Source organism: Streptomyces malaysiensis subsp. malaysiensis (assembly GCF_040653035.1).
GTDB lineage: Bacteria > Actinomycetota > Actinomycetes > Streptomycetales > Streptomycetaceae > Streptomyces > Streptomyces malaysiensis.
The window spans coordinates 228,997-311,529 of the sequence record NZ_JBEZNG010000011.1 but is presented as its reverse complement, the minus strand read 5'-3'; the positions used below and the strand labels follow the sequence as shown (position 1 = coordinate 311,529).

General features: G+C 72.7%; 69 protein-coding genes, 2 pseudogenes and 1 riboswitch (1 of these 72 only partly in view). Of the genes and pseudogenes, 37 read left to right on the top strand and 34 right to left on the bottom strand.

Annotation, left to right across the window (positions count from 1 at the left end; genetic code table 11):
• Positions 1-91 precede the first annotated feature (91 nt).
• Positions 92-1,345: an MFS transporter gene (locus tag AB0E24_RS23625; protein ID WP_359379643.1), complete on the bottom strand. Its 1,254-nt coding sequence runs from the start codon at positions 1,343-1,345 to the stop codon at positions 92-94.
• Between the two features lie 419 nt (positions 1,346-1,764).
• Between AB0E24_RS23625 and AB0E24_RS46015 the strand changes: the two are divergent.
• Positions 1,765-1,986, top strand: a pseudogene (locus AB0E24_RS46015) (hypothetical protein); the annotation flags it as partial.
• Here AB0E24_RS46015 and AB0E24_RS23620 read toward each other — a convergent pair.
• Together AB0E24_RS23620 and AB0E24_RS23615 are read right to left on the bottom strand one after the other, a co-directional pair.
• On the bottom strand, positions 1,967-2,614 hold the full coding sequence (locus tag AB0E24_RS23620) for a response regulator (RefSeq protein WP_069860384.1): 648 nt from the start codon (positions 2,612-2,614) through the stop codon (positions 1,967-1,969). The pseudogene AB0E24_RS46015 and the gene AB0E24_RS23620 sit on opposite strands and share 20 nt — an antisense overlap.
• Entirely contained in the window at positions 2,605-3,825 is a 1,221-nt protein-coding gene (locus AB0E24_RS23615) for a sensor histidine kinase (protein ID WP_079259917.1), read from the bottom strand. Before AB0E24_RS23615 ends, AB0E24_RS23620 begins: the two co-directional genes overlap by 10 nt.
• A gap of 110 nt (positions 3,826-3,935) precedes the next feature.
• Between AB0E24_RS23615 and AB0E24_RS23610 the strand changes: the two genes are divergently transcribed.
• Positions 3,936-5,543 (top strand): serine hydrolase domain-containing protein, encoded by a 1,608-nt coding sequence (locus tag AB0E24_RS23610; RefSeq protein WP_359379639.1) that lies wholly within the window; start codon positions 3,936-3,938, stop codon positions 5,541-5,543.
• A gap of 38 nt (positions 5,544-5,581) precedes the next feature.
• Here AB0E24_RS23610 and AB0E24_RS23605 read toward each other — a convergent pair whose 3' ends face one another.
• A complete protein-coding gene (locus AB0E24_RS23605) occupies positions 5,582-5,740 on the bottom strand; it encodes a hypothetical protein (protein ID WP_020866399.1) in 159 nt (52 codons plus the stop codon).
• A gap of 41 nt (positions 5,741-5,781) precedes the next feature.
• The gene (locus AB0E24_RS23600) at positions 5,782-6,027 is read right to left on the bottom strand and encodes a hypothetical protein (RefSeq protein ID WP_069860386.1); all 246 of its coding nucleotides are present in this window, start codon (positions 6,025-6,027) and stop codon (positions 5,782-5,784) included.
• Between the two features lie 158 nt (positions 6,028-6,185).
• Here AB0E24_RS23600 and AB0E24_RS23595 point away from each other — a divergent pair, with 158 nt between their 5' ends.
• From AB0E24_RS23595 to AB0E24_RS23585, 3 genes and pseudogenes are all read left to right on the top strand, one after another.
• Positions 6,186-7,355, top strand: coding sequence for a helix-turn-helix domain-containing protein (locus tag AB0E24_RS23595; RefSeq protein ID WP_283882575.1), 1,170 nt, complete (start codon positions 6,186-6,188; stop codon positions 7,353-7,355).
• Complete coding sequence (locus AB0E24_RS23590) at positions 7,279-7,893, top strand: TRADD-N-associated membrane domain-containing protein (protein WP_335755880.1); 615 nt, start codon at positions 7,279-7,281, stop codon at positions 7,891-7,893. Before AB0E24_RS23595 ends, AB0E24_RS23590 begins: the two co-directional genes overlap by 77 nt.
• Positions 7,894-8,343: 450 nt before the next feature.
• Positions 8,344-8,525 (top strand): annotated as a pseudogene (locus AB0E24_RS23585) (glycosyltransferase); the annotation flags it as partial.
• 130 nt (positions 8,526-8,655) lie between these two features.
• On the opposite strand, the gene AB0E24_RS23580 reads toward AB0E24_RS23585, so the two are convergent.
• The 4 genes from AB0E24_RS23580 to AB0E24_RS23565 form a co-directional block, all read right to left on the bottom strand.
• Positions 8,656-8,925 carry a dihydrofolate reductase family protein gene (locus AB0E24_RS23580; RefSeq protein ID WP_383162304.1) on the bottom strand — a complete coding sequence of 90 codons (270 nt, stop codon included), beginning with the start codon at positions 8,923-8,925 and terminating at the stop codon, positions 8,656-8,658.
• A gap of 51 nt (positions 8,926-8,976) precedes the next feature.
• On the bottom strand, positions 8,977-9,927 hold the full coding sequence (locus tag AB0E24_RS23575; RefSeq protein WP_359379633.1) for an HpcH/HpaI aldolase/citrate lyase family protein: 951 nt from the start codon (positions 9,925-9,927) through the stop codon (positions 8,977-8,979).
• A 40-nt stretch (positions 9,928-9,967) separates the two neighbouring features.
• Positions 9,968-11,182 carry a CaiB/BaiF CoA transferase family protein gene (locus tag AB0E24_RS23570; RefSeq protein WP_093702905.1) on the bottom strand — a complete coding sequence of 405 codons (1,215 nt, stop codon included), beginning with the start codon at positions 11,180-11,182 and terminating at the stop codon, positions 9,968-9,970.
• Positions 11,183-11,297: 115 nt separating this feature from the next.
• Positions 11,298-12,239: a LysR family transcriptional regulator gene (locus tag AB0E24_RS23565; RefSeq protein WP_283882565.1), complete on the bottom strand. Its 942-nt coding sequence runs from the start codon at positions 12,237-12,239 to the stop codon at positions 11,298-11,300.
• Between the two features lie 144 nt (positions 12,240-12,383).
• Between AB0E24_RS23565 and AB0E24_RS23560 the strand changes: the two genes are divergently transcribed.
• Both AB0E24_RS23560 and AB0E24_RS23555 read left to right on the top strand, forming a co-directional pair.
• Positions 12,384-13,691: a CitMHS family transporter gene (locus AB0E24_RS23560; RefSeq protein WP_069860391.1), complete on the top strand. Its 1,308-nt coding sequence runs from the start codon at positions 12,384-12,386 to the stop codon at positions 13,689-13,691.
• A gap of 17 nt (positions 13,692-13,708) precedes the next feature.
• Entirely contained in the window at positions 13,709-15,808 is a 2,100-nt protein-coding gene (locus AB0E24_RS23555) for a 3-hydroxybutyrate oligomer hydrolase family protein (RefSeq protein ID WP_359379629.1), read from the top strand.
• A gap of 44 nt (positions 15,809-15,852) precedes the next feature.
• On the opposite strand, the gene AB0E24_RS23550 is transcribed toward AB0E24_RS23555, so the two are convergent.
• From AB0E24_RS23550 to AB0E24_RS23535, 4 genes are all read right to left on the bottom strand, one after another.
• A complete protein-coding gene (locus AB0E24_RS23550; RefSeq protein ID WP_359379627.1) occupies positions 15,853-16,917 on the bottom strand; it encodes a zinc-binding dehydrogenase in 1,065 nt (354 codons plus the stop codon).
• Between the two features lie 85 nt (positions 16,918-17,002).
• A complete protein-coding gene (locus AB0E24_RS23545; RefSeq protein ID WP_359379624.1) occupies positions 17,003-19,408 on the bottom strand; it encodes a GH92 family glycosyl hydrolase in 2,406 nt (801 codons plus the stop codon).
• Between the two features lie 166 nt (positions 19,409-19,574).
• Complete coding sequence (locus AB0E24_RS23540) at positions 19,575-20,366, bottom strand: SDR family NAD(P)-dependent oxidoreductase (RefSeq protein ID WP_099015811.1); 792 nt, start codon at positions 20,364-20,366, stop codon at positions 19,575-19,577.
• A gap of 207 nt (positions 20,367-20,573) precedes the next feature.
• Positions 20,574-21,176 carry a TetR/AcrR family transcriptional regulator gene (locus AB0E24_RS23535; RefSeq protein WP_100805402.1) on the bottom strand — a complete coding sequence of 201 codons (603 nt, stop codon included), beginning with the start codon at positions 21,174-21,176 and terminating at the stop codon, positions 20,574-20,576.
• Between the two features lie 94 nt (positions 21,177-21,270).
• Here AB0E24_RS23535 and AB0E24_RS23530 point away from each other — a divergent pair, with 94 nt between their 5' ends.
• A complete protein-coding gene (locus tag AB0E24_RS23530; protein WP_359379621.1) occupies positions 21,271-22,053 on the top strand; it encodes an MBL fold metallo-hydrolase in 783 nt (260 codons plus the stop codon).
• A 172-nt stretch (positions 22,054-22,225) separates the two neighbouring features.
• On the opposite strand, the gene AB0E24_RS23525 is transcribed toward AB0E24_RS23530, so the two are convergent.
• The 3 genes from AB0E24_RS23525 to AB0E24_RS23515 form a co-directional block, all read right to left on the bottom strand.
• A complete protein-coding gene (locus AB0E24_RS23525) occupies positions 22,226-23,395 on the bottom strand; it encodes an amidohydrolase family protein (RefSeq protein WP_174883028.1) in 1,170 nt (389 codons plus the stop codon).
• Between the two features lie 3 nt (positions 23,396-23,398).
• Positions 23,399-24,757, bottom strand: coding sequence for a type I glutamate--ammonia ligase (locus AB0E24_RS23520; RefSeq protein WP_232637745.1), 1,359 nt, complete (start codon positions 24,755-24,757; stop codon positions 23,399-23,401).
• A 270-nt stretch (positions 24,758-25,027) separates the two neighbouring features.
• The gene (locus AB0E24_RS23515; RefSeq protein ID WP_359379618.1) at positions 25,028-26,044 is read right to left on the bottom strand and encodes an ABC transporter substrate-binding protein; all 1,017 of its coding nucleotides are present in this window, start codon (positions 26,042-26,044) and stop codon (positions 25,028-25,030) included.
• A gap of 172 nt (positions 26,045-26,216) precedes the next feature.
• Between AB0E24_RS23515 and AB0E24_RS23510 the strand changes: the two genes are divergently transcribed.
• Complete coding sequence (locus AB0E24_RS23510; RefSeq protein WP_283882555.1) at positions 26,217-27,362, top strand: glycoside hydrolase family 88/105 protein; 1,146 nt, start codon at positions 26,217-26,219, stop codon at positions 27,360-27,362.
• A 62-nt stretch (positions 27,363-27,424) separates the two neighbouring features.
• Here AB0E24_RS23510 and AB0E24_RS23505 read toward each other — a convergent pair whose 3' ends face one another.
• Positions 27,425-28,504 carry a PQQ-dependent sugar dehydrogenase gene (locus AB0E24_RS23505; RefSeq protein WP_359379614.1) on the bottom strand — a complete coding sequence of 360 codons (1,080 nt, stop codon included), beginning with the start codon at positions 28,502-28,504 and terminating at the stop codon, positions 27,425-27,427.
• Between the two features lie 399 nt (positions 28,505-28,903).
• Between AB0E24_RS23505 and pqqA the strand changes: the two genes are divergently transcribed.
• The 6 genes from pqqA (at position 28,904) to AB0E24_RS23475 (ending at position 33,614) form a co-directional block, all read left to right on the top strand.
• Positions 28,904-29,047, top strand: a complete 144-nt coding sequence (gene pqqA / locus AB0E24_RS23500; RefSeq protein WP_069860403.1) for a pyrroloquinoline quinone precursor peptide PqqA — start codon at positions 28,904-28,906, stop codon at positions 29,045-29,047.
• A 10-nt stretch (positions 29,048-29,057) separates the two neighbouring features.
• Positions 29,058-29,957 carry a pyrroloquinoline quinone biosynthesis protein PqqB gene (gene pqqB, locus AB0E24_RS23495; RefSeq protein WP_147967173.1) on the top strand — a complete coding sequence of 300 codons (900 nt, stop codon included), beginning with the start codon at positions 29,058-29,060 and terminating at the stop codon, positions 29,955-29,957.
• Entirely contained in the window at positions 29,954-30,661 is a 708-nt protein-coding gene (gene pqqC, locus AB0E24_RS23490; protein WP_102936580.1) for a pyrroloquinoline-quinone synthase PqqC, read from the top strand. Before pqqB ends, pqqC begins: the two co-directional genes overlap by 4 nt.
• Positions 30,658-30,942 (top strand): pyrroloquinoline quinone biosynthesis peptide chaperone PqqD, encoded by a 285-nt coding sequence (gene pqqD, locus AB0E24_RS23485; protein WP_102936579.1) that lies wholly within the window; start codon positions 30,658-30,660, stop codon positions 30,940-30,942. Before pqqC ends, pqqD begins: the two co-directional genes overlap by 4 nt.
• A complete protein-coding gene (gene pqqE / locus AB0E24_RS23480) occupies positions 30,939-32,045 on the top strand; it encodes a pyrroloquinoline quinone biosynthesis protein PqqE (protein ID WP_102936578.1) in 1,107 nt (368 codons plus the stop codon). The genes pqqD and pqqE overlap by 4 nt, the downstream gene beginning before the upstream one ends.
• Positions 32,046-32,135: 90 nt before the next feature.
• Positions 32,136-33,614: an SDR family NAD(P)-dependent oxidoreductase gene (locus tag AB0E24_RS23475; RefSeq protein WP_069860408.1), complete on the top strand. Its 1,479-nt coding sequence runs from the start codon at positions 32,136-32,138 to the stop codon at positions 33,612-33,614.
• A gap of 231 nt (positions 33,615-33,845) precedes the next feature.
• On the opposite strand, the gene AB0E24_RS23470 is transcribed toward AB0E24_RS23475, so the two are convergent.
• Positions 33,846-35,111 (bottom strand): glycosyltransferase family 4 protein, encoded by a 1,266-nt coding sequence (locus AB0E24_RS23470; RefSeq protein WP_102936577.1) that lies wholly within the window; start codon positions 35,109-35,111, stop codon positions 33,846-33,848.
• A gap of 175 nt (positions 35,112-35,286) precedes the next feature.
• Between AB0E24_RS23470 and AB0E24_RS23465 the strand changes: the two genes are divergently transcribed.
• Together AB0E24_RS23465 and AB0E24_RS23460 are read left to right on the top strand one after the other, a co-directional pair.
• Positions 35,287-35,991 carry a response regulator transcription factor gene (locus AB0E24_RS23465; RefSeq protein WP_079259933.1) on the top strand — a complete coding sequence of 235 codons (705 nt, stop codon included), beginning with the start codon at positions 35,287-35,289 and terminating at the stop codon, positions 35,989-35,991.
• Complete coding sequence (locus AB0E24_RS23460) at positions 35,991-37,415, top strand: sensor histidine kinase (protein WP_347233867.1); 1,425 nt, start codon at positions 35,991-35,993, stop codon at positions 37,413-37,415. The genes AB0E24_RS23465 and AB0E24_RS23460 overlap by 1 nt, the downstream gene beginning before the upstream one ends.
• Before the next feature lie 24 nt (positions 37,416-37,439).
• Here AB0E24_RS23460 and AB0E24_RS23455 read toward each other — a convergent pair whose 3' ends face one another.
• From AB0E24_RS23455 to AB0E24_RS23445, 3 genes are read right to left on the bottom strand one after another with little or no spacing between them, the layout of a single operon-like run.
• Positions 37,440-38,258, bottom strand: coding sequence for an SAM-dependent methyltransferase (locus AB0E24_RS23455; RefSeq protein WP_069860412.1), 819 nt, complete (start codon positions 38,256-38,258; stop codon positions 37,440-37,442).
• Positions 38,255-38,524, bottom strand: a complete 270-nt coding sequence (locus AB0E24_RS23450; RefSeq protein ID WP_202544203.1) for a DUF397 domain-containing protein — start codon at positions 38,522-38,524, stop codon at positions 38,255-38,257. The genes AB0E24_RS23455 and AB0E24_RS23450 overlap by 4 nt, the downstream gene beginning before the upstream one ends.
• Positions 38,525-38,553: 29 nt before the next feature.
• Entirely contained in the window at positions 38,554-39,411 is an 858-nt protein-coding gene (locus AB0E24_RS23445) for a Sco1979 family transcriptional regulator (RefSeq protein ID WP_069860414.1), read from the bottom strand.
• A 225-nt stretch (positions 39,412-39,636) separates the two neighbouring features.
• Between AB0E24_RS23445 and AB0E24_RS23440 the strand changes: the two genes are divergently transcribed.
• Positions 39,637-40,104: an ATP-binding protein gene (locus tag AB0E24_RS23440; protein ID WP_069860415.1), complete on the top strand. Its 468-nt coding sequence runs from the start codon at positions 39,637-39,639 to the stop codon at positions 40,102-40,104.
• 24 nt (positions 40,105-40,128) lie between these two features.
• Here AB0E24_RS23440 and AB0E24_RS23435 read toward each other — a convergent pair whose 3' ends face one another.
• Both AB0E24_RS23435 and AB0E24_RS23430 read right to left on the bottom strand, forming a co-directional pair.
• A complete protein-coding gene (locus tag AB0E24_RS23435) occupies positions 40,129-41,421 on the bottom strand; it encodes an MFS transporter (RefSeq protein WP_232637752.1) in 1,293 nt (430 codons plus the stop codon).
• A 202-nt stretch (positions 41,422-41,623) separates the two neighbouring features.
• Complete coding sequence (locus tag AB0E24_RS23430; protein ID WP_079259937.1) at positions 41,624-41,959, bottom strand: winged helix-turn-helix transcriptional regulator; 336 nt, start codon at positions 41,957-41,959, stop codon at positions 41,624-41,626.
• Positions 41,960-42,093: 134 nt separating this feature from the next.
• Between AB0E24_RS23430 and AB0E24_RS23425 the strand changes: the two genes are divergently transcribed.
• The gene (locus AB0E24_RS23425) at positions 42,094-42,981 is read left to right on the top strand and encodes an NAD(P)-dependent oxidoreductase (RefSeq protein ID WP_102937819.1); all 888 of its coding nucleotides are present in this window, start codon (positions 42,094-42,096) and stop codon (positions 42,979-42,981) included.
• Here the strand turns inward: AB0E24_RS23425 and AB0E24_RS23420 are convergent.
• From AB0E24_RS23420 to AB0E24_RS23410, 3 genes are all read right to left on the bottom strand, one after another.
• Positions 42,978-44,096 (bottom strand): DMT family transporter, encoded by a 1,119-nt coding sequence (locus tag AB0E24_RS23420; RefSeq protein WP_359379606.1) that lies wholly within the window; start codon positions 44,094-44,096, stop codon positions 42,978-42,980. The genes AB0E24_RS23425 and AB0E24_RS23420 overlap by 4 nt on opposite strands.
• A 97-nt stretch (positions 44,097-44,193) precedes the next feature.
• A complete protein-coding gene (locus tag AB0E24_RS23415) occupies positions 44,194-45,753 on the bottom strand; it encodes a bifunctional phosphatase PAP2/diacylglycerol kinase family protein (protein ID WP_359148913.1) in 1,560 nt (519 codons plus the stop codon).
• A gap of 64 nt (positions 45,754-45,817) precedes the next feature.
• Positions 45,818-48,151, bottom strand: a complete 2,334-nt coding sequence (locus tag AB0E24_RS23410; RefSeq protein ID WP_359379603.1) for a glycosyl hydrolase family 95 catalytic domain-containing protein — start codon at positions 48,149-48,151, stop codon at positions 45,818-45,820.
• A gap of 563 nt (positions 48,152-48,714) precedes the next feature.
• Between AB0E24_RS23410 and AB0E24_RS23405 the strand changes: the two genes are divergently transcribed.
• From AB0E24_RS23405 to cobM, 12 genes are all read left to right on the top strand, one after another.
• Complete coding sequence (locus AB0E24_RS23405; protein WP_167459967.1) at positions 48,715-48,885, top strand: hypothetical protein; 171 nt, start codon at positions 48,715-48,717, stop codon at positions 48,883-48,885.
• A 302-nt stretch (positions 48,886-49,187) separates the two neighbouring features.
• Positions 49,188-49,715: a helix-turn-helix domain-containing protein gene (locus AB0E24_RS23400; RefSeq protein ID WP_079259941.1), complete on the top strand. Its 528-nt coding sequence runs from the start codon at positions 49,188-49,190 to the stop codon at positions 49,713-49,715.
• Positions 49,702-50,466, top strand: a complete 765-nt coding sequence (locus tag AB0E24_RS23395; protein WP_359379599.1) for an ImmA/IrrE family metallo-endopeptidase — start codon at positions 49,702-49,704, stop codon at positions 50,464-50,466. The genes AB0E24_RS23400 and AB0E24_RS23395 overlap by 14 nt, the downstream gene beginning before the upstream one ends.
• Positions 50,405-51,643: an MAB_1171c family putative transporter gene (locus AB0E24_RS23390; RefSeq protein WP_079152750.1), complete on the top strand. Its 1,239-nt coding sequence runs from the start codon at positions 50,405-50,407 to the stop codon at positions 51,641-51,643. The genes AB0E24_RS23395 and AB0E24_RS23390 overlap by 62 nt, the downstream gene beginning before the upstream one ends.
• Positions 51,644-51,835: 192 nt before the next feature.
• The gene (locus tag AB0E24_RS23385) at positions 51,836-53,065 is read left to right on the top strand and encodes a cytochrome P450 family protein (protein WP_359379595.1); all 1,230 of its coding nucleotides are present in this window, start codon (positions 51,836-51,838) and stop codon (positions 53,063-53,065) included.
• 438 nt (positions 53,066-53,503) lie between these two features.
• Complete coding sequence (gene mutA, locus AB0E24_RS23380; protein ID WP_359379592.1) at positions 53,504-55,387, top strand: methylmalonyl-CoA mutase small subunit; 1,884 nt, start codon at positions 53,504-53,506, stop codon at positions 55,385-55,387.
• A complete protein-coding gene (gene scpA / locus AB0E24_RS23375; RefSeq protein ID WP_069860425.1) occupies positions 55,387-57,615 on the top strand; it encodes a methylmalonyl-CoA mutase in 2,229 nt (742 codons plus the stop codon). The genes mutA and scpA overlap by 1 nt, the downstream gene beginning before the upstream one ends.
• A 3-nt stretch (positions 57,616-57,618) precedes the next feature.
• Positions 57,619-58,617 (top strand): methylmalonyl Co-A mutase-associated GTPase MeaB, encoded by a 999-nt coding sequence (meaB, locus tag AB0E24_RS23370; RefSeq protein ID WP_069860426.1) that lies wholly within the window; start codon positions 57,619-57,621, stop codon positions 58,615-58,617.
• Entirely contained in the window at positions 58,610-59,353 is a 744-nt protein-coding gene (locus tag AB0E24_RS23365) for a (2Fe-2S)-binding protein (RefSeq protein ID WP_359379588.1), read from the top strand. Before meaB ends, AB0E24_RS23365 begins: the two co-directional genes overlap by 8 nt.
• A gap of 74 nt (positions 59,354-59,427) precedes the next feature.
• Positions 59,428-60,267 (top strand): acyltransferase, encoded by an 840-nt coding sequence (locus tag AB0E24_RS23360; RefSeq protein WP_206333923.1) that lies wholly within the window; start codon positions 59,428-59,430, stop codon positions 60,265-60,267.
• A 40-nt stretch (positions 60,268-60,307) separates the two neighbouring features.
• Positions 60,308-61,630, top strand: a complete 1,323-nt coding sequence (gene cbiE, locus AB0E24_RS23355; protein WP_359379584.1) for a precorrin-6y C5,15-methyltransferase (decarboxylating) subunit CbiE — start codon at positions 60,308-60,310, stop codon at positions 61,628-61,630.
• Positions 61,627-62,397: a precorrin-4 C(11)-methyltransferase gene (gene cobM, locus AB0E24_RS23350; protein WP_359379582.1), complete on the top strand. Its 771-nt coding sequence runs from the start codon at positions 61,627-61,629 to the stop codon at positions 62,395-62,397. The genes cbiE and cobM overlap by 4 nt, the downstream gene beginning before the upstream one ends.
• Positions 62,398-62,751: 354 nt before the next feature.
• Here the strand turns inward: cobM and AB0E24_RS23345 are convergent, their stop codons facing one another.
• Positions 62,752-63,900 (bottom strand): cobalt-precorrin-5B (C(1))-methyltransferase, encoded by a 1,149-nt coding sequence (locus AB0E24_RS23345; protein ID WP_359379579.1) that lies wholly within the window; start codon positions 63,898-63,900, stop codon positions 62,752-62,754.
• 59 nt (positions 63,901-63,959) lie between these two features.
• Here AB0E24_RS23345 and AB0E24_RS23340 point away from each other — a divergent pair, with 59 nt between their 5' ends.
• Positions 63,960-64,718, top strand: a complete 759-nt coding sequence (locus tag AB0E24_RS23340; RefSeq protein WP_359379576.1) for a cobalt-precorrin-6A reductase — start codon at positions 63,960-63,962, stop codon at positions 64,716-64,718.
• Between the two features lie 60 nt (positions 64,719-64,778).
• On the opposite strand, the gene AB0E24_RS23335 is transcribed toward AB0E24_RS23340, so the two are convergent.
• The 3 genes from AB0E24_RS23335 to AB0E24_RS23325 are packed head-to-tail and all read right to left on the bottom strand — an operon-like array spanning position 64,779 to position 68,712.
• Entirely contained in the window at positions 64,779-66,278 is a 1,500-nt protein-coding gene (locus AB0E24_RS23335; RefSeq protein ID WP_359379573.1) for a precorrin-2 C(20)-methyltransferase, read from the bottom strand.
• Positions 66,275-66,952: a precorrin-8X methylmutase gene (locus AB0E24_RS23330; RefSeq protein ID WP_359379571.1), complete on the bottom strand. Its 678-nt coding sequence runs from the start codon at positions 66,950-66,952 to the stop codon at positions 66,275-66,277. Before AB0E24_RS23330 ends, AB0E24_RS23335 begins: the two co-directional genes overlap by 4 nt.
• Positions 66,949-68,712 carry a ferredoxin-like domain-containing protein gene (locus tag AB0E24_RS23325; RefSeq protein WP_359379651.1) on the bottom strand — a complete coding sequence of 588 codons (1,764 nt, stop codon included), beginning with the start codon at positions 68,710-68,712 and terminating at the stop codon, positions 66,949-66,951. Before AB0E24_RS23325 ends, AB0E24_RS23330 begins: the two co-directional genes overlap by 4 nt.
• Positions 68,713-68,854: 142 nt before the next feature.
• Positions 68,855-68,942: riboswitch (cobalamin riboswitch) on the top strand.
• A 53-nt stretch (positions 68,943-68,995) separates the two neighbouring features.
• Here AB0E24_RS23325 and cobN point away from each other — a divergent pair.
• The gene (gene cobN, locus AB0E24_RS23320) at positions 68,996-72,637 is read left to right on the top strand and encodes a cobaltochelatase subunit CobN (protein ID WP_359379568.1); all 3,642 of its coding nucleotides are present in this window, start codon (positions 68,996-68,998) and stop codon (positions 72,635-72,637) included.
• A gap of 188 nt (positions 72,638-72,825) precedes the next feature.
• Here the strand turns inward: cobN and AB0E24_RS23315 are convergent, their stop codons facing one another.
• The gene (locus tag AB0E24_RS23315) at positions 72,826-73,083 is read right to left on the bottom strand and encodes a hypothetical protein (protein WP_069860792.1); all 258 of its coding nucleotides are present in this window, start codon (positions 73,081-73,083) and stop codon (positions 72,826-72,828) included.
• A gap of 304 nt (positions 73,084-73,387) precedes the next feature.
• Between AB0E24_RS23315 and AB0E24_RS23310 the strand changes: the two genes are divergently transcribed.
• Positions 73,388-74,386 (top strand): cation diffusion facilitator family transporter, encoded by a 999-nt coding sequence (locus AB0E24_RS23310; RefSeq protein ID WP_359379565.1) that lies wholly within the window; start codon positions 73,388-73,390, stop codon positions 74,384-74,386.
• A 91-nt stretch (positions 74,387-74,477) separates the two neighbouring features.
• Here the strand turns inward: AB0E24_RS23310 and AB0E24_RS23305 are convergent, their stop codons facing one another.
• Both AB0E24_RS23305 and AB0E24_RS23300 read right to left on the bottom strand, forming a co-directional pair.
• A complete protein-coding gene (locus tag AB0E24_RS23305) occupies positions 74,478-74,606 on the bottom strand; it encodes a hypothetical protein (RefSeq protein ID WP_269462893.1) in 129 nt (42 codons plus the stop codon).
• 166 nt (positions 74,607-74,772) lie between these two features.
• On the bottom strand, positions 74,773-79,614 hold the full coding sequence (locus AB0E24_RS23300) for an HAD-IC family P-type ATPase (RefSeq protein ID WP_359379562.1): 4,842 nt from the start codon (positions 79,612-79,614) through the stop codon (positions 74,773-74,775).
• A gap of 105 nt (positions 79,615-79,719) precedes the next feature.
• Between AB0E24_RS23300 and AB0E24_RS23295 the strand changes: the two genes are divergently transcribed.
• Positions 79,720-80,040 carry a hypothetical protein gene (locus tag AB0E24_RS23295; protein ID WP_079259954.1) on the top strand — a complete coding sequence of 107 codons (321 nt, stop codon included), beginning with the start codon at positions 79,720-79,722 and terminating at the stop codon, positions 80,038-80,040.
• A gap of 18 nt (positions 80,041-80,058) precedes the next feature.
• Here the strand turns inward: AB0E24_RS23295 and AB0E24_RS23290 are convergent, their stop codons facing one another.
• Positions 80,059-81,504 carry a lipase maturation factor family protein gene (locus AB0E24_RS23290; RefSeq protein ID WP_359379648.1) on the bottom strand — a complete coding sequence of 482 codons (1,446 nt, stop codon included), beginning with the start codon at positions 81,502-81,504 and terminating at the stop codon, positions 80,059-80,061.
• 295 nt (positions 81,505-81,799) lie between these two features.
• Between AB0E24_RS23290 and AB0E24_RS23285 the strand changes: the two genes are divergently transcribed.
• Together AB0E24_RS23285 and AB0E24_RS23280 are read left to right on the top strand one after the other, a co-directional pair.
• Positions 81,800-82,048 (top strand): beta-ketoacyl-[acyl-carrier-protein] synthase family protein, encoded by a 249-nt coding sequence (locus AB0E24_RS23285; RefSeq protein WP_359379559.1) that lies wholly within the window; start codon positions 81,800-81,802, stop codon positions 82,046-82,048.
• A 35-nt stretch (positions 82,049-82,083) separates the two neighbouring features.
• Positions 82,084-82,533 carry the beginning of a 3-hydroxyacyl-CoA dehydrogenase family protein gene (locus AB0E24_RS23280; RefSeq protein ID WP_359379557.1) on the top strand. 1,269 nt of this gene lie beyond the right edge of the window, so 450 of the gene's 1,719 nt are visible here — the first part of the coding sequence; it begins with the start codon at positions 82,084-82,086; its stop codon lies beyond the right edge, outside the window.

Genomic DNA, 82,533 nt, shown 5'->3' with positions numbered 1-82,533 from the left:
TCCGCCTTGCGATCGACCGCACCAGACTCCCCCAGCTACCGCTGGGAGGTGCCCCCTGCTCGCGGCCGGGCGCCCCCTTTGACGACAGACCCTAGGGGCGGATGCGCGAGCGGCGGGTTCCGCTGCGGGCAGGAGGGTGGCTGTCCGCTGAGGGGGCGGCGGTCGGCCGTGCACCGTTGAGGAGGACCGCGAGGAACGCGGCCGCCATCAACGCCGACATGGTGGCGAAGCCGGCGGAGAAGGTGGCCACCTGGGCCGCCAGGCCGAGCGTCAGGGAGCCGAGACCGGTGCCGGCGTCGTAGCCGATGTTCCAGGCGACCGACGTCGTGTGCCGGTTTTCCGCGCCCGCACGGTCGAACGCCTGCACCAGCGTGAGGCTCTGGAGCCCTCCGTACGCGGCTCCCAGCAGAAGCAGTCCGGCCGACAGGGCCAGGACGGTGTGGCTGTCCGAGCCGACGGCCAGGGCGATCAGCGCGAGGCCCGCGCTCGCGGTCGCGACGAGGACGGCGGTGATCGGCCGCAGAGCGATCCGGTCGGCCAGCGCCCCGCAGCCCCAGCGGGCCGCCGCGGCGGTGGTGGTGAGGGCGAGCAGGCAGGTGGCGGCGAGCGCCGGGGTGGCGGTGAACTGCGGGGCGAAGGTGAGCACCGCTCCGCCTGAGGCCGTGACCAGGAGCAGCACGGTGAGCGGCAGCAGGATGCGCCGGAGCACCGTGGCCGTGGAATCGGGGCTCCGGACGTGGCCGTCCTGGGGTGAGGGGCTGTGGGTGCGGGCTTCGACGGCGTGGCCGAGGGGTCGTGTCCAGGGCAGTGCGAGGACGGGAAGAACACCGCAGGCGATGATCGCGGGCAGGGCGAACGTGCCCACCAGCCAGGGGGCCGCCGGAGTGAGGATGACCTGGGGCAGGGCGACGGCGAGGCCGTAGAGCCCGATGGCTGCTCCCTGGCGTCCGCGTGGGGCCAGGGCGGCCGCGGCTGTCGAGCCGCAGACGGTGATGATGCCGAAGCCTGCTCCGCGCAGGGCGGTCGTCAGCAGAACGGGCAGCAGATGGTCGCTGAGGGCTTGCAGGGGGGCGGGCAGGCCCAGGAGGAGCGCGCCGAGGGCGAGGGTGCGGGTCCATCCGATCGTGCGCAGCGTCGCCTTGACGCACAGCTGGGCCAGGACGGTGGCGGCCATCAGGACGGCGGTGACGAGTCCGGCGCCGAACTCGTCGGCTCCTCCGTTGACCGCCCATGCCGGGGAGACCGGGAGCAGGAGGGCGAATCCCGAGAAGCAGAACAGCACCACCACCAGCAGGTGCGATATGCCCGGGGACCGTAGGACGGATTCTTTCGCGCGATCAGACATGGACCTCGTTGTCCTTGATCTTCGAGGCGGGTAGGGCGAACAGGAGGTGTGCGGTCAGGCGATCAGCTGGATCAGCGGCCGCCGGAGCCATCGTCGGCATCAGCCTCATCGTGCCCCTCCTCATAGCCACCGCCTTCACCCTCATCTGCATCTTGTTCTCCCCCGCAGAACGACGCCAGCCCGCCGGGAGTGACCCCTCTCGCATCGCCGGGACGCCGAGAACCACGACGCGTGCCCAACAGGGTCCCGACCGGTTGCCCCAAGCCGGCCCGTTCCACATCGTCGCCCGGGGCGAAGCCCCCGCCGCGCCGAGCCGCCGCCGGAACGATCCGTCAGCTCCCCGTCATGGGCGGGCGGTGCGCTCGGTGGTGACCGGCGAGCGTCCGCCGTCTGCGGCGGCCGCGTTCCGGCTCGCGCCCGAGCTGGGCATCGGCGCGGCACACGACGGTCCGGCCCCTACCCTCGACTCCCCGTCTGCCCGCGCTGAAAACGGCCCTGACCCCCGAGACCCGGGCGCGGGCGAGGGCCGTGGCGGCACGATGCGCACCGACGGGACGACGGTGGCCGCGAAGCTGCTCCTCGACCCCGGGGCATCGGACGGTCAGGCGCACGGACAGACGGTCACGCGCGCAGATAGGTGAGCACCGCGAGGACGCGCCGGTGTCCGTGGCCGTCCAGGCGGAGGTCGAGCTTCTGGAGGATGGAGCTGACGTGCTTGTTGACCGCGGCCTCGGTGACATAGAGGTCACGGGCGATCTCGGCATTGGAGCGCCCCTCGGCCATGAGGGAGAGGACTTCACGCTCCCGGGGCGTGAGCCGCCGCAGGGGGTCCTGCCGCCGCCGCAGGAGCTGGCGCACCACCTCGGGGTCCATGACCGTCGCCCCGGCGGCCACTTGCTCGACCGTGCTCGCGAAGTGGGCGACGGCGCTGACCCGGTCCTTGAGCAGATAGCCGATGCCGCTCTCGCTGCCCAAGTCGAGCAGGTGGGTGGCGTAGGACTGCTCGATGTACTGGCTGAGCACCAGAATGGGCAGACCGGCGCGGTGGCCGCGCAGCGCGACCGCGGCGCGGAGGCCGTCGTCGGCGTTGCCCGGGGGCATCCGTACATCGGTGATGACGATGTCGGGGTCGTGCTCATGGGCCGCGGCGATCAGCGCGTCGGCGTCGCCGACGGCCGCCGACACTTGGTGGCCGAAGCGGGTCAGCACGCTGACCAGGCCGTCCCGCAACAGCGGTGAGTCTTCGGCGAGCACGATGTTCAGCGGCATGGGAGCTCCACGCGCAGCAGTGTAGGGCCGCCCACCGGGCTGGATATCCGCAGTCTGCCGTCCGCCGCGGCGACGCGGTCGGCCAGGCCGACGAGACCGGTGCCCGCGGCCGGGTCCGCCCCGCCGACGCCGTCGTCCCGGACCGTCAGCGTCAGGACATCCGCGTCCAGCCGGGCGTGGACCTCGGCCCGGGTGGCCCGGCTGTGCTTGGTGGCGTTGGCCAGGGCCTCGGCGACGACGAAGTACCCCGTGCTCTCCACGGCGGCGGGCAAGCGGTACGGAAGCCGGATGTCGACGGTGACCGGCAGGGCGGAGCGGGTGGTGAGGTTGTCCACGGCCGCGGCGAGGCCATGGTCGGTGAGGGCCTTGGGGTGCACACCCCGGCTGAGTTCACGCAACTCGTTCACGGCGAGGGTGACTTCGCCCTGGGCCAGCGCGAGTTGCCGGGCCGCCGGCGAGCCCGGCTCCGCGTCGAGACCGGCCAGGCCGAGCATGACGTTGATGGAGACCAGCCGCTGCTGGGCGCCGTCGTGCAGGTCCCGCTCGATCCGTCGGCGCTCCGCGTCGAAGGCGTCCACCAGACGCGCCCGGGAGGCCCGGACCTCGGTGAGCTCCCGGCCCAGTTCGCCGTCGCGCGGTGCCAGGATCAGACGGGTCAGCGCGGCACGGGCGCCGGCCCAGGCGGTGATGGTGTACGGCGCCGCGGGCAGCAGGCACGCGCCGATGACCAGCCACGGCCAGGCGCCGGGGTCATCCATCGGCGACGTCATGAGCAGGACGGGCAGGGCGAGGGCGAAGGCCAGGACGAGCAGGTCCATCCACCACAGGGCGGTCATCGACACCGCGGTGAAGCTCAGCTCCCGCCAGGTCGCGGGCTCCCGCAGCCGGGTCTCCAGCCACCCGCGCAGCCCGGGGCGCTCGGGGGCCCGGTGCGGATCCGGCGCCGGGTCCGGGTCCACCAGCCGCAGCCGTCGGCGTTCGATCCGAGTGACGACGATGCCGGACAGCGCCACGGCGAGGAGGAGGACGGCGCCCACCCCCACGATCAGCGACACCAGCCCGACCAGGGCCATGGTCAGCAGCGTGACCATGGCGATCGCGCCGAAGACGACCCCGGACAGCAGATAGGCCAACGCCCGCCAGGGCCAGGCCGAGGCCAGGAACCCCAACGGACGCTGAGCGAGAGCCTGCCAGGCTGTTCGAGAAGGCATCCGCAGAAGATATGCGAGCCGTCCGTCCCCGGTCGGTAGCGCGCGCACTACCTCTGGTCTCGTACGCACACCAATGCGGTGCGCGCCCCGCCCCCGGTGGGATGGGCGCCATGCCGACCCATGGATACAGACGTCTCTTCCACTTGGCGATCGCCCTGCTCATCGCCTCGACGGCGGTGGGCCGCCCGGCGACCGCGCACGCCACCACCCCAACCCACGCCACGCTGAACGCCGCCTCGATCGACGCCTACGTCAACGCCTATATGGAGCGGACCGATCTGCCGGGCGCCGTGGTGGCGGTCACCCGGGACGACCGGGTCGTCCACACGGCCGGATACGGGCACACCGCGGCCGGGAAGGCCATGACCGCGCGGACACCGGTGCCGGTGGCCTCGCTCTCCAAGTCCATGACCGCGCTGGCCGTCATGCGGCTGGTCGAGGCGGGCCGGGTCGACCTGGACACACCGGCCCATCGCTATCTGCCCGAGTTCACGATGGCCGACCGGCGGGCCGAGAAGATCACCGTACGGCAGCTGCTGAACCAGACATCGGGCATGGCCGACTCCGCCTACCCCGACCTCACCCGGCCCCAGCCACACACGCTCACCGAGGCGGTCGCGGGCATGCGCGGCGCCCGGCTCGCCGCGCGGCCGGGCACCGAGTGGAACTACCACAACCCCAACTACTTCGTCGCCGCCCGGCTGGTCGAGGTCGTCAGCGGGCGGCCCTTCGCTGACTACCTGGCCACCCAGGTCTTCCGGCCGCTGGGCATGACCCACACCGAGTCGGTCAACACCACCGATGACATGCCCGATCGCGCCCGGGGCTACGTCCGTGCCTACGGCATGCTCTTCCCGCGCACCCACCCCCGCTGGTTCGCGGCCGGCGGCCACGGCGTCGTCACCACGGCGGACGACCTCTCCCGGTGGCTGATCGCCCAGAACAACCAGGGCGTGTCCGCGGCGGGGCGGCGCGTCGTCTCGGCCCGGAGCGTCGACGTCATGCACACCCCGCCGCAGGGCCGCGAGTACGCGATGGGCTGGTCCCTGAGCCCGTCCGGGGAGGAGCCCCGGCAGATCCGGCACACCGGGGAACTCCTGACCCACAACGCCATCCAGACGCTGCTGCCCGACAGCCGGACCGGCATCGCGATCGTGGCCAACACCGGCATGATCTCCGGGGACGACGCCGCCGTCATGCTCGACGGGCTGGTCGACCTGGCCCAGGGCAAGTCGCCGGCGGTGCGCACTCCGTTCACGATGAAGGCCGACTACGTCCTCGCGGCGCTGACCCTGTCGGCGATCGTCCTGGGCGTGCTCGGGGCCGTTCGGGCACGCCGCTGGGCACGGCGCACCGCGGACCGGCCGCTGTGGCGAGTGGGCCTGCGCATGCTGCCCTGTGCCGTCCCCATGGTCCTCTTCGCCCAACTCACCGAGCTGGTAGGACTGTTGATGAACCGCGAGGGCACCCTGGCCCAGCTCGGCTACATCTGGCCCGCCCTCGTGATCTGCTCGGCCACGGCCGCCCTGGCCGCCACCGTGGTGATCGCCGCACGGTCGCTCGCCGTGCTCCGGGCTCGGAGGAGCCGTCACGGAGAAGAGGGAGATCGCTGCCACGCCAGCGATGGCGAGGATAAGGAGGACTGCGCCGTCCACCGATCCCTACCTTCCCTGTCATGGGTCGGATCGGGCGCGCAGGCAGCCTCAAGGCGCAACTGAGCCCCACCCCAAATGTGACCGGGGTGAGGCTCAGGCGCTCAGGCGGAGTCCGGTTTTCCCAGGAGGAGTTCGTCACCGGCGGGAAAGCGCGCCGCGCCCCCTTCCTCCCAGATGACCACGACGGCTAACCCGCCCATCGGCCCTTGGGCGGTCGATGCCTCCTTGACCGTGCGCCACTCGCCGTCGTAGCCGATCACGTCACCCGGGCCGATCAGGGCAGCGCACTTGGTGGGCAGGCTTAACCGTTCTTGTCGTCGGTCGGCCTGATGCGGTCCAAAGGGGCTTCCCACTCAAAGCCACCTCCCCTCGGCCGCATGTACGCCGTTTGGCTGAAAAGTTTTCCGGTGCCCTTGACTCGCTCCTCGATCACGCCTTGCAGCTCGCCCGTCTGACCGGTCTCGGCGTCTTCGACGAGTGTGCCTTTTGGATATGGCAGATCGCCGTGGCTGAGCACCGTCGGCGGCTTCTGTTCTGTCTGTGTCATGATCCCTCGTCCCACTTGGGCATATGTAGCTCACACAAGAGAACTGCCGCTTTGCAAAGGGAACTTGCACACCTCTTGCACAAGGCGCAAGCGCGTGAGTGCTGAGAGTGAGACGATGGATCAGAGATAACGCCAGTCGAGTGGGGAAGACGCACACCATGAGCGTGACCAAGATTCCCGGGCCAGGTGCGAATGTGGCCGTTTGCCGCAAGGTGCGCGGCTTCAGTCAGGTTGCCCTTGCCCGACGTGCGGGCGTGTCGGTTTCGCTGCTCAGCAAGATTGAGGTGGGCGACCGCGCGCTGACCCAGGGCATTGCCGCCGCTCTCGCTCAGGCAATGGGGCTGACGCTGGATGAGCTGCTGGGCACGGCCCCTGTCGAGCGCACCGACGAGAAGAGCCTCGCTGCCCTCAATTACGCCATTCGGCGGTTCGACATTCCCGACACGCCGCCGTCACACCCTGAGGACCTTCCTCGAGAACTGGCCGAACTGAACGAGCACCGGTACCGGACCGAGTTGTCGGCGGTGTTGCAGAAGCTCCCGGGCGTGCTGGCCGACGCGACGAACTACGCGCACGCCACCCAGTCGCCCGATGCCTGGACCCGTGTCGCCGACACATACTCGGTGGTCTACTGGCTGGCCGCCCGACACCGCTGGATGCACCTCGCCGAGCTGGCCGTCATGAAACAGCGGCTGGCCGCCGAGCGTGCGCACCCCATCGCGGCCACGGTGGCCGCCCGGGACGAGGCCGGAGCCTTCCTGAACTCCGGAGACTTCGCGGGCGGGTTGGCGATTGTGGACCGTGCCGTTGTTGAGGCCGAGTCGACCTTGCGAGGCCATGACCGCGCCTATGGCCTGGGCATCCTGCACCTGCGCGGGCTGACGCTGGCCGGTCGGATCAAGGACAAGGCAACCGCCCAACGGCACATCGCGGCAGCGTGGCAGGTGGCCGAGGAGTTCCCTGAGGACGTCGAAGACCATGGCATCCACTTCGGGCCCGAGAACACCGCTGTGCATGCCATTTCGACGGCCTCTGACATGGAGGACTACCGCGAGTCTCTCAATACGGCGGATGACCTGATCCGGGGCGGGGTGACGCTTCCGGCCACGCGCGTTGGCCCGCTGCACATGAATATCAGCCGGGCAAAGCTCGCCCTGGGGGACCGTGACGGGGCTCTCGAATCGCTCGAAGCGGCTTGGGATGTCGCCCCGGAGATGGCCCGTGTCCATCCGACCAGCCAAGAGCTGATGCGTGTGCTCACGTCGCTGCACCGACGCAGCAACCCGAGGCTTACGCGGCTGGCCAAGCGCGCTGGCGTGCCCTTCTGAGGTCAGCCGTGGAAGTGTCAATAGCGGGCGTGTTTATCAGGCTTCTCGCGGTCTAAGCCTTCCCGAACGGCGACAGAAGTTCCATTTCGACTTCCTGAACCACACGCTGAAGCAGGCAGAGTGGACGTTCCGCCTGAGCGTGTTGTTCATGACCGGCGGCTCCCTAATCATCCTTGCGGGGGGAGTGCTGGCGCTGGTTCACGCCGGTAACCCTGACCTCAGCTACCTGCCGTTGGTGACGAGCCTGACGGGTGCATTGATCACGATCGGCGGTGGTGCGCTGGCGCTCCACTCGAAGCGGACCATGGCCAATCTGACGAAGGCGGCCGAGGACAACGAGAAGAAGATCGACATCGATCACAAGCTCGAAATCGCGACAACGTTCATCGACCGGGTTGCAGACTCGAAGCAGAGGGACGATCTCAACTCTGCTGCTGCCATGAAAGCACTCAGCATGGACGCGGCCCCGGAAATGATGGTCAACCGGCTGCTTCCGGAGCAGCCTAAGGAGATAGAGCCGGGCGGTTCGACGAACTGAAGGCCCGGGACTGCGCCTTTGGGGGCTCGTGCTGGCGGGTACGGCCGGACGCCCCGGGCGGGTACGAGAGTCCGCCGGAGACCCCACGGGAGACCCGGGCGATGTATGCCCGTGCCCGCTGGCCGGAGCGCCGGATTGCCGGGCGTCATGTTGAGGCCCCGGGGGCTCGCCGGCCTTACTTCCTGTGATCGGCCTCAATACTTCTCGTGGCAGCCGCGGAGAGGGTCGGCGGCCCCTACACACCTTGCGCCATACGCAAATTGTGTAGCGCTCGACCTGCGTGCTCTCCTGGAAGTAGCCAGGTGGCACAGCCCTCGGCCAGGGTCCCACTTCGGCGGTGCGGCCCCAGGTTCCCCGCCGTGTTCGGCACCCGACGCAATGCCGACGACGGGAACCCCTGCACGCACATTCAGCCCTGACGCGTTGCGCCAGATCCGGCGCGAGCGTGGTGTGCACGACGGTCCGGCACCGACCCTCGACTCCCTGTTGGCCGCGCTGAAGACGGCCCTGACCCCGAGACCCGGGCCCGGGCGAGGTCCGTGGCGGGCAGGATGCGCACCGACGGGACGACGGTGGCCGCGAAGCTGCTCCTCGACCCGGGGCATCGGACGGTCAGGCGCGCAGGTAGGTGAGCACCGCGATGGATGCGCCGGTGACCGTGGCCGTCCAGACGGAGGTCGAGCTTCCACGACCGCCCTGGCCTCCCCCGTGATGATCACAGCGCGGTCGCTCGCCGTGCTCCTGACTCGGCGGAGCCGCGTTCTACCCTTCGAGGGGCCGATAGGTGGCGATGATGACGCCGGTGGCCGTCGGGGTCGCGTTGGCGAGACCGAACGCGATGGGACCGAAGCCGTCGGCGAACAGACGGCGCCCGGCGCCCAGGACGAGCGGGTGGACGCAGAGCAGGTATTCGTCAATGAGGCCCAGCGGGGAAAGTGACTGGATCAGCGCGCCGCTGCCCATGATGTGCAGGTCGTCGCCGGGGTCCGCTTGAGCTCGGCGACCGCCGCGGGGATGTCGCCGCTGAGCAATCTCATCGGCTACGGCCGGCCTGAGGGTCTGGGGGTGCAGGGGCGGCGCCCCTCAGTCCCCAGCCTGGCGGGCCAGGGTTTCGCGGGCCGTCGCCGCCATCGCCTCGTCCACCATGCGCCCTTCGAAGCGCACCGCGCCCGCGCCCTCCGCCTGTGCCCGTTCCACCGCCGCGATCAGCCGACGGCAGCGGGCCAGCTCCTCCGCGTCCGGCGAGAACACCTCGTTGACCACCGGCACATGGGACGGGTGGATCACGGCCATCCCCTCGTACCCCAGCGCACGGTTCTGCTCGGCGAAGCGCCGTAGTCCCGCGAGGTCCGCCACATCCGCCCACAGCCCGGCCACCGGATGGGGGCGGTCCGCGGCGCGGGCGTCGAGCAGTACCCGGGCCCGTAGCTCGCGGGTCTCCTCGCCCTCCGGGCTCCAGCGGTAGCCGACCGCCCGTTCCACGTCCCCGCCCGGGGCGGCCACCGCGCCCAGGTGGGCGATCCGGGCGGCGGCCCGGCCGATGGCGTACGCCTCGCGCAGCCCGCGTGCCGTCTCCAGCAGCGGCAGCAGGGCGAAATGCCCCTCGGGCAGGCCGTGTTCGCGCTCGCACCAGGCCAGCAGCCGGTCGGCGGTGGTCACGTCCTCGGGGCCGCTCACCTTGGGCAGCACGATGCCGTAGAGCCCGGGTCGGGCGACCGCCCGCAGCTCGTCGGCGCCCTGCCAGCCCGCCGCGCGGTCCAGCGCGTTGATCCGTACGAGCAGCCGCATCGGGCCGGGGGGCGTCCCGGCGGCCCGGTCGACGGCCGCGGCCACGGCCTCGCACGCCGCCGCCTTGCCGTCCTCCGGGACGGCGTCCTCCAGGTCGAGGATGGCCGCGTCGGCGCCCGCCGCCTCCGCCTTGGGCAGCCAGCCGGTGCGGCTGCCGGGTACGAAGAGCAGGGAGCGCAGGGGGACGCGGTGCGCGGTCACGTCGGTCACTTCGGTCCCGCCGGTCACTTCGGTCGCGCCGGTCACGTCGGCCGCCCCCGTCACACCGTCGGATGACCCGGATGACTCAGATGACACCTTCTGCCTCCAGCTTCGCCAGCCGTCCGCCGTCGATGCCCAGCCACTCCCCGTAGACCAGCGCGTTGTCCGCGCCGAGCGCGGGGCCGGTCCGCCACACCGCGCCGGGGGAGCGGTGGAAGCGCGGGATCACCGACTGCATCCGCACCGGGCCGAGGTCGGGGTCGTCCACCGTGATGATGTCCTCGCGTTCGGCGTAGACCGGGTCGGCGACGATGTCGGCGGCGGTGAACACCCGCGAGGCCACCACCTCGGCCCGCTCGAACGCCGCCAGGCACTCGGCCGCCGGGCGCGCCGCCACCCACTCCCGCAGCGCCGCGTCGAGCCGCTCGCGCCCCGCGTGCTGCTGCTCCACGGTCGTGAACTCCTCGTCGGGCAGGCCCAGCAGCCGCACCACATTGCGCACCGACCGGGTGGTGGCGGAGGTGACGGTGAGCCAGTCGCCGTCGGCGCTGCGGTAGGTGTTGATGACGGCGGCGGGGGCGACGGCCAGCTGGTTGCCCGCCCGCCCGGGGGCCGTACCGAGCTGGTCGTACGCGATGATCTGCCATTCCACCAGGCGGTACAGCGGCTCGAACAGCGCCAGGTCGATCCACTCGCCGTCGAAGGAGTCCGGATCGGTGTCCCGGCGGTGCAGTGCGGCCAGGACCGCGAACGCGCCCATCAGCCCGGTGACCGCGTCCCCGTGCGAGAAGCCGGTGTGCACGGGCGGGCCTTCGGGGAAGCCGGTCAGATGGACCACCCCGCTGCGGGCCTCGCCCATCTTTCCGAAGCCGGGGGCGTCGGCCCGCGAGGAGGTGGCGCCGAAACCGGAGATCTGGAGCAGGATCGCGGTGGGGTTGAGCGCGTGGACGGCCTCCCAGTCCAGGCCCCAGGCGCGCAGCCGGCCCGCCCGGAGTGTCACGATCACCACATCGGCCCAGGCGATCAGCTCCCGGGCGACCTCCCTGCCCTCCTCGTGGTGCAGATCCAGGGTCACCGAGCGCTTGTTGCGGCCCGCCACCTTGAACCACAGCGGTACGCCGTCGCGCCGCGGGCCCATCGCCCGCGCCGCGTCACCGGAACCCGGCGGCTCCACGTGGACGACGTCCGCGCCCTGGTCGGCGAGCATCCCCCCGGCGAGGGGGCCCGCCACCACATGCGCGAACTCCACCACCTTCAACCCCGTGAGCTGTCCCTGCCCTGTGCTGGTCTGGTCCTCCATGCGGCCAGGCTGCGGGGCGGGGAGTATGCGCGTCCAGCAATGAAGGGGGATCAATTCATGCGGATCTCGCAAGGATCGCCGGACCCCGCATGAGCCGGGGCGGTGCACCCGGGTCTCACCGGTCCTCGCCCGCCTCCTCCCACACCACCCCCGCCGGCAACGCGTCCGCCGCGGAGCGGAACTCCTCCAGCTGCTCCAGGAAGCGGCGCGCCCCCGGCGGAAGCGTGCGGCGCGTCGGCAGGACGACGTACAGCCGGCGCTCGACCACCGGCCCCACCAGCGGACGCCGCACCAGCCGGCCCGGCCCCACCAGCGGATGGACCAGGGCGGGCAGCGCGGAGACGCCGAGCCCGGCCGCCACGAGACCGCCCACCGTGGCCACGTTCGACGCCTCGGCCGCCGGGTTCGCCTCCATTCCGGCCTGGGCGAAGGCCGCGTCGGTCATCCGGCGCACGCTGGAGTCGGTGCCCACCGCGAGGAACGGCTCCCGGCCCAGCTCCTCCCAGGTCACCTCCGCCTGCCCGGCCAGCGGATGGTGTTCCGGGAGCACCGCGTCGAAGCGGTCCCGCACCAGCGGCCGCAGCGTGATGCCCGGGGCGCGCCGGGCCACCGTGCTGACCGCGAAGTCGGCGTCCCCGTCGACCACCCGGTCCAGCACCGAGCGCTCCAGCCCGTCCAGCAGCCGTACGGTCATCTCCGGGCGCCGTGCGCGGAAGGCGGAGATCACCGGCGGCAGCAGCACGGCCGCGACCGAGGGCAGGGTCGCCAGGGCCACCGCACCGCGCTCACCGGCGCCGTAGCGCCCCAGCTGGGCCAGGCCCGCGCGGTGTGCGGAGAGGATCTGGTCGGCGATGCGCAGCGCCTCGGCGCCCGCCGGGGTGAGCCGCACATTGCGGGTGTCCCGCTCCAGCAGCCGCATCCCCAGCGTCCGTTCCAGATCGGCGACCGCACGGCTCAGCGACGACTGGGACACATGCAGTTCGGCGGCGGCCGCGGTGAAGCTCACGGCGCGTGCGACCGCGGCGTACGCGGTCAGCTGGCGCAGGGTGACGTCCATGGGCCGTGAGCGTAGGCGCGGCGGCCGGGCAGGGGAACTGTTGCGCGAAACGCATGGATAGATCTGTGTTCGATGCTGGACGCGGATCTTTCCCCGCTCGGAAACTCTTCGGCAGCACCCGACCGGACGAGGAAGCGAGCGGCCATGCTGGCAGCACTGGGGTTCTGCACGATCGGCGGCTTTCTGCTGCTCACCATGACCAAACGGGTCTCGGTGCTGGTGGCCCTCGTCCTCACGCCCGTGGCCACCGCGGTCATCGGCGGATACGGCGACGACTTGGGTCCGATGGCGCTCGACGGGTTGTCCAAGGTCGCCCCGACCGGCATCATGATCGCCTTCGCGGTGCTCTACTTCAGCCTGATGATCGACGCGGGCCTCTTCGAGCCGCTGATCCGCGGCATTCTGCGCGCCACCAGGAACGACCCGGTACGGATCACGGTCGGCACCGCCGTTCTGACCGTATGCGTCGGGCTCGACGGCGACGGCGCCTCCACCTTCCTCATCACCATCTCCGCGCTGCTCCCCGTCTACCAGCGGCTGGGGATGAGCCGGTTGGTGCTCGCCGGGGTGGTCGGCCTGGGCGCGGGCGTGATGAACATGATCCCGTGGGGCGGGCCGACGGCCCGCGCCGCGGCGGCCCTGAAGATCGACACCTCCGACATCATCACACCGCTGCTGCCCGCCCTCGCCGCCGGTATCGCCTGGGTGCTGCTCGCCGCGTATCTCATCGGACGCCGTGAGCGGCGGCGGCTCGGCGCGCTCGAGCCCGCGCCACCGGCCGAGGTGGCGGTCGGGGACGGCCCCGGCACACCCCGGGTCGCCACCCGCGCCGGTGTCGCGCTCACCGTCTTCAATGTGGTGCTCACCGTGGCCCTGCTGGTCTGCCTGGTGCTGGAGGCCATGCCGCTGCCCGTGCTCTTCGTCTTCGCCTTCGTCCTCGCGCTGCTGGTCAACCACCCCCGCTGGGAGGACCAGCAGGAGCTGCTGGAGAGGCACGGCAGGAGCGTGGTGCTCGTCATCACCATGATCTTCGCGGCCGGGGTGTTCACCGGCATCCTCGGCGGCACCGGGATGATCGGGAAGATGGCCGAGGCGCTGGTCGACATCATCCCCGACGGCCTCGGCGGCCATCTTCCGGTACTCGTGGCCGTCACCAGCATGCCGCTGAGCCTCGTCCTCACCCCGGACGCCTACTACTTCGGGGTGCTGCCGGTGCTCGCCGGGACCGCCGACGCCTTCGGCACCGACCACGCCGAGATCGCCCGCGCCGCCGTCCTCGGCCAGATGACCACGGGCTTCCCGCTGAGCCCGCTCACCGCCGCGACCTTCATCCTCCTGAGCATGAGCGGCGTACAGCTCGGGGAGCACCAGCGCTTCATCTTCCGCTGGGCCTTCGGGACGACGCTCGTGATGACCGCCGCCGCCCTCGCGACGGGCGCCCTGCCGCTCTGACCCGGAAGGAACCGCCCATGCCATCCGCCGGCCGCCTGCCCGCCGTGTCCCTGCCCCTGGCCCTCGCCCTCACCGCGGCCCTCGTCTCCCCGCTCGCCCACGCCGTCGACCGCACCCCGTCCGCCCGCTCGGCGCTTCCCTCGTTCATCAGCGAGCTGACCGAGCGGCGGTACGACGGGCGGAGCGACGATCTGCTCACCGCCGGGCTCGGCTTCGCGGGGCTGCGCGGGCCCATGCCACGGGCCGCCGACCCCGACCGGCCCACCGCCGCCGAACTGCGCCGCCAGGCCGTCTGGGCCTCCGCCGGGCTGTCCGCCGGATCCGGTGGCGGCCTCGGGAGGCTCTACGGACCCGATGTGGACCGGGGCCGCCCCGTGCCCGGCGACGGGAAGGTCGCGGGGGTGGAGTACCGGGCCGTGGCGGGCAGCGGCGCCCACAGCGTGAGTTTCGTCGTCCAGGTCCCGGACGGCTTCGACCGCGCCCGGCCGTGTGTCATCGCCGCGCCTGCCACCGGGCTCGGCGGGGTCTACAGCATGGTCGGCACCGCCGGGGCCTGGGGTCTGCACCACCGCTGCGCGGTCGCCTACACCGACAAGGGGATGGGCCCGGCCTTCGACGATCCGCACTCGGGCACCGTCATGGGCTATGACGGAACGACCGGTCCGCGCGCCCGACTCCACGGCCGCACCGCCTTCGACGCCGGGCTGAGCGACGCCGAGCGCGCCCGCTTCGACGCGGAGCACCCGTACCGCGTCGCCTACAAGATGGCCCATTCGGGGATGAACCCGCAGGCCACCTGGGGGCGCGATGTGCTGCGTTCGATACGGCTCGCCCTCGCCGTGCTGAACCGCGACTGGCGCGCCGGAGCCCCCGGCGGCGGCTACACCCCGGCCTCCACCACGGTCCTGGCCACCGGTGTCTCCAACGGCGGGGGCGCGGCCGTCGCCGCGGGCGAGGACGACCGCGGCGGGCTCGTCGACGCGGTCGTGGCCTCCGAACCGCAGCTGAACCTGGCCCCGCTGAACGGCGTCCGGGTCCGCCAGGGCGGCCGGGCCGTGCCCGCCGCGGGGCTGCCGCTGATCCGCTACAACGCGTTGGCCTCGCTGCTCCAGCCGTGCGCCGCGCTCACCGAGCCCACCGCACCCGGCTACGCCACGCTGGACGTGCCCGCCGCCCGCCGCCGCTGCGCCGCCCTCGTCGGGGACGACCCCCGGCTGATCCCGCGCCGGGATGCCGAACGGGCGGGTCCGGACGGGCTGCCGCGCCTCGCCCAGGAGGCCCTGGTGCGCGCCGGATTCCAGCCCCGGTCGGGGTATCTCCAGGTCTCGCACTACGACCCGCAGACGCCCGCCTCCTACGCGATGAGCCTCGCCCGCGCCTCGGTCGCCGACGGGCTGTGCGGGTACGGCTGGGCCCGCACCGACTCCTCCGGTTCCCCCGCGCCGTACCGCACGGCGGAGCTGGCCGGGGCCTTCGGCACCAGCTCCGGCCGGGCGCCCGTCCCCGGCGTGCTGATCGACGAGAACTCACCCGGCGGGCCCGTGGCCGACGCCCGCTCCGTCGGACCCGGCGGTGAGCACGACTACAACCTGCGGGGAGAGCGTTGCGTCTACCGGCTCGCCTTCCCCCTGCCCGGGGCGCCGAGCGCCGAGCGGGACTGGGCCGGGCGGCTCGCCGAGGGCCTGGACGAGACCCGGCGCGACGGCGATCTGCACGGCAAGCCGGCGCTGATCGTGCAGGGCCGCGACGACACCAGGGTGCCGGTCAACCACAGCTCGCGGCCGTATCTGGGGCTCACCTCGCGCGCGGGCCACGGGCCGGGCACCGTCAGCTACGCCGAGATCACCCACGCCCACCACAGCGACTCCCAGGCCGCCGGGTTCGACAACCGGTACGTCCCGCTCGGCTACTACTACCAGCAGGCCCTGGACCTGATGTGGGAGCGACTCCAAGGGCGGGCCGAACTGCCGCCCAGCCAGGTCGTGCGCACGGTCCCGCGCGGCGGTGAGCCGGGGCACGCCCCCGAGCTGACCCCGGCCAATGTGCCCCCCATCGCGTCCGACCCGGCGGCGACGGACCGGATCCGGGTGACCGGCGGGACGGTGCGGGTGCCGTAGGAACCGCGCGGGGACGGTTCGTCAGCTCCCGGTCACCGGCGGGGTCAGCTCCCCGTCACGGGTGGGCGGTGCGGTTCGATGACCGTGACCCCGCCCCTGGCCCCCGACGCCATCGTGGACAGCGCCTCGGGCACCGCGTCGAGCCCGATGACATCGGTGACCAGCAGATCCGGCCGCAGCGAACCGGCCTCGACCATCGCCATCATCGGGGCGTAGTCATGGGCGGCCATGCCGTGGCTGCCCAGCAGGCGCAACTCCAGCGCGATGACCCGGTCCATCGGGATCATCGGCGTCCCGGCGGCCGGCGGCAGCAGCCCGACCTGGACATGGCGGCCGTGGCGGCGCAGGCTCTTGATGGACGCCGCGCAGGTCCGCGGGGAGCCCAGGGCGTCCAGCGAGACATGGGCGCCGCCGCCCGTCGCGTCCGCGACCGCCTCCGCCACCGAGCCCAGGGTGGAGCCCACATCCACGCACACCGCCGCGCCGAACCGGGCCGCGAGCGCCAGCGCCCGCGGTGAGATGTCCACCGCCACCACCCGCGCCCCGGCCGCGGCGGCGATCATCACCGCGGACAGCCCCACTCCGCCGCAGCCGTGCACCGCGACCCACTCGCCCGGGGCGACCTGGCCCTGGGCGACGACCGCGCGGAAGGCGGTGGCGAAGCGGCAGCCCAGACCGGCGGCCGTGGTGAACGACAGCTCGTTGCGTATGCCGACCAGATTCACATCGGCGTTCTCGATCGCCACGTACTCGGCGAACGAGCCCCAGTGGGTGAACCCCGGCTGGGTCTGCCGCTCGCACACCTGCTGGGCGCCTTCCGCGCAGGCGGCACAGCGCCCGCAGGCGCACACGAACGGCACGGTGACCCGCTGCCCCGGGCGCCAGTTGACGACGTCGGGGCCGACCTCCTCGATCACCCCCGCCAGTTCATGGCCGGGGACGTGCGGCAGCCGGATGTCCGGGTCGTGACCCATCCAGCCGTGCCAGTCGCTGCGGCACAGCCCGGTGGCCTCGACGCGGATCACCGCGCCGTGCGCGGCGGGAGCGGGGTCCTCGACACCACGGACCTCGGGCCGCCGTCCGAAGTCGTCGAACACCACAGCACGCATGGACACCCGCTCCCTCGCTCGACCACACCCCCCATGGCCCGTGTGTCCAGGCGGGCCATAGAACCTACACCACAACCGGCCGGTTTCAGCCCCTGTGCGAGGCGCCCACCGACGGCGGTTCCGCGCCCGGTCCGGTGCCCCAGGACGACGGTTCGGTGGACAGCCGGTGGGCCAGCTTTCCGCCGTGGGCCACCTGGTCCCAGTCCAGCCAGGTCCGCGCCACGTTCCGGCCGTCCAGCGAGACGCTCCGCACATACCGCTTGGCGTCGCTCGCACCCGGTGCGGTGACCGTCAGCGTGCCGCCCTGCCGGAGGCCGTACCGCCCGACGCGGACCACGGCCGAGGCGAACTGCGGGCTGGACAGGGCGAGGAAGTCCCCGCCGCTCATCGTCGGGTACAGCCCCAGCGAGGAGAAGACGTACCAGGCCGACATCGTGCCGAGGTCGTCATTGCCGGTCATCCCGTCCGGCCCGGTGGTGAACAGCGTCATCGCCGCCCGCACCACGGTCGCCGCCTTCGCGGGCGCGCCCGCCCACAGATACATGTACGGGGCGTGCAGATCGGGCTCGTTGTTGGGGTTGTAGGTGGGCTTGCCGTAGTAGTCGTACGGGGCGGAGATCCAGTCCTGGCGGGCCGTGCCCGCCGGGTCGGTGAGCAGCTTGCCGTAGGCGAAGAAGTCGTCCAGCCGCTTCTCGGTCGCGCTCCTGCCGCCCATCAGCCCCACCAGACCGGCCGGGTCCTGCGGCACCAGCCACTGGTACTGATAGGCGCCGCCCTCGTGGAACTGCCGGCCCGCCTCCACCGGGTCGTACGGGGTCACCCACGCGCCGTCGGCCGTACGCGGCCGGAACTGCCCGATCGACGGGTCCCACAGCGTCCGGTACGCCTGGCCGCGCTCGGCGAACGTCCGGGCGTCGGCGCGGTGTCCGAGCCCGCGCGCCATCAGGGCGAGCGCGGCGTCCGCCGCAGAGTACTCCAGGGTGGCCGAGGCGGGGTGGACGCAGTCGTTGTCACCGCCCTTGTCGGCGCAGTCGGTGCCGAGTTCCAGCCCCGAGGGTACGTAGCCGAGTTCCCGGTAATAGTCCACTCCGGAGCGGCCGTTGTAGGGCGAGTCGGCGGGTGGGGTGCTGGTCGCGTTCTTCTTCAGCAGCGCGTACGCCTCGTCCTCGTGCCCGGCCAGCAGCCCCTTGGACCACGCCTCGACGAGGAAGGGGGTCACCGGGTCCCCCGTCATGATGTTGGTCTCGCTGTTGGCCAGCGCCCAGCGGGGCAGCCAGCCGCCGTCCCGGCCGATGCCCACGACCGACAGCGCGACATCGCGGGCCACCCCCGGCTCCAGCAGCTCCAGCAGCTGGTTCTGCGGCCGGTAGGTGTCCCACAGCGAGAAGTTCTGGTACGGGGTGTAGCCGGAGGCGGTGTGGACCGCGCCGTCGAAACCGGTGTAGCGGCCGTCCACGTCGCCCGCCACATTGGGGTGCAGCTGGGCGTGGTACAGCGCGGTGTAGAAGGCGCTCCGCCGCTCCTCGGTGCCGCCGCCGACCCGGATCGCGTCGAGCTTCTTCCGCCAGGTGTCGTGCAGCGCGGCGCGGGTGGCGTCGAAGTCGTACGAATCCCCGGTCTCCGCCGCGAGGTTCTTGGCCGCGCCCTCGGGACCGGTGTACGACAGCCCGACCTTGACCACGACGTCCCGGTCCCGCGTGGCGTCGAAGGTGGCCCAGGCGCCGTTGCCGCCCTCTCCGGCCGCCTCGCGGGAGCCGGGGGACGAAGTCGTGCCGCGCCAGGTGCCGTAGGAGGCGAAGGGGCGGTCGAAGGTGGCGGTGAAGTAGACGGTGTGCCGGTCCTTTCCGGCGCAGAAGTTCCCGGCCTCCACCCGGCCCTCGACGGTCCGGTCCCCGACCACGCGGATCTCCGAGCCGAAGACCTTCTGATTGGCCTTGCCGGTGTTGAACAGCACATTGGCCGCGCCGGTGGCCGGGAAGGTGTAGCGCTGCCAGCCGGTGCGCCGGGTCGCGGTCAGCTCGGCGTCGATGCCGTAGGTCTTCAGGCCCACCCGGTAGTAGCCCGGGGTGGCCTCCTCGTCGTCATGGCTGAAGGTGGAGCGGTAGTGCTCCGGGTCGACGTCGCCGACCGCGCCGGTCGTCGGCATGATGGGCAGCTCGCCCGCCACCCCGCAGCCCACTCCGGACAGATGGGTCTGGCTGAAGCCGTGGATGGCGTTCTGGTCGTAGTCGTAGCCGCCCTGGCCGCCGGTGTCCGGGCTGACCTGGACCATGCCGAACGGGGCGCTCGCCCCGGGGAAGGTGTTGCCGAAGTTCTCGGTGCCCACGAACGGATGGACCAGCGAGGTGGCGTCGGCCGGCGGGGGCGCGGCCGGGGGCGCGGCCGCCGCGCCCGGCGGTCCCAGCAGACCGGCGCCCAGCAGCGCGGCCGTCAGCACGCCCGCGACCGTGCCCGCCGTGCGGGCTCGGATTCCACCGATCAGCGACCGCATAGGACGCACCTCCGTATGACAACGTTGTCCGGCCAGGGTCGCGAAAAATTTGGCATGGGGACCGGGCGGTGTCAATGTCCCTGGCGCGGACGGGTGGTCGCCGAGGCCAACCGGACCGCCGTCCGTGCCGGGGACATCGGCACCGCCCGCGCACAGGGCGGTGGATTCAGCGCTTGTCGCGCTGCCCCTCGGCGAGCTGACGGGACGCCTCGCCGGCGCCCGCACCCCGCTGGGCCCGCTCGGCGAGGGCCGGGAACAGCCCGCCGATGGCGGTGCCCAGCCGCAACTCCAGCGGGGCCACGTTGACCTCGGCCCGGTTCCGCTCGATGGCCCGGATGGTCGCGGCGGCCACCCGCCGGCTGGAGATCGTCCGGACCCCGGTGGGGAGGGATGTGCCCGCGTCGGCGAACATCCCGGCGTCGCCCACGAATCCGGGCTGCACCAGCGAGACCCCCACCCCCGTGCCGTACAGGTCCTGCCGCAGCCCGAGGGCGAAACCGCGCAGCCCGAACTTCGCCGCGTTGTAGAGCGCGGCGCCGGGGGAGGCCGTACGGCCCGACAGCGAGCCGATCATCACCAGATGACCGGACCCCGACTCCACCATGTGCGGCGCCATCAGCCGGGACAGCAGCATCGGGGCGCGCAGATTGACATCGAGGGCGCGGTCCAGCTCCTCGGGCCGGTAGTCCAGGACCGGGCCGCTGGAGGGCAGCGCGGCGTTGGCGATGAGGATCCGGGCGTCCGACGCCTCCTCGACGAGGCGCTCCACATCGGACCGTTCGGCCAGATCGGCGACGATCGCTCGGCCGCCGAGCCGGTCCGCCAGCGGGCGCAGCACCTCCTCGCGGCGCCCGGTGAGCAGCAGCTTGGCGCCCTTGGCCGCGAGCGCGCGGGCCAGTGTCCGCCCGATGCCGCCGGTGGCCCCGGTGAGCAGGACGGTCGTGCCGCCGATCCGCATGCGATCTCCTCCGGTTACGGTCGAGTACGTTCCGGGCACGGTACTGCGGACGCGCTCCGCGCCGGGCATGGACCCCGGTCCGCCACCGACGCGCGCGGCGCCTCGGCCCGGACGTCACCCGCGTCCGGTATCGGCCGCCCCGCGTCGGCGGCCGTCTCCGGCGCGCGTGTCGGCGGCCCGTCGGCTGCCGGGCCGGGGTGGGTCGCGTCAGGGCTGGGCCAGGGCCCGTTCGATCGCGCGGCGGGCCCGGCCCGCGGCGGCCCGGTCGTGCTGGAGCTGCATGGCCGCGTTCAGTGCCAGACCGGCGGCGATGATCTCGAACAGCGCCTGGTCGATGTCGAATCCGGCGGGCAGTTCGCCGTTCTCCACCGCGGCGGTCAGGTCCGCCCGCAGCTGTTCCCGCCAGCGCGACCACACCTCGGCCACCGCGTCGCGGACCCGGCCCGGGCGGCCGTCGTATTCGGTGAGTGCCGCGGTCATCAGGCAGCCGCCGGGCAGCAGTGGCGCTTCCAGGTAGCCCACGGAGTTGGCGCACACCGCGCGCAGCCGCCGCAGGCCCGGCGGCTCGGTCAGGGTGGGCTCGACCACCCGGTGCCAGAAGTCCACGAACGCCTTGTCCAGCGTGGAGATCTGGAGCGTCTCCTTGGTGCCGAAGTGCTTGTGCACCCCGGACTTGCTCATCTCCAGTTCCTCGGCGAGCCGGCCGATGGTGATGCCGTCCAGCCCTTCTTCGGAGGCGATCTCGGCGGCGCGGCCGAGGATCCGGCCCCTGGTGGCCTGCGCTTCGGCCGCTGAGCGTCGTGGTGACATACGGCAAGGATAGCGTACGCGCGTTCGCTATTGATTTAGCGAACGCGCGTACGCTAAGTTTCGCGTGGCAATCACCGGAACGAAGGAGTGCGAGATGCGGGTGCGACGACTGGGCTGGGCCGGAGTGGAGATCGAGGCGGGCGGCAGGCGACTGGTGGTCGACTACGTCCGGGATCTCTCACCGCTGTTCACAGGGTGGAAGCCCGGTGAGGGGCTGGCGGAGCCGAGCGGGAAGGCCACCGCCGCACTGGTCACCCACCTGCACCGGGACCACACCGACGCGTCCGCGCTCGCGGACGCGCTGACGCCGGGGGCGCCGGTGCTGCGACCGGCGCCCGGCCACGGCGACGACGTGGACAACGTGACGACGCTGCCGGCCGAGCGCGAACTGGCCCTGCACCGGCTGGCCGCCGAGGTCGTGGATGCCTGGTCCACCCGCGAATTCGGGCCGTTCCGCGTCACCGCGGTGCCCTCCGTCGACGGGCTCGGCGACCCGCAGCTGAACTGGGTGGTGCAGGCCGACGGGCAGCGGGTCTTCCACGGCGGCGACACGATGTTCCACGGCTACTGGTGGCTCATCGCGCGCCGGTTCAGCCCGTTCGACGCGGTGTTCCTGCCCGCCAACGGCGCGGTGGTCGACGCACCGCACCTTCAGCCGCCGAGCCCGCTGCCCGCCGCGTTGGACCCGCGGCAGGCCGCCGCGGCCGCGGAGATCCTCGACGCCCGGTACGCGGTGCCGATCCACTACGAGCCGGAGCAGCCGGACAAGATCGCGGGCTATGTCGAGGTCTCCGACCCGGAGAAGGAGTTCCGCACGCACGCCGGACGGCGCGCACATGTGCTGGCCGTCGGGGAATGGCTGGACCTGGCCACCTGACCGGAAACTCCGCCGTGCCAACGGGCTCGGGCGGCGACAGCCGCCTCATCCGGCATGAACCCCGGCCGCCGCGACGCCCACTCCGCCCCCGTACCCGCGCGGGGCGGCGGCCCGTCGCCGTCCGGACCACGGGCGGGGCGGACCGTTCCGGTGCGGTGGGAACCGCGGGCGGCTACCCCGCGCGGGGGGCCGGGGTGCCCAGGCCGTAGACGCGGCGGGCGTTGTCCGCGCCCAGCAGCGCCGCCACCCGGCGGGCGTCGCGGCGCGACCAGGCGCCCTCCGCCACCCAGTGGGTCAGCAGCCCGGTCAGCGCCTCCCGGAAGAGCCGCGCCCCCACCACATACAGTTCGGGCAGACCGTAGGCGTCGGTCGAGAAGAGCACCTTGCCGAACGGGGCCAGCTCCAGCATCTCCGCGAGCACGGCCCCGGCCCGTGCCCCGGTGTGCGACAGGGCCAACCCCACATCGGCGTACACATGCGGGAAGACGGCGGCCAGATAGGCGGCGCCGCGGTGGTACGGATAGCCGTGCAGCAGGATCAGGGTGCAGCCCGTGGGGCGCACGGCCCGGACGAAGTCGGTGAGGGCGAGCGGATCGCAGCGGTCCAGCCGCAGATCGGGGTCGCCGAAGCCGGTGTGCAGCTGGAGCGGCAGCCCGGTGTACGCCGCCGACCACAGCAGATGGCGCAGCAGTACGGGGTCGGTGACCCGGGCGGCGGCGGTGCCGCCCTGGCCGCGCCGGGCGAGCCAGCGTTCGGCGGCGGTGTGGACGGCGCCGGGGCCCGGCGGATCGGGTTCGAAGTCCAGTCCGTAGCGGTAGGCGGCCACCGATTTGAACCCGGCCGCCGTACGGGCCGCCTCCCGGATCCCGTCCGCCACCCCGGTCAGGAAGTCGTCGGCGGTCAGCGAGGTGTCGGCGATCCGCTCGGCCAACTGCTCCAGCCGGACGATCTCATGGGCGGTGCCGCCCGCCGCGAGGGCCAGCTCCTGGGGGGTGGTCAGATTGCCCGGCAGCCCGGTGTCCACCAGGAACTCGCTGATCCCGGTGGCGCTCAGCAGCCGCCGGGCCACCTCCCGGGCGCCCAGCTCGCGCCGCCGGGCGAGGTAGTGGGCGGGCGGGCAGTGCGGTTCGAGGCCCAGCAGCGGCGGACACCAGCGGCGCACCGCGAACCCCAGCTGGCTGTCGAAGAAGGTGGTGCCGAGCGCGGCGGGCGCGTCGGATTCGGTCAGGAACGCCTCGAACGCCGCCGAGCCCAGCTCGGAGCGGACCACCCCATGGCAGTGGTGGTCCACCAGGGGCGGCAGCGGCGGCTCGGTCGGATCCGTCTGCTCGGCGGCCTCCATCGGTCAGTACCGCCTCCGGGTCGCGATGGCGATCTCACGCGGGGACGACTTCTCGAACAGGGCGGCCTCCGCCCGGCGCACCGCGGCGATGGACTCGAAGAGCGGATCGCCCAGCGCCTCGCGCAGCACCGTCGAGTCCTCGAAGTGCTCGAGCGCCGTCAGCAGCGAGGTGGGCAGCCGCCGCTCGCGCCCCTCGACCGCGGGGTCCCCGGAGACGGGCGGCGGCAGGGAGAGCCCGGCGTCCAGCCCGCCGAGGCCCGCGGCGATGACCGCGCCCGCCACCAGATAGGGGTTGGCCGCCGGGTCGAAGGACTTGATCTCGGCGTTGGCGGCCCCCGCGTCGTCCGGTGCGCCGGTGATGAAGCGCACCGCGGCCTCGCGGTTCTCCAGACCCCAGCACTGGTACGCCCCGGCCCAGCGGGAGGGTTCGAGCCGGAGGTAGCTCGCGGGGGAGGGGGCGCCGATGGCGAGCAGGGCGGGCAGTTCGCGCAGCACCCCGGCGAGGAACGCCTCGGCCGTCGCGGTCATGGCGTGCGGTCCGTCGCCGTCCCGGCACAGATTGCGGTCCCCCTGCCACAGGCTCAGATGGAGATGGGCGCCGTTGCCGACCCCGCCCGGGTCCACCACCGGGCCGAACATCGGGTTGAGCCCGGCGCGCCCGGAGCACGCCCGGATCGTCTCCCGCACCAGCACGGCGAGGTCGGCGGCGGCCACCGGATCGGTGGGCGCCAGGGACACCTCGAACTGGCCGGGGGAGTACTCCGGATGGAGCTGGTGCACCTCGGTGTGCTGTGCGTCCAGCGCGCCGAGCAGATCGGCGAGATAGTCGGCGAGGTCGACCAGGCGCGCCATGCCGTAGGCGGGGCCGGTGGTGGGGTAGCGCGGCGGGTCCTGGTCCGGGTCGCCCGTGGTGACGACCCATTCGGTCTCGAACCCCATGCGCACGGCCAGCCCCCGCTCCCGTGCCCGCTCGGCCATCCGCCGGGCGAACAGCCGCTGGCAGACGGGGTGCGCCCGGCCCTCCTGGTCGTACCGGTCGACCGGGGCCCAGGCCCAGCCGGGCTGTGCGGCCAGTGGGGTGAGCCGCTCCAGGTCGGGGAGGAGCCGCAGATCCCCGTCGGGGCCGCCGACATGGCGGCTGGTGGTCATGGAGTCGTCCACGAGATAGACGTCGAAGACGGGGGACATCCCGACCCCGCGCCGCGCGGCCTGGGGCAGCCGCGCGGTGGGCACGGACTTCACCCGGGTCAGACCCGCGTTGTCCACCCAGGTCAGCGCGATGCCCTGGATTCCGTTCGCGGTGAGCCGCTCGGCCTCCTGCCGCGCCCGTGCGTATGCCTGCTCGCGATCCCCGGTCCCCATGGGTGCCTCCTCAGCCACGGCTTGTACGCCGAGACTATTGCCTGAGGACGGACTTGTGGTGACGCATTGTCCCGATCGCATACGGGGTGTGACGGTGGCTTATGCCGGTCGGAGGTTGACACGGGTGGCCGGGGCGTCGAGAGGTCGGCCCGGCCGTGGAGGGGTTCGGTTTCGGCCACCTGAGGTGCCCGCGGTCAGCGCCCGGGACGCCCGCCGTCGGCGCCGGTGTCGCCCGGTGCCGCCCGGTGTCAGCGTCTGGGGCGCCCGGTGTCAGCGCCCGAGGTGCTCGGTGATGTCGCGCAGTACGACCCGGGCGGCGGTGGGCCCGGCGTTGAGGTACCAGGGGTCGTCGTCGACCTTGACGATATGCCCGCCGCGGACCGCGCCCAGCTTCTTCCAGAGCGGATTGGACAGATAGGTGGCGGCGTCGGTCTTCCCGGGGCGGCCCTGGACGGAGTAGAAGATCCAGTCGCCGTCCATCCGCGGGATCCGCTCACCGCTGAGGTCCTGTGAGATGTCGTCGAAGCGCTGGGACTCGGGGCGGCCGAGCCCCATGTCGTCGGCGATGGTGCCGGTGAAGGACTTCTTCCCGAACATCCGGACCCGGTCGGGGTTGAAGCGCACCATCGACAGCGCCGTGTGTTCGCCGCCCAGCTTCTCGCCCTGGTCGGCGGCGTCCTTCTCGAAGCGGGTGAGCAGGGTGCGGGCCCGCTCGCGCCTGCCCACCGCGTCGGCGACGGTCAGCAGGTCCTTCTTCCAGTTCACCCCGCGGCCCTTGGTGACCACGGTCGGGGCGATGGCCGCCAGGCTGGGGTAGAGGGCGCCCTGGGTGCTGTTGACCAGGATCAGATCGGGCTTGGCGGCGGCCAGCTTCTCCAGGTTGGGGGAGGTGCGGGTGCCGATGTCCGTCATCGAGCCGAGCGCCTCGGCCTGCCCGGGGAAGGCCGTGCGCAGATAGCCGGGGACGAGTCCGGCGTAGTCGGCACGGGTGGTGGCCACCGGTACGACGCCGAGGGTGAGCAGATCGTCGAGCTGTCCGGTGCTGATCGCGGCGATGCGCTTCGGCGCGGCCTTCAGCGGCGTACTGCCCTGCTCATGGGCGACGGTGCGCGGGAAGTCACCGTCCGCCGCGGAGGACCCCGGAGCCTTCGAGACCGCCGAAGACCCCGAAGACCCCGAAGACGCCGAAGACGCCGATGACGACGCGGGATCCGAGGATCCGCAGCCGGTGAGGACGGTCGCGGCGAGGACGGCCGAGAGCAGGGGGAACAGACGAAGGGGGCCCACGAGCAACTCCAATTGGTAAGGTCAGGCTTACCTTACCTTGGCGGGATTCGGCCTTGACGGGCCCGGCTCATCCTCGCCTTTCCTCCGCTTTTGTTCCGGTACGGAGTGTGTGCCGATATTCTTGACGTGTACATGGCGCCCTGGGGGCGTCCTGACACCCAAGGAGGACTGAATGATCAGTCGCAGAACGCTGTTCGCGAGCACACTGGGCCTCACCGGTGGTCTTCTCCTCCCGACGGCGGGCGCCGGCGCGGCGCCCGCCGACTGGTCGCGGGCGGTGGTGGACTCCACCATCGCCCGCCGCCCGGACCCCGCGTCCCTCGGCGGCTGGGGCTACATCCAGGGGCTGTTCCTGCTCGGCACCTACCGCGTCCACCAGCGGGTCGATGAGCCGTCGTACCTGGCGTACATCAAGCGCTGGGTGGACAACTTCGTCGACGCCGACGGCCATATGAGCCGGACCTTCGACAACCTCGACGCGATGCAGGCCGGCAATCTGCTGCTGATCCTCCACCAGGAGACCGGCGACCCCCGCTACCGGACCGCCGCCGGCCAGATCCGGGCCCGGATCACCACCTATCCGCGCACCGCCGACGGCGGGATGTGGCACGCCACCGGCAGGACCAACGAACTGTGGGGCGACGGGGTCTTCATGGCCCAGCCCTTCCTGCTGCGCTACGGCATCGCCTACGGCGACCAGGAGTACGCGTACGAGGAGGTCACCAGGAACCTCTCGGTGTACTTCCGCCACCTCAAGGCGGCCAACGGGCTGATCTACCACGGCTATGACGCCGACGGCGACGCCCCGTGGAAGCCCGACCCCACCACCGGCACCTCCGCCCACTTCTGGGCCCGGGCCATCGGCTGGACCGCGATGACCCATGTCGAGGTGCTGGAACTGCTCCCCGCCGACCATCCGCGCCGCGCCGAACTGATCGACAACGTACGGCACCTGGCGAAGGGCTTCGCGCGCTACCAGGACCCGGCCACCGGCCGCTGGTTCCAGGTGGTCGACAAGGCGAGCGAGCCCGGCAACTGGACCGAGACCTCGGCCTCCAGCATGTACACCCTGATGCTGCACGCGGCCCTGGAGCACGGCTGGATCAGCGGCGGCGGCTACACCGAGGCGGCGCGAAGGGGCTATGAGGGCGTGCTGCGGAAGGTGTCGGTCGGCTCCGACGGGCTGACGAACATCACCGACATCAGCGAGGGCACCAACGTCGGGGATCTGGCCTACTACCTCGGCCGCGCGCGCAATACGAACGACCTCCACGGTCTGGGCGCCTTCCTGCTGATGAACGAGCGGCTCGCGCACTGACACGGGCGTACGGTCGCGGCCCGGCGGACCGCGACCGTACGCATCACCCATCCACGACGGGGCTACTTCAACTCGACCTGGAACACCTTGTCCGCGCCGTCCGGCTCCCCGCCGTTGCTGTCGGCGTTCGTCGTGGACAGCCACAGCGTGTTCTTGCCCGGCACGGTCTCCACGGTGCGCAGCCGCCCGTAGGAGCTGGTGTAGTACGCCTTCGGGGTGCCCGCGTTCGTCCCGTCCACCGGGATCCGCCACAGCCGCTCACCGCGCAGCGCCGCCAGGTACATCGCGCCGTCGGCGTAGGTGACCCCGCTGGGCGAGGCGTCGCCGGTCGGCCACTGGCGCTTGGGGCCGGTCATCCCGGCGGTGGAGCACTCGCCCTCGCAGATCGGCCAGCCGTAGTTCTTGCCCGCCTCGATGAGGTTGAGCTCGTCGTACTTGCTGTCGCCGAACTCGGCCTCCCACAGCCGGCCCTGCGGGTCCCAGGTGATGCCCTGCGGATTGCGGTGGCCGTAGGAGTAGACGAGCGTGCCGAACGGATTGCCCGGGGCGGGCTTGCCGTCCGTGGTCATGCGCAGGATCTTCCCGTTGAGCGAGTTCTTGTCCTGGGAGAGATCGGGTGTCTGCGCCTCGCCGGTGGTGGCGTAGAGATAGCCGTCCGGGCCGAACTTGAGGCGTCCGCCGTTGTGGTACTTGTTCTTCTTGATGCCGGTGACGAGGGTCTGGTAGCCGCCGAGCGAGGAGCCGTCGTAGGTCATCCGGGCGATCCGGTTGCCCTCGGAGGCGGTGTGCATCAGATAGATGGTGTGGTCGCTGTTCCAGTTCGGGGAGACCGCGATGCCCAGCAGCCCGCCCTCACCGTCGGTGGTCACCACATTGGGCACCGTGCCCACCTCTGTCCTGGTGCCCGACTGGGTGAGCTTGTAGACCTTGAACGAGTCCCGCTCGGTGATCAGCGCCGAGCCGTCGGGCAGCCAGCTCAGCCCCCAGGGGACGGTCCAGCCGGACGAGACGGTCTTGATGTCCGAGGGAGCCGAATCGGCCCGGCCGGGAGCGGCGGTTCCCGTTCCGGCCGTCCCGATCAGCAGGCCGGCGGCGAGCGCGGTGGCGGCCGCCGCGGCGGCGGTGTTCCGGTACCTCTTCATCCCGTTCTCCTGTCTGATCCCCGTTCACATGCGGGGAACTGTAAGGAAGGCTTACTAACGCGTCAACAGATTCGACAGCAGGGGGCCGGTGCATCGCGGAAGGTAGGAGGTGTCTCTTGGGGCGTCAAGCATTGGTACGGGCCAAGAAGTCGGCCACGTGGTCGATTTCACGCCCTCAGGGCTGTCGAACCATCAGAGGTCGGATGACCTTTTTGGTGCACGCTTCTTGACCACGTCCCGACGGCTGGTGACCCTGCAACAGACGGAACACCATGCGCATCCCCTCCCTCGGCCTTCACAGCCCGAAGAAGGAGAGCCCTCATGGACCGAGATCGCTGACGGCCCGTCCGTTCCGTCCTGTGGACCAATTTCCCACCAGATGGAAGGCAGGTCGAAACCATGAACGACACCACCCCGCGCACCGCGCCCGAGGCGGCGGACCGCACCCGCACCGACGCCGGGCAGACCGCCTGGCAGACCCCCGACTACGTGGTCGTGGAGACCGCGCTGGAGGTCACCGCCTACTCGCTGAACGCCCGCTGAGCCCCCCGCCATGCGCGTGCGCGTGCTCGGCACCGCGGCGGGTGGCGGCGTACCCCAGTGGAACTGCGCGTGCCCCGGATGCTCCGGGGCACGCGCCCACCCCGGGTGGCGCCGCCGCCACGCCTCGCTCGCCGTCCAGGCCGCCGAAGGCCGCTGGTACCTCGTCAACGCCACCCCCGACCTCGGCGACCAGGTCGAGGACCACCCCGAACTGCACCCCGGGCCCGAACCGCGCCGAACCCCGCTGGCCGGGGTGATCCTCACCGACGCCGAACTCGACCACACCCTCGGCATCGCCCGGCTGCGCGAGGCGGACGGCATCGAGATCGTGGCCACCGCCCCGGTGCGGCACGCCCTGCTGACCGGACTCCACCTGGGCGAGGTCCTCACCCCCTACGCCAGGCTGGACTGGCGCCCCCTCGGCCCCGAGGACCGGCCGCTCGCCGAGGACTCGCCCCTCGTCATCGGCGCCGTCCCCGTCTCCGCCAAACGCCCCCGCTACGCGGCCGGACTCGACGCCCCGGACGACGGCGGCTGGGTGGTCGCGCTGCGGCTGACCGACCGCACCACCGGCCGCTCCCTCCTCTACGCCCCCGCGCTCGCCGCCTGGTCCGACACGTTCCAGCGCGCCGCCGAGAGCGCCGACCACGTCATCGTCGACGGCACCTTCTGGTCCGACGACGAGCCCCTCAGCAGCGGCTTCGGCTCGCGCACCGCCACCGCCATGGGACATCTGCCGATCGACGGACCGGACGGCACGGCGCGGCGGCTCGCCGCGCTCGAAGGACGCACGCTGTACACCCACCTCAACAACACCAACCCCCTCAACGACCCGGCCGCGCCGCACCACACGGAGCTGCGCAAGCTGGGTGTCGAGGTGGCCGCCGACGGGATGGTGATCGACCTGTGAGCACCCCACGCACACGGCTGGAGGAGCGGCTGCGCGCGGTCGCGCAGGAGCGCTACCACGACCGCCACCCCTTCAACGTACGGATGCACGCGGGTGAGCTCACCCCCGCCGAACTGCGCCGCTGGATCCTCAACCGCTTCCACTACCAGCGCCATATCCCCGTCAAGGACGCCCTGATCACCGCCAAATTCGACACCCCACGGCTGCGCCGGATGTGGCTGCGGCGCATCCAGGACCACGACGGCACCACCGAAGGCGAGGGCGGTATCGAGCGGTGGCTGCGGCTCGGCGAGGCCGCCGGTCTGCACCGGGACCGGCTGCTGTCGGCCGAGGAGGTGGTGCCCGGGGTGCGGCTCGCGGTCGACGGCTACGTCAACTTCTGCCGGCTGCGCGGGCCCCTGGAAGCCGTCGCCGCCTCGCTCACCGAACTGTCCGCGCCCGGCATCATGCTCACCCGTATCGACGCCTTCGAGCGGTACTACCCATGGATCGAGCGCGAGGGCCTGACCTACTTCCGCAACCGGGTCGACCAGGGGCGCCGGGACAGCACCGAGGCCCTCGACGCCGTCCTGACCTGGGCACGCACCCCCGAGGACGAGGACCGCGCGGTGGCGGCGCTCGCCTTCAAATGCGATGTGCTGTGGTCGCTGCTGGACGCGGTGGACCACGCCGACACCAAGGACGGCCCCGGGGAGGGGACATGACCGCCGCCGGCACCCCGCCCGCCCCGGCCGGATGGCGGCCCGCGCTGGCCCCCGCGGTGAGCCTGCGCCACGACCGGGTGCGCGACGCCGATCTGCTGGTGCTGCCCGAGCGGGTGGTGGTGCTGCGCGGCAGCGCCGCGCGGATCCTGCGGCTGTGCGACGGCGACCGCGACCTCGACACCATCGTGGCGGAGCTCGAAAGCCGCTTCCCCGGCGCGCCCGTGGCCGACGACGTGCGTGCCTTCCTCGGCCGGATGCGCGGGGAGGGCTGGGTCCGATGACCGCCGCGCCCCGCCCCTGGGCCCTGCTCGCCGAGCTCACCCACGGCTGCCCGCTGCACTGCCCCTACTGCTCCAACCCGCTGGAGCTGGTCCGCCGCTCCCGTGAGCTGTCCACCGCCGAGTGGACGGAGGTGATGCGCCAGGCCGGGGAGTTCGGCGTGGTGCACACCCATCTCTCCGGCGGGGAGCCGCTGTTGCGCGGCGATCTGGCCGAGATCGTCACCGCCGCCGAGTCCGCCGGGATCTACACCCAGCTCGTCACCAGCGGAGTGGGCCTGGACGGCGCCCGGCTGACCGCGCTGACCGCCGCCGGGCTGCGCAGCGTCCAGCTGTCCGTGCAGCACGCCGACCCGGCCGCCGCCGACCGGATCGCCGGACACCGCGCCTTCGCCGCCAAGGAGCGGGCCGCCGCCCTGGTGCGCGCGGCCGGACTGCCGCTCGGCCTCAATGTGGTCCTGCACCGCGACAACCTCGACGCGCTCGACGCCCTCATCCGGCGCGGCGTGGACTGGGGCGCCGACCGGATCGAGCTGGCCAACACCCAGTTCTACGGCTGGGCGCTGCGCAACCGGGACGCCCTGCTGCCCACCCGCGACCAGCTCGCCCGGGCGCGGGAGACGGTCCAGCGCTGGCGGGACCGGCTGGGCGGGGCCACCGACCTGGTGTGGGTCGTGCCCGACTACTTCGACGGGGTCGCCAAGCCCTGTATGGGCGGCTGGGGCGCGGTCTCGCTGACCGTCGCGCCCGACGGCACCGCGCTGCCCTGCCCCGCCGCCGCGAGCCTGCCGGACCTGGACCCGCCCAATGTCCGTGACCACTCCCTGGAGTGGATCTGGGACCACTCGGGCGCCTTCAACCGCTACCGGGGCGAGGGGTGGATGCGGGAGCCGTGCCGCACCTGCTCCCGCCGCGCGGAGGACTTCGGCGGCTGCCGCTGCCAGGCGTACGCCCTGACCGGCGACGCCGCCCGTACCGACCCGGCCTGTGCGCTCTCCCCCGACCACGGGGTGATCCGCGCGCTGACGGACACCGGACACCCGGCCGCGGCGGCCACCCCGGCGCCGACCGGCGGCTATGCGTACCGCAAGCCCGGAGGAGGGTGACGCGGGCCACGGTTTGGCGCATACGCCCCCGCTTCCGTACAGTTTCGCCGTTGTCCAGGGGAACAGACGAACCAGAAAGCGGCAGCGGCGATGACGGTGACTGACGAAGGCCGGGCCGAGCGGGCGACGGCCGAGGGGCCGGGCATCGACCCGGAGCGGCTGGCGACCTGTCTGAGCGTGCTGGCGGAACTCGACCGGCTGCCGGTCGACCACCCCGACGCGATCACCGTCCGCCGGGCCACCTCCGGGATCTACCGCAGTGTGAAGCAGCGCAGGCGCCAGGAGCGGCGGGCCGCGAAGACCGCCAACGACAAGGCCGTCACCGAGGCCACCGCCACCGGCGCCGCGGACCGGATCGACGACGAGACGCTGGGCCTCGCGCTCACCAGCTCCGTCAGCACCGAGATCGCGGGCATCCTGGCGCGCCCCCGCTCCTGCTACGTCTGCAAGACCCGGTATGTCGAGGTCGACGCCTTCTACCACCAGCTGTGCCGCGACTGCGCCGCCGAGAACCGGGCCCGCCGTGACGCCCGCACCGATCTCACCGGGCGCCGCGCCCTGCTCACCGGCGGCCGCGCGAAGATCGGGATGTATATCGCGCTGCGGCTGCTGCGCGACGGCGCGCACACCACCGTCACCACCCGCTTCCCCGGCGACGCCGTCCGCCGCTTCAAGGCCATGCCGGACAGCGCGGAGTGGCTGCACCGGCTCAAGGTCGTCGGTATCGATCTGCGTGACCCCGCCCAGGTCATCGCGCTGACCGACGAGGTGAGCGCCGCGGGCCCGCTGGACATACTGATCAACAACGCCGCCCAGACCGTCCGCCGCACACCCCAGGCGTACGCCGAGCTGATAGCGGGCGAGTCGGCGCCGCCGCCCGCCGGGGAGCTCCCCGAGTCCCTGGTCCTCGGCGCCTTCGGCAGCGGCGCCCAGGCGGCCCTGCCGGGCCCCCGCGCGGCACGGGACGGCGCCCTCACCCCGCAGGACCTCACCGCCCTCGCCCTCACCAGCGGCTCCGCCTCACCGGCCCGGATCGAGGCCGGGACCGCGATCGACGCGGGCGGGCTGGTGCCGGACCTGGACCCGACCAACACCTGGGTGCAGCGGGTTGACGAGGTGGACCCGGTCGAGCTGCTGGAGGTCCAGCTGTGCAATGAGACGGCGCCGTTCATCCTGGTCAGCCGGTTGCGCCCGGCGATGGCGGCCTCGCCCGCCCGGCGCAAGTACGTGGTCAACGTCTCCGCGATGGAGGGCAAGTTCGGCCGGGGCTACAAGGGCGCGGGCCATCCGCACACCAATATGGCCAAGGCCGCGCTGAACATGCTGACCCGCACCAGCGCACGGGAGATGTTCGAGGCCGACTCCATCCTGATGACGAGCGTCGACACCGGATGGATCACCGACGAGCGCCCGCATCCGGAGAAGATACGGCTGGCGGCCGAGGGCTTCCACGCCCCGCTCGACCTGGTGGACGGCGCGGCGCGGGTCTACGACCCGATCGTCCGGGGCGAGGCGGGCGAGGACCTCTTCGGCTGCTTCCTGAAGGACTACGCCCCGACGTCCTGGTAAGCCCGGACGTCCTGGTGCGCGCTGGGACCTCCTGGTAAGCCGGGACATCCGGGTGCGCCCCGACATCCGCGTACGCCGCCCCGGTGTCCGGGTGCGCCCCGACATCCGCGTCCGCCTCGACATGAGCGTCCGCCCCGGTGTCCGGGTACTCCCCGGTGTCCTGGCGGGCGCCCCGCTCGGCCGGGGCGCCGTCCACCCGCGCGGGTGCCGGATACGCGGCCCCGCCCGGGGTTACGCGCTCGCCTTCTCGCCCGCCGCCGGGGTGCGGCGGCGGCCGGGGGCGATGCCGAAGCGGCGGGCCAGGCGCCGCCAGCGGGCGCGGGCGGCGGTCCGGTAGCGCTCCCAGCCGCGGGCGAACCGGCTCGTGCGCAGCTCCTCGAAGAGCTGGTCGTAGCGCCGGGCGATCGGCGCGGGGTCATAGATCCGGGAGCCCTCCAGGGCGGCCGCGCCCATCGCCCGCCGGGCCGGGGCGTCGGCCATCAGCTCCATCAGGGCGCTCGCCAGCGCGTGCTTGTCCCCGGTGGGGACGAGCCGCCCGGTGACCCCGTCCCGGATGATCTCGGCGGGGCCCAGCGGGCAGTCGGTGCTCACCACCGGCACCCCGCAGCGCATGGCCTCCACGATCGTCATCCCGAACGACTCGGCGTCCGAGGCGACCGCGACCAGCGACGCCTTCGCGAACTCCGCCTCGATGGGGGAGTAGGACCCCATCAGCTCCGCGCTCCCGGACAGGCCCAGCCGCTCGATGTGCTCCGCCAGCCGCTCCTTCTCCGCGCCCCCGCCGTAGATCCGCAGCCGCCAGTCCGGGTACTTCTCCGAGACCTCCGCGAAGGCGTCGATCAGCAGGTCGAAGCGTTTGCCGCGGACCAGCCGCCCGGCCGCCGCGATCACCGGCGCGGTGCCCTCGGAGGGGGCGACGGCCGGTTCGGGGACGCTGTTGGGTATCGCGAGGGTCCGCACCCCCGGCATCGGCATCTTCTCGCGGTAGACCGCGGCGTCCGCCTCCGTCGTGGTGACCACGGCGTCCAGCGACCGGTAGAACGGGGCCAGCTCCGCCCGCAGCTTCTTGCTGTGCGCCTCGTACCGCAGATGCTCCTGGGCGATGCGCAGGGCACGGCGGGGGGCGAAGCGGGATATGTAGACGTTCACCCCCGGCCGAGTGCCGACGATCACATCGGCGGGGCAGTCGCGCAGATACTCCGCGGCCCGTGTGTCGATCAGGCGGTTGTACTGGTGGTGCCGCTTCTCGGCGGCCGGGAAGTCCCGGCTGGCCTCGAAGAACAGCGGGTCCTTCGCGTCCGCGCCGTTTGGACGCGTGTCCACCAGGGGGACCAGCCGCACCCGGGGGTCGAGGGCGAAACGCGGCGTCTCGCGGTGCCGCATCATCGAGACGATCTCGACCTCGTGACGGTCGGCGAGCGCCGTCGCGAGGTTCATCGTCGTCCGGATCGTTCCGCCGATCCCGTAGGCGTTGTGCAGCAGGAATGCGATCTTCATGCGGTATTTTCTCCGGCCGGTTGCATTCCCGGGGCGAGTTCCCCCCGGAACATAGCGGACACCTTGCCGAGGTCCGGTAAGCCCGTCGCGTGAAGAAGGTGAGAGCGGGGTAAGAAGCACCGCTCGGGACCCCCGCCCGCGACGGGCACCGCTGTGGCCTTGGCAGACTCGGGGTGTGACCAACACCGTGCTGCTCGCCGAGGACGACCGTGCCATCCGCCAGGCGCTGGAACGCGCCCTGACCCTGGAGGGGTACCGCGTCACCGGCGTGCCCGACGGGATCGAGGCGCTGGCGGCCATCCACCGCGAGCGCCCGGACGTGGTGGTCCTGGATGTGATGATGCCGGGCGTGGACGGGCTCCAGGTGTGCCGGGTGCTGCGCGCCGAAGGGGACCGCACCCCCATCCTCATGCTCACCGCGCGGGTCGAGACCGCCGACCGGATCGAGGGTCTCGACGCCGGCGCGGACGACTATGTGGCCAAGCCCTTCGAGGTCGAGGAGGTCTTCGCCCGGCTGCGCGCGCTGCTGCGCCGGGCCGCCCCCGCCGAACCGGCCGCGCCGGAGGACACCGCCATCGACGGGGTGCTGGAGGTCTCGGACCTGCGCCTGGACTCCTCGGCGCGCCGGGTCTGGCGCGGCGGTACGGAGCTGGAGCTGACCCGTACCGAATTCGACCTGCTGGAGCTGCTGGCGCGCAACGCGGGCATCGTCCTGGACCACGCCACGATCTACGCCCGCATCTGGGGCTACGACTTCGGCCCGGGTTCGAAGAACCTCGCCGTCTACATCGGCTATCTGCGCCGCAAGGTCGATCCGGAGGGGCGCACCCCGCTGATCCATACGGTGCGCGGGGTCGGCTACACCCTGCGGGAGGAGTGATGGTGCGGCTCCCACGGCTCCGCCGCAGGCGGCCCAGTCTGCGGACCACCTTCGCGCTCTCGTTCTCGGCGGCCGCCACCGTGGTCACCCTCCTGGTCGGCGGTCTCAGCTATGACGCGGCGGCCGGGCTGGTGCGGGTGGACCAGCAGTCGGCGTTCGACGACGTCATCCACGATCTGCGCGGCCAGGTCCGCGGCGACAAGGTGGTCCTGCGGCAGTACCCCACCGAGTCCACCGGGCCCGTCCCGTACGACCTGCGGGACGATCTGCGCCGGATCAGCCGGATGGACGTCCAGGTGATCAACGGCCGGGGCACGGTCTACGACGCGGGCAAGCCCCCGCTGCCGGTGACCGACGAGGACCGGACGACCGCCGCCGCCCACACGGCCGGCACCGTCGTACGGCGTGAGATCGACATCGGCGGGGAGCAGTACCGCATGGCCACGGTGGCCGTGGGCGACGGCACCGGCGCGGTCCAGGTGGCCCAGCAGATCAGCGACACCGAGGATCTGCTGCAAGAGCTCCAGCAGCGCACCGCGCTCTTCGTGGTCGCCGTCATCCTCGCGGCCGGGCTGGCCGGCTGGTGGCTGGCCGGGCGGATCACCCGGCGGCTGGTGCGGCTGACCCGGGTCGCCGAGAGCGTGGCCGCGACCGGCCGGATGGAGGTGGCGGTGCCGGTCGCCGGGGACGACGAGGTGGGCCGCCTCGGACGGGCCTTCGACGGCATGCTCGGACAGCTCGCGCGCTCCAAGGACGACCAGCGGCGGCTGGTCCAGGACGCCGGGCATGAGCTGCGCACCCCGCTCACCTCGCTGCGCACCAATATCTCCCTGCTGCGCCGCTTCGAGGATCTGCCGGGGCCCGCGCGGGAGGATCTGCTGGCCGATCTGGCGGGGGAGACCCGGGAGCTGACCGACCTCGTCAATGAACTGGTGGATCTGGCGGCCGGGCAGCGGGACGACGAACCCCGTACGGAGGTCTCGCTGGAGGAGGTGGCCACCACCGCCGTGACCCTCGCCCGGCGCCGGACCGGCCGCGAGATCACCGTACGGGCCAGTGGCGACACCCGTCTGACGGGCCACCCGGCCACCCTTCAGCGCGCGATCTCCAATCTGGTGGAGAACGCCGCCAAGTTCGACCAGGACGGCACCGGGCCCGTCGAGGTGATGATCAGCGGCCGCCGGGTGGAGGTGCTGGACCGGGGTCCGGGCATCGCCGCGGAGGACCGCGAGCGGGTCTTCGACCGCTTCTACCGCGCCCCCGGGGCGCGCAGCCTGCCCGGTTCCGGGCTGGGTCTTGCCATCGTGCGCGAGGTCGCCCTCGCGCACGGCGGCACCGTCTTCGCCCGGCCGCGCCCGGGCGGGGGCGCGATACTGGGCTTCACGGTCGGCGACGGCACCGGGTCGATCGGCACCGGGCCGTGAGGCCCGGTCCCGGGGCCTGGGCCCCTAGGACTTCCGGGCCACTCCCGCCCACATGTTGATGTCCGCGCTGCGGATGGCCTCCGGGCGGTCACCGGGGTCCGGCTTCCACTGGTGGGGCTCCGACACACCCGGGTCGATCAGCTCCAGACCGTCGAAGAACGCCCCGACCTCGCTCCGGGAGCGGGTGGTGAAGGAGATTCCGCTCTCCTTGTAGACCTGGATGACGTTCCGCCAGGTCTCCTCCGAGAAGTCATGGGTGGAGTGGGTCAGCATCAGATAGCTGCCCGGGACCAGAGGCTCCATCAGCTTGCGGACGATCTCGTACGGCTTGTCCTCTTCCGGAATGAAGTGGAAGAGCGCGTTCACCGAGATCGCCACCGGCTGGGTCAGGTCCAGCGTCTCGTGCAGCTCGGGGGCGCTCATGATCCGCTCGGGGTCGCGCACATCCGACTGCACATAGGCCGTACGGCCCTCGGGGGTGCCGATGAGCAGCGCCTGGGCGTAGGCCAGCACGATGGGGTCGTAGTCGGTGTAGACCACCCGGGCCTCCGGGATGACGCCCTGGGCGACCTGGTGGAGGTTGGGCTCGGTGGGTATCCCGGTGCCGATGTCGAGGAACTGCCGGACCCCGGCCTCCCGGGCCAGCCAGCGGGTGGCGCGGTGGATGAAGCCCCGGTTGACGGTCGCGTTGAGCCGGACGGTCGGATAGACCTCCAGCACCCGCCCGGCGGCCTCCGCGTCGACCTCGTAGTGGTCCTTGCCGTTGAGGTAGAAGTCGTACATCCGAGCCGGGTGCGGCTTGGTGGTGTCGATCTGGTCAGGGGCGAGCCCGTAGTCGGTCACGCGGCCCTCCGTTCCGGTGCGGAACCCGCCGAGGTGGTCAGGTTTTCTGGGCGTGTGAGCAGGAAGTCCGCGGCGCCGGCCTTGGCGCCCTGGATGAACCTCTCGATTTCATGGTGGGTGTAGATCAGGGCAGGGCCGTCCGGATCGGTCGACTGACGCAGGGCGACCCGCCCGTCCTTCAGCCGCAGGGCCTCCACACAGGCACCGCCGTTGGGGCCGCTCCAGGGCTTGGCCCAGCCTTCGATCGCCAGCTGTTTGGCCGGCATGCCGTTGTACACATCTACCTGATCCACAGTCAGAGCTCCTTGCGAATCCCACGGAGAAAGCTCTCCGTGCGCCGCGCCGGTGTGGCCTGGGTGCCCATGCGGTCCAGGGCCTCCAGATACGCGACCACATCGGAACGTTGGTCGAGATAGCCGGCGCCGGTCAGGCCCTCGGCATAGACGATGTCCGGCAGTTCCGGGATCTGGAACCGGAAGAGCTGGAAGGGGCCGCCCATGCCCGGGTGCGGGCCGGCGGAGAACGGCACCACCTGAAGGGTGACGTTCGGTCTTTGCGCGGCCTCGATCAGATGGTCCACCTGGGCGCGCATCACCTCGGGGCCGCCGATGGCCAGACGGAGCACCGTCTCGTCCATCACGACCCACAGATGTGGTCCGTTCGGGCGGTGGAGCAGCTCCTGGCGCTCCATCCGCAGGGCCACCCGGCGCTCGAGCTCCCGGTCGGACCCGTGCGGGAAACCGATGGAGAGGAGCGTGCGGGCGTAGTCCTCGGTCTGAAGCAGCCCGGGGACGAAGTGCGGCTCGTAGGCGCGGATACGGCTGGCCGCGCCCTCGAGGCTCACATAGAGACTGAACCAGTCCGGCAGCACATCACGGAACCGGTGCCACCAGCCGGGCCTGTTGGCCTCCTCGGCGAGTGCGAGGAAGGAGTCGATCTCTTCCTGGTCGGCGCCATAGGTTTGCAGCAGCTTCTCGACGTAGGGCAGTTTCAGGCCGACTTCGGCCTTCTCCATCCTGCGCACCGTGGTCTGGTTGACGTGCAGCGCCCTGGCAGCCTGGTCGTAGTTGACGCCGGCTTTCTCGCGAAGGTCCCGCAGCCGCATGCCGAGGACCATCTGCCCGACGGTCGGGGCAGATCGCGCTTCACCCACGTCGTACCTCCTGGGACGGTCTTGTCAGGAATCAGTGTGCCACGTGCGAGGTGAGGGCAACAGAGTGCGCTGGCTATTCTGCATTTTGCAGATCGCGCCTTGCCAACTGATGCTCGCAGCAACGATAGTGACGGGTGTGACCGGTCCAACGTGACTGCTGTGTCGCGCACTTGCGGCATTCACGTACGGCATTCACGCCCCCACAGGTAGACGGACGGAAGGCACATGGCCGTGGCATTGCGTCAGCGCTCGACGATGGCCCACCACCCGAGCCCCGGGAGCGTTGACTCCGCCCTCCGCCAGGAGAGGTTCCAGCTGCCCGCCAGAGGCGCGTCGGTCGCCATCGCCCGGCACCGGGTCCGCTCGCGCGTACCGGAGTGGGGCTTCCACGAGGATCTCTGCGACGCCGCCGAGCTGGTGATGTCCGAGCTGTTCACCAATGCCCTGGTGCACACCGGAAGCGAGCAGATCCTCTGTGTGCTGCGCGCCCATGAGCGGCGCATGCTCTATGTCGAGGTCGCCGACCAGGGCGGCGGACCGGCCGTCCCCACGCCGCGGGAGGCCGGTCTTGAGGATGAGTGCGGACGCGGACTGGCACTGGTCCGCGCCCTGGCCGACGCGTGGGGGGACAGGCCGGGCGTGGACGGCGGACGGGTGGTCTGGGCCCAGATGAGCGTGGCCGTCGGCCGCTGACCCGGATCCGGCCCGCCGCCCCCGTCACACCGCCGTCGTCCGCTGCTTCCCCGGGGCGGCCGGGCCATCGGCGCGGTCCCGGGAGAGGGCGGCGTCGCGGGTCTCCCGCATGGTGAGGTAGACGATGAGCGAGACGGCCGCACACGCCGAGACGTACCAGTAGTACCCGGACTCCACACCGCCCTTCTTGAACCACAGCGCCACATACTCGGCGGTGCCGCCGAACAGCGCGTTCGCCAGCGCGTACGGCAGGGCCACCCCGAGCGCCCGGACATGGGTGGGGAACAGCTCCGCCTTCACCACCGCGTTGATCGACGTGTAGCCGGTGACGATGACCAGCGCCGCGAGCGAGAGCAGCAGCGCCCCGGTGAAGGTGTCGGCGTGTGAGAGCGCGGTCATGATGGGCACGGTGCCGAGCATCGAGCCGAAGCCGAAGGTGATCAGCAGCGGACGGCGGCCGATCCGGTCCGAGAGCGCCCCGGCCAGCGGCTGCAACAGCATGAACAGGAACAGGGCGCAGAAGCTGACCAGCGATGCGTCGGACTTGCTCATTCCGGCCGTGTTCGACAGGTACTTGGTCAGATAGGTGGTGTACGTGTAGTACGCGACCGTGCCGCCCATGGTCAGCGCGATGACGAGCGCCGCCTCCTTGCGGTGGCGCAGCAGCTCGGCGATGGTCCCCCGCTCCTGGTCCTGGCGGGCGTCCTCCTCGGCGTAGATCTCGGTCTCCAGCAGATTGCGCCGCAGCCAGAAGACCACGGCCGCGCCCACGGCGCCGACGATGAACGGAATGCGCCAGCCGTAGGAGTGCAGCGCGTCATCGGACATGGTGTGCTGGAGCACGATCTGGAGACCGAGGCCGATCAGCTGACCCATCGTCATCGACACGTACTGGAAGCTGGAGACGAAGCCCCGGCCGCCGGGCCGGGACGCCTCGGTGAGATAGGTGGCGCTGGCCGCGTACTCACCGCCCACCGACAGGCCCTGGAGCAGCCGCGCCACCAGCAGCACGCCCGCGCCGAAGTAGCCGACCTGGTCATAGGTCGGGGCGATGGCGATGAGCAGCGCGCTGGCCGACATCAGCGACACCGTCAGGGTGAGCGCCGCCTTACGGCCGCGCCGGTCGGCGAACCGGCCCAGCAGCCAGCCGCCGACGGGACGCATGAAGAACCCGACCGCGAAGATCCCGGCGGTGTTGAGGAGCTGTGCGGTGTCGTTGCCCTTGGGGAAGAAGGCTCCGGCGAAGTAGGTGGCGAAACTGGCGTAGACGAACCAGTCGTACCACTCGACGAGATTTCCGATCGAGCCGCCGAACACGGCTCGCCAGGGTGTGCGTGGTTGGCTCCGGGGAGCGCTGTCGGTCACGGGGCCTCCAAGTGAGCGGGGTGATCCCTCACCCCTACCCCGCACAGGGCCAGTTGGAAAAGGGATTCCGCGGCGGGGTCGCGCCCCCGGGTGACCTTCGTCGCGCCCCCGGGCGACCTTCTCGGGCCGAGTGGCCCGGCGTCCGGCGGAGCGTTCAGCCCCGGCCGGTCTCCGCCAGTGTCGCCATCCGGCGCTTGCCCCAGGCGCCCAGCGGGCGCAGCGCCGTATTCAGCTCCTCGCCCAGCCCGGTCAGCGAATACTCCACCTTCGGCGGCACCACGTCGTAGCTCTCCCGGTGGACGATTCCGTCCGCCGCCAACTCCCTCAGCTGCTGTGTCAGCACCTTTTCACTCACACCGGGAACAAGCCGCTTCAATTCCCCGAAACGGCACCGCTGGTGATTGAGCGCCCAAATGATCAGCACTTTCCACTTGCCGTCGATCACATCCACGGCCGCGTCCAAACCGCAGACATACGGCTGCTTTTCCATGGCCCCCACTGACCTCAAGGTAAGTACGCACTTTTTAGTGCGTACTTGTCCACATTACCGCCGAGGAAGGAGTCTGTGACCGGCGCGCCGGACCCCTACGACAAAGCGGTATCGGAACAACTGGAGCAATGAAGATGAGCGAAACCCCCGTGACGGTGCTGGGCCTCGGCGACATGGGCACCGCGCTGGCCCGCGCCCTGGTCGGGGCCGGGCACCGGACGACGGTGTGGAACCGTACGGCCGCCAAGGCCGAGGCGCTCGCGGCCGAGGGCGCGCGGACCGCCGCCACGGCCGGTGCGGCCGTCGCGGCGAGCCCCCTGGTGGTGGTCTGCCTGCTCGACTACGACTCCGTACGGCAGGTGCTGGCGCCCCTCGGGGACGCCCTGTCCGGCAGGGCCGTCGTCAACCTCACCAACGGCACTCCGCGGCAGGCCCGTGAGCTGGCCGCATGGGCGGCCGGACACGGCGCCCAGTATCTCGACGGCGGCATCATGGCCGTCCCGCCGATGATCGGGACGCCCGCCGCCTTCCTCCTCTACAGCGGCTCGCCCGCCGCCTTCACGGCCCACCGGACCGTGCTGGACCTCTTCGGCGAGAGCCACCATCTCGGCGAGGACCCCGGCCGGGCCCCGCTGTACGACCTCGCCCTGCTCAGCGCCATGTACGGGATGTTCTCCGGCGTGCTGCACGGCTATGCCCTCATGCGGTCGGACGGGGTGGCGGCGGCCGACGCCGCCCCGCTGATGGGACGCTGGCTGACCGCCATGTCCGGGGTGGTGGACGGCTACGCACGGCAGATCGACTCCGGTGACCACGCCACCGGGGTGGTCTCCAACCTCGCCATGCAGTCGGCCGCGTTCGTCAACTTCACCGGCTCCGCACGGGACCAGGGCATCAGCCCCGAACTGATCGCCCCGATCGGCGACCTCATGGCCCGGCGGGTCGCCGACGGCCATGGCCATGAGGGCCTCTCGGGGCTGGTGGAGCTGCTCGGCCCAGGGCGGCCGGGCGGCGCCGTCTAGGCGTGGTGCTGTAGGACGGCCTCGCCACGGCCGGGCAGCCGGGGGTCGGGCTTCTCCTCGCCGGTGGGCTGGCGGGGGATCGGACGGGGGAGACGGAGCGGGGGAACGGGCTCGGCGGGGCCGCCCGGCACCGCATGCGGTCCGGATCCGCCGGGCTCCTCCGGAGCCTTCGGCCCGGCACCTCCGCCGGCGGCATCGCGCCCGTCCTGCCCCTCGGGTGCGGGGGCATCGGGCCCCACGGCGGCCGCGACCCGCGCCTGAGGGGCGTCCTCGGTGGCCGCTTCGCCCTCGGCCTCGGCGTTGTGCACCGTCAGCATCACCAGGCCGGTGCTCGCGACGAGCGCCGCCACCAGGGCGAGCAGGGTGCCGGGCGCGCCGTGCCGGAAGTGCTCGCCCAGCGCCGCGATGCCGACGGCGGTGGCGACCACGGGATTGACCACGGTCGCCGTCGCCAGCGGTGAGGCCAGCCCGGCGCCCCGGTACGACGCCTGGGACAGCAGTACCCCACCCGAGGCCAGCAGCCCGATCGTGACCAGACCGGGCAGGGCGTCCTCCCACGCGTCCCAGGTCCACTCCACGGCCACGTTCTTGGTGACCACCGACGAGATGCCGAAGGCCGTCCCCGCTGCCGCCGCCAGCAGCACACCGCGGATCCCGGGCGAGCGCATCAGACGGGCCGCCCCGGCCAGCACGGCGATGACGGAGACCGTGATCACGATCAGCCAGAAGCCGTCCCGTTCGGCCAGCGACTGGGCCCGCGAGGAGCCGGTCAGCGAGAGCAGTCCGGCGAGCCCCACGGTGGCCAGCAGCGCGCCCCGCCAGCCGGCCGCGCCGACCCGGCGGCGGACGAATATCGCCGCCATCGGCAGGGCGAAGACGATCGTGAGAGCCCCTAGGGGTTGCACCACGCTCAGCGGACCATAGGCCAGGGCGATCACATGGAGGACGGCGCCCGCCCCGTTGAGGGACACCGCGGTCCACCAACTCCCGCGCCGCAGCGGAGCGGACGCGAGGCGCGGCGTCGTGGCCGCGACATGCTCCTGGAGTATGGCTCCGGCGGCGTAGCAGACCGCCGAGACCAGGGCCAGCAGCACAGACAGCGCGAGGGATGTCACGTCGCGGCCCCCTGGGCCGATCGGTCGTCGTCCATGCCCTCATCCTTGACGGTGGGAGGACCCCTCGTCGTCGTCCTTGAGCACAGACTTGCGCGTACTACTTGCGTAGTAGGGCCCTCCACCGATGGGGTGCCTTCGCGGCGGCCGTACGGGCCCGCTGGAGCAGCTCGTTCTGCGGCTCGGCGGGGCGGTAGACGGTGAGCGCCCCGGGCCACTTGTCGACCAGCAGCTCCTCCGCCGGGTCGGCGGCCACCTCTCCATCGTAGGCACGGCTGTCCACGTTGTGGAGGCCCGACAGGCGCAGTTGGCGCATCCGCCGAGTGGTGTAGACATGCGACCGCCCGAGCGTGCCGGTGAGCGCCGCGATCAGCAGCCGGGTGCGGGCCAGCCGCTCCTCCCCGTCGATCGCCCGTACGTCGAGCAGTCCGCCGTCGAGCTGCTGACGGTAGGTGGGCGCGAAGCCCTCGGGGGAGTAGATCCCGTTGCCCGCGAACAGCATCCACAGCCGCCGCGACCGCCCGTTGACCTTCACCTCCATGGGGCTCGCGGTGCGCAGCACCCGGGTGAGCGCGACGGCGGCCGCGGGCCACTTGCCGAGCCGGCCCTCCAGGCCCTCCCGGATCCGCACCATTTCCGGGTAGAACCCGAGGCTGAAGGTGTTGACGAAGTGGCTGGTCCCACCGCCTCCCGCGAGGGGGGTGGCCCGGCCGAGGTCCACGGCCACGGCGTCGCCCTCGGTCACGGCGTGCGCGGTGTCCTCGAAGGCCGGTACGCCGAGGTCCAGCGCGAAGTGGTCGAGGGTGCCGCCGGGGAACACGGCGAGCGGCAGCCCGCGTTCGGCCGCGATCGTGGCGGCCGCGTTGACGCTGCCGTCCCCGCCGCAGATGCCCAGCGCCCCGGCTCGGTCCACGGCGCGCTGGGCGGCCTGCCGGAGCAGAGCCATGAGGTCGTCGCCGGGCCCGCACTCCAGGATCTCCGCGCCGGGCAGCAGCACCCGCAGCTGCTCGGCGACCGTGAATCCGCCCGTGGTGCCGGCCACCCCGGCCCGCGGGTTGACCAGGACCACCAGCCCCTCGCCCTTGGGCAGGGCGGGCGCCGAGACCCTCGGCCTGGCCTGCGCCGGGACCTCGGGGCGCGGCGGCCAGTAGCGGCAGGTGAGCGCGGCGGCGCCGGCGCCGAGGGCGATACCGGCCAGCACATCGCTGGGGTAGTGGACGCCCACGTACACCCGGGAGACGGCGACGGCGGCGGCGAGCGGGGCGACCAGCAGGCCGTACCGCGAGGACTCCAGGGCCACCCCGGTGGCGAAGGCGGCGGCGGAGGCCGAGTGCCCGGAGGGGAAGGAGCTGGTCCACGGCTGCCGGCGCAGCCGGCGCATCAGGGGCACCGCCTCCAGGACCGGACGCTTGCGCTCCACGGTCCACTTGACCACGACGTTCGAGACGAGCGACGCGGCGGCGAGCGAGCCCATCCCGCGCAGCGCGGCCCGCCGCGCGGTGCGGCCGCCCACCGTGGCGAGCACTCCGGCCGTGGCGAACCACAGCCGGCCGTGGTCGGCGGCCCGGCTGAGCCGGGGCAGCAGCGGATGGACACCGCGGAGTTGGCTGTCCGCGACCCGCGCGAACAGCCGGCGGTCGAAGTCACTGATACCTCTCATGCGTGATGGGTATCCCGGAACCGCGGTCGGCACGCGTCATCCGATGGCGCCCCGGGCCGGGGGATCAGGACGCGGGGAGCCCCCAGCGCGCCGCCGGCGCATCGGCTTCGACCGGGCGGACCGTCAGATCCGGGCGGTCGCCGTGGGCGGTGATGACGGCCTCCTGGCCCCGGGTGAGCGCGATCCGGATCGTTCCCGCGCCCACGGTCTCGTACGGCAGCCGCCGCCCCCGCGCGTCCCGCACCTCGATGGGCCCGTCGATCGAATGCCGTACGACACACGGCGCGCCCGCCTCGCTGCGCAGCCGCACCCAGCGGGTCCGGCCGTCCTCGCGGGCGGCGCTCAGCAGGAAGGCGCCCTGGGTGCGGAAGTCATGGACCACCAGTTCCCGCCAGGCGGCGGGCAGCGCGGGAAATACGCGAATGACGCCGTTCACCCCGCCCCAGCTCTGGCACACCATGTCGTGCAGCGACTGCGCGGCGGACAGCGGCGTCTCGATGACCGGCCCGGACTCCTTGTACATGGTGTTCGGCTGGATGAAGCGGCGCATCAGCTCACCCAGGTACCCGAGCGCGTCATCACCGCGCCCCATCTGCGCGGACATCGAGGCGGCGCCGGTGAAGGTGTAGCCCTGGAGCGCGCCCTCGAAGCCGACCCAGTGGTCGAGGGAGGTCTCGATCAGCTCGCGCTTCGCGGGGTCCTCCCAGGTGACCTCGTACAGCGGATAGACGGCGAGCATATGGGAGTAGTGGCGGTGGGACTTGGCGAAGGGAACACCCGCGCCGATCATGAAGCCGTTCTCGTCCACGGGGTACGGCGTGAGCCTCGCCAGCACCTCCCGCCAGCGCGGCGCCGAGGGGTCGTCGACGCCGAGGAGCCGGGCCGAGTCCAGGAGGGTGGCACAGCCCCAGCGCAGCAGCATCAGGTCGTAGTTGCAGTCGGGCGCGTTGACGCCGTACTCGGGCGAGAAGGTGGCGGGCAGATGCAGCCTGCCGTCGCTGCCGGGGGCGAGGAAGTGGAGGTAGTAGGCGACGGCCTTGCGCAGCAGGGGGAAGACCACATCGCGCAGCACCGACTCGTCCATGGTGTGGCGGTAGGTCAGCCATACGTTGTGCAGCGCCCAGGTGAGGTTGCCGACCTCGGGGGTGGGCGGGTCCTGGCCGGGGATGCCGACCGCGTAGCCGCCGCCTTCCACACCGCCGCCGTTGACCAGGTGGATGTCGGTGGTGCGGGGGATGCCCGCCGAGTCCTTGCGGTAGGGGGTGTCGAGCTGGCTGGAGAGGTTGTCGCGGAATTCGCCGAGCGCCCGCGTCACCGCGTCGAGTTCCAGGTGGTTGGAGCCGTGGATCAGCCAGTACTCCAGCTGCACATTGAGGTTCCACCAGGTTGCGGGCCACGGGGTGGACTCCAGCCAGGGCCCCGAGGTGGCCATCACGGGGGCGTCGGCGCGCGCGGCCGCGGCCACCTTGTACAGCTGGATCCAGTAGAAGCGCTGTAGCCGGGCGTCTGGGAAGGAGAGGAAGCTCTTCCGGTAGTACGCGTGCCACCACGAGCGGTGGGCGGGCGCGAGGGCGTCGTAGGAGAGCGCGGAGGCGGACCGGATGTCCTTGAGCGCGCGGTCGCGCGCGGTGCGCCGGGGGTGGGAGTGGGCCACGGTGACGTACAGCGTCCGCCGCCCGGCGCGGGTCCGCTCCCGCCAGGCCGTCACATGCTGTCCCCCGGCGAGCAGCGGCTGCACGGCGGCCTGGACGCCGCCGTGGTCCTCGACCACGGCCGGGGGATTGCCGGTGTAGCCGTCGGGGACGGGTTTGAAGGCGACCCGCGGGCTGATGGCCTCGGCGGGGTGGAACACCCAGCGGAACGCGGCCTCACCGGCGCTCGGAGTCACCTCGATCGCCAGCACGGAACGGGAGTTGTGGACGAGGGCGCGCAGGTCGAGGGTGCCCTGATCGGTGGTGATGGTCCCGGTCAGCTCGGCGTCGCGCAGCCGCAGCCGCCAGTCGACGGCGGTGATGGCCCCGACCGGCTCCAGGGTGAAGTACCCGATGGGCAGCCGGGCGAGCCCGAAGAGGGAGCCGAACTCCGGCCGATGGTCCTGGACCTCGCTGTGCTGCACATTGAAGCGCACCGCGTTCGCGCCGCCCGGCTCGGCGTAGATGCCCGAGCCGAGCAGGGCGTTCCCGAGGAAGGGGCCCTCGTACCAGGTCCGCGGCAGCTTCCGCCACACCATGTCGGCGTCGGCGAGGACCGTGGTCCAGGGGTCCTCCGCGGGGCGGGCGGCCGCGGCGGGTGCCCGCGGTCCGGCGGCGTATGCGGTGGCCGGGCCGGCGAGCCCGGCGCCGGTACCGGCGGCCACGGCGGTGCCGACGACGGTCCTTCGGGTGGGTGCGGATGACATGACGCTCCAGGGGGTGTGAACCGGGTGCGGGCGGTCTTCTGCGGGGCAGCGGCGGCGGTCACGTACATGCCTGAGGTTCCTCGATCTGAACCCCTCGGGCATGATGCAGCCCGCGTGAGGTAACGGGAACCCCTTGTGCGCCATAAACATCGGATGGACGGCGGCCGCGCAGGGGAGAAATAGCGCCTTGGAGCTGGAGGGCGCGGTGAGACCTCGGATCTCCCGGCCCTGAAAGTGCCGTCGGCGCCCGCGCCACCGCGGAGGCGATCACCGGGAGTCCGGACCGGATACGGTCCGTGAGCGCGCCCGGCCATCGCGCATGGCGACCCTGCCGCGGTCCGACGGCCATGTCGCCTGGGATGCCGCCATGTCCACCTGATGAGACGAGTTCGGCGGGTCTCGTACGTACCAGCTCACCACGGGAGGTTTCCGGCGGTCACCGGGGGTGGAACGCGGTCCGGTCGGCGGCTCGTTGTCCACTTCATGAGAATCGACGCGCGCCGCGTTCAGGTGCTGGTTAATCTGACGACAGATCCGGTTCAGCCGACACGAGGGAGTGTGCGGTGACCCCCGAACAAACACAGAGCGACGACGCGCCCGCCGATAGCAGCGGGCGGTTCGTGCAGACCGCGGAGGTGGGAAGTCTGGAGGTATGGGCGCGTTCCGCGCCGATCCGACTCGCCGGTTACGAGGACGACCTCGCCGAGCCCCACATCCTCCAGAGCGTGGACTGATGACCCGGCGCATGCGCTGAGACGCCGGCGCATGCGCTGAGACGCGAGGGAGGACACCGGTTCCCCGGCCGCGGCCGCTGGCAACAAGCGGACATCGCGGCCGTCGGCCGGCCGCCTCCCTCGCCCCACGGATCACCCTTTTGGCTCAGCTACCAACTGGTAGTTAAGTCGGTCGGCCCCCCGCGATCAGGAACCGGTCTGGTGCCCCGCGCGACGCTCATGGCAGGATGCATCGCGCGGCGTCGTCCGCCTTAACCAACCGTGAGGGTGCTGAGCCCGGGAGCCGGCCGTGAGGGGGCGCAATGGCAGCGGATGCCGACAGGTCACCGGACGCGGCCGGCAGCCCGCTGGCGGAGCGGCTCAACTACCTGTTCACCACCATGCACCCGCCGGGCGCGCCGTACACCAACGCACACGTGGCCGAGGAGATCAGCGGCCGCGAGGAGTACGGCGGGGTGAGCCTGACCGAGCAGTATCTGTCGATGCTGCGCAACGGCAGGCGCACCAACCCCAGCCCGGATGTGCTGCGGGCGCTCGCCAAGTTCTTCGCCGTGCCCGTCGGCTATCTGCTGGGCGATCTGTCGCCTTCGCAGGCGGAGCGGGTCGAGGAGGAGGTACGGTTCCTCGTCGCGATGCGCGACAAGCGGGTCCGCAGCATCGCGCTGCGCTCCGTGGGCCTCCCGCCGGAAGTCCAGGACAGCCTCACCACGATCATCTCCCAGTTCCGGCAGCAGATGAACCTCCCGCCCGAACCGCCCGGCCCGAACGGCGCCGGAGGGGCGGACGGTTCGGGCGGTCCGGACGGCGGGGCGACGAATGGCCGTGGCTGACCCGCAGCTGTTCTCCTCCTGGCGGCGGACCGGATACGAGGGTGGTACAGGCATGCGAGTGGGCCGGATGCGGCGGCGGTGCAAGCAGCTCATCAAGGAGCTCGGGCTGCCCGCCTCGACCGATCTGCCCGGTCTGTGCGACCTGGTCGCCCGCCGCGTCGGACGCCCCGTCCAGCTGGTGCCGATGAGCCTGGGCGGTGTGGTCTCGGGCATGACCGCCTCCACCGACCAGGACTACTGGATCTTCTACGAGCTCAGGACGTCCCCCTGGCACCAGATCCACATCGTGCTGCATGAAATCGGCCATCTGCTGCTGGGGCACGAGCAGGACCCGGCGGTCACCGAGGACGCGCTGCGGATGTGGACGCCGTCGGTGGATGTGACCACCGCGATGCGCCGGCTGGGGATGACCCCGGACTTCGCCCGCCACCACTGCTACGACAACCTCACCGAGCGCGAGACCGAGGTGCTGGGCACCCTCCTGATGGAGCATGTGGTGCCCACCTCGCCGGACCACGGGCTGCCGCTCCAGGGCCGGGCGGCCGAACTCGCCGCGGCGCTCGGCCCGGCGCTGGGCCATGTGCGTACGGACAGGACCGACGGCGGCGACCGCGCCGGCAGGGCCCGCCGCACGGACGGCACGGATGGCACCAACGGCACCGATGGCACCCATGGCACCAACGGCACCGATGGCACCGACCGCGACCACGGTGGCGTACGCGGTGAACCGGGTGGTGAGACCGGTGTTTGACCTCGTCTATCTGTGCTTCGGCGCCGCCGCCTGGACGATGGCCGGTTACAAGGCCCGGGCCTGGTTCCGCGACCGCGCCAACGCCGATCTCGGCCTGGCGTGTGTGATGACCGCGGCCGTGGCGAATGTGTTCCTGCTCTCCGCGCCCAGCGTCTACCGCTGGTTCGACGGCCTGGTGGGCGTCGCCAATCTCGCGATGGTCTTCCTCTACTCCTCCGTCGTGGTGTTCGCCACCGGCGCCCTGGTGCTGCTGCTGCGCTGGACGGGGTCTGCGGTGCGGCCCGGCCTCGTGGTCGCCGCCGTGGCCGTGGCGTGGACCGTGGCCATCGTCGGCTTCGCGGTGGGCCGCCCCGACGCCGTGGAGCACCCGCGCGACTTCAGCACCGCCTACGCCGACGCCCCCGGAGTGGTTCTCTTCCTGGTGCTGTATCTGGCCATTTTCGGAGCCGGTCTGGCGGGGCTCGGGATGCTGTGCCCGCGCTATGCCGCCACCCTGCACGGCTCTTGGCTGGCCCGGGGGCTGCGGGTGCTGGCGGCCGGATGCTGGCTGGGGCTGGCGTACTGCGCCTGCAAGCTGATCGGTTTTGTCTTCTCCTGGGCGGGCCATGAGCTGTACTGGCTCTCCAATGGGGTGGCCCCGCTGACCGCCTCGGTCGCGGCGCTCCTGGTGCTGGCGGGTTTCGCCATCCCGGCCGTGGGCCCGAGGGCCTCCGCGTGGCGCCGCTTCCGGAGGCTGCGGCCGCTGTGGCGGGAGGTCACCACGCAGGCCCCCGAGGTGTCCATGGGGCACTCCCGCTGGACCGGCTGGTGGCCGTTCGCGGACCTGGAGTGGCGGGCCAACCGTCAGATGGCGGAGATCCGGGATGTCCAGCGTGGCGTACGGCGTCATGTGGAGGCCCGCGCGCTGGAGATCGCCCATGTCAAGGCCGGCGCGGCGCGACTCGACGATTGGCAACTTGCTGCCGTAGTGGAAGCGGCGGCGCTCAGACGCGGTTTGCTGAATCAAGCAGACGGACATGTGCCGGAGTCCGCGGCGGACAGCGTAGTGGTGGCGACGGGAGCCGAACTGGTGGCGGAGCATGAGCATCTCGCCCGTGTCGCCGACGTCTACCACCTGCCGCTGGTGGACGAGGTGCTCGCGGAACTGAGGGAGGAGACCGCCGCCCAGCGGCGGTGAACGGGGGGATCACAGACGAGGTGGCCCTGGACGGGGGTCGGGGCCGCCCGTGGCACAGGCGGCGCCGGGGAGATTCAGCCCCGGCGCCGCCTCCCGGCCACACCATTCGCCCCGGCGTGCGCATCACCTGGACGGGCTGGAACGGCCCACCCGTCCAGGCCCGGAGGACGCCAGCGCCTAGAGTCGGGAGCCATGCAGAACACCGCGAACGCCGCCGGAGCGGACGGCCCGGAACTCGTTGACACCGCCCCGATGATCGAGGACCTCCACCCGGCCCTCGCCAAGCTCCGCGAGGCCGGCCCGGTCCACCGGATCGCCGGTACCGACGGGCGCCCCGCCTGGCTGGTGACCCGTTACGAGGATGTGCGGCGGCTGTTCGCCGATCCGCGCCTTGCCCTCGACAAGCGCCACGCCGCGCCGGGCAACTACAGCGGCTTCTCCCTGCCGCCCGCCCTCGACAGGAATCTGCTCAACATGGACCCGCCGGACCACACCCGGGTACGCCGGCTGGTGGTCAAGGCGTTCACCCCCGGCCGCGTGGAGAAGATGCGCGAACCGGTCCGGCGGATCGCCGACGAACTGCTCGACGCCATCGAGCCCGACGGCCGCGCGGACCTCCTCGCCGCCTACGCCGGGCAGCTGCCCATCATCGTCATCTGCGATCTGCTCGGCGTTCCGCAGCGCGACCGGCGCGACTTCCGGGCCTGGAGCGACGCCCTGATCACCCCCGATCCGGCGCGGCCGCGGGCGGCGAAGGAGGCGGTCGGCAGCATGCTGCGCTTCTACACCGGGCTGATCGCCAAGAAGCGCGCCGAGCCCGGGGACGATCTGCTCTCCGACCTGATCCGGGTCCGTGACGACGAGACCGGGGACGGCGACGGCAGGCTCACCGAGGACGAACTGACCTCGCTCGCCTTCCTCATCCTCCTCGCGGGCTACGAGAACACCGTCCACCTCATCGCCAATTCGGTGCTCACCCTGCTCGACCACCCCAAGACCCTCCAGGAGCTGCGCGAGGATCCGAGCGGACTCGCGGCCGCCTTCGATGAGCTGGCGCGGTACGAGGGCCCGGCGTCGCTGGGGATCCGCCGCTTCCCGCTCGAGGCGATCGAGATCGGCGGTGTGACCATCCCCGCCGGGGAGACCGTGCTGCTCTCGGTGGCCTCCGCACACCGTGACCCGGCCCACTTCGAGGATCCGGACGGGTTCAATCCACATCTTGGCCGGTCCGGTCACCTTGCGCTGGGTCATGGCATCCACTACTGCGTCGGCGCACCCCTGGCCCGAATCGAGACGGAAATCGCTCTGGCCGCGCTACTTCGGCGTTTCCCGGGGCTTCGGCTGGACGTTCCGAGGGAGCGGCTCCGATGGCGGCCGTCGACCCGCGCGCGTGGCCTGATCTCGCTGCCTGTCGCATGGTGAAGTGGGGAGGGGAACACGTTTTTGATGCATAACCCCCCGCCGATGCGGTAAAAAGGTCTTCGAGCCCGCCCGGTGTGCATCCCCCGTCGCACCGGGCGGGCTTCTGTACGCCCGGGGCCGCCGTCCACGCGGCCCCTGTATGCGCGAGGCGGTGTCGGCGACGGGCGAGGGAGGCGGTCGTGGACATCCGGCACACTCCGGCACAGAGAGCGTCGCGGACAACGGGCATGGGGGCGTCGCCGACAACGGGCACGGTGACCGTCGTCGGCAACGGGCATGCGTTCCGCGTCCCGCGCCGGGCCCATCCGCCTCACGCGCCCCAGATGTCGGCATTCGCCACTACGGAATTCCCTAGGAACCATCCCTGAGATCCCTAGAGAGTAAGCTCACAGCCGTACCCTCTGCTCGGGCTTTAGAGGGCCCCATTAGCCTCCTCCTATGACGGTCCTGCCAGACGGGCTTCCCCTAGCCGACGATTTTCCGGAAGTGACGCGAGACCAATGGCGCCACCTCGTCGAAGGCGTGCTGCGTAAAACCGGCACCTCGGACGCCGTGGGCGCCGAGGCCGAAGAGGCCCTCGCGACCGCACTCGAGGACGGAATCACCGTCCGCCCCCTCTACGCCGCCGAAGACGCCCCCGAAGACGCCGGATTCCCCGGTTTCGCGCCCTTCGTACGCGGCGGCCGGGCCGAGGGCTCCGCCCTGTCCGGCTGGGATGTGCGCCAGCGCCACGCCCACCCCGATCCGGTGCGCACCAACCAGGCGATCCTCACCGACCTGGAGAACGGCGCCGGTTCGGTCTGGCTCGCGGCCGGCCGGGCCGGGGTGCCGGTGGACGCGCTGCCCGAGGCGCTCAAGGGGGTCTATCTCGACCTCGCCTCCGTCTGCCTCGACGCGGGCGCCGACTTCGAGGACGCCGCCCGCGCCCTGCTGCGGCTCTATTCCGGCCGCGAGGTGCCGCCGGGCGCCGCGCTCGGCAACCTCGGCGCGGATCCGCTGGGGCTTGCGGCCCGTACCGGACGCGATGACGGCCTGGCCGGACAGCTGGCCGCCGCGGCCGACCTCGCGCGGATCTGCGACCGCGACCACCCGGGGGTGCGGGCCTTCGCCGTGGACGCGCTGCCGTACCACGAGGCGGGCGCCGGGGCGGCCCAGGAGCTCGGCTGCTCCCTCGCCGCCGCGGTGGCGTATCTGCGCACCCTCACCGAGGAGGGGCTGAGCATCGAAGCCGCCTGCGCCCAGCTGGAGTTCCGCTACGCGGCCACCGCCGACCAGTTCCTCACCATCGCCAAGCTGCGGGCCGCCCGGCGCCTGTGGGCGCGTGTGGCGCAGGCGTGCGGCGCGCCCTCACAGGCGCGCGCCCAGCGCCAGCACGCGGTGACCTCGCCGGTGATGATGACCCGGCGCGACCCCTGGGTGAACATGCTGCGCACCACCGTGGCCACTCTCGCCGCGGGCGTCGGCGGCGCGGACGCGGTCACCGTGCTGCCCTTCGACAGCGCCATCGGCCTCTCCGACGACTTCGCCCGGCGCATCGCCCGCAACACCTCCACGATCCTGCTGGAGGAGTCGCAGCTGGCCCGGGTGATCGACCCGGCAGGCGGCTCCTGGTACGTCGAGAAGCTCACCGACGATGTGGCCCGCGCCGCCTGGGCCTGGTTCCAGGAGATCGAGCGCGCCGGGGGAATGGCCGCGGCCCTCGCCTCCGGGCTGGTGCGCGACCGGCTCGCCGAGACCTGGGCGCGCCGCGGGCGCGACCTCGCCCGCCGCAAGGAGCCGATCACCGGCGTCAGCGAGTTCCCGAACCTCGCCGAGCGGCCCGTCGAGCGCGAGCCCGCGCCCGAGCCGCCCGCCGGTGGGCTGCCGAGGGTGCGCCGTGACGAGGCGTACGAGGCGCTGCGCACCCGCGCCGACGCCCATCTGGCGGCCGAGGGCGGCCGGCCCAGGATCTTCCTGGCCGCGCTGGGCCCCGCCGCCGCGCACACCGCCCGTGCCTCCTTCGCCACCAACCTCTTCCAGGCGGGCGGGATCGAGGCGGTTCACGAGCCGGTCACCGTGACCGCGGAGTCGGTCGCCGAGGCGTTCACCGCCAGCGGCGCCCGCATGGCCTGCCTGTGCTCCAGCGACAAGCTGTACGCGGAGGGGGCGGCCGCCGTGGCCGAGCGGCTGAAGGCGGCCGGGGCGACCCGGGTCTACCTGGCCGGACGGCCGGGGGCACAACAGGAAGAGTATGAGCGGGCCGGAGTGGACGGATACGTCTTCGCGGGCTGCGACGCGGTCGAGGTGCTCTCCTCGGCTCTGGACACCATGGGGGTGGCGTGATGACGGGCTCTCCGGTGGAGCCCGGGAAGATCCCGGACTTCTCGGCGGTCGATCTGGACGGACCGGCCGAAGGTCCGGTGCCCAGCTCGGACGACTGGGCCGCCGCCTTGCAGAACAGCGTGGGCAAGGGCGTGGAGGACCTGGTGTGGGACACCCCCGAGGGCATCGGGGTCAAGCCGCTCTACACCGCCGAGGACCTCACGGGCGTCGACTTCCTGGGCACCTACCCCGGCGCCGCGCCGTATCTGCGCGGCCCGTACCCGACGATGTACGTCAACCAGCCCTGGACCATCCGGCAGTACGCGGGGTTCTCCACCGCCGAGGAGTCCAACGCCTTCTACCGCCGCAATCTCGCGGCCGGCCAGAAGGGCCTGTCGGTCGCCTTCGACCTGCCCACCCACCGGGGCTATGACAGCGACCACCCCCGGGTCACCGGTGACGTCGGCATGGCGGGCGTGGCCATCGACTCCATCTACGACATGCGGCAGCTCTTCGACGGCATCCCGCTGGACCGGATGAGCGTGTCGATGACGATGAACGGCGCGGTGCTGCCCGTGCTCGCGCTCTACATCGTGGCCGCCGAGGAGCAGGGCGTACCGCCCGAGAAGCTGGCCGGGACCATTCAGAACGACATCCTCAAGGAGTTCATGGTCCGCAACACCTATATCTATCCGCCGCAGCCGTCGATGCGGATCATCTCCGACATCTTCGCCTTCACCTCGCAGCGGATGCCGCGCTACAACTCCATCTCCATCTCCGGCTACCACATCCAGGAGGCCGGGGCCACGGCCGATCTGGAGCTGGCGTACACCCTCGCCGACGGTGTGGAGTATCTGCGGGCCGGCCGGGACGCCGGGATGGACGTGGACGCCTTCGCGCCCCGGCTGTCGTTCTTCTGGGCGATCGGCATGAACTTCTTCATGGAGATCGCCAAGCTGCGGGCGGCCCGGCTGCTGTGGGCCAAGCTGGTCAAGCAGTTCGACCCGAAGAACCCCAAGTCGCTGTCGCTGCGCACCCATTCGCAGACCTCCGGCTGGTCGCTCACCGCCCAGGACGTCTACAACAACGTGGCGCGCACCTGTGTGGAGGCCATGGCCGCCACCCAGGGCCACACCCAGTCGCTGCACACCAACGCGCTGGACGAGGCGCTCGCGCTGCCCACCGACTTCTCCGCGCGGATCGCCCGCAACACCCAGATCCTGCTCCAGCAGGAGTCGGGCACCACCCGGGTCATCGACCCGTGGGGCGGCAGTGCCTACGTCGAGAAGCTGACGTACGACCTGGCGCGGCGGGCCTGGCAGCACATCGAGGAGGTCGAGGCGGCCGGTGGTATGGCCAAGGCCATCGACGCGGGCATCCCCAAGCTGCGCGTCGAGGAGGCCGCGGCCCGCACCCAGGCACGGATCGACTCGGGGCGCCAGCCGGTGATCGGCGTCAACAAGTACCGGGTCGACAGCGATGAGGCGATCGAGGTCCGCGCGGTCGACAACACGGTGGTGCGCGCCCAGCAGATCGAGAAGCTGCGGCGGCTGCGCGCCGAGCGCGACGAGGCGGCCTGCCAGGACGCGCTGCGCGCCCTGACCGCGGCCGCCGAGTCCGGCCCCGGCGCGGGCCTGGAGGGCAACCTGCTGGCGCTGGCCGTGGACGCCGCCCGCGCCAAGGCCACCGTGGGCGAGATCTCCGACGCGCTGGAGAAGGTCTATGGCCGCCACTCCGGCCAGATCCGTACGATCTCCGGTGTGTACCGAGAAGAGGCCGGACCGTCGTCCGGCGTGGACCGCACCCGCACGCTGGTCGAGGCGTTCGAGCGCGAGGAGGGCCGCCGCCCCCGCATCCTGGTCGCCAAGATGGGCCAGGACGGGCATGACCGCGGCCAGAAGGTGATCGCCACCGCCTTCGCCGACCTGGGCTTCGACGTCGACGTCGGCCCGCTGTTCCAGACCCCGGAGGAGGTCGCGCGGCAGGCGGTGGAGGCCGATGTGCACATCGTCGGCGTGTCGTCGCTCGCGGCCGGCCACCTCACGCTGGTGCCCGCGCTGCGCGAGCAGCTGGCCGAGGCGGGGCGGGAGGACATCACGATCGTGGTCGGCGGGGTCATCCCGCCGCAGGACGTCCAGACCCTGCACGAGGCCGGCGCCGCCGCCGTCTTCCTGCCGGGCACGGTCATCCCGGACGCCGCCCACGATCTGGTGCGGAAGCTGGCCGCCGACCTGGGCCACGAGCTGTAGGCCATGCCGCGGACGATCGACATCGAGGAGTACGCCAAGGGCGTGCTCGACGGGAAGCGCGCGTACATCGCCCGTGCGATCACACTCGTCGAGTCCACCCGGCCCGACCACCACGACCTCGCCCAGCGGCTGCTGGTCGAGCTGCTGCCGCACACCGGAGGGGCGCGGCGGATCGGCATCAGCGGGGTGCCCGGGGTGGGCAAGTCCACCTTCATCGACGCCCTGGGCACCATGCTCACCGGAGTCGGCCACAAGGTCGCGGTGCTCGCCGTCGACCCCTCGTCGACCCGCACCGGCGGCTCCATCCTGGGTGACAAGACCCGGATGGAGCGGCTGGCGGTGGACCCCGACGCCTTCGTACGGCCCTCGCCCAGCGCCGGGACGCTGGGCGGGGTCGCCCGCGCCACCCGCGAGTCCATGGTCGTCATGGAGGCGGCGGGTTATGACGTGGTGCTGGTGGAGACCGTGGGCGTGGGCCAGTCCGAGACCGCGGTGGCCAATATGGTCGACTCCTTCCTGCTGCTCTCCCTGGCCCGTACCGGCGATCAGCTCCAGGGCATCAAGAAGGGCGTGCTGGAGCTGGCCGACGTGGTCACCATCAACAAGGCCGACGGCCCCCACGCACGGGACGCCAAGTCGGCGGCCCGGGAACTGGCGGGCGCGCTCAGGCTGTTGCAGCCCCCGGACGCGCCCTGGAACCCGCCGGTGCTCACATGCAGCGCCCGCGAGTCCACCGGGCTCGATGTGGTGTGGGAGCGGCTGGAGCAGCACCGCCGGGTGCTGGAGGCCACGGGCGCGCTGCACGCCAAGCGGCGCGACCAGCAGGTCGACTGGACCTGGTCGATGGTGCGCGACCAACTGCTCGCGCGGCTGCACGCCCACCCCGAGGTGCGGCGGCTCGGACCCGAGCTGGAGCAGCGGGTCCGCGAGGGCACGCTGACGGCCACGCTGGCGGCGGACCAGCTGCTTGAGGCGTTCCGGGCCCCGGCCGACGGTGGATGAGGCGCCGCTTTCCGAAGCGGCGCGGGCCGGGCCGTTCTTCGCCCTGCGCACCGGCACCGGCGAGCCACGCGAGGAGGGGTACGCGCGGATCGGCGAGGCGTACCGGCTGACGAGCGCGGGCGCCGCCGGGCCGGTGCTGAGCGCGCGTGTCGAGGCGGTCGCCGCGAGCCTGCGCACCGATGAGCCGCGGGTCGCGGCCTCGCTCGTCTTCCAGGGGCTCGCCGCCCGGGTGTGGTCGCTCGCGCTCGGCCCGGCCGCCCTCTCCGGCAGGGTGCCCCACCTCCGGCCCGACCGGCTGTGGTGGAACCCCGCGCGTGTCGCCCCCGACGACCTGTGGTGGCCCGGCGTGCCGCCCATCATGGGCGAACCGGGGGGACTCGCCGGTCAGGTGGGCACCGCGGCCTTCGTCCATCTGATGCCGCTGCACCATGCCGTTCGGCGCGGCTACCGGGTCTCGGGGCGGCTGCTGTGGGGCAACGCCGCCTCGGCGCTGGCCGGTTCGCTGCTGGTGCTGCACGACTGGTGCCGGGAGCGGGGCCTGGCCGAGGCGGCGGACCGGGCCGTAGAGCTGACGCGGGCCCAGCTCGTCCACCCGCCGCTGCGCGACGCCGGCACCCTGACCACCGAGCCGCTCGGCTACCGGCGCCGCACCTGCTGTCTCTACTACCGGGTGCCCGGGGGCGGGCTGTGCGGCGACTGCGTACTGCGCGACGCGCCGGGGCGCGGGGGCGTGTAGGGGGCGCCGGGGCGTGGCGGAGGGTGTCGCGGGGTGTGGCAGACGGCCCTCCGATGGGCCGATACGGTGGGCGAATGCCGAAGAACGAGAACCCGTTCTCATCCTGGCGGGGCTGGTGCGGACGCGTCACCTCCCGTCTGGTCCACCGCGGGTGGCGCGCCGTCCAGCGGGCCGGCGCGGTCACGGCCGAGCGCCCCGGCCCGTACCGGTTCGGCCGTATCGGCGTCGGCACCCGGCTGGCTTTCCCCCAGGGCACCGTCTTCGGCGAACCGTGGATCGAACTCGGTGAGCACTGCGTCATCGGCGAGCAGGTGACCCTCACCGCCGGCATGATGCCCGATGTGGACCTCGGCCCCGAGCCGGTGCTGCGTATCGGCGACGGTGTGGTGCTGGGCCGGGGCAGCCATGTGATCGCCTCCGTAAGCGTGGAGTTCGGCGACGATGTCTTCTGCGGTCCGTATGTCTACGTGACCAGCGACAACCACTCCTACGACGATCCGGAACAGCCCATCGGCCGCCAGTGGCCGCGCTCCGCGCCCGTTCACATCGGCCCCGGCAGCTGGCTGGGCGCGGGCGCGGTGATCCTGCCGGGGGCCCGGCTGGGCCGCAATGTGGTGGTCGCGGCGGGCGCGGTGGTACGGGGCGAGGTGCCCGACCATGCCGTGGTGGCCGGGGCGCCGGCCCGGATCATACGGCGCTGGGCCCCGGACGAGGGCTGGCAGCCGCCACTGCGCACTCCGGCGCCGGTGCCGATACCCGAGGACATGACCGTGGAGGAACTGCTCGCGCTGGCGGAGCTGGAGCGCGGGCGGGAACTGGAGTTGGACCGGGAGCAGGCGGGGGAGCGGGGCCCGGATTGGGGGCCGGACCGGGAGCGGGGACTGGAGCGGGAGCCGGGGGCCGGGGCGTCGTAGCAGGTCAGTAGAGTTTCGTGGACCGTCCCCGACCCACGAGGTGACCACTGTGAGCCCGCCGCCTCCCCCCGTGACCGTCATCGGCATCGGCGCCGACGGCTGGGACGGGCTCGGTCCCGCGGCCCGCGAGGCGCTGCGCACGGCCGAGGTGGTCATCGGCGGACGGCGCCATCTGGGCCTGCTGCCGCCGGAGTGCCACGGCGAACGCGTCCCCTGGCCGTCCCCGCTGCGCCCCGCCGTCCCCGGGCTGTTCGCCACGTACACGGGGCGGCGGATCTCCGTGCTGGCCAGCGGCGATCCGATGTTCTTCGGCATCGGCCGCACACTGGCCGAACTGCTGGGCGCCGAGCGGCTGCGGGTGCTGCCCCATCCGTCGTCCGTCTCGCTGGCCTGTGCGCGGCTCGGCTGGGCGCTGGAGGAGACCGAGGTGGTCAGCCTCGTCGGCCGCCCCCTGGCCACGCTCAACCGCGAGCTGTACGCGGGACGGCGGCTGCTCGTGCTCAGCGCGGGCGCCGACACCCCCGCCGAGGTGGCCGGTTCGCTCGCGGAACGCGGCTTCGGCCCGAGCCGGATGCGGGTGCTGGAGCAGCTGGGGAGCGTGCGGGAACGCTGTGTGGAGGGCACGGCCGAGGACTGGCCCCATCCGCCCGGCGACCCCCTCAACGTCATCGCCGTCGACTGCGCACCGGCGGAGGGCACCCGGCCCCTGTCGCTCGCCCCTGGGCTGCCCGACACGGCGTACGACCACGATGGACAGCTGACCAAGCGCCATGTGCGGGCCGCCACCCTCGCCGCGCTCGCCCCCGCCCCCGGGGAGCTGCTGTGGGACGTCGGCGGCGGCTCGGGCTCCATCGCCGTGGAGTGGATGCGCGCCCACCGGACCTGCCGGGCGGTCTCGGTCGAACGCGATCCGGTGCGCGCCGAACGCATCGGCCGCAACGCCGCCGCGCTCGGTGTACCCGGGCTGACCGTCGTCACCGGCGCCGCACCGGACGCCCTGGCCCAACTGCCCGCCCCCGACGCGGTGTTCATCGGCGGCGGCCTGACCGTGCCCGGGGTGCTGGAGGCGTGCTGGGCGGCCCTGCCACCGGGCGGCAGGATCGTCGCCAACACCGTGACTCTGGAGTCCGAGGCGCTGCTCGCCGACCGCCACCGCCGCCACGGCGGCGACCTCGTCCGGCTCGCCGTCTCCCACGCCACCCCGGTCGGGGCCTTCACCGGCTGGCGGCAGGCGATGCCGGTCACCCAGTGGTCCGCCACCAAACCGCTCGATTCCCCAGGCCCCGGCGCGTACGCCGCCGACCCCGCGGGATCCGTCGAAGCCGCTCAGGCCGCTCAGGCCGTTCAAGGAGAGACACGATGACGGTGTACTTCATCGGCGCGGGCCCCGGTGCCGCCGATCTGATCACGCTGCGCGGCGCCCGGACCCTGGCCCGCTGCCAGGTGTGTCTGTACGCGGGCAGCCTGGTGCCCCGTGAACTGCTCGCCGAATGCCCGCCCGGCGCCCGCCTCGTCGACACCGCCCGGCTCGACCTCGACCGGATCACCGCCGAACTCGTCGCCGCCCATGAGGCGGGCCATGATGTGGCCCGCCTCCACTCGGGCGATCCGTCGGTCTTCAGCGCCGTGGCCGAACAGATGCGCCGCCTCGACGCGGCGGGCGTTCCGTACGAAGTCATCCCGGGCGTACCCGCCTTCGCCGCCGCGGCCGCCGCGCTGAAACGCGAACTGACGGTCCCGACCGTCGGCCAGACGGTGATCCTCACCCGCGTCGCCCAGCAGGCCACCCCCATGCCGGAAGGCGAGGACCTGGCCACCCTGGGACGCAGCGGCGCCCTGCTCGTCCTGCACCTCGCCGCCCGCTACGTGGACCGCGTCGTCGCCGAACTCCTCCCGCACTACGGCGCCGACTGCCCCGCGGCCGTGGTCGCCATGGCCAGCCGCCCCGACGAACTGGTCCTGCGCGGCACCCTGGACGACATCGCGCCCCAGGTGAAGGCGGCGGGCGTGGTACGGACAGCGGTCATCCTGGTGGGCCGCACCCTCGCCGCCGACCAATTCCGCGACAGCCACCTCTACTCCCCGAACCGCGAACGCCCCCACGAGCCCTGCGACACACCTGGCACCTGAGCCGCCGCTCCGGGGGCGGGGCCCCTGGTGCGACCGCCGCTGTCCCGCCTGCACCCCGCCGCCCGGGGGCTGAGTACCAGCGCTTCCGCTCCCCCCGGTTACGCCGCGCCCTCCCCGCGAGACCGGGACCACCACCCGCCGCCCGTGCGCGCCGAGGCGCCCGCCCCGATGGTGCGGCGGGGGGGCGCCGTGTCCGCCGTGGTGAGGACGTGGTGTCGCGCGCGGGGGGCTCGCGTGGTGTGCGGTGAGCCGCGACGGCTCCCGGCGCGTCGCTCCCGGCGCGTCGCGCCCGGCGCCGAAGGCGTTGGCACCCGGGCGCGTGGCCGTGTCGCGCCCTCGTGGCGGCGGAGTCGGTCAGCGGTCCCGTGGGGCGCGTGGTTCCGCGCGGCCGACGATCGTACCGGCGCGGTCGACGCAGATCACGTCCACCGCTACCGGGGCGCCGCGCAGTACCCCGAGGGCCGTGTCGCGGGCCGTGGCCGCGACCAGATCGCCGAGGGGTACGCCATGGGCGGCGCACAACTGCACCGTTTCCAGGCCGGTGTTGGCCGTTGCCACGGCCTGTGCCAGCTTCTCGTCCGCCCCTCCCCGGCGGGCCAGCTCCGCGAGGAACCCCTTGTCCACCTGGGAGCGCGAGGAGTGCAGATCCAGGTGGCCCGCGGCCAGCTTGGAGAGCTTGGCGAAGCCTCCGGCGATCGTCAGCCGGTCCACCGGGTGGCGGCGCAGATACTTCAGCACGGCCCCCGCGAAGTCGCCCATGTCCAGGAGCGCGTCCTCCGGCAGCCCGTGCACGGCCACCGCCACCTTCTCGGATGTCGAGCCGGTACAGCCCGCCACATGGCTTCGCCCCGCCGCGCGCGCGACGTCCACCCCGCGCCGGATGCTGTCGATCCACGCCGAGCAGGAGTAGGGCACGACGATGCCCGTCGTGCCGAGGATGGACAGTCCGCCGAGGATGCCCAGCCGCGGATTCCAGGTGGAGCGGGCGATCTCCTCGCCGTGGTCCACCGAGATCTCGATCTCGACGTCACCGGTTCCGCCGTGCCGGGCCGCGACGGAGGCGATGTGGTCGCGCATCATCTGGCGCGGCACGGGGTTGATGGCCGGTTCGCCCACGTCGAGCGGCAGCCCGGGCCGGGTGACCGTACCGACGCCCGGACCGGCCCGGAAGACCACTCCGCTGCCGGGCGGCAGAACCCGCACCGTGGCCCTGACCAGCGCGCCGTGGGTCACATCGGGGTCGTCCCCCGCGTCCTTGACGACGGCGGCCATGGCCCGGTCCGCCGTCAGTTCCTCGGCGGCGAGCGCGAACGCGGGCCGCTGCCCCTTGGGCAGTTCGATGGTCACCGGATCGGGGAACTCCGCGCCCAGCAGCGCGGTGTACGCGGCCGTCGTCGCGGCGGTGGCACACGCCCCGGTGGTCCAGCCGTGCCGCAGCCCCGACCGCTCCAGCTGCGCGCCCCGCCCCCCGGCCGCCTCGGCCGTCGTCTCCGCCTCAGCCATGGGCGGGCCGCCGCGCATACGATGACGGGCGCACGGACGACGAAAGGCACCCGATCCCGATGAACAGCGCACCGGCGCGCCATGTGCTCATCCTCGGCGGCACCACCGAGGCGCGCCGCCTCGCCGAGGAACTCGCCGGTGCCCCCGCCCTGCGCGTCACCAGCTCCCTCGCGGGCCGGGTCGCCGCACCGCGGCTGCCCGTGGGGCAGGTGCGGATCGGCGGGTTCGGCGGTGCCGAGGGCATGGCCCGCTGGCTCCGCGAGCACCAGGTGGACGCGCTCATCGACGCCACCCATCCTTTCGCCGACACGATCAGTTCCCACGCGGCCCGGGCGGCCGCCGACGTCCATGTTCCCCTGCTCGCCCTGCGCCGCCCCGGGTGGGTGCCCGGTCCGGGCGACCGCTGGCATTCGGCCGGCTCGCTGGCCGAGGCCGCGCGGCTGCTGCCGGACCTGGGGGAGCGGATCTTCCTCACCACGGGGCGGATGGGCCTGGCCACCTTCGCCCATCTGACCCGGCAGTGGTTCCTGGTCCGCTCGGTCGACGCCCCCGAGCCGCCGGTCCCGCCCCGGATGGAGGTGATCCTCGACCGCGGTCCGTTCACGCTCGAGGGCGAGGCGGAGCTGCTGCGCCGCCATCGCATCGAGGTGCTGGTCACCAAGGACAGCGGCGCCCACGCCACCGCCCCCAAACTCACCGCGGCCCGCGCCGCCGACCTCCCGGTCGTCATCATCCGCCGCCCACCCGCCCCCCAGGGCATCCCGGTGGCCAAAACCCCGTCGGAAGCCGCGACCTGGCTCCGCACGACGCTGGCCTGAGACCGGTGTCCGGGTCCGGGCCCGAAGCCCGGGTCCGGGTACGGGTGCGAAGCCCGGAGGCTATGCCTCCGGATAGCGGCGCGGGGTCCAGACGACCTCCGTGCCGTCGCCGCGGCGGGCCGTGCGGGTCTGGGAGGAGCCCACCAGGATGATCGTGCGCATGTCGACCTGGGCCGGGTCGAGGTCGGCCAGGCGGACGATCCGTACCCGTTCCCCCGGGCCGCCGATGTCGCGGCCCAGCACCACGGGGGTGTCGGGGGCGCGGTGTTCCAGCAGGAGTTCGCGGGCCTTGCCCACCTGCCAGACGCGGCTGCGGGAGCCGGGGTTGTAGAGGGCGAGCACCAGGTCGGCCGCGGCGGCGGCGCGCAGCCGCTCGGCGATCACCTCCCAGGGCTTGAGCCGGTCGGAGAGGGAGATCACCGCGTAGTCGTGGCCGAGCGGGGCACCGACTCGGGCCGCGGCGGCGTGGGCCGCCGTCATACCGGGGACGATCCGCACCGGGACCTCGCGGTAGGGGTCCTCGCAGGCGGCCTCCAGGACGGCGGTGGCCATGGCGAACACGCCCGGGTCGCCCGAGGAGACGACGGCGACACGCCGGCCCCGCCGGGCCAGGTCGAGGGCGAACTCGGCGCGTACGGCCTCGACCTTGTTGTCGGAGGAGTGACGCCGCTGGCCCGGCCGTACGGGCACCCGGTCCAGATAGGTGGTGTAGCCGACGAGGTCGTCGGCGGCGGCCAGTTCGCCGCGTGCCTCGGGGGTGAGCCACAGCGGACCGGCCGGGCCCAGGCCGATGACCACGACCTCGCCCACGCCGGACGCACCGCGCGGCGCGTCCACCCGGCTGGGCAGCACCGCCATCGAGAAGTACGGCACCGACTCCGGGTCGACCTTGGCCAGCGCGGCGGTCCGTTCCGCGTTCATCGTGGCGCGCTCAACATAGCGCGCGTCCGCGAGCCGCCCCGAACGCTCCAGCGCCCGCCGCACCGCCGGGAAGGTCCGGCCGAGCTTCATCACGGCCGCCGCGTCCGCCGTCGCCAGCCGGGCCGTCAACTCCTCCTCCGGCAGGGTGCCGGGGAGGACCGTCAGCACCTCCTCGCCCTCCACCAGCGGTGCGCCGAGCCGGGCGGCCGCCGCGCTGACCGAGGTGACACCGGGGACGACCTCGGTGGGGTAGCGGTCGGCGAGCCGCTTGTGCATGTGCATATACGAGCCGTAGAAGAGCGGATCGCCCTCCGCGAGCACCGCGACCGTGCGTCCCGCGTCCAGATGCGCGGCGAGTCTGGCGGCCGCGTCCGCGTAGAACTCCTCCATCGCGCCGCGGTAGCCGCCCGGATGGTCGGTGGACTCCGTGGTGACCGGGTAGACCAGCCGCTCCTCGATGTGGTCGGGCCGCAGATGCCGCTCGGCGATGGAGCGCGCGATGCTGCGGCCGTGCCGGGCGCTGTGGTACGCGATGACATCGGCCTCGGCGATGACCTCCACGGCGCGTACGGTCATCAGGGAGGGGTCGCCGGGGCCGAGCCCCACACCGTAGAGCCGGCCCGTCTGCTGCTCGCTCACTCTTCCTCGCTCGCTATCGCGTTGATCGCGGCCGCGGCGATGGCGCTGCCGCCGCGCCGGCCGTGCACCACCAGGTGGTCGAGCGCCGCCGGATGCCCGGCCAGCGCCTCCTTGGACTCGGCGGCGCCGATGAAGCCCACCGGCACACCGATCACGGCGGCCGGGCGCGGCGCGCGCGCCCCTCCTGCCCCTCCTGCCCCTCCTTCTGCGATTATCTCCAGCAGCCGGAAGAGCGCCGTGGGGGCGTTGCCGACCGCGACCACCGCCCCATCGAGCCGGTCCCGCCACAGCTCCAGCGCGGCGGCGCTGCGCGTGGTGCCCATGCGCCGCGCCAACTCCGGTACGGCGGGGTCCGCGAGGGTGCAGATCACCTCGTTGTCGGCGGGCAGCCGCTTACGGGTCACCCCGCTGGCGACCATGCGCGCGTCACAGAGCACGGGCGCGCCGGACCGCAGCGCGGCGCGGGCGCGGGAGACCACCCCGGGGGTGTACGCGAGGTCCTTGACCAGGTCGACCATGCCGCAGGCGTGGATCATCCGCACCGCCACCTGACTGACGTCGGCGGGAAGCCCGCCGAGGTCGGCCTCGGCGCGGATGGTGGCAAAGGAGGCGCGGTAGATGGCCGCCCCGTCCTTCTCGTAGTCGAACACGGTGTCCTCGATGTCCTCGATCATGTCGTTCCACGGGCCGCCGCCACGGCGCCGGCCAACTGCTCCGCTGTCACATCCACGCTGTCCGTCTCCGGCGTGTCTCCTCCCGCGCCCCGTACGGTGACCCGATAGCCCGTGTCGCCGATCGCCAGCGCGTCCACCCAGCGGCCCCCGGGGTGACCGCAGCGGCGTTCGCAGCCGGAGACGTACACCGGCAGTGGCTCGGGCCCGGCCCGGCCGCCACCGGATGTCGTACCGTTCACCGGCCACGGCGGCGAACCGCCCACGACCACGTGTCCGGTGTCCACGTGTCCGCTGTCCGCGTCCCTCCGCGCCGGGTCCGCGACCGTTCCCGCCGGGTCCGCGACCGCACCCGCCGTGTTTGCGGACGCCCCCGCCGTGTCCGGCGTGTCCGCCGCGCCCGCCGCGACTCGCCCGGTGCCCGCGGCCCGCCCCCGTGTCACGTCCGCGACCATGCGCGCCGCGTCGGCCCGCACATCCGCCAGGGACTTGGCGCAGCCGGGGCGCCCCGTGCACGCGCCGACCCCGAGCCACGGTGAGTCCGGCGTGGTCACCAGCCCCGCACCGGCGAGTTCGGACAAGGCGCCGGGCGCGTCGTCCGGGGCGAACCCGGGGAGCACCACGCCGCGCCAGGGTGTCATACGCAGCTCATCCGCCCCGCCCCGGGAGGCGAGCGTCGTGAGCAGCCGCCATTGCGCGGCGCTCACCCGGCCCAGGGGGAGGGCGATGGACAGCGCGTGGCGCCCGTTCGGGCCGGGGACCGACCCGGGGGCGGGTGGCGCGGCGGAGGCGGGTGCCGGGGTGTGTTCCACCGGTACGGCCTCGATGCCCGCACCGGCGAGTCGCGCGGCCAATCCGCCGGTCGTCACGGCGTGTTCGGCGGGGAGTTCGCGTACCCGCCACGCCCGTGTCCCGCTTTCCCGTACCCGTGTCAGGAACTCCACCGCGGCAAGCGCCGCCGCCCGTGGCGCGTCCTCGCCCCGCACCCGCAGGCCGCCGCCCCCTGCCATCGACCCGTCCGTGGCGAGGCTCGCCGCGCCCGCACCGCCGGTGTTCGCCTCCGCGCCACGGCCGAGCGGGTCCGAGCCGTCCGTACGACGCGCCCGCCGCACTGCCGTGTCCGGGTGTGTCGCGCCCGACGGCCGTGACGCACCCGGGCCCGGCAGCGGACCACCGCATCGCAGCACCGCTCCACCGTCCGCCGTTGCGATCAATGTCACATCCGCGTCCAAGGCGGCCACATCGCCACGGCCATCGTCCAGCGCGAACAGAAACCTGCCCGACAAGCCGGACAGGGGGGACAATTCCCCGCGCCCCGCCGGTCCCGCCGGTGAGTCGTCACACAGCGCGGCGTCCAACTCCCGCACCCATGCCACCACATCCGCGTGCCCCCGGCCGTCCAGGCCGGACAGCGGCGACGCCACGATGTTGCGCACCCGGTCATGGCGGTCCGAGGGAAGCAGTCCGGCCGCCCGCAGCCGGGCCGCCAGCTCCGCGCCGCACCCCGCCGCCAGGCCGCGCACCTGCGCATTGCCCCGTGAGGTGATGTCCAGCCGCCCGTCCCCGAGCTCCTCGGACACCCGCCCCAGCGCCTCGGCCTGACGGGCCGTCAGCAACCCGCCGGGCACCCGGATCCGGGCCAGCGAACCATCGTCCGCCGGGTGCAGCCGCAGCGCGCCGGGACAGGCGTCATCGCGTCCGCGCACGGGGGTTTCATCCCCTGGTGGGGTGGTTGTCGGGGGGAGGGGCATGGCGGCGAGCATACCGACGATCCGGTCCGGCCCACCGCCCCGGCCAGGCTCCACGGAGGCCGGAACGCACCATCCCGTGGCAGGTCAGCAACGCTTACTATGCTCAGCGGTGGGTCGGTCCCGACCCGCGACACGCATAAGACGGCACTCACGGCAGGAAGCCGGTGGAAATCCGGCGCGGTCCCGCCACTGTGAGCGCGGTGGCTGCCAGAAACGGCAGCGGCCGAGCGAGCCAGGAACTGCCGCCGTCTTCAACCCGCCCGGGGCGCGGACCCCGAGGAAGGTATGCCGCCGCATGATTCTGCTGCTGTCGACGTCCGACACCGACCTGCTCAGCGCCCGTGCCGCCAGGGGCCCGGTGCCGTACCGCCTCGCCAACCCGGCCCGCCTCGCCCTCGACGACCTGCCCGGTCTCCTGGAGGGCGCCGAACTCGTCGTCGTACGGCTCCTCGGTGGCCTCCGCGCATGGCAGGAGGGGCTCGACACGCTGCTCGCGGGCGACCTCCCCGTGGTCGTCCTCACCGGTGAACAGGCGCCCGACGCCCAGCTCATGGAGGCGTCCACGGTCCCGGTCGGCATCGCCGCCGAGGCCCACGCCTACCTCGCCCACGGCGGGCCCGCCAATCTGGGCCAGCTGGCCCGGTTCCTCTCCGACACCGTGCTGCTCACCGGCCATGGCTTCGAACCGCCCGCGCCCGCGCCCACCTGGGGCCCGCTGGAGCGCACCGGCCGCGCGGCCGACCCCGCCGACGCGATCGCCCCGACCATCGCGGTGCTCTACTACCGTGCCCATCACATGAGCGGCAACACCGCCTTCGTGGAGGCCCTGTGCCGGGCCGTGGAGGACGCCGGGGGCCGCCCGCTGCCGCTGTTCGTCGCCTCGCTGCGCGCCCCCGAGGCCGAGCTGATCGAGGCCCTCGGCGCGGCCGACGCCATCGTCACCACCGTCCTCGCGGCCGGTGGCACCCGACCCGCCGAGGCGTCCGCGGGCGGCGACGACGAGGCGTGGGACGCGGGCGCGCTCGCCGCGCTGGACGTGCCCGTGCTCCAGGCGCTGTGCCTGACCTCGTCGCGCACCGCGTGGGAGGAGAACGACGAGGGGCTGTCGCCGCTGGACGCCGCGACCCAGGTCGCCGTCCCCGAGTTCGACGGGCGGCTCATCACCGTGCCGTTCTCGTTCAAGGAGGTGGACGAGGACGGCCTGCCGGTCTATGCCGCCGATGCCGAACGCGCCGCGCGTGTCGCCGGAATCGCGGTACGACACGCCCGGCTCCGCCACCTCCCCGCCGCCGACAAGCGGCTGGCACTCGTCCTCTCCGCCTACCCCACCAAGCACTCCCGGATCGGCAACGCCGTGGGCCTCGACACGCCCGCGAGCGCCGTCGCCCTGCTGCGCCGACTGCGCGCGGAGGGCTATGACCTCGGCCCCGAGGACGGGCCGGACGCGCTCCCGGGCCTGGTCTCCGGCGACGGTGACGAGCTGATCCGCGCCCTCATCGAGGCGGGCGGCCATGACCAGGAGTGGCTCACCGAGGAGCAGCTCGCCCGCAACCCCGTCCGCGTCCCCGCCGCCGACTACCGCCGCTGGTACGCCACGCTCCCCCAGCAGCTCCGGGACGCGGTCGAGGAACACTGGGGCCCGCCGCCCGGTGAGATGTTCGTGGACACCAGCCGCGATCCGGACGGCGACATCGTCCTGGCCGCGCTGCGCCGCGGCAACCTCCTGGTCGTCATCCAGCCCCCGCGCGGCTTCGGCGAGAACCCCATCGCCATCTACCACGACCCCGATCTGCCGCCCTCGCACCACTACCTGGCCGCCTACCGCTGGATGGCCGCACCCCGGACGGACGGCGGCTTCGGCGCCGACGCCATGGTCCACCTGGGCAAACACGGCAACCTGGAGTGGCTGCCGGGCAAGAACGCCGGACTGTCCGCCGCCTGCGGCCCCGACGCCGCGCTCGGCGATCTGCCGCTGATCTACCCCTTCCTGGTCAACGACCCGGGCGAGGGCACCCAGGCCAAGCGCCGCGTCCACGCCACCCTCGTCGACCACCTCGTCCCGCCGATGGCCCGCGCCGACTCCTACGGCGACATCGCGCGGCTGGAACAGCTGCTGGACGAGTACGCCGCCATCTCCTCGATGGACCCGGCCAAGCTCCCCGCCATCCGCGCCCAGATCTGGACCCTCATCCAGGCCGCCCGGCTCGACCACGACCTGGGCCTGGAGCAGCGGCCGGACGACGACGGCTTCGACGACTTCCTGCTGCACGTCGATGGCTGGCTGTGCGAGGTCAAGGACGCCCAGATACGCGACGGACTGCATGTTCTGGGCGCCGCGCCGACCGGACCCGGGCGGGTCAACCTCGTACTGGCCATCCTCCGCGCCCGCCAGATCTGGGGCGGTACGTCCGCGCTCCCCGGTCTGCGCGAGGCGCTCGGCCTGGACGAGTCGGCCGCCACCCGCACCGGCGCCGACGAGGCCGAGGAGCGGGCCCGCGCGCTGGTCCAGGCGATGGAGGACGCCGAATGGGCCCCGGAGGCCGTCGAGAAGGCCGTCCTCACCCTGCCCGATGACCAGCGCCCCGCCGTCTCCGCGATCCTCGACTTCGCCGCCCGCGAGGTCGTACCCCGGCTGGCCGCCACGACCGACGAGATCGACCACGCCGTGCACGCTCTCGCCGGCGGGTTCGTCCCCGCCGGGCCGTCCGGCTCACCGCTGCGCGGACTGGTCAACGTCCTGCCGACCGGCCGCAACTTCTACTCCGTCGACCCCAAGGCCGTGCCCAGCAGGCTGGCCTGGGAGACCGGCCAGGCCCTCGCCGATTCGCTCCTGGAGCGCTACCGCGCCGACAACGACGGTCAGTGGCCGAAGTCCGTCGGCCTCTCGCTGTGGGGGACGAGCGCGATGCGCACCTCCGGCGACGATGTGGCCGAGGCGCTCGCGCTGCTGGGCATCCGCCCCGTGTGGGACGACGCCTCGCGCCGGGTGACGGGACTCGAACCCGTGACACTCGACCAGCTGGGCCGCCCGCGTGTCGATGTCACCCTGCGCATCAGCGGGTTCTTCCGGGACGCCTTCCCGCATGTCGTCGGGCTGCTGGACGACGCCGTACGGCTCGCCGCCGCCCTCGACGAGAGCGACGAGGACAACTACATACGCGCGCACACCCGCGCCGACCTCGCCGAACACGGTGATGAGCGCCGCGCCACCACCCGCATCTTCGGCTCCCGCCCCGGCACCTACGGCGCCGGGCTGCTCCAGCTCATCGACAGCCGCGACTGGCGCACCGACGCCGACCTCGCCGAGGTCTACACGGTCTGGGGCGGCTACGCCTACGGGCGCGGGCTCGAAGGGCGGCCGGCGCGGGCCGAGATGGAGAGCGCCTACCGCCGGATCGCGGTCGCGGCCAAGAACACCGACACCCGCGAGCACGACATCGCCGACTCCGACGACTACTTCCAGTACCACGGCGGCATGGTGGCCACCGTGCGCGCACTGAAGGGCACGGCCCCCGCCGCGTACATCGGCGACTCCACCCGCCCCGAGACGGTCCGCACCCGCACCCTCCACGAGGAGACCTCACGGGTCTTCCGCGCCCGGGTGGTCAACCCGCGCTGGATCGAGGCGATGCGCCGCCACGGCTACAAGGGCGCCTTCGAGCTCGCCGCGACGGTCGACTACCTCTTCGGCTACGACGCCACCACGGGTGTGGTCGCCGACTGGATGTACGACAAGCTCGCCCAGACCTATCTGCTCGACCCGGAGAACCGCTCCTTCCTGGAGGAGGCCAACCCCTGGGCGCTGCACGGCATGGCCGAGCGGCTGCTGGAGGCCGAGAGCCGCGGGCTGTGGGACGAGCCCGACCCGGAGGTGCTGGAGCGGGTGCGGGAGCTGTATCTGGAGACGGAGGGCGGCCTGGAGGGCGGGGACGAGTAGGCGCGATCCGCGCCGCCCCGCGGCGGCGTCCGGGTCTCCCGCACGGCGGCGTCCGGGTCTCCCGCACGGTGGCGTCCGGGTCTCCCGCACGGTGACCTCCGCGCTCGCCGTGCGGTGATGTCCGGGATGGCCGCGCGATGACGTTCGCGGTGTCCGCGCGATCCCCGCGCGGGGGCCCGGGCGGTGGCTCAGTCGGCGGACGACGACCGTGCGGCCGGGCGGGTCGCCGCCCGGATCCGGTCCGGCCAGGGTGGACAGTTGACCAGTTCGGTCCACTCGCGGTCGTAGCGCCCGGGTACCGCGCGCCCCGCGGACGCCCAGCGCTCGACCAGCGCGGCGTAGATCGGTACGGATGTGGATGTCTGAACGGTCTGATGAACCGTTCCGTCGCCTTCGGTGCTCCGGTCCAGCGCTCTGCTCGGCTGCGAGAGAGAACGGCGTCGCATCGTCGTCGTCATATTCGGACAACGCGCCCTGCCCCGCCCGGTCACCTTCCGCGAGCCGGTCTCACCCGCATCGGCGGGGTGTCGCACACGTCAGCGACTCCCCGGCGGCATGCCAGGGCGACCGGGCCGCGCACCCTTTTCACACTCCGAAACGAAAAGCATTGCCGCATTCATAAAGCCCATTCGCCGCCGGTGTGGAAGTCTATTGATAACCGTGTCCATTGCAGCCTTTGGCGAATTCCCCCCGGTGCTGTTTCAATTGCGCTGTCCCGAAGACGATCCGAGACGATCCGAGGAGGAGCCGGTGGGGGCTCATGCGCACGGACCCGACGAGGGGCACGGCGGACCCGGGCACGGTGGCCACACGCACGGCGTGGCGGAGAACGCCGACCGCCGGTGGCTGACCCTCGCCCTCGCGCTGATCAGCGGCTTCATGGCGGTGGAAGTTGTCGTCGGGATCATCGCCCGCTCCGTGGCGCTGCTGTCCGACGCGGCCCATATGCTCACCGACGCCGCCTCGATCGTGCTCGCGCTCATCGCGATCCGGCTCTCGGCGCGCCCCGCACGCGGCGGATACACCTATGGGCTCAAGCGGTCGGAAATCCTTTCCGCCCAGGCCAATGGTCTTTCCCTGCTGCTGCTCGGCGCCTATCTCGGCTATGAGAGCGTGGGGCGGCTGATCGACCCGCCCGAGGTGACCGGTGGTCTGGTGCTGATCACCGCGCTGGCCGGTGTGGCGGTGAATCTCGCCGCCGCGTGGTGCATGTCGAAGGCGAACCGCTCCTCGCTCAATGTCGAGGGCGCCTTCCAGCATGTGCTCAACGACCTCTACGCCTTCATCGCCACCGTCGTCGCGGGACTGGTGGTGGTGACGACGGGCTTCGCGCGGGCCGACGCGATCGCCGGTCTGCTGGTGGTCCTCCTCATGATCAAGGCGGGCGTGGAACTGCTGCGGGCCTCCGGCCGGGTGCTGCTGGAGGCCGCCCCGACCGGTGTCGAGCCCGATGAGGTGGGCGGCCGGCTGGTCGCCCATGGACAGGTGGCCGAGGTGCACGATCTGCATGTCTGGCAGATCACCTCGGGCGAGGTCTCGCTCTCCGCCCATGTCCTGGTCGCGGCGGGCGGCGACTGCCACGCGGTCCGGGAGGACCTGGAAGCGGTGCTGAGCGGCGAGTACGGGATCACCCACACCACGCTCCAGGTCGACCATCTGGACGACCCGGCCGCACGGGGACGGGCGGACGGGGAGCACTGCCCGACCGCCCACGGTCCGGTGCACCGGGCGGCGTCGTACGGCCACTGAACGGGGCCGAGCGGCGCCGCCCCCATACGGAAGGCCCGGGAGCGGCATGGCGTTTCCGGGCCTTGATGACGATGAAGCCTTGAGGGGCGTATCAGGCGGTGGCCGGCGCGGCGGCCGGCCTGAAGGCCGCTGTCAGAAGCGACTTCGCGAGCTGGGCGACCAGCGCCTCCAGGGCGATCTGGGCCAGCTTGACCAGGACGGTCGTCAGGATATTGGCCATGGGTACCTCACTGGATGGAACACGAGCGGAAGCGAGGCATCCGCTTCCAGTTCGTAGGTTGACCCGGGCCGGGAAGCGGGCGGCGCACACCAGGTAAGCATTCGGTGAATGAAAGGAAAGATCTGGGTGAGAAACACCTGAGATGTCCCGTTCCCGGGTGACGCGTTCAGACCGCGAGCGGCATCCGCCGGGGGAAGAGCAGCCGGGGTGCGACGGCCGCCCCCAGGGTGGCACCGGCCGAGCAGACTCCGACGACCGACCAGGCCATCGGGCCCAGGGGCGTACAGCCGAAGAAGTGGCTGACCACCGGAGTCTCCACGATGGCGAACAGCGTGGCCGCCGACGCCAGACTGGTGACCAGCACCAGTGGGCTGTGCCAGTCGGTCATGAAGGTCTGGCCCAGCTGGGTGCCGACCAGCGCCGCGAGCCCCATGGTGCTCGCCCGCCGGGCCCGGCCCGTCATCCGTCCGCACTGCCAGGCCGCGGCCGCGCCCAGTGCGGTGGCGCTGCCGCGCACCGCGAGGATACGGCCCAGATCGGAGCCGAACAGCGCGGATGCGGGGCCGCCCACCAGCGGGTCCTCACCGGACTTGGCGCGCTCCGGACGCCGCGCCCGGGCCAGGGCCACCGCGAGGGCGGGCAGCATATCGGTGAGCAGATTCACCAGGAGCAGCTGACGGGCGCCCAGCGGGGCCCGTCCGGCCACCGCCGCGCCGAGCAGGGTGAAGGCGACCTCGCCCGCGTTTCCGCCGACCAGGATCGCCACCGCGTCGCGCACACTGCGCCACAGCGCCCTGCCCTCCCGCAGCGCGTCGAGGATCCGGGTCGGGTCCGGATCGGTGAGCACCAGGTCCGCGGCGGCACGGGCCGAGGCCGAGCCGCGTGCGGACAGTCCGATGCCGATGTCCGCGAGGCGGATCGCGGCCGCGTCGTTCACCCCGTCCCCGGTCATGGCCACCACCTGTCCGGCCTGCCGCAGCGCCTGGACGATACGGACCTTGTGCTCGGGGGAGACCCGGGCGAAGACGGTGGTACGGGCGATCCGCTCGACCCGCTCGCCCTCGGGCAGGGTGTCCAGCTCCGCCCCGGTGAGCACCGGCTCGGCGTCCGCGATGCCGAGCTCCCGGGCGATGGCGACCGCCGTGGTCGGGTGGTCGCCGGTGACCATGGCGACGCGTACCCCGGCGTCCGTCAGCCGCTTGACGGTCTCGGCGGCGCCCGGCCGCGTGGTGTCGGCGATGGCGATGAAGCCCAGCAGGGTGAGCTCCCGGGCGATCGCGGCCACTTCCGATGTCGGCGTGTCGGACCCGGCGGGCCGGGTCTCGGCCACCGCCAGCACCCGCAGCCCGTCGGAGGCCAGCGAGTGCAGCAGGCGCTCGGTGGCGCGCAGCCGCTCCGGGGTCAGCGGCCTGGTGTCGTCGGCCGCCCCCGGGGTCGGTGACCTGGTGTCGTCGGCCGTCCCTGGGCTCAGCGGCCTGGTGTCGTCGGCCGTCCCTGGGCTCAGCGGCCCGGTGTCGCACGCCGCCCCCGGGCTCAGTGGTGAGGTGTCGTCCGCCGCCCCGGGGCTCAGGGCGTAGGCGCATCGGGCGAGCACGATCTCGGGCGCACCCTTGACGGCCAGGTACGGGCGCCCGGACTCGGTGCCCAGACACGCCGAGAATCCCCGGCTGGCCTCGAAGGGCAGCTCGGACACCGGACGCCAGACGCCGTCCCCGTCGCAGTGCGCCGCCGCGGCGTCGATGACGGCCTGGTCGGTGGCGTGGGCCAGCGCCCGTCCGCCCTCGGGCTCGGGGCAGGCGCGGGCCGCCGTGCGCAGCAGCCGCTCGCCCAGCGCGCTGCCGGTCGGCAGCTCATGGTCGTACGCGGCGACCCGGGCCACGGCCAGCCGGCCCTCGGTCAGGGTGCCGGTCTTGTCGAAGCAGACGACGTCCACCCGGCCCAGGGCCTCCAGCACCCGTGGCGTACGTGTCAGCACCCCGCGGTGCGAGAGCCGGCGCGCCGCGGCGGACTGCGCCACCGTGGCCACCAGCGGCAGCCCCTCGGGCACGGCGGCCACCGCGATGGCCACTCCGGTGGACAGCGCCTCGCGCACCGGCGCCCCGTGCAGCAGCCCCAGCAGGGTGACGGCGGCGCCGCCGAGGCCGGTGGCGGGCAGCGCGACCTTGGTGAGCGCGGCCAGCCGGCCCTCGATCCCGATGGGCGCGGTGGGACGCCCGGCCAGTTCGGCGGCGCGCCCCGCCTCGGTCTGCGCTCCGGCGGCCACGACCACGGCGTATCCGGTTCCGGCGAGCACCGTGCAGCCCTGGTAGACCATGCAGGAGCGGTCCGCGAGGTCGGCGCCCGGAGTGGCGGCCGGGTCCTTGGCGACCGGCCCGGACTCGCCGGTCAGCCCGGCCTCGTCCAGCTCCAGCCGTTCGCTGACCAGCAGCCTCGCGTCGGCCGGTACGACGTCCGAGGGCCGCAGCGCGACGATGTCCCCGACCCGCAGCTCCTCGGCGGCCACCGTGTGCACCGGGGCGGTGGTCAGCCCCGCGAAGAACACCTCCCGGTCCGCCGCCACCCCGTCCGCCAGGGACATCGAGGGCGCCCAGCCGACCAGCCGGCCGTTCATCCGCTCGCTCAGCAGCAGGCCGCGCAGCGAGCGCTCGGCCCGCAGCCGCTGTGCGCCGCTGATCACCGCGTTGCCCGCCATCACGCTGAGGACGAGGAAGGAGTCCACACCGGAGCCCACCGCCGCGGAGGCCGCGGCGCCGAGCGCCAGCACGGGGGTGAGCGGATCGTGCAGCTCCTCGCGCACCGCGTTCACCAGCGAGGCGGTGTTCCGGGTCAGGGCCGCGAAACGGGAGGAGGCGGCCCCCACGACACCGGCTCCCACGACACCGGCTCCCACGGCACCGGCTCCCACGACACCGGGCGCCCCGGCCCGTACGTCCGTCCCGGCCGCATCGGGCACGAGGCGTGTCGCGTCGGCCCACAGCGTCCGGGAGGACCGCGGCGCGCCCGGGTCACCTGGAGCCGCGCCCGGTTCCCCGGGGCCCGCGCCGTGGGGCGCGCCCGAGCCGTCGGGCGGCTCCGTCCCGTTCTCCCGGAAGGCGCACAGCACGCTGAGGGTCTCCCGCGCGCCCAGGGCGTGCCAGTTGCCGCGGACGCGGGGCGCCGGTGCGGGACGGCGCTCCACCCGGCGCGCCGCGCGGATCCCGCCGAGCATGGCCAGGAACGCCGCGCTGTACACCGGAGAGGTGGCGAGCCCGGCCACCGCGGGCCGGGTCCCCGCCGCGGCGATCAGCGCGCCGAGCGCGGATCCGCCCATCGACAGCCGGGCCGAGCGCCGGCTGACCGAGCGCGCGTCCTCCAGGGCCCGCAGAACACGCCACGCGTGGACCAGTCCGGGGCCGCAGAGCAGATCGGCCGACCAGCACACCCGGCCCGCACCACGCGCCATGACGGCGACGCCGAGATCGGCCGCGCCCAGCGCCTCGTCGTCCGCGCCGCTGATCACCAGCACGCCGTGGCCGTCGAGCTGGAGGCGGCGCACCGTGTCGGGGAGCGACGCGCCGGGCGGGAGCAGCTCATCGGCCCAGGGAGCGATCTCGTCCGTACTGGCGTGGTGGGTGAGCACCAGTCGCCGCGCGCCGCGGCGGGCCGCCGCCACCAGGGCGTCGGCCAGTGGGTCGAGTTCGCAGCCGATCCGGACCCGGGCCTGCCGCCGGCCGTCCGCGCCGTACAGGTCCGCGGTCAGGGCCGGCGGACTCGCCGGGAGCGCCGCGGGGAGTTCATGGGGCCGCTCCAGCCGCCAGGGTCCACGCGTCCAGGGCCCGTCGCCGGACAGCTCCCGCAGCGGGCGGCGGTCCAGGACGGACTGCGCGGCGCTCCATGCCTCGGCCTCGCCGAGGTCGCCGACGGTGGCGACCGACAGCAGCCGCGGCCGGCCGGCGCACAGCACCCGCGCGTCGATCAGCACCGCCGACACGCGGTCCAGCAGCCGCAGCGCGGTGCCGTCCATGGGCACCACACCGTCCCGTGCCAGTACGTCGCCCAGCCGGGCGGCGAACGCCTCCCGGCCCATCGCGGCCGCCTTCGGCACGGTGGCCAGCAGCGCCTTACCGGCCTGCTCGAGGTCGCGGGTCCATGCCAGCAGCCCGCCCGCACCGGACAGCGCGGCCAGCGAGGTGCGGTCGACACAGGTCTCCACCGGCCCGGGAGGCAGGGGAGCGGGCCGGGGTGCGGCCGGGTGCGAGCGCTCCGGGAGCCCGTCGCCGTCCGCCACCAACTCGGGTTCGCGGCGCTGCCATACGGTCTGCCGGCCGCGGATCTCGGCGAGTTGCAGCAGACGTTGCAGCGCGTCCAGGGCGAGCGGGGCCTCGCCCCTGGTCAGGGCGTGCACCACGGCGTTCGACACACCGATCAGCGCGTCGGCCTGGGCGCGGCCGAGCCGGGACTCCAGCACACCGCGCAACCGCGGCTGGATCTCCGCCATCACCGTCGGGATCCGCAGCGTGGGGGAGAGCGCGGGCCGCATCGTCATCCGCCGGATGGCGGCCGTCGCCAGGCCGAGGCAGTCGGCGGCGAGCGCGGTCGCGGCGAGCGTCGCCGGTGTGGAGGCGAACGGCGGTTGCGGACGGCCCGCCGGGAAGTCGTCCGCGCCCGTCCCATGGGCCGCCTCGACGCGTTCGACCGCCTCCAGCACGTCCTCGGGGCTGAACTCGTCCTCGTCGAAGTCGACCAGCACCTGGCCGAGCGACGCGTTCACCCCGGCCCAGTTGACGCCTGCCAGCCGCCGCAGCGCGGACTCCAGCTCATGGACCAGCCGTTCATGGCCCGCCCCGTGGCCGGTCAGCCCGCGTACCTCCATATGGGCCCGCCCCGCCCGGGCCCACACCCGCCGGCTGGTGCGCCGGTCGCCGGTGTCGCGCAGGACGTCGGAGATGTCCGCGAGCCGCAGCCGCAGACCGCTGATTCCGCGGGACGGCGCGGAGACGAGGCCCGTGAGCGTAGTGATGGGCAGCACCCGCTGCTCTCCCCTCGGTCCTGGTATGCCGGGTTGGTGAAATCGGCCTATGCTTACCTAATTCCGCCATAAAGTAATCAAAGGGGCATCTGGTAGGAGGAAGGCGTGAGCGCAGCGACGACGACACCCAAGACCACCGACACCCGGAAGACGGGCACGTCCTCGGGGAAGAACGACCGCACGGTCACCTTCACCGTTCCCCGTGTCGCCATGGCCACGGCGAATGTGGCCGCGGTGCCGATCAGGACCGCACGGCGGGTCCTGCCCGCCAAGGGCGGGCTTCCGCTCTACCTCGGCCTCGGCGCGATGGGCCTCGCCGGAGTGCTGGAGTGGCCGATCGCGGTGGGCGTCGGCGTCGGCTACGCCGTGCTGCGCAACCCCCCGCCGGGCGCCGAGACTCCGAACGCGAAGGGCGCCGCCGCCTGAGTGCCGGCCGGCCTGGTGTCACACCCGCGGCGAGTCGTGGTCTTCCAGTCTGACCGGTGGCAGGAACTCGCCCAGCAGGGTCCGGTGCCACCAGGCCCCGGTGGCCCGTCGCTCCGCCGGGGTGGTGAAGCGGTAGAGATACAGCCGCGCGCGCAGATGGGCGGGCGGCGCCTCCGGGAAGGGCGTGGCCCGCAGCAGCCGCACCGTCGCCCGGTCGTTGACCAGCAGCTTGCCGATCAGCGGGGTGAACCACGACCCGGCGTAGGCCGGTGAGATCCCCGCGAACCACATCATCCAGTCCAGCCGCAGATGGTACGGGGCGTACTGGCGCGGCATCCGGCGCACATCGCCCGGCTTGCCCCGGAACTCATAGTCCTTCCAGACCGTGTCCGGGGTGAGCACCGCATCGCCGGTGCCCTGGATCACCACCTCCTGCCGGCTGCGGTTGACGCTGCCGAAGGCCCCGTAGGTGTTGACCAGGTGCAGCGGATTGAACGAATAGTTCATCAGCTGGCGGCCCGACAGCAGATTGCGGGCCGGCCAGTAGCTGAGCACCAGCACCAGCGCGGTGGCCGCCAGCACCACCGCCTCGTACCAGACCGGGGGAGCGGCGAGCTCCGGCGGCCCGGGCAGCCCCAGCAGCTCGGCCGCCCGGCGCCCGTCGACCGCCGAGAGGGCCAGCAGGATCGTCAGCCAGTTGAGCCAGGAGAAGTTCCCGGACGCGACCAGCCACAGCTGGGTGACCACGACGATCCCCGCGGCCACGCTCGCGACCGGCTGCGGGGTGAACAGCACCACGGGCACGATCAGCTGAGCCGTATGATTGGCCGCCACCTCCACCCGGTGCAGCGGCTTCGGCAGATGGTGGAAGAACCAGCTCAGCGGACCCGGCATCGGCTGGGTCTCATGGTGGTAGTACAGACAGGTCAAGTTCCGCCAGCAGCGGTCCCCACGGATCTTGATCAGCCCGGCGCCGAACTCCACCCGGAACAGCAGCCAGCGCAGCAGCCACAGGATGAGCACGGGCGGCGCGGTGCGATCGTTGCCCAGGAACACGGCGAGGAACCCCGCCTCGAGCAGCAGGGACTCCCAGCCGAAGCCGTACCACACCTGTCCCACATTGACGATCGACAGATACAGCAGCCACAGCACCAGCCACGCCACCATCGCGACCGCCAACGGCGCCCGGTCCCCGGCCCCCACCAGCAGCGCGGCCGACAGGGCGGCCCCCAGCCAGGCGCAGCAGACGAAGAACCGGTCGGAGTAGTGCAGATGGAACAGGCTGGGCGAGCGCCCGAACGGCACCTGCGCGAGAAAGCGCGGCACCGGGGTCAGCCCGCGCTCGCCGAGCAGCGCCCGGCCCTGCCGGGCCGCCACCACGAAGGCGATCAGATAGACGGCGGCCAGACCCCGTTGGAAGACCAGCCGGCTCAGCCAGTAGTCGGATGAGGTGAACCACTCCATGGGGGCCGCTCCCTGGGCCTGTCTGCGGTTGGCCTGCATGTATCCGGTACCACCTTTGGCGGGTGCCCGCCATGCGCACGGGTCTGCGGCGGTGCGGAGTTCGCCCGGTAGGGGGCCTAGGGGGGGTGATGGGTTAGGGGTTATCCGTGCCGTGCCCGGTCCGTAGCGTCGAAGCCCGGCATGGATCCGGAGGGAACCACTCAATGCTTCTTCTCGAGCACCGCCTTCTTCGTGAGCACTGCCGCACCCCGCGAACCGCGACGACAGCGATGGCACCGGCGAAGGCGGCGGCCGCGTGGGGATGACCCCGGAGCGGATCTCCGCCAAGACCGGGATCCACAGCCGTCGTTACGCCGCCGGCCACGAGGCCACCTCCGATCCGGCCGTGGAGGCCGCCCGCGCCGCACTCGCGGACGCCGGGATCCGCGCCGATCAGCTCGGCCGGATCGTGGTCGCCACCTCGACCCCCGAGCACCCCCGGCCCGCCACCGCCTGTCCGGTGCGGCACCGGATCGGCGCTCCGGGCGCCGCGGTCCGTGAGTAAACGCAAGGTACCGGCCAGCGAAAGGACTCATCGGCATGGCACAGCGCTTTTCCACCGTCGCGGTGTTCGGGCTCGGCACCACCGGCCGCCACCTCGTGGACGCCCTGGTCCGCGGCGGCCGGCGGGTGATCGCCGTGGAGCGGGACGAACCGGCCCTGCGGCGCGGCCGGGAGCGGGTGACCGCGGCGGAATCCGCCGTCGAGTTCACCACCGACCCGGCGGCCGCCGCACGGGCCGATCTGGTGATCGAGGCGGTCCCCGAACGGCTGGAGACCAAGCGCCGGCTGCTCGCCCGCGCCCATGCCGAGTGTCCGCCGGAGACGGTGTTCGCCACCACGACCACCGGGCTCCCGGTGACCGAGATCGCCTTCGGCTCCGGGCGGACCGACCGCACGGTGGGACTGCACCTCTTCCCGCTGGGACCCGACCGCGAGTCGCCGGCGGTGGAGGTGGTGGGCACCCCGCTCACCGCGGACGCGGTGCTG

Bases quoted from the DNA above. Each gene is read 5' to 3' on its own strand.
- AB0E24_RS23625 (WP_359379643.1), bottom strand. From the start codon at position 1,345: ATGTCTGATCGCGCGAAAGAATCCGTCCTACGGTCCCCGGGCATATCG.
- AB0E24_RS23620 (WP_069860384.1), bottom strand. From the start codon at position 2,614: ATGCCGCTGAACATCGTGCTCGCCGAAGACTCACCGCTGTTGCGGGAC.
- AB0E24_RS23615 (WP_079259917.1), bottom strand. From the start codon at position 3,825: ATGCCTTCTCGAACAGCCTGGCAGGCTCTCGCTCAGCGTCCGTTGGGG.
- AB0E24_RS23610 (WP_359379639.1), top strand. From the start codon at position 3,936: ATGCCGACCCATGGATACAGACGTCTCTTCCACTTGGCGATCGCCCTG.
- AB0E24_RS23600 (WP_069860386.1), bottom strand. From the start codon at position 6,027: ATGACACAGACAGAACAGAAGCCGCCGACGGTGCTCAGCCACGGCGAT.
- AB0E24_RS23595 (WP_283882575.1), top strand. From the start codon at position 6,186: ATGAGCGTGACCAAGATTCCCGGGCCAGGTGCGAATGTGGCCGTTTGC.
- AB0E24_RS23570 (WP_093702905.1), bottom strand. From the start codon at position 11,182: ATGGAGGACCAGACCAGCACAGGGCAGGGACAGCTCACGGGGTTGAAG.
- AB0E24_RS23565 (WP_283882565.1), bottom strand. From the start codon at position 12,239: ATGGACGTCACCCTGCGCCAGCTGACCGCGTACGCCGCGGTCGCACGC.
- AB0E24_RS23560 (WP_069860391.1), top strand. From the start codon at position 12,384: ATGCTGGCAGCACTGGGGTTCTGCACGATCGGCGGCTTTCTGCTGCTC.
- AB0E24_RS23555 (WP_359379629.1), top strand. From the start codon at position 13,709: ATGCCATCCGCCGGCCGCCTGCCCGCCGTGTCCCTGCCCCTGGCCCTC.
- AB0E24_RS23550 (WP_359379627.1), bottom strand. From the start codon at position 16,917: ATGCGTGCTGTGGTGTTCGACGACTTCGGACGGCGGCCCGAGGTCCGT.
- AB0E24_RS23545 (WP_359379624.1), bottom strand. From the start codon at position 19,408: ATGCGGTCGCTGATCGGTGGAATCCGAGCCCGCACGGCGGGCACGGTC.
- AB0E24_RS23540 (WP_099015811.1), bottom strand. From the start codon at position 20,366: ATGCGGATCGGCGGCACGACCGTCCTGCTCACCGGGGCCACCGGCGGC.
- AB0E24_RS23535 (WP_100805402.1), bottom strand. From the start codon at position 21,176: ATGTCACCACGACGCTCAGCGGCCGAAGCGCAGGCCACCAGGGGCCGG.
- AB0E24_RS23530 (WP_359379621.1), top strand. From the start codon at position 21,271: ATGCGGGTGCGACGACTGGGCTGGGCCGGAGTGGAGATCGAGGCGGGC.
- AB0E24_RS23525 (WP_174883028.1), bottom strand. From the start codon at position 23,395: ATGGAGGCCGCCGAGCAGACGGATCCGACCGAGCCGCCGCTGCCGCCC.
- AB0E24_RS23520 (WP_232637745.1), bottom strand. From the start codon at position 24,757: ATGGGGACCGGGGATCGCGAGCAGGCATACGCACGGGCGCGGCAGGAG.
- AB0E24_RS23510 (WP_283882555.1), top strand. From the start codon at position 26,217: ATGATCAGTCGCAGAACGCTGTTCGCGAGCACACTGGGCCTCACCGGT.
- AB0E24_RS23505 (WP_359379614.1), bottom strand. From the start codon at position 28,504: ATGAAGAGGTACCGGAACACCGCCGCCGCGGCGGCCGCCACCGCGCTC.
- pqqA (WP_069860403.1), top strand. From the start codon at position 28,904: ATGAACGACACCACCCCGCGCACCGCGCCCGAGGCGGCGGACCGCACC.
- pqqB (WP_147967173.1), top strand. From the start codon at position 29,058: ATGCGCGTGCGCGTGCTCGGCACCGCGGCGGGTGGCGGCGTACCCCAG.
- pqqD (WP_102936579.1), top strand. From the start codon at position 30,658: ATGACCGCCGCCGGCACCCCGCCCGCCCCGGCCGGATGGCGGCCCGCG.
- pqqE (WP_102936578.1), top strand. From the start codon at position 30,939: ATGACCGCCGCGCCCCGCCCCTGGGCCCTGCTCGCCGAGCTCACCCAC.
- AB0E24_RS23475 (WP_069860408.1), top strand. From the start codon at position 32,136: ATGACGGTGACTGACGAAGGCCGGGCCGAGCGGGCGACGGCCGAGGGG.
- AB0E24_RS23470 (WP_102936577.1), bottom strand. From the start codon at position 35,111: ATGAAGATCGCATTCCTGCTGCACAACGCCTACGGGATCGGCGGAACG.
- AB0E24_RS23460 (WP_347233867.1), top strand. From the start codon at position 35,991: ATGGTGCGGCTCCCACGGCTCCGCCGCAGGCGGCCCAGTCTGCGGACC.
- AB0E24_RS23450 (WP_202544203.1), bottom strand. From the start codon at position 38,524: ATGCCGGCCAAACAGCTGGCGATCGAAGGCTGGGCCAAGCCCTGGAGC.
- AB0E24_RS23440 (WP_069860415.1), top strand. From the start codon at position 39,637: ATGGCCGTGGCATTGCGTCAGCGCTCGACGATGGCCCACCACCCGAGC.
- AB0E24_RS23430 (WP_079259937.1), bottom strand. From the start codon at position 41,959: ATGGAAAAGCAGCCGTATGTCTGCGGTTTGGACGCGGCCGTGGATGTG.
- AB0E24_RS23425 (WP_102937819.1), top strand. From the start codon at position 42,094: ATGAGCGAAACCCCCGTGACGGTGCTGGGCCTCGGCGACATGGGCACC.
- AB0E24_RS23415 (WP_359148913.1), bottom strand. From the start codon at position 45,753: ATGAGAGGTATCAGTGACTTCGACCGCCGGCTGTTCGCGCGGGTCGCG.
- AB0E24_RS23410 (WP_359379603.1), bottom strand. From the start codon at position 48,151: ATGTCATCCGCACCCACCCGAAGGACCGTCGTCGGCACCGCCGTGGCC.
- AB0E24_RS23400 (WP_079259941.1), top strand. From the start codon at position 49,188: ATGGCAGCGGATGCCGACAGGTCACCGGACGCGGCCGGCAGCCCGCTG.
- AB0E24_RS23395 (WP_359379599.1), top strand. From the start codon at position 49,702: ATGGCCGTGGCTGACCCGCAGCTGTTCTCCTCCTGGCGGCGGACCGGA.
- AB0E24_RS23390 (WP_079152750.1), top strand. From the start codon at position 50,405: ATGGCACCGACCGCGACCACGGTGGCGTACGCGGTGAACCGGGTGGTG.
- AB0E24_RS23385 (WP_359379595.1), top strand. From the start codon at position 51,836: ATGCAGAACACCGCGAACGCCGCCGGAGCGGACGGCCCGGAACTCGTT.
- mutA (WP_359379592.1), top strand. From the start codon at position 53,504: ATGACGGTCCTGCCAGACGGGCTTCCCCTAGCCGACGATTTTCCGGAA.
- scpA (WP_069860425.1), top strand. From the start codon at position 55,387: ATGACGGGCTCTCCGGTGGAGCCCGGGAAGATCCCGGACTTCTCGGCG.
- meaB (WP_069860426.1), top strand. From the start codon at position 57,619: ATGCCGCGGACGATCGACATCGAGGAGTACGCCAAGGGCGTGCTCGAC.
- AB0E24_RS23360 (WP_206333923.1), top strand. From the start codon at position 59,428: ATGCCGAAGAACGAGAACCCGTTCTCATCCTGGCGGGGCTGGTGCGGA.
- cobM (WP_359379582.1), top strand. From the start codon at position 61,627: ATGACGGTGTACTTCATCGGCGCGGGCCCCGGTGCCGCCGATCTGATC.
- AB0E24_RS23345 (WP_359379579.1), bottom strand. From the start codon at position 63,900: ATGGCTGAGGCGGAGACGACGGCCGAGGCGGCCGGGGGGCGGGGCGCG.
- AB0E24_RS23340 (WP_359379576.1), top strand. From the start codon at position 63,960: ATGAACAGCGCACCGGCGCGCCATGTGCTCATCCTCGGCGGCACCACC.
- AB0E24_RS23330 (WP_359379571.1), bottom strand. From the start codon at position 66,952: ATGATCGAGGACATCGAGGACACCGTGTTCGACTACGAGAAGGACGGG.
- AB0E24_RS23325 (WP_359379651.1), bottom strand. From the start codon at position 68,712: ATGCTCGCCGCCATGCCCCTCCCCCCGACAACCACCCCACCAGGGGAT.
- cobN (WP_359379568.1), top strand. From the start codon at position 68,996: ATGATTCTGCTGCTGTCGACGTCCGACACCGACCTGCTCAGCGCCCGT.
- AB0E24_RS23315 (WP_069860792.1), bottom strand. From the start codon at position 73,083: ATGCGACGCCGTTCTCTCTCGCAGCCGAGCAGAGCGCTGGACCGGAGC.
- AB0E24_RS23305 (WP_269462893.1), bottom strand. From the start codon at position 74,606: ATGGCCAATATCCTGACGACCGTCCTGGTCAAGCTGGCCCAGATCGCC.
- AB0E24_RS23290 (WP_359379648.1), bottom strand. From the start codon at position 81,504: ATGGAGTGGTTCACCTCATCCGACTACTGGCTGAGCCGGCTGGTCTTC.